98 protein-coding genes, 4 tRNA genes and 2 pseudogenes (1 of these 104 running past the window's edge) are annotated in these 115,343 nt (G+C 56.3%); 61 read left to right on the forward strand and 43 right to left on the reverse strand.

What is annotated here, in order from left to right; genetic code table 11:
- The first annotated feature begins 44 nt into the window (after positions 1 to 44).
- From ETG88_RS02470 to ETG88_RS02485, 4 genes are all read left to right on the forward strand, one after another.
- Positions 45 to 119, forward strand: a tRNA-Gln gene (locus ETG88_RS02470).
- A gap of 16 nt (positions 120 to 135) precedes the next feature.
- A tRNA-Met gene (locus tag ETG88_RS02475) sits at positions 136 to 212 on the forward strand.
- 44 nt (positions 213 to 256) lie between these two features.
- A tRNA-Gln gene (locus tag ETG88_RS02480) sits at positions 257 to 331 on the forward strand.
- A gap of 43 nt (positions 332 to 374) precedes the next feature.
- Positions 375 to 449 (forward strand) — tRNA-Gln (locus tag ETG88_RS02485).
- Positions 450 to 542: 93 nt separating this feature from the next.
- On the opposite strand, the gene ubiF is transcribed toward ETG88_RS02485, so the two are convergent.
- On the reverse strand, positions 543 to 1,718 hold the full coding sequence (ubiF, locus tag ETG88_RS02490; protein ID WP_129034470.1) for a 3-demethoxyubiquinol 3-hydroxylase: 1,176 nt from the start codon (positions 1,716 to 1,718) through the stop codon (positions 543 to 545).
- A 136-nt stretch (positions 1,719 to 1,854) separates the two neighbouring features.
- On the opposite strand from ubiF, the gene miaB reads away from it, so the two are divergent.
- From miaB to rihA, 10 genes are all read left to right on the forward strand, one after another.
- A complete protein-coding gene (gene miaB, locus ETG88_RS02495; RefSeq protein WP_129034471.1) occupies positions 1,855 to 3,279 on the forward strand; it encodes a tRNA (N6-isopentenyl adenosine(37)-C2)-methylthiotransferase MiaB in 1,425 nt (474 codons plus the stop codon).
- Positions 3,280 to 3,451: 172 nt separating this feature from the next.
- A complete protein-coding gene (locus ETG88_RS02500) occupies positions 3,452 to 4,498 on the forward strand; it encodes a PhoH family protein (protein ID WP_181827485.1) in 1,047 nt (348 codons plus the stop codon).
- Positions 4,495 to 4,962, forward strand: coding sequence for an rRNA maturation RNase YbeY (gene ybeY, locus ETG88_RS02505; RefSeq protein WP_100777213.1), 468 nt, complete (start codon positions 4,495 to 4,497; stop codon positions 4,960 to 4,962). Before ETG88_RS02500 ends, ybeY begins: the two co-directional genes overlap by 4 nt.
- Before the next feature lie 101 nt (positions 4,963 to 5,063).
- On the forward strand, positions 5,064 to 5,942 hold the full coding sequence (gene corC, locus ETG88_RS02510) for a CNNM family magnesium/cobalt transport protein CorC (RefSeq protein WP_129034472.1): 879 nt from the start codon (positions 5,064 to 5,066) through the stop codon (positions 5,940 to 5,942).
- 5 nt (positions 5,943 to 5,947) lie between these two features.
- On the forward strand, positions 5,948 to 7,486 hold the full coding sequence (lnt, locus tag ETG88_RS02515) for an apolipoprotein N-acyltransferase (RefSeq protein WP_129034473.1): 1,539 nt from the start codon (positions 5,948 to 5,950) through the stop codon (positions 7,484 to 7,486).
- 401 nt (positions 7,487 to 7,887) lie between these two features.
- Positions 7,888 to 8,793 (forward strand): amino acid ABC transporter substrate-binding protein, encoded by a 906-nt coding sequence (locus ETG88_RS02520; protein ID WP_142503628.1) that lies wholly within the window; start codon positions 7,888 to 7,890, stop codon positions 8,791 to 8,793.
- 157 nt (positions 8,794 to 8,950) lie between these two features.
- On the forward strand, positions 8,951 to 9,691 hold the full coding sequence (locus ETG88_RS02525) for an amino acid ABC transporter permease (protein ID WP_102104168.1): 741 nt from the start codon (positions 8,951 to 8,953) through the stop codon (positions 9,689 to 9,691).
- Positions 9,691 to 10,368 carry a glutamate/aspartate ABC transporter permease GltK gene (gltK, locus tag ETG88_RS02530; protein ID WP_100777217.1) on the forward strand — a complete coding sequence of 226 codons (678 nt, stop codon included), beginning with the start codon at positions 9,691 to 9,693 and terminating at the stop codon, positions 10,366 to 10,368. Before ETG88_RS02525 ends, gltK begins: the two co-directional genes overlap by 1 nt.
- Positions 10,365 to 11,090 carry an amino acid ABC transporter ATP-binding protein gene (locus ETG88_RS02535; RefSeq protein ID WP_107704044.1) on the forward strand — a complete coding sequence of 242 codons (726 nt, stop codon included), beginning with the start codon at positions 10,365 to 10,367 and terminating at the stop codon, positions 11,088 to 11,090. The genes gltK and ETG88_RS02535 overlap by 4 nt, the downstream gene beginning before the upstream one ends.
- Before the next feature lie 120 nt (positions 11,091 to 11,210).
- Complete coding sequence (rihA, locus tag ETG88_RS02540; protein ID WP_129034474.1) at positions 11,211 to 12,146, forward strand: pyrimidine-specific ribonucleoside hydrolase RihA; 936 nt, start codon at positions 11,211 to 11,213, stop codon at positions 12,144 to 12,146.
- Between the two features lie 78 nt (positions 12,147 to 12,224).
- Here the strand turns inward: rihA and ETG88_RS02545 are convergent, their stop codons facing one another.
- Positions 12,225 to 12,707 carry a zinc ribbon-containing protein gene (locus ETG88_RS02545; RefSeq protein WP_100777220.1) on the reverse strand — a complete coding sequence of 161 codons (483 nt, stop codon included), beginning with the start codon at positions 12,705 to 12,707 and terminating at the stop codon, positions 12,225 to 12,227.
- 173 nt (positions 12,708 to 12,880) lie between these two features.
- On the opposite strand from ETG88_RS02545, the gene ETG88_RS22235 reads away from it, so the two are divergent.
- Both ETG88_RS22235 and ETG88_RS02550 read left to right on the forward strand, forming a co-directional pair.
- Positions 12,881 to 13,045: a YnfU family zinc-binding protein gene (locus ETG88_RS22235; RefSeq protein ID WP_164971751.1), complete on the forward strand. Its 165-nt coding sequence runs from the start codon at positions 12,881 to 12,883 to the stop codon at positions 13,043 to 13,045.
- 157 nt (positions 13,046 to 13,202) lie between these two features.
- Positions 13,203 to 21,779, forward strand: a complete 8,577-nt coding sequence (locus ETG88_RS02550; RefSeq protein WP_129034475.1) for a GH36-type glycosyl hydrolase domain-containing protein — start codon at positions 13,203 to 13,205, stop codon at positions 21,777 to 21,779.
- A gap of 18 nt (positions 21,780 to 21,797) precedes the next feature.
- On the opposite strand, the gene ETG88_RS02555 is transcribed toward ETG88_RS02550, so the two are convergent.
- Positions 21,798 to 22,031 carry a hypothetical protein gene (locus ETG88_RS02555; protein ID WP_100777222.1) on the reverse strand — a complete coding sequence of 78 codons (234 nt, stop codon included), beginning with the start codon at positions 22,029 to 22,031 and terminating at the stop codon, positions 21,798 to 21,800.
- A gap of 145 nt (positions 22,032 to 22,176) precedes the next feature.
- Between ETG88_RS02555 and ETG88_RS22560 the strand changes: the two genes are divergently transcribed.
- Positions 22,177 to 22,353, forward strand: coding sequence for a YnfU family zinc-binding protein (locus ETG88_RS22560; protein WP_215628780.1), 177 nt, complete (start codon positions 22,177 to 22,179; stop codon positions 22,351 to 22,353).
- A 2-nt stretch (positions 22,354 to 22,355) separates the two neighbouring features.
- On the opposite strand, the gene ETG88_RS22240 is transcribed toward ETG88_RS22560, so the two are convergent.
- Positions 22,356 to 22,583: a hypothetical protein gene (locus ETG88_RS22240; protein ID WP_164971752.1), complete on the reverse strand. Its 228-nt coding sequence runs from the start codon at positions 22,581 to 22,583 to the stop codon at positions 22,356 to 22,358.
- Positions 22,584 to 22,924: 341 nt separating this feature from the next.
- Here ETG88_RS22240 and leuS point away from each other — a divergent pair, with 341 nt between their 5' ends.
- From leuS to lipA, 14 genes are all read left to right on the forward strand, one after another.
- Entirely contained in the window at positions 22,925 to 25,507 is a 2,583-nt protein-coding gene (gene leuS, locus ETG88_RS02565) for a leucine--tRNA ligase (protein WP_149044981.1), read from the forward strand.
- Positions 25,508 to 25,521: 14 nt separating this feature from the next.
- Positions 25,522 to 26,091, forward strand: a complete 570-nt coding sequence (gene lptE / locus ETG88_RS02570; protein ID WP_102104171.1) for an LPS assembly lipoprotein LptE — start codon at positions 25,522 to 25,524, stop codon at positions 26,089 to 26,091.
- On the forward strand, positions 26,091 to 27,122 hold the full coding sequence (gene holA / locus ETG88_RS02575) for a DNA polymerase III subunit delta (RefSeq protein ID WP_129034476.1): 1,032 nt from the start codon (positions 26,091 to 26,093) through the stop codon (positions 27,120 to 27,122). The genes lptE and holA overlap by 1 nt, the downstream gene beginning before the upstream one ends.
- Positions 27,115 to 27,780: a nicotinate-nucleotide adenylyltransferase gene (gene nadD, locus ETG88_RS02580; protein WP_149044982.1), complete on the forward strand. Its 666-nt coding sequence runs from the start codon at positions 27,115 to 27,117 to the stop codon at positions 27,778 to 27,780. The genes holA and nadD overlap by 8 nt, the downstream gene beginning before the upstream one ends.
- 268 nt (positions 27,781 to 28,048) lie before the next feature.
- The gene (rsfS, locus tag ETG88_RS02585) at positions 28,049 to 28,366 is read left to right on the forward strand and encodes a ribosome silencing factor (protein ID WP_100777226.1); all 318 of its coding nucleotides are present in this window, start codon (positions 28,049 to 28,051) and stop codon (positions 28,364 to 28,366) included.
- Between the two features lie 3 nt (positions 28,367 to 28,369).
- A complete protein-coding gene (gene rlmH / locus ETG88_RS02590) occupies positions 28,370 to 28,837 on the forward strand; it encodes a 23S rRNA (pseudouridine(1915)-N(3))-methyltransferase RlmH (protein ID WP_014069327.1) in 468 nt (155 codons plus the stop codon).
- Positions 28,838 to 28,865: 28 nt separating this feature from the next.
- Complete coding sequence (gene mrdA, locus ETG88_RS02595; protein ID WP_100777227.1) at positions 28,866 to 30,767, forward strand: peptidoglycan DD-transpeptidase MrdA; 1,902 nt, start codon at positions 28,866 to 28,868, stop codon at positions 30,765 to 30,767.
- A 2-nt stretch (positions 30,768 to 30,769) separates the two neighbouring features.
- Positions 30,770 to 31,882, forward strand: coding sequence for a peptidoglycan glycosyltransferase MrdB (mrdB, locus tag ETG88_RS02600; RefSeq protein WP_100777228.1), 1,113 nt, complete (start codon positions 30,770 to 30,772; stop codon positions 31,880 to 31,882).
- A 16-nt stretch (positions 31,883 to 31,898) separates the two neighbouring features.
- Entirely contained in the window at positions 31,899 to 32,999 is a 1,101-nt protein-coding gene (rlpA, locus tag ETG88_RS02605; RefSeq protein WP_129034478.1) for an endolytic peptidoglycan transglycosylase RlpA, read from the forward strand.
- A 139-nt stretch (positions 33,000 to 33,138) separates the two neighbouring features.
- The gene (dacA, locus tag ETG88_RS02610) at positions 33,139 to 34,350 is read left to right on the forward strand and encodes a D-alanyl-D-alanine carboxypeptidase DacA (RefSeq protein WP_095281215.1); all 1,212 of its coding nucleotides are present in this window, start codon (positions 33,139 to 33,141) and stop codon (positions 34,348 to 34,350) included.
- Between the two features lie 108 nt (positions 34,351 to 34,458).
- Positions 34,459 to 34,722, forward strand: a complete 264-nt coding sequence (gene ybeD, locus ETG88_RS02615) for a DUF493 family protein YbeD (RefSeq protein WP_095281214.1) — start codon at positions 34,459 to 34,461, stop codon at positions 34,720 to 34,722.
- 97 nt (positions 34,723 to 34,819) lie between these two features.
- Positions 34,820 to 35,461, forward strand: a complete 642-nt coding sequence (lipB, locus tag ETG88_RS02620; protein WP_123429272.1) for a lipoyl(octanoyl) transferase LipB — start codon at positions 34,820 to 34,822, stop codon at positions 35,459 to 35,461.
- A 299-nt stretch (positions 35,462 to 35,760) separates the two neighbouring features.
- The gene (locus tag ETG88_RS02625) at positions 35,761 to 36,714 is read left to right on the forward strand and encodes a YbeF family transcriptional regulator (protein WP_102104175.1); all 954 of its coding nucleotides are present in this window, start codon (positions 35,761 to 35,763) and stop codon (positions 36,712 to 36,714) included.
- A 206-nt stretch (positions 36,715 to 36,920) separates the two neighbouring features.
- Positions 36,921 to 37,886, forward strand: a complete 966-nt coding sequence (lipA, locus tag ETG88_RS02630) for a lipoyl synthase (RefSeq protein WP_102104176.1) — start codon at positions 36,921 to 36,923, stop codon at positions 37,884 to 37,886.
- 81 nt (positions 37,887 to 37,967) lie between these two features.
- On the opposite strand, the gene tatE is transcribed toward lipA, so the two are convergent.
- Positions 37,968 to 38,171: a twin-arginine translocase subunit TatE gene (tatE, locus tag ETG88_RS02635; RefSeq protein WP_100777233.1), complete on the reverse strand. Its 204-nt coding sequence runs from the start codon at positions 38,169 to 38,171 to the stop codon at positions 37,968 to 37,970.
- Positions 38,172 to 38,298: 127 nt separating this feature from the next.
- On the reverse strand, positions 38,299 to 39,087 hold the full coding sequence (locus tag ETG88_RS02640) for a deaminated glutathione amidase (protein WP_129034479.1): 789 nt from the start codon (positions 39,085 to 39,087) through the stop codon (positions 38,299 to 38,301).
- Between the two features lie 66 nt (positions 39,088 to 39,153).
- Here ETG88_RS02640 and crcB point away from each other — a divergent pair, with 66 nt between their 5' ends.
- Positions 39,154 to 39,537, forward strand: a complete 384-nt coding sequence (gene crcB / locus ETG88_RS02645; protein ID WP_100777235.1) for a fluoride efflux transporter CrcB — start codon at positions 39,154 to 39,156, stop codon at positions 39,535 to 39,537.
- 225 nt (positions 39,538 to 39,762) lie between these two features.
- Here the strand turns inward: crcB and cspE are convergent, their stop codons facing one another.
- The 7 genes from cspE to ETG88_RS02680 all read right to left on the reverse strand — a co-directional run bounded on the left by cspE (position 39,763) and on the right by ETG88_RS02680 (position 47,241).
- Complete coding sequence (gene cspE, locus ETG88_RS02650) at positions 39,763 to 39,972, reverse strand: transcription antiterminator/RNA stability regulator CspE (protein WP_000034826.1); 210 nt, start codon at positions 39,970 to 39,972, stop codon at positions 39,763 to 39,765.
- A gap of 190 nt (positions 39,973 to 40,162) precedes the next feature.
- Entirely contained in the window at positions 40,163 to 40,708 is a 546-nt protein-coding gene (gene pagP, locus ETG88_RS02655) for a lipid IV(A) palmitoyltransferase PagP (RefSeq protein ID WP_100777236.1), read from the reverse strand.
- Between the two features lie 193 nt (positions 40,709 to 40,901).
- Positions 40,902 to 44,006 (reverse strand): efflux RND transporter permease subunit, encoded by a 3,105-nt coding sequence (locus ETG88_RS02660; protein ID WP_129034480.1) that lies wholly within the window; start codon positions 44,004 to 44,006, stop codon positions 40,902 to 40,904.
- Complete coding sequence (locus tag ETG88_RS02665) at positions 44,003 to 45,208, reverse strand: efflux RND transporter periplasmic adaptor subunit (protein WP_129034481.1); 1,206 nt, start codon at positions 45,206 to 45,208, stop codon at positions 44,003 to 44,005. Before ETG88_RS02665 ends, ETG88_RS02660 begins: the two co-directional genes overlap by 4 nt.
- Positions 45,205 to 46,461: a TolC family protein gene (locus tag ETG88_RS02670; protein WP_129034482.1), complete on the reverse strand. Its 1,257-nt coding sequence runs from the start codon at positions 46,459 to 46,461 to the stop codon at positions 45,205 to 45,207. Before ETG88_RS02670 ends, ETG88_RS02665 begins: the two co-directional genes overlap by 4 nt.
- Before the next feature lie 11 nt (positions 46,462 to 46,472).
- The gene (locus ETG88_RS02675) at positions 46,473 to 46,784 is read right to left on the reverse strand and encodes a copper-binding protein (RefSeq protein WP_100777239.1); all 312 of its coding nucleotides are present in this window, start codon (positions 46,782 to 46,784) and stop codon (positions 46,473 to 46,475) included.
- Between the two features lie 55 nt (positions 46,785 to 46,839).
- On the reverse strand, positions 46,840 to 47,241 hold the full coding sequence (locus tag ETG88_RS02680) for a hypothetical protein (RefSeq protein WP_129034483.1): 402 nt from the start codon (positions 47,239 to 47,241) through the stop codon (positions 46,840 to 46,842).
- A 341-nt stretch (positions 47,242 to 47,582) separates the two neighbouring features.
- Here ETG88_RS02680 and dcuC point away from each other — a divergent pair, with 341 nt between their 5' ends.
- Together dcuC and rna are read left to right on the forward strand one after the other, a co-directional pair.
- Positions 47,583 to 48,956: an anaerobic C4-dicarboxylate transporter DcuC gene (gene dcuC, locus ETG88_RS02685; RefSeq protein ID WP_102104185.1), complete on the forward strand. Its 1,374-nt coding sequence runs from the start codon at positions 47,583 to 47,585 to the stop codon at positions 48,954 to 48,956.
- Positions 48,957 to 49,098: 142 nt separating this feature from the next.
- Positions 49,099 to 49,908 (forward strand): ribonuclease I, encoded by an 810-nt coding sequence (gene rna / locus ETG88_RS02690; protein WP_129034484.1) that lies wholly within the window; start codon positions 49,099 to 49,101, stop codon positions 49,906 to 49,908.
- A 155-nt stretch (positions 49,909 to 50,063) separates the two neighbouring features.
- Here the strand turns inward: rna and ETG88_RS02695 are convergent, their stop codons facing one another.
- Positions 50,064 to 50,684, reverse strand: coding sequence for a flavin reductase family protein (locus ETG88_RS02695; RefSeq protein ID WP_129034485.1), 621 nt, complete (start codon positions 50,682 to 50,684; stop codon positions 50,064 to 50,066).
- 243 nt (positions 50,685 to 50,927) lie between these two features.
- Here ETG88_RS02695 and rnk point away from each other — a divergent pair, with 243 nt between their 5' ends.
- The 3 genes from rnk to uspG all read left to right on the forward strand — a co-directional run bounded on the left by rnk (position 50,928) and on the right by uspG (position 52,129).
- Positions 50,928 to 51,338 (forward strand): nucleoside diphosphate kinase regulator, encoded by a 411-nt coding sequence (gene rnk / locus ETG88_RS02700; protein ID WP_100777244.1) that lies wholly within the window; start codon positions 50,928 to 50,930, stop codon positions 51,336 to 51,338.
- A 139-nt stretch (positions 51,339 to 51,477) separates the two neighbouring features.
- Complete coding sequence (gene yldA / locus ETG88_RS22520) at positions 51,478 to 51,567, forward strand: small membrane protein YldA (RefSeq protein WP_276528585.1); 90 nt, start codon at positions 51,478 to 51,480, stop codon at positions 51,565 to 51,567.
- Positions 51,568 to 51,700: 133 nt separating this feature from the next.
- On the forward strand, positions 51,701 to 52,129 hold the full coding sequence (gene uspG, locus ETG88_RS02705) for a universal stress protein UspG (RefSeq protein ID WP_129034486.1): 429 nt from the start codon (positions 51,701 to 51,703) through the stop codon (positions 52,127 to 52,129).
- A 67-nt stretch (positions 52,130 to 52,196) separates the two neighbouring features.
- Here uspG and ahpF read toward each other — a convergent pair whose 3' ends face one another.
- The gene (gene ahpF / locus ETG88_RS02710) at positions 52,197 to 53,762 is read right to left on the reverse strand and encodes an alkyl hydroperoxide reductase subunit F (RefSeq protein ID WP_100777246.1); all 1,566 of its coding nucleotides are present in this window, start codon (positions 53,760 to 53,762) and stop codon (positions 52,197 to 52,199) included.
- A gap of 217 nt (positions 53,763 to 53,979) precedes the next feature.
- The gene (gene ahpC, locus ETG88_RS02715) at positions 53,980 to 54,543 is read right to left on the reverse strand and encodes an alkyl hydroperoxide reductase subunit C (RefSeq protein WP_100777247.1); all 564 of its coding nucleotides are present in this window, start codon (positions 54,541 to 54,543) and stop codon (positions 53,980 to 53,982) included.
- Between the two features lie 701 nt (positions 54,544 to 55,244).
- On the opposite strand from ahpC, the gene ETG88_RS02720 reads away from it, so the two are divergent.
- Both ETG88_RS02720 and ETG88_RS02725 read left to right on the forward strand, forming a co-directional pair.
- Entirely contained in the window at positions 55,245 to 56,468 is a 1,224-nt protein-coding gene (locus tag ETG88_RS02720) for a phosphoadenosine phosphosulfate reductase (RefSeq protein WP_129034487.1), read from the forward strand.
- Positions 56,453 to 57,079 carry an IbrB-like domain-containing protein gene (locus ETG88_RS02725; protein ID WP_129034488.1) on the forward strand — a complete coding sequence of 209 codons (627 nt, stop codon included), beginning with the start codon at positions 56,453 to 56,455 and terminating at the stop codon, positions 57,077 to 57,079. The genes ETG88_RS02720 and ETG88_RS02725 overlap by 16 nt, the downstream gene beginning before the upstream one ends.
- Here ETG88_RS02725 and ETG88_RS02730 read toward each other — a convergent pair whose 3' ends face one another.
- A complete protein-coding gene (locus ETG88_RS02730; protein ID WP_129034489.1) occupies positions 57,080 to 58,240 on the reverse strand; it encodes a pyridoxal phosphate-dependent aminotransferase in 1,161 nt (386 codons plus the stop codon). It abuts the gene before it with no gap.
- A gap of 121 nt (positions 58,241 to 58,361) precedes the next feature.
- Here ETG88_RS02730 and ETG88_RS02735 point away from each other — a divergent pair, with 121 nt between their 5' ends.
- The 3 genes from ETG88_RS02735 to ETG88_RS02745 are packed head-to-tail and all read left to right on the forward strand — an operon-like array spanning position 58,362 to position 60,201.
- The gene (locus ETG88_RS02735; RefSeq protein ID WP_129034490.1) at positions 58,362 to 58,976 is read left to right on the forward strand and encodes a methylthioribulose 1-phosphate dehydratase; all 615 of its coding nucleotides are present in this window, start codon (positions 58,362 to 58,364) and stop codon (positions 58,974 to 58,976) included.
- Positions 58,973 to 59,662, forward strand: a complete 690-nt coding sequence (gene mtnC, locus ETG88_RS02740) for an acireductone synthase (RefSeq protein WP_102104197.1) — start codon at positions 58,973 to 58,975, stop codon at positions 59,660 to 59,662. The genes ETG88_RS02735 and mtnC overlap by 4 nt, the downstream gene beginning before the upstream one ends.
- On the forward strand, positions 59,659 to 60,201 hold the full coding sequence (locus tag ETG88_RS02745) for a 1,2-dihydroxy-3-keto-5-methylthiopentene dioxygenase (protein ID WP_129034491.1): 543 nt from the start codon (positions 59,659 to 59,661) through the stop codon (positions 60,199 to 60,201). The genes mtnC and ETG88_RS02745 overlap by 4 nt, the downstream gene beginning before the upstream one ends.
- A 190-nt stretch (positions 60,202 to 60,391) precedes the next feature.
- Here the strand turns inward: ETG88_RS02745 and mtnA are convergent, their stop codons facing one another.
- Positions 60,392 to 61,408: an S-methyl-5-thioribose-1-phosphate isomerase gene (mtnA, locus tag ETG88_RS02750; RefSeq protein WP_129034492.1), complete on the reverse strand. Its 1,017-nt coding sequence runs from the start codon at positions 61,406 to 61,408 to the stop codon at positions 60,392 to 60,394.
- A gap of 105 nt (positions 61,409 to 61,513) precedes the next feature.
- Here mtnA and mtnK point away from each other — a divergent pair, with 105 nt between their 5' ends.
- Positions 61,514 to 62,713 carry an S-methyl-5-thioribose kinase gene (gene mtnK / locus ETG88_RS02755; protein WP_100777255.1) on the forward strand — a complete coding sequence of 400 codons (1,200 nt, stop codon included), beginning with the start codon at positions 61,514 to 61,516 and terminating at the stop codon, positions 62,711 to 62,713.
- Positions 62,714 to 62,762: 49 nt separating this feature from the next.
- On the opposite strand, the gene ETG88_RS02760 is transcribed toward mtnK, so the two are convergent.
- The 4 genes and pseudogenes from ETG88_RS02760 to ETG88_RS02775 all read right to left on the reverse strand — a co-directional run bounded on the left by ETG88_RS02760 (position 62,763) and on the right by ETG88_RS02775 (position 67,670).
- The gene (locus ETG88_RS02760) at positions 62,763 to 64,007 is read right to left on the reverse strand and encodes an LVIVD repeat-containing protein (protein WP_129034493.1); all 1,245 of its coding nucleotides are present in this window, start codon (positions 64,005 to 64,007) and stop codon (positions 62,763 to 62,765) included.
- 84 nt (positions 64,008 to 64,091) lie between these two features.
- Positions 64,092 to 65,156, reverse strand: a complete 1,065-nt coding sequence (locus tag ETG88_RS02765) for a sugar ABC transporter substrate-binding protein (protein WP_100777257.1) — start codon at positions 65,154 to 65,156, stop codon at positions 64,092 to 64,094.
- 20 nt (positions 65,157 to 65,176) lie between these two features.
- A pseudogene (locus ETG88_RS02770) lies at positions 65,177 to 66,171 on the reverse strand (ABC transporter permease).
- The gene (locus ETG88_RS02775; RefSeq protein ID WP_129034494.1) at positions 66,168 to 67,670 is read right to left on the reverse strand and encodes a sugar ABC transporter ATP-binding protein; all 1,503 of its coding nucleotides are present in this window, start codon (positions 67,668 to 67,670) and stop codon (positions 66,168 to 66,170) included. The pseudogene ETG88_RS02770 and the gene ETG88_RS02775 overlap by 4 nt, the downstream one beginning before the upstream one ends.
- A 162-nt stretch (positions 67,671 to 67,832) precedes the next feature.
- Between ETG88_RS02775 and ETG88_RS02780 the strand changes: the two genes are divergently transcribed.
- From ETG88_RS02780 to ETG88_RS02790, 3 genes are all read left to right on the forward strand, one after another.
- The gene (locus tag ETG88_RS02780) at positions 67,833 to 68,921 is read left to right on the forward strand and encodes an oxidoreductase (protein WP_100777260.1); all 1,089 of its coding nucleotides are present in this window, start codon (positions 67,833 to 67,835) and stop codon (positions 68,919 to 68,921) included.
- A 57-nt stretch (positions 68,922 to 68,978) separates the two neighbouring features.
- The gene (locus tag ETG88_RS02785) at positions 68,979 to 69,722 is read left to right on the forward strand and encodes an SDR family NAD(P)-dependent oxidoreductase (protein ID WP_129034495.1); all 744 of its coding nucleotides are present in this window, start codon (positions 68,979 to 68,981) and stop codon (positions 69,720 to 69,722) included.
- Between the two features lie 266 nt (positions 69,723 to 69,988).
- A complete protein-coding gene (locus ETG88_RS02790) occupies positions 69,989 to 70,393 on the forward strand; it encodes a helix-turn-helix domain-containing protein (protein ID WP_129034496.1) in 405 nt (134 codons plus the stop codon).
- Here the strand turns inward: ETG88_RS02790 and ETG88_RS02795 are convergent.
- Positions 70,390 to 70,587, reverse strand: coding sequence for a YbdD/YjiX family protein (locus ETG88_RS02795; protein ID WP_100777263.1), 198 nt, complete (start codon positions 70,585 to 70,587; stop codon positions 70,390 to 70,392). The genes ETG88_RS02790 and ETG88_RS02795 overlap by 4 nt on opposite strands.
- Positions 70,588 to 70,652: 65 nt before the next feature.
- Positions 70,653 to 72,758 carry a pyruvate/proton symporter CstA gene (cstA, locus tag ETG88_RS02800; RefSeq protein ID WP_100777264.1) on the reverse strand — a complete coding sequence of 702 codons (2,106 nt, stop codon included), beginning with the start codon at positions 72,756 to 72,758 and terminating at the stop codon, positions 70,653 to 70,655.
- 291 nt (positions 72,759 to 73,049) lie between these two features.
- Here cstA and ETG88_RS02805 point away from each other — a divergent pair, with 291 nt between their 5' ends.
- The 3 genes from ETG88_RS02805 to ETG88_RS02815 are packed head-to-tail and all read left to right on the forward strand — an operon-like array spanning position 73,050 to position 75,359.
- On the forward strand, positions 73,050 to 73,772 hold the full coding sequence (locus tag ETG88_RS02805) for a nucleoside recognition domain-containing protein (protein WP_100777265.1): 723 nt from the start codon (positions 73,050 to 73,052) through the stop codon (positions 73,770 to 73,772).
- A complete protein-coding gene (locus ETG88_RS02810) occupies positions 73,769 to 74,233 on the forward strand; it encodes a YjiG family protein (protein WP_100777266.1) in 465 nt (154 codons plus the stop codon). Before ETG88_RS02805 ends, ETG88_RS02810 begins: the two co-directional genes overlap by 4 nt.
- A gap of 13 nt (positions 74,234 to 74,246) precedes the next feature.
- Complete coding sequence (locus ETG88_RS02815; RefSeq protein WP_123429301.1) at positions 74,247 to 75,359, forward strand: M20 family metallopeptidase; 1,113 nt, start codon at positions 74,247 to 74,249, stop codon at positions 75,357 to 75,359.
- Positions 75,360 to 75,412: 53 nt separating this feature from the next.
- On the opposite strand, the gene entH is transcribed toward ETG88_RS02815, so the two are convergent.
- Genes entH through entC form a run of 5 tightly spaced genes read right to left on the reverse strand, consistent with a single transcriptional unit; the run spans position 75,413 to position 80,242 of the window.
- Positions 75,413 to 75,826, reverse strand: coding sequence for a proofreading thioesterase EntH (gene entH, locus ETG88_RS02820; protein ID WP_100777268.1), 414 nt, complete (start codon positions 75,824 to 75,826; stop codon positions 75,413 to 75,415).
- Positions 75,827 to 76,582, reverse strand: a complete 756-nt coding sequence (gene entA, locus ETG88_RS02825; protein WP_129034497.1) for a 2,3-dihydro-2,3-dihydroxybenzoate dehydrogenase EntA — start codon at positions 76,580 to 76,582, stop codon at positions 75,827 to 75,829. It abuts the gene before it with no gap.
- Positions 76,582 to 77,436, reverse strand: a complete 855-nt coding sequence (locus ETG88_RS02830; protein WP_100777270.1) for an isochorismatase — start codon at positions 77,434 to 77,436, stop codon at positions 76,582 to 76,584. The genes entA and ETG88_RS02830 overlap by 1 nt, the downstream gene beginning before the upstream one ends.
- A gap of 10 nt (positions 77,437 to 77,446) precedes the next feature.
- Positions 77,447 to 79,057, reverse strand: coding sequence for a (2,3-dihydroxybenzoyl)adenylate synthase EntE (gene entE, locus ETG88_RS02835; RefSeq protein WP_129034498.1), 1,611 nt, complete (start codon positions 79,055 to 79,057; stop codon positions 77,447 to 77,449).
- Positions 79,058 to 79,066: 9 nt separating this feature from the next.
- The gene (entC, locus tag ETG88_RS02840; protein WP_102104209.1) at positions 79,067 to 80,242 is read right to left on the reverse strand and encodes an isochorismate synthase EntC; all 1,176 of its coding nucleotides are present in this window, start codon (positions 80,240 to 80,242) and stop codon (positions 79,067 to 79,069) included.
- 189 nt (positions 80,243 to 80,431) lie between these two features.
- Between entC and fepB the strand changes: the two genes are divergently transcribed.
- Positions 80,432 to 81,391, forward strand: coding sequence for a Fe2+-enterobactin ABC transporter substrate-binding protein (gene fepB, locus ETG88_RS02845; protein WP_129034500.1), 960 nt, complete (start codon positions 80,432 to 80,434; stop codon positions 81,389 to 81,391).
- A gap of 49 nt (positions 81,392 to 81,440) precedes the next feature.
- On the opposite strand, the gene entS is transcribed toward fepB, so the two are convergent.
- A complete protein-coding gene (gene entS / locus ETG88_RS02850; protein ID WP_129034502.1) occupies positions 81,441 to 82,685 on the reverse strand; it encodes an enterobactin transporter EntS in 1,245 nt (414 codons plus the stop codon).
- 111 nt (positions 82,686 to 82,796) lie between these two features.
- Between entS and fepD the strand changes: the two genes are divergently transcribed.
- Genes fepD through fepC form a run of 3 tightly spaced genes read left to right on the forward strand, consistent with a single transcriptional unit; the run spans position 82,797 to position 85,587 of the window.
- The gene (gene fepD, locus ETG88_RS02855) at positions 82,797 to 83,801 is read left to right on the forward strand and encodes a Fe(3+)-siderophore ABC transporter permease (protein WP_123429307.1); all 1,005 of its coding nucleotides are present in this window, start codon (positions 82,797 to 82,799) and stop codon (positions 83,799 to 83,801) included.
- Positions 83,798 to 84,790 (forward strand): iron-enterobactin ABC transporter permease, encoded by a 993-nt coding sequence (fepG, locus tag ETG88_RS02860; protein ID WP_129034504.1) that lies wholly within the window; start codon positions 83,798 to 83,800, stop codon positions 84,788 to 84,790. Before fepD ends, fepG begins: the two co-directional genes overlap by 4 nt.
- Complete coding sequence (gene fepC, locus ETG88_RS02865) at positions 84,787 to 85,587, forward strand: iron-enterobactin ABC transporter ATP-binding protein (RefSeq protein WP_100777277.1); 801 nt, start codon at positions 84,787 to 84,789, stop codon at positions 85,585 to 85,587. Before fepG ends, fepC begins: the two co-directional genes overlap by 4 nt.
- A gap of 48 nt (positions 85,588 to 85,635) precedes the next feature.
- Here the strand turns inward: fepC and entF are convergent, their stop codons facing one another.
- The 3 genes and pseudogenes from entF to fes all read right to left on the reverse strand — a co-directional run.
- Entirely contained in the window at positions 85,636 to 89,511 is a 3,876-nt protein-coding gene (entF, locus tag ETG88_RS02870; protein ID WP_129034505.1) for an enterobactin non-ribosomal peptide synthetase EntF, read from the reverse strand.
- Entirely contained in the window at positions 89,508 to 89,720 is a 213-nt protein-coding gene (locus tag ETG88_RS02875) for an MbtH family protein (RefSeq protein WP_100777279.1), read from the reverse strand. Before ETG88_RS02875 ends, entF begins: the two co-directional genes overlap by 4 nt.
- A gap of 36 nt (positions 89,721 to 89,756) precedes the next feature.
- Positions 89,757 to 90,968 (reverse strand): annotated as a pseudogene (fes, locus tag ETG88_RS02880) (enterochelin esterase); the annotation flags it as partial.
- 250 nt (positions 90,969 to 91,218) lie between these two features.
- Between fes and ETG88_RS02885 the strand changes: the two are divergent.
- Positions 91,219 to 93,471 (forward strand): TonB-dependent siderophore receptor, encoded by a 2,253-nt coding sequence (locus ETG88_RS02885; protein ID WP_129034509.1) that lies wholly within the window; start codon positions 91,219 to 91,221, stop codon positions 93,469 to 93,471.
- 52 nt (positions 93,472 to 93,523) lie between these two features.
- Positions 93,524 to 94,180 carry an enterobactin synthase subunit EntD gene (gene entD / locus ETG88_RS02890; RefSeq protein ID WP_129034511.1) on the forward strand — a complete coding sequence of 219 codons (657 nt, stop codon included), beginning with the start codon at positions 93,524 to 93,526 and terminating at the stop codon, positions 94,178 to 94,180.
- An 87-nt stretch (positions 94,181 to 94,267) separates the two neighbouring features.
- Here entD and ETG88_RS02895 read toward each other — a convergent pair whose 3' ends face one another.
- Positions 94,268 to 94,990: a GNAT family N-acetyltransferase gene (locus ETG88_RS02895; RefSeq protein ID WP_129034513.1), complete on the reverse strand. Its 723-nt coding sequence runs from the start codon at positions 94,988 to 94,990 to the stop codon at positions 94,268 to 94,270.
- A 213-nt stretch (positions 94,991 to 95,203) separates the two neighbouring features.
- Here ETG88_RS02895 and ETG88_RS02900 point away from each other — a divergent pair, with 213 nt between their 5' ends.
- The 6 genes from ETG88_RS02900 (at position 95,204) to ETG88_RS02925 (ending at position 101,066) form a co-directional block, all read left to right on the forward strand.
- Entirely contained in the window at positions 95,204 to 96,772 is a 1,569-nt protein-coding gene (locus tag ETG88_RS02900) for an ABC transporter substrate-binding protein (protein WP_129034514.1), read from the forward strand.
- A gap of 106 nt (positions 96,773 to 96,878) precedes the next feature.
- Positions 96,879 to 97,901, forward strand: coding sequence for an ABC transporter permease (locus tag ETG88_RS02905; protein WP_129034516.1), 1,023 nt, complete (start codon positions 96,879 to 96,881; stop codon positions 97,899 to 97,901).
- A complete protein-coding gene (locus ETG88_RS02910) occupies positions 97,901 to 98,734 on the forward strand; it encodes an ABC transporter permease (RefSeq protein ID WP_102104219.1) in 834 nt (277 codons plus the stop codon). The genes ETG88_RS02905 and ETG88_RS02910 overlap by 1 nt, the downstream gene beginning before the upstream one ends.
- The gene (locus tag ETG88_RS02915; RefSeq protein ID WP_129034517.1) at positions 98,727 to 99,551 is read left to right on the forward strand and encodes an ABC transporter ATP-binding protein; all 825 of its coding nucleotides are present in this window, start codon (positions 98,727 to 98,729) and stop codon (positions 99,549 to 99,551) included. Before ETG88_RS02910 ends, ETG88_RS02915 begins: the two co-directional genes overlap by 8 nt.
- Positions 99,538 to 100,242 (forward strand): ABC transporter ATP-binding protein, encoded by a 705-nt coding sequence (locus tag ETG88_RS02920; RefSeq protein ID WP_129034519.1) that lies wholly within the window; start codon positions 99,538 to 99,540, stop codon positions 100,240 to 100,242. Before ETG88_RS02915 ends, ETG88_RS02920 begins: the two co-directional genes overlap by 14 nt.
- A gap of 368 nt (positions 100,243 to 100,610) precedes the next feature.
- Positions 100,611 to 101,066, forward strand: coding sequence for a hypothetical protein (locus tag ETG88_RS02925; protein WP_129034522.1), 456 nt, complete (start codon positions 100,611 to 100,613; stop codon positions 101,064 to 101,066).
- A gap of 55 nt (positions 101,067 to 101,121) precedes the next feature.
- Here the strand turns inward: ETG88_RS02925 and ETG88_RS02930 are convergent, their stop codons facing one another.
- The 9 genes from ETG88_RS02930 to ETG88_RS02970 all read right to left on the reverse strand — a co-directional run.
- Positions 101,122 to 101,601 (reverse strand): cold-shock protein, encoded by a 480-nt coding sequence (locus ETG88_RS02930; RefSeq protein ID WP_107704088.1) that lies wholly within the window; start codon positions 101,599 to 101,601, stop codon positions 101,122 to 101,124.
- Positions 101,602 to 101,811: 210 nt separating this feature from the next.
- On the reverse strand, positions 101,812 to 103,380 hold the full coding sequence (locus ETG88_RS02935) for a formylglycine-generating enzyme family protein (protein WP_129034524.1): 1,569 nt from the start codon (positions 103,378 to 103,380) through the stop codon (positions 101,812 to 101,814).
- A 52-nt stretch (positions 103,381 to 103,432) separates the two neighbouring features.
- A complete protein-coding gene (locus ETG88_RS02940; protein ID WP_129034526.1) occupies positions 103,433 to 104,647 on the reverse strand; it encodes an ABC transporter permease in 1,215 nt (404 codons plus the stop codon).
- The gene (locus tag ETG88_RS02945; protein WP_129034528.1) at positions 104,637 to 105,365 is read right to left on the reverse strand and encodes an ABC transporter ATP-binding protein; all 729 of its coding nucleotides are present in this window, start codon (positions 105,363 to 105,365) and stop codon (positions 104,637 to 104,639) included. Before ETG88_RS02945 ends, ETG88_RS02940 begins: the two co-directional genes overlap by 11 nt.
- A complete protein-coding gene (locus tag ETG88_RS02950) occupies positions 105,365 to 107,326 on the reverse strand; it encodes a vWA domain-containing protein (RefSeq protein ID WP_129034530.1) in 1,962 nt (653 codons plus the stop codon). The genes ETG88_RS02945 and ETG88_RS02950 overlap by 1 nt, the downstream gene beginning before the upstream one ends.
- Positions 107,323 to 108,354 (reverse strand): flagellar basal body-associated FliL family protein, encoded by a 1,032-nt coding sequence (locus ETG88_RS02955; RefSeq protein WP_129034533.1) that lies wholly within the window; start codon positions 108,352 to 108,354, stop codon positions 107,323 to 107,325. The genes ETG88_RS02950 and ETG88_RS02955 overlap by 4 nt, the downstream gene beginning before the upstream one ends.
- Positions 108,348 to 111,062 (reverse strand): virulence factor SrfC family protein, encoded by a 2,715-nt coding sequence (locus tag ETG88_RS02960; protein ID WP_129034535.1) that lies wholly within the window; start codon positions 111,060 to 111,062, stop codon positions 108,348 to 108,350. Before ETG88_RS02960 ends, ETG88_RS02955 begins: the two co-directional genes overlap by 7 nt.
- Positions 111,062 to 114,130, reverse strand: a complete 3,069-nt coding sequence (locus ETG88_RS02965) for a virulence factor SrfB (protein ID WP_129034537.1) — start codon at positions 114,128 to 114,130, stop codon at positions 111,062 to 111,064. Before ETG88_RS02965 ends, ETG88_RS02960 begins: the two co-directional genes overlap by 1 nt.
- Positions 114,131 to 114,148: 18 nt before the next feature.
- Positions 114,149 to 115,343, reverse strand: the 3' portion of a protein-coding gene (locus tag ETG88_RS02970) for an SrfA family protein (protein ID WP_129034539.1). 284 nt of this gene lie beyond the right edge of the window; 1,195 of the gene's 1,479 nt are visible here — the last part of the coding sequence; the start codon falls outside the window, past its right edge; the stop codon is at positions 114,149 to 114,151.

Genomic DNA, 115,343 nt, shown 5'->3' on the forward strand with positions numbered 1-115,343 from the left:
GTACCCCAGCCATATTCTTCGATTTAGCGGTTCTCCGCGGTTATTGGGGTATCGCCAAGCGGTAAGGCACCGGTTTTTGATACCGGCATTCCCTGGTTCGAATCCAGGTACCCCAGCCATCGAAGAAAGCAGTCTGGCTACGTAGCTCAGTTGGTTAGAGCACATCACTCATAATGATGGGGTCACAGGTTCGAATCCCGTCGTAGCCACCAAATTAGGAATTTATCGATTATTTCGATAAACTAGAAAAAATTGTTGGGGTATCGCCAAGCGGTAAGGCTCTGGTTTCTGATACCAGCATTCCGAGGTTCGAATCCTCGTACCCCAGCCAATTTCAAAAGTCGTTAGATTGTTGTTTGTTTAACGCACCCTGTTGGGGTATCGCCAAGCGGTAAGGCTCTGGTTTCTGATACCAGCATTCCGAGGTTCGAATCCTCGTACCCCAGCCACTTAATAGCAAAAAAGCCCGCTCTGCGGGCTTTTTTGTTTTTGTGCTCTGGAGATATCCCCCTCCCTCAAAACAACGAGGGAGGAGACAGAACCTACAGACCTAACGCGTACTTCAATGCCTGACGCTTCAACCCGCCCGCACGCTCGGCTGCCATCAGACCCATATTGCGCAGAATCCGTATCGGGCCGAGATCGTTGCTGAATCCCGCATAAAACAGATCCATCCCCGACTGCATTAAAAAGTTATCCGCCATGCGACGCGTCTGGTAGCGCTTCAGCACAGCCGCACTCGCCCAGGGTTCCGCATGGTCACGCGCGCTGCTCATCACCGATAACAACGCTTCGACGTCACGATATCCCAGGTTGACGCCCTGCCCGGCCAGCGGATGAATGGTATGCGCGGCATCCCCCACCAGCGCCAGCCCTTCTTGTGCATATTGCAGTGCGTGACGACGGGTTAACGGGAATCCTCCCGCCGCCACCGGCGTCACTACGCCGAGACGCGCCGGGAAGTGTTTTTCGATTTCGCGCTGCAGCTGATCCATCGACAAACTTTGCAGCTGGCGAATGCGCGCCGGCGTGTCGTACCACACCAGTGACGCCCAGTGTCCAAAGAGCGGTAAAAAGGCGTGCGGGCCGTTGGGGGTAAAGTGCTGCCAGGTACTGTCGCCCGGCTCATTTTCACATTTAACGGTAATCAGCATACAAGATTGCTGATACTGCCAGGCGTGAATACCGATCCCGGCCATCTGGCGCACCTGTGAATTCGCACCGTCGGCCCCCACGACCAGCTTCACGGCCAGTTCATCGCCGTTAGCCAGCTCCAGCAAATAACCGCCCTCATGGCGATGCAGCGCTTTCAGAGAATCCGGAACGCGCAGCGTCACGTTCTCATGCGACTCCAGCGCCTGCCACAAAGCTAGCTGCAGAACGTTATTTTCCACCATGTAGCCCAGCAGCGGCAGCTTCAGTTCAGCGGCGTCAAAGGTCACATGCGCGGTTTCCCACTCCCACGTCTCCAGTCGACGATACGGATGGGCGCGCATCGCGAGGATCGCCTCCCACACGCCCAGCCCGCGCAGCAGATCGACCGACGCGGCGCTGATCGCCGAGATCCGCACGTCCGGCTGCTGAGCCTCGTCAAATTCGGGGGGCGCGGCCTGCTCGATCACCGTTACCTGGAATCCCTGTTGTGCCAGTCCCAGCGCCAGTGCGCCGCCGACCATCCCGCCGCCGACCACGGCGATTTCGGTTTTCTGGAGTGTCATGGTCAATAATCCTTTGAAGAGAATCCCTTAAGTTTACCGGATTTTTTCTCCCTTGAGGCAGCCAACCTTCATACTGGTCACAACCCCACCAAAGCATTACAATACGCGGCTTGCAATCCTGAGCCTGAGCAAGTCGATGACTAAAAAACTCCATATAAAAACCTGGGGCTGTCAGATGAACGAATACGATTCATCGAAGATGGCCGATCTGCTGAATGCCACCCACGGGTATCAACTGACTGAAGTGGCAGAAGAAGCCGATGTGCTGCTGCTTAACACCTGCTCAATCCGTGAAAAAGCGCAGGAAAAAGTCTTCCACCTGTTAGGTCGCTGGAAACTCCTCAAAAAGAAAAATCCGGACCTGATTATCGGCGTCGGGGGCTGCGTGGCCTCGCAAGAGGGCAAGCTGATCCGTCAACGCGCCCATTACGTCGATATTGTGTTTGGCCCGCAGACTCTCCACCGCCTGCCGGAGATGATCAACTCAGTGCGCGGCGATCGCAGCCCGGTGGTTGACGTCAGTTTCCCGGAAATCGAGAAATTTGACCGTCTGCCAGAGCCGCGTGCCGATGGCCCAAGCGCCTACGTCTCCATCATGGAAGGCTGCAACAAATACTGCACCTACTGCGTCGTGCCTTACACGCGCGGTGAAGAGGTCAGCCGCCCTTGCGACGATATTCTGTTTGAAGTGGCCCAGCTGGCGGCCCAGGGCGTGCGTGAAGTAAACCTGCTCGGCCAGAACGTGAACGCCTGGCGTGGCGCAAACTACGACGGCTCCACCGGCACCTTCGCCGAGCTGCTGCGTCTGGTTGCCGCCATCGACGGTATCGACCGCGTGCGTTTCACCACCAGCCATCCGATCGAATTTACCGATGACATCATTGATGTCTATCGCGATACGCCAGAGCTGGTGAGCTTCCTGCACCTGCCGGTCCAGTGCGGCTCTGACCGTGTGCTGAACCTGATGGGCCGCACGCATACGGTTCTGGAGTACAAAGCCATCATCCGCAAGCTGCGTGAAGCGCGCCCGGATATCCAGATTAGCTCCGACTTTATCGTCGGCTTCCCTGGCGAAACCACCGACGACTTCGCGCGTACCATGAAGCTGATTGGCGAAGTCAATTTCGACACCAGCTTTAGCTTTATCTTCTCTGCGCGTCCGGGCACGCCAGCCGCCGATATGGTGGACGATGTACCAGAAGAGGAGAAAAAACAGCGTCTCTATATTCTGCAGGAGCGTATCAACCAGCAGGTCAACGCCTGGAGCCGCCGTATGCTCGGCACCACGCAGCGTATTCTGGTGGAAGGCACGTCGCGTAAGAGCCTGATGCAGCTCTCTGGACGTACCGAGAACAACCGCGTGGTGAACTTCGAAGGCACTCCGGACATGATCGGTAAGTTTGTCGATATCGAAATCCAGGAAGTGCTCACCAACTCCATGCGCGGCAAACTGGTGCGCACGGAAGCGGAAATGGGCCTGCGCGTCGCCGAAACGCCAGAGTCTGTTATTGCCCGCACGCGTAAAGAAAACGATTTGGGTGTCGGTGTTTACCAGCCTTAATCCATTCAGGCCTGTCGCTCTGGCAGGCCTTGTATTTCCCCTCTGCGTCCCCAATATGCAACCATAAGCTTGCGCCTTTAAACTGTGGCGTGAATAATTTCGTAAAGACGACTCGTCTGTAAGTCAGTTCGGCACGTTGCTCTCTGACCCTACACACATTAAGAGGAACAGTTTGAATACAGAAACGCGTGAACTTACCCTGGAGCCAGCAGACAACGCTCGCCTGCTGAGCCTGTGCGGGCCGTTTGATGACAACATCAAACAACTGGAGCGACGTCTGGGTATCGAAATCAATCGTCGCGATAATCACTTCAAACTCACCGGACGCGCCATCTGCGTCAACGCCGCTGCGGACATTCTGCGCAGCCTGTATGTCGATACCGCCCCGATGCGCGGCGAAACTCAGGATATCGAGCCTGAGCACATCCACCTCGCCATTAAAGAAGCGCGAGTGCTTGAGCAGAGCGCGGAAAGCGTGCCGGACTACGGCAAGGCCATCAATATCAAAACCAAGCGTGGCGTCATCAAGCCGCGTACGCCAAACCAGGCGCAGTACATCGCCAATATTCTCGACCATGACATCACCTTCGGCGTCGGCCCGGCGGGGACGGGTAAAACCTATCTGGCCGTTGCCGCCGCCGTCGATGCACTGGAGCGTCAGGATATTCGTCGTATCCTGCTGACGCGCCCGGCGGTAGAAGCCGGTGAGAAACTGGGCTTCCTGCCCGGCGATTTGAGCCAGAAGGTAGACCCGTATCTGCGCCCGCTGTATGACGCCCTGTTTGAAATGCTCGGCTTCGAGAAAGTGGAAAAGCTGATCGAGCGTAACGTCATTGAAGTCGCCCCGCTCGCCTATATGCGCGGCCGTACGCTGAACGATGCGTTTATCATTCTCGATGAGAGTCAGAACACCACCATCGAACAGATGAAGATGTTCCTGACGCGTATCGGCTTCAACTCGAAAGCGGTTATTACCGGCGATATCACCCAGATCGACCTGCCGCGCAGCACCAAATCCGGTCTGCGTCACGCCATCGAAGTGCTGGCGGAAGTAGACGAAATTAGCTTCAACTTCTTCAACAGCGAAGACGTGGTGCGCCATCCGGTGGTCGCCCGCATCGTCAACGCCTATGAAGCGTGGGAAGAAGCAGAACAAAAACGTAAAGCAGAACAGGCCGCGGAACGAAAACGCGAAGCCCAGGAGCATGAGAATAAATGAGTCAGGTGATCCTCGATTTACAGCTAGCCTGTGAAGACAATTCCGGTTTGCCGGAAGAGCGTCAGTTTCAAACATGGCTGGATGCGGTGATCCCGCAGTTTCAGGAAGAGTCAGAAGTCACGATTCGCCTGGTCGACGAAGCGGAGAGCCACGAGCTGAACCTGACCTATCGCGGGAAAGATAAGCCGACCAACGTGCTCTCTTTCCCGTTTGAAGCGCCGCCGGGCATCGAAATGCCGCTGCTCGGCGACCTGATCATCTGCCGTCAGGTGGTTGAACAGGAAGCCAAAGAGCAGCAAAAGCCGCTCGACGCTCACTGGGCGCATATGGTTATCCACGGCAGTCTGCATCTGCTGGGTTATGATCATATTGAAGACGAAGAAGCGGAAGAGATGGAATCCCTCGAGACAGAGATAATGCTTGCTCTGGGCTATGAGGATCCGTACATTGCCGAGAAAGAATAGTCAGTTAAGCATCAGGCTTTACTGACCGATCAGGCCGCCGCATATGGACCTTTCCTGCGGCGGCGCGCATTAAACTCACAAGAGAACCCTTAACAAACGCCATGAGCGACGACAATTCACACAGTAGCGACACGACAACCAGTAAGAAGGGATTTTTCTCCCTCATTCTGAGCCAGCTGTTCCACGGCGAACCGAAAAACCGTGATGAACTCCTGGAGCTGATTCGTGATTCCGGGCAGAACGATCTTATCGACGAAGATACGCGCGAAATGCTCGAAGGGGTCATGGACATCGCCGACCAGCGCGTTCGCGATATTATGATCCCCCGCTCGCAGATGATTACCCTGAAACGCAACCAGACTCTGGACGAGTGCCTCGATGTGATCATCGAATCGGCCCACTCGCGTTTCCCGGTGATCAGCGAAGACAAAGATCACATTGAAGGGATTCTGATGGCCAAGGATCTGCTGCCGTTTATGCGCAGCGATGCCGAAGCTTTCAGCATGGAAAAAGTGTTACGCCAGGCGGTGGTGGTCCCGGAAAGCAAGCGCGTTGACCGCATGCTGAAAGAGTTCCGCTCCCAGCGCTACCACATGGCGATTGTTATCGATGAATTTGGCGGTGTTTCCGGCCTTGTGACTATCGAAGATATTCTCGAACTGATCGTCGGTGAAATCGAAGATGAGTACGACGAAGAAGACGATATCGAATTCCGTCAGTTGAGCCGCCATACCTGGACCGTCCGCGCGCTGGCCTCCATTGAAGAGTTTAACGACACCTTTGGCACCCACTTCAGCGATGAAGAGGTGGATACGATTGGCGGGCTGGTGATGCAGGCCTTTGGCCATCTCCCGGCGCGCGGCGAGTCCGTTGACATCGATGGTTACCAGTTCAAGGTCGCCATGGCCGACAGCCGACGTATTATTCAGGTTCACGTCAGATTGCCGGACGACTCCCCGGTGCCAAAACTGGAAGATTAATGTAAATGGCATTTGCCCCACTGCTTGAACGCCAGCGCGTCCGTTTGCTGCTGGCGCTGTTGCTCGGAGCCAGCGGAACGCTGGCTTTTTCTCCTTATGACATCTGGCCTGCCGCCCTCCTCTCACTGATGGGGTTACAAGGGCTGACGCTGAATCGCCGCCCGATTCAGGCTGCGGCCATCGGCTACTTCTGGGGTCTGGGCCTGTTTGGCTCCGGCATTAACTGGGTTTACGTCAGTATCGCGCAGTTCGGTGGTATGCCTGGCCCGGTTAACGTCTTCCTGGTGGTGCTGCTGGCGGCGTATCTCTCGCTGTATACCGGTCTCTTCGCGGGGATTTTGTCGCGCCTGTGGCCGAAAACCAGCTGGCTGCGCGTGGCGATTGCGGCACCTGTGGTCTGGCAAATCACCGAGTTTTTACGCGGCTGGGTGCTGACCGGCTTCCCGTGGCTGCAGTTTGGCTACAGCCAGATCGATGGCCCGCTAAAAGGCCTGGCGCCGGTGATGGGCGTGGAGGCGATCAACTTCCTGCTGATGGTGGTGAGTGGTCTGCTGGTGCTGGCCCTGGTGCAGCGCAACTGGAAACCGCTGATCGCGGCAGTAGTGCTGTTCGCCCTTCCCTTCCCGCTGCGCTTTATCCAGTGGTTCACTCTGGAGCCCGCGCGCGCGACCCAGGTGTCGATGGTACAGGGCAATATTCCACAGTCGCTGAAGTGGGATGAGAACCAGCTGATCAATACGCTGAAAATCTATCTCGATGCGACGCAGAAAGAGATGGGCAAATCTGACCTGATTATCTGGCCGGAGTCTGCGATTCCCGATCTGGAGATCAACCAGCAGCGTTTCCTGAGCATGATGGACGATCTGCTGCGCGCGAAGAACAGCACGCTGATCACCGGGATTGTCGACGCGCGTCTGAACAAACAGAACCGTTACGACACCTACAACACCATTATCACGCTCGGCAAAGACAACCCGTATAGCTACGAATCGGCGAATCGTTACAACAAAAACCACCTGGTGCCGTTTGGTGAGTTTGTGCCGCTGGAAACGATTCTGCGTCCGCTGGCACCGTTCTTCGATCTGCCAATGTCGTCCTTCAGCCGTGGGCCTTATGTCCAGCCGCAGCTTCATGCGCATGGCCTGGCGCTGACCCCGGCGATCTGTTACGAAATCATCCTTGGCGAACAAGTGCGCGATAACTTCCGTCCCGATACGGATTATCTGCTGACCATCTCCAACGACGCCTGGTTTGGTAAGTCGATCGGTCCGTGGCAGCACTTCCAGATGGCGCGCATGCGTTCCCTGGAGCTGGCCCGTCCGCTGCTGCGCAGCACCAATAACGGCATTACCGCCGTGATTGGTCCGCAGGGTGAAATCCAGGCGATGATCCCGCAATTCACACGCGCCGTGCTGACAACCACCGTCACGCCAACCTCCGGCCTCACGCCGTATGCTCGCACCGGCAACTGGCCGCTGTGGATCCTGACGGTTCTGTTTGGTTTTGGCGCTGTGTTAATGAGTTTGCGTCAGCGTCGTAAGTAATCCCCCAGTGCCCGGCGGCGTTTCGCTTGCCGGGCCTTCATTCCTCATTCCCAGGCCAGGTCTGGCACGACACATCTGATACCCGGCAAATCCCCCTCGACTCCCATTTCTGGCACGCCTATTGCTTTGTTAAATCACAGATTCAGTGGTTTCGCTTAACGTGCAACTTCGGCGCACCACCGCAGTTCATCGGTAGCACCGAAACGGTGCAGGCAGATATTTTTGCCTCTGAATGGTGCGGCGCGCTTCGCAAAAATAAACAATAACGCAGCAAAATCTTTACATTAAGCCAGACTAAATGTTAACAAGCTTGCATAACACTGCACTCGCATCGCGCGAGATATAACAACATCACAATGGGTATCAATGCGTCATTGGCGCAGATAATAAAGGAGTTGGGTATGCAATTACGTAAACTGGCCACAGCAATGCTGGTAATGGGGATGTCCGCAGGCGTCGTTCACGCCGAAGACGCTCCGGCTGCCGGGAGCACTCTCGACAAGATTGCCAAAAATGGCGTGATCGTGGTCGGCCACCGTGAATCTTCCGTCCCGTTCTCATACTACGACAACACGCAAAAAGTCGTAGGCTACTCTCAGGACTACTCCAACGCGATCGTAGAAGCGGTCAAGAAAAAGCTCAACAAACCTGACCTGCAGGTAAAGCTGATTCCAATTACGTCGCAAAACCGTATTCCTCTGCTGCAAAACGGCACCTTCGATTTTGAGTGTGGTTCCACCACCAACAACCTCGAGCGTCAGAAACAAGCGGCCTTCTCCGACACCATCTTCGTGGTCGGTACGCGTCTGCTGACCAAAAAAGGCGGCGAGATTAAAGACTTCGCAGACCTGAAAGGCAAAGCGGTTGTTGTGACTTCCGGTACCACCTCTGAAGTGCTGCTGCACAAGCTCAACGACGAGAAAAAACTGGATATGCGCATCATCAGCGCGAAAGACCACGGTGACTCTTTCCGTACGCTGGAGAGCGGCCGCGCGGTGGCATTCATGATGGATGACGCGCTGCTGGCGGGCGAACGTGCAAAAGCGAAGAAACCAGACAACTGGGACATCGTCGGCACGGCGCAGTCGAAAGAGGCATACGGCTGTATGCTGCGTAAAGACGACGCAAGCTTCAAAAAGCTGATCGATGACACCATCGCTCAGGTTCAAACCTCCGGCGAAGCGGAAAAATGGTTCGATAAGTGGTTCAAGAACCCGATTCCACCAAAAAATCTCAACATGAACTTTGAACTGTCTGACGACATGAAAGCCCTGTTCAAAGAACCAAACGACAAAGCACTTAACTAATTAGAACCATTAAGGGGCGGGATCTCCTGCCCTCTCGATTGTCGGGAAGCGCGGACAGACTATACGTTGAGTGGTCGTTCCCCACTCAGCGCGAACATTGAGCTTCTCACCAATCTTCGAGGGTAGCGCTGCTACCCTTTTTTTTCTGGAGTTTATTATGTCAATAGACTGGAACTGGGGCATTTTTCTGCAACAAGCCCCGTTCGGCAACACCACCTATCTTGGCTGGCTGTGGAGCGGCTTTCAGGTTACCGTTGCGTTATCGATAACGGCCTGGATAATCGCTTTCCTGGTCGGTTCCCTGTTCGGTATTTTACGTACCGTCCCGAACCGTTTTCTCTCTTCCCTGGGTACCCTGTACGTCGAACTGTTCCGTAACGTTCCGCTCATCGTGCAGTTCTTTACCTGGTATCTGGTCGTGCCTGAACTGCTGCCGGAAAATCTCGGCATGTGGTTTAAATCTGAGCTGGACCCGAATATTCAGTTCTTTGTCTCCTCGATGCTCTGCCTTGGCCTGTTCACCGCTGCGCGCGTGTGCGAGCAGGTGCGTGCTGCGATTCAGTCGCTGCCGCGCGGGCAAAAGAACGCCGCACTGGCGATGGGCCTGACGCTGCCGCAAAGCTACCGCTACGTGCTGCTGCCAAACGCTTACCGCGTAATCGTTCCGCCGATGACCTCCGAGATGATGAACCTGGTGAAAAACTCGGCCATCGCCTCCACCATTGGTCTGGTCGATATGGCGGCGCAGGCGGGCAAGCTGCTGGATTACTCCGCCCACGCGTGGGAATCTTTCACCGCCATTACCGTGGCCTATGTGCTGATTAACGCTTTCATCATGCTGGTGATGAACCTGGTTGAACGTAAAACTCGCCTGCCGGGCAATCTGGGGGGCAAATAATGTACGAGTTTGACTGGAGTTCCATTGTTCCCGCCATGCCCTATCTGCTCGACGGGCTGGTTATTACCTTAAAAATCACCGCCATTGCGATCGTGGTTGGTATTGTCTGGGGCACGATTTTGGCGGTCATGCGCCTGTCGAGCTTCAAGCCTTTCGCCTGGTTCGCTACCGCCTACGTCAACGTCTTCCGCTCTATTCCGCTGGTGATGGTGCTGCTGTGGTTTTATCTGATCGTCCCCGGCCTGCTGCAAAACGTGCTGGGGCTGTCGCCGAAAACCGATATCCGCCTGATCTCTGCCATGGTCGCGTTCTCAATGTTTGAGGCGGCGTACTATTCGGAAATTATTCGCGCGGGTATTCAGAGCATCTCTCGCGGACAATCGAGCGCGGCGCTGGCGCTGGGGATGACCCACTGGCAGTCCATGAAGCTCATTATTCTGCCACAGGCGTTTCGCGCCATGGTCCCGCTGCTGCTGACGCAGGGCATCGTTCTTTTCCAGGATACCTCGCTTGTGTATGTGCTGAGCCTCGCGGACTTCTTCCGTACGGCCTCCACTATCGGCGAACGCGACGGTACGCAGGTTGAGATGATCCTGTTCGCAGGTGCAGTTTATTTTGCAATTAGTTTAAGCGCGTCGCTGTTGGTTACCTGGCTGAAGAAAAGGACAGTCTCATGATTTCCCTGAAAAATGTTTCTAAATGGTATGGGCACTTTCAGGTGCTAACCGACTGCTCCACCGAAGTGAAAAAAGGCGAAGTGGTTGTGGTATGCGGGCCGTCTGGCTCCGGTAAATCGACGTTGATTAAAACCGTCAATGGCCTGGAACCGGTGCAGAAAGGCGAGATTGTCGTCGATGGCACGAAGGTGAACGACAAAAATACCAATCTGGCGAAACTGCGTTCCCACGTCGGAATGGTGTTCCAGCACTTTGAGCTGTTCCCGCACCTGTCGATTATCGAGAACCTGACGCTGGCGCAGGTAAAAGTGTTGAAACGCGACAAAAAAGCGGCGCGTGATAAAGGCTTAAAACTGCTGGAACGCGTTGGGCTGTCTGCTCACGCCGATAAGTTCCCGGCCCAGCTCTCCGGTGGTCAGCAACAGCGTGTGGCGATTGCGCGCGCGCTGTGCATGGACCCTATCGCCATGCTGTTTGATGAACCAACCTCCGCGCTTGATCCGGAAATGATCAACGAAGTGCTGGATGTGATGGTGGAGCTGGCGCACGAAGGGATGACCATGATGGTGGTGACCCACGAGATGGGCTTTGCCCGCAAAGTGGCCAACCGCGTGATCTTTATGGACGAAGGGAAAATTGTCGAAGATTCGCCGAAAGAGGATTTCTTCGCTAACCCGCAATCCGATCGCGCCAAAGATTTCCTCGCCAAAATCCTGCACTGATCAACCCGGTGCGCACTCTTCGGATTGCGCACCACTTCACGCTTTAGGTCTCTTCTTCTCGTCTGCTTCATCTTGCGGCGTTAACCTTGTCACAAAATAACGCCAAAAATGGAGCACCCTATGCCACTGCCGATCATTCTCGATTGCGATCCTGGTCATGATGACGCTATCGCGCTTGTCCTTGCCCTCGCCTCACCGGAATTAGCCCTCAAAGCCGTCACCTCCTCCGCCGGCAATCAGACCCCGGACAAAACCCTGCGCAATGTGTTACGTATGCTGACCCTGCTCAATCGCATGGATATCCCGGTGGCGGGCGGCGCGGTGAAACCGCTGATGCGCGATCTGATCATCGCCGATAACGTTCACGGCGAGAGCGGGCTGGACGGCCCGGCGCTGCCGGAACCAGGCTTTGAACCGCAAAACTGCACGGCGGTTGAGCTGATGGCGAACGTGCTGCGAGAAAGCGATGAGCCGGTGACGCTGGTGGCGACAGGCCCGCAAACCAACGTGGCGCTGCTGCTCAACAGCCACCCGGAACTGCACGCGAAAATCGCGCGGATTGTGATCATGGGTGGAGCGATGGGGCTGGGGAACTGGACGCCCGCGGCAGAGTTCAACATCTTCGTCGATCCGGAAGCCGCAGAAATTGTCTTCCAGTCGGGCATCCCGATTGTGATGGCCGGTCTGGATGTCACCCACCGGGCGCAGATCATAGCAGAAGATATCGCGCGTTTTCGCGCAATTGGCAACCCTGTTGCCACCACGGTCGCTGAGCTGCTCGACTTCTTTATGGAGTACCACAAAACCGAGAAATGGGGCTTCCAGGGCGCGCCGCTGCACGATCCGTGCACCATCGCCTGGCTGCTGAAACCGGAGATTTTCACGACCGTTGATCGTTGGGTCGGCGTTGAAACCCAGGGGAAATACACTCAGGGCATGACCGTGGTGGATTATTATTTCCTGACGGGCAATACGCCGAATACCACGCTGATGGTGGATATCAACCGGGAAGCGTTTGTCGATTTGCTGGCGGAAAGACTGAAGGTTTACGCCTAATCGTGCGCCGGGCGGCGCTGCGCTTTTCCGGCCTACGGTTTTGCAGGCCCGGTAAACGTCGCGCCACCGGCGTTAATGTTACGGCTCGAAAGGCCGTCTCTGGAACTGGTCATGGCCGCATTTCGGGCAGCGCGGCAGAACGTCCGGGGTATACACCGCCAGATGGAAATGACAGTTTTCACAGACCAGATTGCCCAGCCCGACCACCTCGCCGCTGTGATATACGCCGTGATGGTTCAGATCCTGAAACACTTCGCGCCACTCCAGCTGGGTTTTATCGGTGATATCTGCCAGCTCCTGCCACAGACTCTCTTTAATCACCCGCATAAATACGCTGTCGGTAACGTCGTTTTGACTCTCTTCGTAGCTTCGCGCGAACTCCTCAAGGTCGCGGCGCACGGCCCGCGTCACCTCTTCCACTTCGGTGCGCGTCAACTCACCCGTCTGTACAACCCGAACACGCGCCTGCTCGACAAGAGCATCAATATCACGTTCGCCGTTACGCAGGCGTTCCGTCAGTGTGGCAACCAGTTCGCGGTAAAATTGAGCAACCTTGTTCATCCTTTCGCCTCCCGGGTAAGTAACTGTCTCTAATAATAGACCTTATTTTGCCGCTGCTTTGTCAGGTCGACCACAGACCGGGTAAATTCCTGCAAAGGCGGGATGCGATACCGTGCACAGTATTTGAACAGTTCGTGCTAGGATGAAGCTCATTCATTGAAAGGTTAATCATCATGTCTCTTCTCGATTACGCAATGAAGCTTATCGGTGGCGCATCAACCACCACCGTGACTTGCCCGCACTGCGGCCTCAAGTCCTCCCACCCGACCTCCAAAATTCGTCTCAAACAGGCCATGCTGTGCCCCGGCTGTAAAGCCCTGTTTGTTGCTCCACGCTGATTGCACGCGCGCCCTTTGGCGCAACATCGGTGTTCTATACTGAAGTAAGAGTCCAGCAGCTGTTAAATCCAAGATGCCCCACACCCATCCTGAGAGAACGTTTCTGATCTGATTTCACAACTGCTCCTGCGCGTTCATGTCGCACCAGAGCAACCCTATGAAAATGAGCCTTAAATCGTGGCGGAGTCGTTCCCGTTCACTTCCGCCTGTCAACGTCTCTGCCCTGAAGGGGCACGAGCCTGTGCCAGAAAATAGTCTGCAGGCCGAGCTTTTTTCGACGGCGCAGATGGCGCGCTACGGTCAAAAACTGGCGCGTTCGCACAAGCTGTCGCCCGACAAACTGCCCTATTACCTGCTCAAACGCCTCGATGATAACGAGGCAGTCATTACGCAAAACTGCTACGACCTTAATGCCGGTAAAAAAGCGACGATAATGCCCGCCGGTGAGTGGCTGCTCGACAACTACTACCTGATTGAGGAGCAGATCCGCATCGTGCGCCAGCATCTGCCGAAGAATTTCGGCAAAGGGCTTCCGGCGCTGGCCTCCCCTCATGACTGCCCGCGAATTTACGCCATTGCCGCCGAGGCGATTGCCCATGGCGACGGACGCTGGGACGCCACCAGCCTCACCAGCTATATCAGCGCCTATCAGCAGGAAACGCCGCTGACGCTGGGCGAAGTCTGGGCGCTGCCCGGCATGCTGCGCCTGGCGCTGATCGAGAATCTGCGCCGGGTCAGTATCGACGTGGTTAAAGCCCAGCAGGAGCGCAATCTGGCAGATAGCTGGGTCACCCGCATTTTCGAATGTGCTGAGAACACGCCCGCCGATCTGATCATGGTGATCGCCGATCTGGCGCGCTCCAGCCCACCGCTCACCAGCGCGTTTGTCGCCGAGCTGGTGCGCCGCCTGCAGGGACGCGGCAATATGCTGGCGTTACCGCTGACCTGGGTCGAACAGCGTCTGGCGGAACAGGGAGTCACCACCGATACCCTGATCCACCGCTTCAACCAGCAGTTAGCCGCCAGCCAGCTGTCCGTGAGCAACAGCATCGCGGGCTTGCGTTTGCTGAGTGAAACCAACTGGGCCGATTTTGCCGAAGCCATGAGCGTCGTCGAGCAGACGCTGCGCCAGGACCCGGCAGGCATTTACCCGCTGATGCACTTCGATACGCGCGATCACTATCGTCACGTCATTGAGGTTCTGGCGCGAGACAGCCGCTTTAGCGAGCTGGAAGTTGCCCGCCGCGTGCTGGCGCTTGCCAGTGAAAATGCGCCCGAGACACCCGGCGCCCATATTGGCTATTACCTGAAGGGCGAAGGCCGCCAGCAGCTGGAGATCCTGCTTACGGCAGATGCGTCGCGGCTGATTCGCCTGCGGCACAGCTTCAACCAGATCCCCCTGATGTCATGGCTCGGCAGCCTGAGCCTGTTGACCACTGCCGCGACGGCTGAAATCCTGCATCGCACGGCACAGCAGGGGATGGGCTGGCTGCTGATCCTCCTCGCACTGCCGCTGATTATTGTGCTCAGCCAGCTTGCCAGCGACCTGTTGAGTGAAGCGACGACCCGTTTTCGTACGCCGCGCCCGCTGCCGCGCATGGACTTTTCCAGCGGTATTCCGCCGGAGTCGGCCACGATGGTGGTCATTCCCTGCTTGCTCACCAGCGCCGACGGAATCAGCAAGCTCATCACCCGTCTGGAAGTGTGTTGGCTCGGCAATCAGAGCGATCATCTCTGTTTTGCGCTCCTGACCGATTTTGCCGATTCAGCAGAGGAATACTCACCGCAAAACAGTGCCTTGCTCGACCAGGCGATGTCACACGTTCAGGATCTCAACCGCCGCTATCCGGCCAGCCGCCCGCTGTTTTATCTGCTCCACCGGAACCCAGAATGGAACCCGCAGCAGGGCGTGTGGATGGGTTATGAACGCAAACGGGGAAAACTGGCGCTGCTGAACAGCTGGTTACGCCATCCCGATAAACAGTTTTCCAGCGTCGCCGATCTGCCAGCCCACCAGCGACCGGCGCCGATCAAATACGTGATCACGCTCGACAGCGACACACTTCTGCCGCGCGATACCGCCCATAAGCTGGCCGCAACCATGGCCCATCCACTCAACCGGCCAGAGTATGACGCCGCGCGCCAGCGGGTGGTCAAAGGCTACGGCATTCTGCAACCGGGCATGGCGGAAGAGATGCCCCGCAACGGGCAAGGGCGCTATGCCGCCATGTGCAGCAGCATCGCGGGGAATAACCCCTATTCAATGATGTCTTCCGATATCTATCAGGATCTGTTCAACGAAGGCTCTTTCGTCGGGAAAGGTATTTACGACGTCGATATTTTTGTGCAGGCCACGCACAACACCTGCCCGGAAAACCTGGTGCTCAGCCACGATTTGCTGGAAGGGTGTTATGCCCGCTCGGGGCTGTTAAGCGAAGTGCTGCTCTACGAGCAGTACCCGAATAACTATCTTTCAGATGTCGCGCGTCGCACCCGCTGGATCCGCGGCGACTGGCAACTGCTGAACTGGCTTAAACCGCGCGTCAGAAAAGCCGATGGCACGCGCGATAAAAACCCGCTGTCCGCCCTGTCGTACTGGAAATTATTCGACAACCTGCGCCGGAGCCTGGTCGCCCCATCCCTGTTGGCGCTGCTGTTTTGCACCCTGCTGTGGGTGCCGAATCCCCTTTACTGGCTGAGCGTGCTGGCGCTGGTGTGGCTCTTGCCCACCGGGCTGGCGGTCGCCTGGGATCTGATCAATAAACCTGCCCGGCGCCATACTGTGCAGCATCTGCTGCTGGTCGCCTCCGGCGCCCTGAAGCGGCTTTCCCGCATCGGACTGACTGTGGCGACGCTGCCTCATGAGGCCGGCTATTCTCTGTATGCCATTGCCGTCACGTTCTGGCGTCTGGGATTCAGCCACCGCAATCTGAGCCAGTGGGCCAGCTTCAGCCCAGACGACGATGTGGCAAAAACCTCACCGCTCCGCTTTTATCGCGCGATGTGGATGAATGTCGCCTGCGGCGTGGCTCTCAACGTCCTGACCGCCCATATTGCGCCGATGTTTTCCTTTATCGCGCTGCCCTTAAGCCTGCTGTGGTGCCTGACACCGCTGCTGCTGAGCTGGATGAGCCGCCAGCCTGCGCGCCGGACATTTTCCCCCAACAAGGAACAGAAGCTGCTGCTGCGCCAGACGAGCCGCGAAATCTGGGCCTTTTTTGAAACCTTTGCCACCGCGAAAGAAAACGGACTGCCACCGGATAACTATCAGGAGATCCCCCACCCGGTGATTGCCCATCGAACGTCGCCGACCAATATTGGCCTTTCGTTGATGGCAAACCTGACGTCGTGGGATTTTGGCTATTTGCCGATTGGCGAGGTGCTGCAGCGCGTGACGCTGACCCTGGACACACTGGATAAAATGGAGCATTTCCGCGGGCATTTGTATAACTGGTACGACACCCAGACCCTCGCGCCCCTTAGCCCGCGCTACGTATCCAGCGTCGACAGCGGCAATATGGCGGGCCACCTGCTGACCCTGCGCGAAGGGCTGACCGCCATGCGAAATCAGCCCGTGTTAAATTGCACGCAGGTGCTGGCCGGGCTGAACGATACCCTGGGTATCCTCGAAAAACACTGGGGACAGCACGCCCCAACCGGGCTGCGGCTGTTGCGTAAACACTGTCTGAACGCTAACGCCATGTCTCCGGCGCAGGTTTATCTCGAACTGAAGCAGATGCGTACCCAAAGCAACCATTTGACGGCGCTGTGCCATCAGGATGACAAACTGGTTCTGCGCTGGATCGAGCATTTGCAGCGCCAGCTGGTGCAGCTGTGCCATGAATGGTCGCATCTGCTGGGCTGGTTAACGCCCGCCTATGACTCCCCGACGCTGCCGTCTTTGAGCGAGCTTGCTCAGGCGACGCACCGCGGTGAAGGCACGCCCTCCACTTCGGCGATTACCCTGGCACGCATGCGTCTGAATATCATTACCGAGCTAGAACAGCGGCTGAACGAGCATGCGCGGATGGATTTCACGTTCCTCTACAGCGAAGTGACCAGCCTGCTCAGCATCGGCTACAACTGCGACAGCAATATGCTGGATAAAAGTCACTACGATCTGCTGCCCTCCGAAATTCGCCTGACCAGTTTCCTCGCCATCGCCACTAACCAGCTGCCGCAGAAGAGCTGGTACGCACTCGGCAGGCTGTTTACCACCATTGAGAACGAAACCGCCCTGATGTCCTGGAGCGGTTCGATGTTTGAATATCTGATGCCGAATCTGGTGATGCCCACCTGGCCCGGTAGCCTGCTGGACGAGATGAGCCAGTCGGCGGTAATGCGCCAGATCCATTGGGGGAAAGAGCGCGGCGTCCCCTGGGGTGTGTCGGAGTCGGGCTATCACGCCTTTGATGTGCAGCAGAACTATCAGTATCAGGCCTTTGGCGTGCCGGGTCTCGGCCTGCGTCGTGGGCTGGCGGACGATATGGTCGTCGCCCCTTACGCCACGCTGCTGGCGCTGATGATTGCGCCGCAAAAAGCCTGTGACAACCTGCTCCGTCTGGAAAAAAACGGCGCGCGCGGGGAGTTCGGTTTTTATGAAGCGCTGGATTACACCCCCTCGCGTCTCGCCTCTGGACAGTTGTACGCGGTGGTGCAGTCATGGATGGCGCACCATCAGGGGATGGCGTTTCAGGCGCTGGCGCACGTCCTGCTGGATGCGCCGATGGCCGATCGGTTTATGGCCAGCACCGCCTTCCAGTCTGCCAGCCTGCTGTTGCAGGAGCGAGTACCGGATGCGGTCGATCTCTACAGCCCGCGTCGTCATTTTGAGTCTCACGAAGGACGCGTTAAACCGGTGCACTACGAGCCGAGGATTTTCACCACGCCGGACAACCTGATCCCTGAGGTTCAACTGCTCTCAAACAGTCATTACCATCTGATGATGACCCACACCGGCGGCAGTTACAGCCGCTGGAACGATCTGGCCCTCACCCGCTGGCGCAGCGATACCACCCGCGATAACTGGGGTGCGTTCTGCTATATCCGCGATCTGCAGTCGGGCGAAACCTGGAGCAATACCTGGCAGCCGATGGGCGATGCGGACAGCAGCGACGAAGTGATCTTTACCGATGCGGGCGCGGAATTCCGGCGCACGCTCGGCTCCCTGAGTGTGAAAACCCAGGTGGTTGTGTCGCCGGAAGATGATATCGAACTGCGCCGCGTAACGCTGCTGCACCGTGGCCGCCAGCCGCGCACCATTGAGCTGACAACCTACGCCGAAGTGGTACTGGCACCGGCGAACAGCGATCTGGCGCATCCATCGTTCAGCAAACTGTTTATCCAGACTGAGCTGGTCCCTGCTCAGAACGCCATTCTGTGCCACCGACGCCCACGCGCGCCGGATGAAAAAAGTCCCTGGCTGTTTCACATGATGGTGGTACAGGGCAGCAGTCAGCCTCGCGCCTCGTTTGAAACCGACCGAGCGGCGTTTCTTGGCCGCGGCAGGCATCCGGCAGATGCGCTGGCAATCGGACAAAGCGGGCCGCTCAGTAACTCCTCTGGCTCGGTACTGGACCCAGTGCTGGCCATTCGCCAGTCGATCACCCTGCAACCCGGCCAGCCGGTCACCGTCGATATCCTGTATGGCGTGAGCGAAAATCGCCAGCAGAGCCTGACGCTGCTGGAAAAATATCGCGATCATCCGATCGCCGACCGCGTCTTTGAGCTTGCCTGGTCGCACAGCCTGGTGGTGTTGCGCCAGATTAACGCCAACGAAGATGACGCCGCCCTGTTTAACCGGCTCGCCGGTGCGATTCTGTATCCGTGCCAGGAGCTGCGCGCCGACAGCCAGACCCTCAGCCGCAATCGACGCGGCCAGTCGGGCCTGTGGGGCTGGGCGATTTCCGGCGATCTGCCGATTGTGCTGCTCAGCATCAGCAGCGAAGAGAGCATTCTGTCGATTACCACCCTGATTCAGGCGCACCGTTACTGGCGGCTGAAAGGGCTGGCGGTGGATCTGGTGATCCTGAATGAAAGCCCCGGCGGTTATCAGCAAGCGCTGCAAAATCAGATCATGGATCTGATTTATGCCGGGTCTGAAGCGAGCCTGCTGGATAAATCGGGCGGGATTTTTGTCCGTAACGGCGAACACCTCTCCACCGAGGACAAACTGCTGCTGATGAGCGTCGCGCACCTGTATCTCGACGATCGTGCAGGCGGATTGAACGAACAGCTGGATCAACGCATTCATAGCCTTAAAACCGTGCCTGCGCCCTTTATTGCGCACGGTGGATCGGGCGTTATTCAGCATATTCCCTGGACGCCGGATACGGGGCAACTGCTGCATTTCAACGGCCACGGCGGTTTTTCTCAGGATGGCCGCGAGTACCAGATTGTCCTTCGGGAAAATGCCCCGACGCCCGCCCCCTGGTCGAATGTGCTGGCCAATGCCCGTTTCGGCAGCGTGCTGTCGGAGGCCGGGCAAGCCTACAGCTGGTATGAAAATGCCCATGAATATCGCATCACGCCGTGGGAAAACGATCCCGTCAGCGACCCTGGCGGAGAGGTGTTTTACCTACGCGACGAAGAGAGCGGCGCGTGCTGGTCACCGACCACCTTACCCCTTCGCGGTGAAGGGGATTACCTCTCTCGCCACGGGTTCGGCTATAGCGTCTTTGGCCACCGGGAGAGCGGCATTGACAGCGAGCTGACGGTGCTGGTCGCCGAGCATGAGCCGGTCAAACTGGCGATCCTGACGCTCAGCAACAACTCCGGGCGGACACGAAAACTCTCCGTCACCGGATACGTGGCCTGGACGCTGGGTGAATCACGCTCGCAGTCGGCCCACCATATAGTGACCCATGCGGCCAGCGTCAACGGCGGCTGCGGCGTGATGGCGAACAACTTTTACGGCGGCAACGGCAGCGGCCGTACGGCATTTTTCGCCGTCAGCGGTGCACACTGCTCCCTGACGGGCGATCGACGTGAGTTTCTGGGTCGCAACGGCTCCCTGCACGATCCGCTGGCGATGCGCTTGCACAGGCTGTCGGATAAAACCGGAGCCGGACTGGACCCTTGCGGTGCGGTGCAATCGGCTGCCACGGTGATCGACGGCGATCACAAGACCTTTATTTTTGTGCTGGGAGTGGGCGACGATCCGGCACAAGCGCAGACGCTACTCAATCGCTATCTCAACGAAGAGGCCGCCCGCGAGGAGCTGAACAACGTTCACCGTTACTGGCACAGCGTGCTCGATAACATCGTGGTCAACACCCCGGACAGTGCCGTCAATCTGCTGACCAACGGCTGGCTGCTGTATCAAACGGTGGCCTGTCGTCTGATGGCGCGCAGCGGGTACTATCAGTCCGGGGGCGCATTTGGTTTCCGCGATCAGCTCCAGGATACGCTGGCCCTGAGCCACGCCGCGCCTGAACGCCTGCGGGACCAGATTGTGCTCTGCGCTTCCCGGCAGTTTATCGAGGGCGACGTGCAACACTGGTGGCATCCACCGCACGGCAACGGCGTGCGCACGCGCTGCTCGGACGATTATCTCTGGCTGCCGCTGGCGGTTTGTCACTATGTCGAGACTACCGGGGATAACGGCGTGCTTGAGCAACAGATTCCTTATCTGGAAGGCCGTCTCCTTCAGCCCGGCGAAGAGTCAGTGTACGACACGCCGATAGTGAGCGCCGTCGAAGAGACGCTGTGGCAGCACTGCGTAAAAGCCCTGCGTCATGGTTTGCAGTTCGGACAGCATGGTCTGCCGCTGATGGGCGCGGGCGACTGGAATGACGGCATGAACCGGGTCGGGATCGAGGGGAAAGGGGAAAGCGTCTGGCTTGGGTTCTTCCTGTACGACATTTTGCAGCGCTTCGCCGCTCTGGCTGAACAGCGTCAGGACGGGACGATAGCGGAACTGTGCCGCACCCAGGCGTCACGTTTGCAGAAAAACCTGGAAGCTTCCGGCTGGGACGGAGAGTGGTATCGTCGCGGCTATTTTGACGGCGGCGAACCGCTGGGGTCGAAGGCCTCTCAGGACTGCCGGATAGATGCCATCGCCCAAAGCTGGTCGGTGCTCTCCGGAGCCGCCGATCCGGTGCGCAGCGCGCGGGCAATGCAATCGCTGGATAAGCTGCTGGTCGATAACGACGCCGGGCTTATCAAACTGCTGACGCCACCGTTCGATGGCCACGGCCCGAACCCGGGCTACATTCAGGGCTATCTGCCCGGCGTGCGGGAAAACGGCGGGCAATATACCCACGGTGCGATCTGGGCGGTGATGGCCTTTGCCCGAATGGGCAATACAGAGCGGGCGTGGCAGCTGTGGTCGATGATCAATCCTATCAACCACGCTTTAACGGCCGATGACGTTGAACGGTATAAAACCGAGCCTTACGTCATGAGTGCTGACGTCTACAGCGTCGCGCCGCATAGCGGACGTGGGGGCTGGAGCTGGTATACCGGTTCAGCGGGATGGGCCTATCGCCTGCTCACAGAGGAGTTACTGGGGATAAAACGCTACGGTGAAACGTTTGTCGTACATGCGCAGTTACCGCATGACTGGCCGTCACTCAACATGACCTATCAGCAAGGAAGTAGTCAGTATCACATTACGGTTTCGCGGGGTGGTGAAGCCTACCAGGTACGACTTGATGGCGTTATGCTGCCTGATGACCGCATTCCGCTGATGAAGGATGGGCAATCTCATACGGTTGAGATTGTTCAGAATTAATTTCTGAAAACAGGCGCATTAACACCTGCCGTTAATGCGCTGATTATCGCGGAGGACATCAATTGCCGTTTGCATCGCAATTTTATTATCCCGCTTTTTTTGCTGCGCTTGCATCACTTGCAAATATTCGAGCAACGTTCGGGTATTGATCGGCCTTCCCTGCTTACCCACAGCCAGGACGGCTTCACCTAAAATAATTTTGACGGGCGGTAATTGTGCGGGGTACCAGTCGAGGGTGTCTTCTGATTTCATTATAAAATTCTCACGGAAGGGTATTATATCATAAATCCTGTCTGAATTCCCGGTCCCCTTTTACGCCATGAATGCGCCAGAATATTACCCGTAAACGTCAGCATAAAAGCGTATAATTAATAACCACCCTTGAGAGTATTCATTTATGTCCTATACCAGTGGCCTTCGGGAATTTAAAGAGCGGCCTGTACACGTGGCCTGCCCGGTCTGTTCCCACAGGGCCGATCAAAAAGCGGGGAAGATGCGAAAGGATGCGGTGCTTGAATGCCCCTCATGCGGATTACTTTTCCGCCCCTCCGAATGCTGGTGCATTGGAGGATAACCTTAACCGAGGCCATCATCATGAAAACCAGGAAAGCTGTTTTTATTGAAGGTCATATTGTAGCTAATCGACGGCTTGGCGAATCCTGCCACCCTTTTTGTATTCACAGCGTCATGTTCAGTAATGGAAAATATGCCATTGTGCGGGCTGAGTCCGGGATCTGTTTTAACCCCGGAGAAATTATTCAACGCTACGATTGCGAATGGTTTTTCCACGACCAGAAAATTCATCTACTGCCTTTTCAGTACATTAAAGAAAACGAATCTCTGCGGCAATTATCTGAATATGAAACCTGATACCCCCTCACACCGGGTTACTGTCAGTTATATTGTCAACGCCAGTGACGCTCGCTATATGAATAATAAAACGCGCGCCGAGCCTGCTGCCTAAAAATGGATGCCCCTCACTTTTGGGTGGACGAACCGGTCGCCAGGGCCACATCGCGTGACGTTAACGCATTTGCGTGAAAGGCTGTTTTGACGCAGGCGTTTGGGCTATGCTATGCGGATCTGAAATACCACATCCATTGGCTACGTTTGTAGCTGTATTGAGAACAGGACCACTGGCTGCCATGCAAGAGCAATACCGCCCGGAAGAGATAGAATCAAAAGTCCAGCAACACTGGGACGAGAAGCGTACCTTTGAAGTCACTGAAGACGAGAGCAAAGAGAAGTATTACTGCCTGTCGATGCTTCCCTATCCTTCTGGTCGACTACACATGGGCCACGTGCGTAACTACACCATCGGTGATGTGATTGCACGCTACCAGCGTATGCTGGGCAAAAACGTGCTGCAGCCCATCGGCTGGGATGCGTTTGGTCTGCCAGCCGAAGGCGCGGCCGTCAAAAACAACACGGCTCCTGCGCCGTGGACTTACGACAACATCGCCTACATGAAAAACCAGCTCAAAATGCTGGGCTTTGGTTACGACTGGAGCCGCGAGCTGGCGACCTGCACCCCGGAATACTACCGCTGGGAGCAAAAATTCTTCACCGAGCTGTATAAAAAAGGCCTGGTGTATAAGAAAACTTCTGCCGTTAACTGGTGCCCGAACGACCAGACCGTTCTCGCGAACGAACAGGTTATCGACGGCTGCTGCTGGCGCTGCGACACCAAAGTTGAGCGTAAAGAGATCCCTCAGTGGTTTATCAAAATCACCGCTTACGCCGACGAACTGCTGCGCGACCTGGATACGCTGGATCACTGGCCAGATACTGTTAAAACCATGCAGCGCAACTGGATTGGCCGTTCTGAAGGCGTCGAAATCACCTTTGACGTGCAGAACAGCGATCAAAAACTGACGGTTTACACCACGCGCCCTGACACCTTCATGGGGTCCACCTACCTGGCCGTGGCTGCCGGTCACCCGCTGGCACAGCAGGCGGCGGCGACCAATCCTGAACTGGCTGCTTTCATCGACGAATGCCGCAACACCAAAGTGGCCGAAGCCGAAATGGCAACCATGGAGAAACGTGGCGTCGCGACGGGCTTTAACGCCATTCATCCGCTGACCGGTGAAGCAATCCCGGTCTGGGCGGCTAACTTCGTGCTGATGGAATACGGCACCGGTGCCGTGATGGCGGTTCCAGGCCACGATCAGCGCGATTACGAATTTGCGACCAAATACGGCCTGACTATTAAGCCGGTAATCCTGGCCGCCGACGGTTCTGAACCGGATCTGTCCGAGCAGGCGCTGACTGAAAAAGGCACCCTGTTCAACTCCGGCGAATTTAGCGGCCTGAGCTTCGAAGAGGGCTTCAACGCTATCGCTGACAAACTGGCCGCGCTGGGCGTGGGCGAGCGTAAAGTGAACTATCGTCTGCGCGACTGGGGTGTTTCCCGTCAGCGTTACTGGGGTGCACCGATTCCTATGGTGACGCTGGAAGACGGTACTGTAATCCCAACGCCTGAAGATCAGCTGCCGGTGATCCTGCCGGAAGATGTGGTGATGGATGGGATCAGCAGCCCAATCAAGGCCGATCCTGAGTGGGCAAAAACCACCGTCAACGGCCAGCCTGCCCTGCGTGAAACCGACACCTTCGATACCTTTATGGAATCGTCCTGGTACTACGCGCGCTACACTTGCCCGCAGTATCAGGAAGGGATGCTGGACGCCAAAGCGGCCAACTACTGGCTGCCGGTAGACATCTATATCGGCGGTATCGAACACGCCATCATGCACCTGCTCTACTTCCGCTTCTTCCACAAACTGATGCGCGATGCGGGCCTGGTGAACTCTGATGAGCCAGCCAAACAGCTGCTGTGTCAGGGTATGGTTCTGGCAGATGCGTTCTACTATCTCGGCGAAAACGGCGAGCGTAACTGGGTTTCTCCGGTTGACGCTATCGTTGAGCGCGACGAGAAAGGCCGTATCGTGAAAGCCAAAGACGCGGCAGGCCACGAGCTGGTGTATACCGGCATGAGCAAAATGTCGAAGTCCAAAAACAACGGCATCGACCCGCAGGTCATGGTAGAGCGCTACGGCGCGGATACCGTGCGTCTGTTCATGATGTTTGCGTCTCCGGCGGATATGACTCTGGAGTGGCAGGAATCCGGCGTAGAAGGCGCGAACCGCTTCCTGAAACGCGTCTGGAAACTGGTTTACGAGCACACCTCTCAGGGTGAGGCTCCGGCACTGAATGTGGCGGCACTGAGCGAAGATCAGCAGGCGCTGCGTCGCGATGTTCACAAAACTATCGCAAAAGTGACCGATGATATTGGTCGTCGTCAGACCTTCAATACCGCAATTGCGGCTATTATGGAACTGATGAACAAGCTGGCGAGAGCCCCGCAGGAAGGTGAGCAGGATCGTGCCTTGATGCGTGAAGCGCTTCTGGCTATCGTTCGCATGCTGAACCCGTTCACGCCTCACGCCAGCTTTACCCTGTGGCAGGAGCTGAAAGGTGAAGGCGATATCGATAACGCACCGTGGCCGGTTGCTGATGAAGCCGCTATGGTTGAGAACACCACGCTGGTGGTGGTTCAGGTTAACGGTAAAGTGCGCGGTAAAATTACTGTTGCCGTCGATGCAACGGAAGAACAGGTTCGTGAACGCGCAGGCCAGGAACATCTGGTTGCGAAGTACCTTGATGGCGTTACCGTACGTAAAGTGATCTATGTACCGGGTAAACTGCTGAATCTGGTCGTTGGCTAAGCGCGGGAGGAAACGTGCGACAACTGGCAACAATACTCTTATCTCTGGCGGTGCTTGTCACCGCAGGTTGTGGCTGGCATCTGCGCAATACCACGGCAGTGCCGCCTCAGATGAAAACGATGATCTTCGATTCCGGGGATCCTAATGGTCCATTGAGCCGCGCCATTCGTAACCAGCTGCGTCTTAACGGCGTTGAGCTGATCGAAAAAGGCACATTGCGTCAGGATGTTCCATCGTTCCGTGTATTAAGCTCCGTACTGAGCAAAGACACGGCGTCCATCTTCCAGGATGGCCGTACGGCGGAATACCAGATGGTGATGTCGGTGAGTGCTGCCGTGCTGGTGCCGGGTAAAGACATTTATCCGATCAGTACCAAAGTCTACCGTTCGTTCTTTGATAACCCACAAACTGCGCTGGCAAAAGATGCCGAGCAGCAAATTATCATCAACGAAATGTACGACAAGGCGGCGGAACAGCTGATCCGTAAATTGCCAAGCATTCAGATGGCGTCAAAAGACACCAGCACGGAACACTCTGTGCCACTGGATACCACACCGCAAGTTACCGGAACGCTGGGTAACTAATGGTTCGGTTGTATCCTGAACAACTCCGCGCGCAGCTCAATGAAGGGCTGCGCGCGGCGTATCTGCTCCTCGGAAACGATCCCCTTTTACTTCAGGAAAGCCAGGATGCCGTGCGCCAGGTCGCCGCGTCTCAGGGCTTCGATGAACATCACGCTTTCCAGATAGACAACAGCACCGACTGGCAGACACTCTTTTCCCTGTGCCAAGCGATGAGCCTGTTTGCCTCGCGCCAGACGATTTTGGTCCAGCTGCCGGAAAATGGCCCGAATGCGGCGATTAACGAACAGCTCACCACGCTGGTCAGCCTGCTGCACAACGATTTACTGCTGATTGTTCGCGGGAATAAACTCACCAAAGCGCAGGAAAATGCGGCCTGGTTTACCCAGCTCGCGGCCCATTCTGTGCAGGTGACCTGCCAAACCCCTGAACAGGCGCAGCTGCCGAAGTGGGTGGCAGTCCGGGCGAAGCAGCTCAATTTGCAGCTGGATGACGCGGCCAATCAGCTGCTGTGCTATTGCTATGAAGGCAATCTGCTGGCGCTGGCGCAGGCGCTGGATCGCCTGTCACTGCTGTGGCCGGACGGCAAACTGACGTTACCGCGTGTTGAACAGGCGGTGAACGATGCGGCGCACTTTACCCCTTTCCACTGGGTCGATGCGTTGCTGGCGGCCAAGAGCAAACGCGCACTGCACATTTTGCAGCAGCTGCGGCTCGAAGGCAGTGAGCCGGTGATTTTGCTGCGCACGCTGCAGCGTGAACTGTTATTGCTCAACACCCTGAAACGCCAGTCGGCCAACATGCCGCTGCGCGCCCTGTTCGATAAACATCGCGTCTGGCAAAACCGCCGCGCCATGACCACCGAGGCAGTTAATCGCCTCAGCGCCGAGCAGCTTCGTCAGGCGGTGCATCTGCTGACACGCGCCGAACTGACGCTGAAGCAGGATTACGGTCAGTCGGTCTGGGCGGAGCTGGAAAGTCTTTCCCTTCTGCTGTGCCATAAGGCGCTGGCAGACGTCTTTATTGATGGTTGATATGAGTTCTTTACAGGCGTTGTATGGCGGCACCTTTGATCCGGTCCATTATGGGCATCTGAAGCCGGTCGAAATTCTGGCGAATCTGATTGGCCTGCAGCGCGTGATCATCATGCCGAATAATGTTCCCCCGCACCGCCCGCAGCCTGAAGCGACCAGTGAACAGCGCAAAGAGATGCTGGCGCTGGCCATCGCCGATAAGCCGCTGTTTCAGCTTGATGAGCGCGAACTGCGCCGGGATACGCCATCCTATACTTCGCAAACGTTGCAGGAGTGGCGCGCTGAGCGCGGCCCGACACAACCGCTGGGATTTATCATCGGCCAGGACTCATTGCTCAATTTCCCTTCCTGGCATCAATACGAAACCATTCTGCAAAACAGCCATCTTATCGTCTGCCGCCGTCCGGGTTATCCGTTGACCATGAAGGAAGAGCAGCATCAGGCCTGGCTGGACACCCATCTGACAAACGATGTGGAAGATCTGCACACCCTGCCTGCCGGTAAAATTTATCTGGCCGAGACGCCGTGGTTTGATATCTCCGCCACCCTGATTCGCGAACGGCTTCAGCAGGATTTATCCTGCGACGATATGCTGCCCGCGCCAGTGCTCCACTATATCCATCAACACGGGTTGTATCAGAAAAGCGCAGATGAATGAGGGGAAGCGCGAAAATTCGCGTTATTCACCGCCGCGCCATTGACAGCCCTCTTCAGGCTGATATCCTCCGCAGCCTGACTTCCTGCCAGTCGTTGCCAAATAGAAATTGTTTTACAAAAATGGCGATGCATTGTCAGGCCGGGGATGGGATGATACCCGCCTTTAAAAGTCCGTCAGGTGACATTTGTCCCGACACAGCCGCCAGTTAAGGTATACTGCCAGGCTATCCATTTAATCGTTGCTCAACTTCACTCACCAGGGGGAAAACTTGCAGGGTAAAGAACTCCAGGATTTTGTTATCGACAAAATTGATGACCTGAAAGGTCAGGACATCATCACTATCGACGTTCAAGGTAAATCCAGTATCACCGACTGCATGATCATTTGCACCGGCACATCCACACGTCATGTTGCTTCTATTGCCGATCATGTGGTTCAGGAATCGCGTGCAGCTGGCCTGATGCCGCTGGGCGTAGAAGGCGAAGCCATTGCTGACTGGGTTGTTGTGGACCTTGGCGATGTGATCGTCCACGTCATGCAGGAAGAGAGCCGTCGTCTGTATGAGCTGGAAAAACTCTGGGGTTAATGCGTGAAGTTGCAACTGGTAGCCGTCGGCACGAAAATGCCGGACTGGGTACAGACGGGTTTTACTGAATATCTGCGCCGTTTTCCCAAAGACATGCCGTTCGAACTGGTGGAGATCCCAGCAGGAAAGCGCGGTAAGAACGCGGATATCAAACGTATTCTCGAAAAAGAGGGTGAGTTAATGCTGGCAGCGGCTGGCAAGAACCGCATTGTAACCCTCGATATCCCAGGCAAACCCTGGGATACGCCGCAGCTGGCGCACGAACTGGAGCGCTGGAAGCAGGATGGCCGCGACGTCAGTCTGTTGATTGGCGGTCCGGAAGGGTTGTCCCCCGCCTGCAAAGCGGCCGCAGAACAAAGTTGGTCCCTCTCCGCGCTGACGCTGCCCCACCCGCTTGTTCGGGTGCTGGTCGCAGAAAGCCTCTATCGCGCGTGGAGCATTACTACCAACCACCCTTATCACCGTGAGTAATGATTGACCAGGGCAAATTAAGCAGCGGATGAAACTACAGAATTCTTTTCGCGACTATTCGGCTGAGTCCGCGCTGTTTGTGCGCCGGGCGCTGGTCGCTTTTACCGGGATTTTGCTGCTGTCTGGCGTACTCGTCGCCAACCTCTACAATCTGCAAATCGTCCGCTTTACCGATTATCAAACGCGCTCCAACGAAAACCGCATCAAGCTGGTACCCATCGCACCCAGCCGCGGGATTATCTACGACCGTAACGGCACGCCGCTGGCGTTAAACCGCACCATTTACCAAATCGAGATGATGCCGGAAAAAGTCGATAACGTGCAGGACACGCTGGATGCGCTGAAAGGCGTGGTCGATCTCACGGATGACGATATCGCCGCCTTCAAAAAAGAGCGTTCGCGTTCGCACCGCTTTACCTCCATCGCCGTGAAAACCAATCTGACGGAAGTCCAGGTCGCCCGCTTTGCGGTGAACCAGTACCGCTTCCCCGGCGTTGAGGTCAAAGGCTATAAGCGTCGATTCTACCCTTACGGCTCCGCGCTGACTCACGTCATCGGCTACGTTTCCAAAATTAACGATAAAGACGTCGATCGTCTCGACAAAGACGGCAAACTGGCAAACTACGCGGCTACCCATGATATCGGTAAGCTTGGCATTGAGCGCTTCTACGAAGACGTGCTGCATGGACAAACGGGCTACGAAGAGGTTGAAGTGAACAACCGTGGCCGCGTGATCCGCCAGCTAAAAGAGGTGCCGCCGCAAGCCGGTCACGACGTCTATCTGACGCTGGATCTTAAGCTCCAGCAATATATCGAAACCCTGCTGGCAGGCAGCCGTGCGGCGGTAGTTGTCACCGATCCGCGTACCGGCGGCATTCTGGCGCTGGTATCTATGCCAAGCTACGATCCGAACCTGTTTGTCGATGGCATCTCCAGCAAAGACTATTCCGGCCTGTTGAACGATCCGAACACTCCGCTGGTGAACCGCGCCACCCAGGGCGTCTATCCGCCAGCATCTACGGTCAAACCGTATGTTGCCGTCTCCGCCCTGAGCGCTGGCGTGATCAACCGCAATACCAGCCTGTTTGACCCCGGCTGGTGGCAGTTGCCCGGCTCAGAAAAACGCTATCGTGACTGGAAAAAATGGGGCCACGGCCACTTGAATGTCACCAAATCCCTGGAAGAGTCGGCGGATACCTTCTTCTATCAGGTCGCCTACGACATGGGGATTGACCGCCTCTCGGAGTGGATGAGCAAATTTGGCTACGGCCACTACACGGGCGTGGATCTCTCGGAAGAGCGCTCAGGCAACATGCCAACCCGCGAGTGGAAGCTGAAACGCTTTAAAAAGCCGTGGTATCAGGGCGACACCATTCCGGTCGGTATCGGCCAGGGTTACTGGACCGCCACGCCAATCCAGATGAACAAAGCCATGATGATCCTCATCAACGACGGCGTGGTGAAAGTACCGCACCTGCTGATGAGCACCGTCGAAGATGGCAAACAGGTTCCGTGGTCGCAGCCCCATGAAGCACCGGTGGGTGATATCCACTCCGGCTTCTGGGAAATCGCCAAAGACGGGATGTACGGCGTCGCCAACCGTCCAAACGGCACCGCGCATAAGTATTTTGCGGGCGCACCGTATAAAGTGGCGGCGAAATCCGGTACCGCACAGGTCTTCGGCCTGAAAGCCAACGAAACCTATAATGCGCATAAAATCGCTGAACGTCTGCGTGACCATAAACTCATGACCGCATTTGCGCCTTATGATAAGCCGCAGGTGGCGGTAGCGATTATTCTCGAAAACGGCGGCGCTGGTCCGGCGGTAGGTACGATTATGCGCCAGATCCTCGACCACATTATGCTGGGCGACAACAACACCGACCTGCCGGCTGAAACCCCAGCCGCCTCTGCGGCGGAGGACCAATAATCATGACGGATAATCCAAATAAGAAATCGCTGTGGGACAAAATCCACATCGACCCGGCCATGCTGCTGATCCTGCTGGCATTGCTGACCTACAGCGCCCTCGTTATCTGGAGCGCCAGCGGCCAGGATATTGGCATGATGGAGCGCAAGATTGGCCAGATCGCGATGGGTCTGGTGATCATGGTGGTGATGGCGCAAATCCCGCCGCGCGTCTATGAAGGCTGGGCGCCCTACCTCTATTTTATCTGTATTATTTTGCTAATCGCCGTGGATGCGTTTGGGGCGATTTCGAAAGGTGCGCAGCGCTGGCTCGATCTCGGGATTGTGCGTTTCCAGCCCTCCGAGATTGCGAAAATCGCCGTTCCGCTGATGGTCGCACGCTTTATCAACCGTGACGTCTGTCCGCCGTCGCTGAAAAATACCGCCATTGCGCTGGTGCTGATCTTCCTGCCGACCCTGCTGGTTGCGGCGCAGCCCGATCTGGGAACGTCGATTCTGGTGGCGCTGTCCGGCCTGTTCGTGCTGTTCCTTTCCGGCTTGAGCTGGCGATTAATCGGCATTGCTGTGGTGCTGGTGGCCGCCTTTATCCCGATACTCTGGTTCTTCCTGATGCACGACTATCAACGTCAGCGCGTCATGATGTTGCTCGATCCGGAAACCGATCCGCTGGGCGCGGGCTATCATATTATTCAGTCTAAGATTGCAATTGGCTCGGGTGGTTTGCGCGGTAAAGGCTGGCTGCACGGAACACAGTCACAGCTGGAGTTCTTGCCGGAACGCCATACGGACTTTATTTTCGCCGTTCTGGCGGAAGAGCTTGGCCTGGTCGGTATTTTGATTTTGCTGGCCCTGTACCTCCTGCTGATCATGCGTGGACTGTGGATCGCCGCGCGCGCGCAGACCACCTTCGGTCGCGTCATGGCAGGCGGTTTGATGCTGATTTTATTCGTTTATGTCTTCGTAAATATTGGTATGGTGAGTGGGATTCTGCCGGTTGTAGGCGTGCCATTACCGCTGGTGAGTTACGGAGGCTCGGCACTGATCGTGTTGATGGCCGGGTTTGGGATAGTGATGTCTATCCATACCCACAGAAAAATGTTGTCCAAAAGCGTATAAAAATAAGGGGATCGCCATGCGTAAGCAGTGGCTGGGTATCTGCATCGCAGCAAGTTTACTTGCAGCTTGTTCAAGTGATGATGGTCAGCAACAGGCAACCATCGCGCCGCCGCAGCCTGCGGTCTGTAACGGTCCGGTTGTTGAAATCAGTGGCGCGGACCCGATTTATGAGCCGCTGAACGCGGGCGCCAATCAGAATTACGAACGCGACGGCAAGAGCTATAAGATCGTTCAGGACCCGTCCCGTTTCAGTCAGGCCGGTTTTGCCGCCATCTATGACGCGGAGCCAGGCAGCAACCTGACTGCCTCTGGCGAGAACTTTGACCCGGCGCAGATCACTGCCGCGCACCCGACGCTGCCTATCCCAAGCTATGTGCGCGTCACTAACCTGGCGAATGGCCGCATGATTGTGGTGCGCATTAACGATCGTGGCCCTTACGGTAACGATCGCGTGATTTCACTCTCCCGCGCGGCAGCGGATCGTCTGAATACTTCCAACAATACTAAAGTCCGCATCGATCCGATTATCGTGGCCCAGGACGGCACGCTGTCTGGCCCTGGGACCGTATGTACCACCGTCGCCAAACAGACCTATGCCCTGCCCGCTCGTCCGGATTTGAACGGTGGAATGGGGAGCGCCTCTTCCCTGCCGCAAGACACCACGCCACCGAATAATGTGCGCGCCATCAGCAACGATACGCTGAAAAGTGACGACTCCACCGGTGCACCGGTGAGCAGCAGCGGTTTCCTGGGCGCAGCGACACCGCTGGCCTCTGGCGTGCTGGAAGGCAGTGAGCCAACGCCAGCCCCCGTTGCGGCCACACCTGTCACTCAGCCAGCGCCGGTGACCGCGCCTGCTGCGGTGACGCCGCCAGCGGCGACCTCTGCCAGCGGCAATTTTGTGGTTCAGGTCGGTGCGGTAAGCGATCAAGCGCGTGCGCAGCAGTATCAGCAGCAGCTGAGCCAGAAATTTGGCGTACCTGGCCGCGTTGAGCAAAACGGTGCCGTCTGGCGTATCCAGATGGGGCCTTTTGCCAGCAAATCGCAGGCCGCGTCGTTGCAGCAGCGTCTGCAAAACGAAGCGCAGTTACAGTCGTTTATCGCTGTTGCGAAGTAATGAATCGGCGGTATCCGAATTGTCAGTTTGTGTAACCAACGTTCACAATCTCATGCTGAAAGTCGGATGCCTGCCTGTATAGCATTTGCTATAGTAAGGCACTTTTTTTAATTCCATCACGGATGTCGTAGTTCTGACCATGAAGACCACTCTCTCCGCTCGATTCTTGCAGCGCATGGCGCTGACCACGGCCCTTTGCGCAGCCGCTCTCTCAGCCGCTCACGCCGATGACCTGAATATCAAGACCATGATCCCTGGCGTTCCGCAAATTGACGCGGAATCCTACATCCTGATCGACTACAACTCCGGCAAAGTGCTGGCAGAACAGAACGCTGATTCGCGCCGTGACCCTGCGAGCCTGACCAAAATGATGACCAGCTACGTCATCGGCCAGGCGATGAAAGCGGGTAAATTCAAAGAGACTGACCTGGTCACCGTGGGTAACGATGCCTGGGCGACCGGTAACCCGGTGTTTAAAGGCTCTTCCCTGATGTTCCTGAAACCAGGGATGCAGGTGCCCGTTTCTCAGCTGATCCGTGGCATTAACCTGCAGTCCGGTAACGACGCCTGTGTGGCCATGGCCGATTTCGCCGCCGGTAGCCAGGATGCATTTGTCGGCCTGATGAACAGCTACGTTTCCGCGCTGGGCCTGAAAAACAGCCACTTCCAGACCGTACACGGCCTGGACGCAGACGGTCAGTACAGCTCCGCACGTGATATGGCGCTGATTGGCCAGGCGCTGATTCGTGACGTGCCGAACGAATACACCATCTATAAAGAAAAAGAGTTCACCTTTAACGGCATCCGTCAGACCAACCGTAACGGTCTGCTGTGGGATAACAGCCTGAACGTCGACGGCATCAAAACCGGTCATACGGATAAAGCGGGCTACAACCTGGTGGCCTCCGCGACTGAAGGCCAGATGCGTCTGATCTCCGCGGTGATGGGCGGTCGTACCTTTAAAGGCCGTGAAACGGAAAGTAAAAAACTGCTGACCTGGGGCTTCCGTTTCTTCGAAACCGTGAATCCACTGAAAGCCGGTAAAGAATTTGCGTCAGAGCCAGTGTGGTTTGGCGACAACGACCGCGCATCCCTGGGCGTAGATAAAGATCTGTACCTGACCATTCCTCGTGGTCGCATGAAAGACCTGAAAGCCAGCTACGTGCTGAACACCAGCGAACTTCACGCGCCGCTGCAGAAGAACCAGGTGGTGGGAACCATTAACTTCCAGCTCGACGGTAAAACCATCGATCAGCGTCCGCTGGTGGTGCTGGATGAAATTCCTGAAGGCAATTTCTTCGGCAAAATCATTGATTACATTAAATTGATGTTCCATCACTGGTTTGGTTAAAAATTGAACACTTGAAAGTGTGATTTTGATCCCCATATACTAGGTATCCTGATAACTCCCACCCGCACGTGGGAGTTATTATTTTTTTGATGTAATGCCGGAGCTGACATGAAAACCAAACTTAACGAACTGCTTGAATTCCCTACCCCGTTTACTTACAAAGTAATGGGTCAGGCGTTGCCGGAGCTGGTTGACCAGGTGGTTGAAGTGGTACAGCGCCATGCGCCGGGTGACTACTCTCCGACGGTAAAACCAAGCAGCAAGGGCAACTACCACTCGGTTTCCATCACCATTACTGCCACGCATATTGAGCAGGTCGAAACCCTGTACGAAGAGCTCGGCAATATCGAAATCGTCCGTATGGTGCTGTAGTCCCCTCGTGGTTACCCGCTTTGCCGGGTAACCCGCTCCCCTCTCTGTGATATACTCCCCACACCCTTTTCTCGCTACCTCCCCCGGAGTTGCTGTTTTGTATCAGGATAAAATTCTTGTCCGCCATCTCGGGCTGCAACCTTATGAGCCTGTCTCTCAGGCTATGCATGATTTCACTGACTCACGCGATGACAACACGCCCGATGAGATCTGGCTGGTCGAGCACCTGCCGGTTTTCACCCAAGGGCAGGCAGGTAAAGCAGAGCATGTGCTGGTTCCCGGTGACATCCCGGTTATTCAAAGCGATCGCGGCGGACAAGTGACCTACCACGGACCAGGTCAGCAAGTGATGTATGTCCTGCTGAATCTGAAACGCCGCAAACTCGGGGTACGCGAACTGGTCACGCTGCTGGAGCAAACCGTAGTGGATACGCTGGCAGAATACGGCATCGATGCCCATCCGCGTGCCGATGCGCCGGGGGTGTATGTCGGGGAGATGAAGATCTGTTCGCTCGGGTTGCGCATCCGCAAGGGCTGCTCATTCCACGGCCTCGCGCTCAATATCAATATGGATCTTTCGCCTTTCCTGCGCATCAATCCGTGTGGTTATGCGGGAATGGAAATGACCCAAATGCACCAATGGGTAGAAAATGTCACCCCAGATATTATTCGCCCGACGCTGGTGAGTAATCTTTTAGCGCTGCTAAACAATCCACCACACGAATATATTCCCGCTTAATATATTATACATGATGGTCCATTTATTTTATGGACCTTCGCGTATTTACCGCATTTACGCTTTACAATAATCCATAGTTTCTATATTTTCGAAGCGCTTGAGCAGGTTCACATATTTTGCTGCGTTTAATTTCAGTACGTGAATACCACCTTGCGAACTGGCCTTCATTTGATTGAAAATTACACAGTTAGTTGATTTCCTTAAACAATTGACATCCACAAAATACTTTACCAATCACTACAAGCACAATATATAAATTCAACTATCATTCATATTGTGAATGAATACGGAGTGACAGCGTGGATTATAATAATTTACCGGCTAAACGACTGAATGAGCCAGGCGGTCAGGACAAGCCGCAAGTTTTTAGGACTTTACGTAATATTGACCTCAATTTATTGACGATCTTTGAGGCCGTATATGTCCATAAGGGTATCGTTAATGCTGCGAAAATTCTTAATCTCACCCCCTCAGCAATTAGCCAGTCAATTCAGAAATTGCGCGCTATATTTCCTGACCCGCTGTTTATTCGTAAAGGCCAGGGTGTCACCCCTACCGCTTACGCCACGCACCTTCACGAGTACATCAGCCAGGGGCTGGAGTCGATTCTCGGTGCACTGGATCTCACTGGCAGCTATGACAAACAACGCACCATTACCATAGGCACGTCGCCTTCCGTCGGCGCGATGGTCTTGCCGATTATCTATCAGGCGGTTAAGCGTGAAGCCCCTCAGCTGATGCTGCGCAATATTCCGGTTAACGACACGGAAACCCAGCTCGCGCAGTTCCAGACTGACCTGATTATCGACAGCAATGCTTTTGGCGCACGGTCGCTGGCCCACAGCGTACTTTACGCCGACGGGCTGCTGCTGGTATGTCGCAAAAATCATCCGGCCCTCAGCCAGACGGCAACGGCTGAAAATCTGCGCGAATATGAGTACGCCCTGTTCATGAACGACGGGCACAACCTGAATCAGCTGCACCAGCGTGTTAACGAACTGTTCCCGGATCGCCTGGTGAACTTCAGCAGTTACAATATGTTTACGATTGCGGCGCTGGTGGGCAACAGCGACATGATCACCATTATGCCTTCGCGCCTTTATACCCTGCTGCGCCAGTGCTGGCCGCTGGAACAGATCCCCTACGCGCCGCTAAATGCTGAATCTATTGAGATTGCGCTGCATTACAATAAACTGAGCCTGCGCGACCCGGTTCTGGAAAACGTGATTAACATTATCCGTCAGGCGTTTTAAAGCCCCTTCCAGCGCAAGCCCCTGCCCCGCAGGGGACAAAGGGCACAAAACAACAACTATTTTACAATTTGGCGACCTCACAGGCTGCTTTATCGCCCTTATCAATGATATACTGCCTGTCGTTCGTTCAAAAATAGTTGATAAATACAACATTCCCTTGAATTGAAACGCTTTCCCTCGAATTTCGCAACTGGAACACGCACGCTATGAGTAAACCCATTGTGATGGAACGCGGTGTTAAGTACCGCGACGCCGATAAAATGGCCCTTATCCCGGTTAAAAACGTGGTTACGGAGCGCGAAGCGCTGTTAAGAAAACCGGAATGGATGAAAATCAAACTTCCGGCTGACTCGTCACGCATTCAGGGTATCAAAGCGGCGATGCGTAAGAACGGCCTTCACTCTGTCTGTGAAGAAGCGTCTTGCCCGAACCTTGCGGAATGTTTCAACCACGGTACGGCCACCTTCATGATTCTGGGCGCGATTTGCACCCGTCGCTGCCCGTTCTGCGACGTAGCACACGGTCGCCCGGTTGCCCCTGACGCCAACGAGCCGCTGAAGCTGGCTCAGACCATTGCCGACATGGCATTGCGCTACGTGGTGATTACCTCCGTTGACCGTGACGATCTCCGCGACGGCGGTGCGCAGCACTTTGCAGATTGCATCACCGCCATCCGTGAGAAAAGCCCGAACATTAAGATTGAAACGCTGGTGCCCGATTTCCGTGGTCGTATGGATCGCGCGCTGGATATTCTCACCGCCACACCACCGGATGTGTTCAACCACAACCTGGAAAACGTACCGCGCGTTTACCGTCAGGTCCGTCCGGGCGCAGACTACAACTGGTCACTGAAGCTGCTGGAACGTTTTAAAGAAGCGCATCCGCACATTCCAACCAAATCTGGTTTGATGGTCGGTCTGGGTGAAACCAACGCCGAAATTATCGAAGTAATGCGCGATCTGCGCCGCCATGGCGTAACGATGCTGACCCTGGGTCAGTATCTGCAGCCTAGCCGTCATCACCTGCCGGTACAACGCTACGTCAGCCCGGATGAGTTCGATGAAATGAAAGCCGAAGCGATGGCGATGGGCTTTACCCACGCGGCTTGTGGTCCATTCGTTCGCTCTTCCTACCATGCGGATATGCAGGCGAAAGGCGAAGAAGTGAAGTAATAATTTATTACACTTCACCCATAAAAAAACCGGCTATTACGCCGGTTTTTTTCTTTCCAGCGAACTGGAAGGACAGTGCCATTACTCTTTGTGCGACAGCTTCTCAGCCGGGACGTCGCCCTCTGCCGTTTTCTTAGCAGTGGTGTCGTCATCGTTCATCGCTTTTTTGAAGCCTTTAATGGCTGTACCCAGGTCTCCGCCCAGAGTACGTAACTTCTTGGTACCAAACAGCAGGACGACCAGCGCCGCAACCACCAGCAGTTTAGTAATACTAATCTCACCCATAGATACCTTCTTCACTTAAAACAGGCTGCAAACAGCGCCAGAAAACCTGATGTTATTAACGGACATTCGACGCGCGCACACAATAGCAATCTGTAACAAGGTGAATCAAGCTTTGATGAAAAAAACATCACATTAATTGCGGTGGCGCAAACCGTCGGTTGGTCAGAACCGGTAATTGCCGCCGCGCCTGCGCGATTCGCTCAGAAGAGATCTCGGCTAAGAAAAGGCCAGGCGCTTCACCTGCTGCCGCAATCGTCACGCCCAGGGGATCAACAATCCGGCTCTGGCCGATATTCTTATTACCGCACTCCCCGGCAGCAACGATGTAGCAAGTGGTGTCCAGCGCACGAGCGGTTAATAACGTCGCCCAGTGATGCTCTTTGAGCGGCCCTCTGACCCACGCGGCAGGCAACACCAAGACTTCCGCCCCGGCCAGCGCCAGGTTCAGCGCCATCTCCGGGAAGCGTAAATCGTAGCAGGTCATCAGCCCCAGCTTGATGCCCTCGACGTCTATCAGCGGTGGGATCTGGCTGCCGGGATCAACCAGGCGGGATTCCTGAACAGTAAAGGCATCATAGAGATGGAGCTTGGCGTAATTCGCGATGATTTTCCCCTCACGCAGTACGACCAGGGTATTGGCTGCCCTGCCCTCGGTCGTCGGGACATGCACCGTCAGCACTGTGGTGAGCCGGTTGCGCTGGCTCTCATCGAGCAGCAGCTGTAAAAAGCCGCCGTCCAGGGGCTGCGCCGACTTCACCGAAAGGTCCGGGTCCTGATCATGACGAGCCAGAAGCGCCTCCGGGAGAACCAGCAGCGCGGCTCCCTGACGCGCCGCTTGTGCCATCAGTGCGACACACTGGCGGGCGTTTTCCTCCCAGAATGGGCTAACCGCGAACTGTCCAACCGCAACATACATATTTTCCCCCTGCTTCACTTAGCGATACACTCAATACTTTGACTCATTCAATAGCAGGAATTGACAGTGTTACAACTCCTTTTAGCCGTATTTATTGGCGGCGGCACGGGCAGCGTTGCGCGATGGTTTCTCAGCATGCGCTTTAACCCCATGCATCAGGCCATTCCGATGGGTACACTCACCGCGAACCTGATCGGTGCGTTTATCATTGGTATGGGATTAGCGTGGTTTAACCGCATGACGCACATCGATCCGATGTGGAAATTATTGATCACCACCGGTTTTTGCGGCGGGTTAACGACCTTTTCCACCTTCTCGGCTGAAGTGGTATTTCTGCTCCAGGACGGGCGTTTTGGCTGGGCACTGACAAACATTGCCGTCAACATGCTCGGCTCGTTTGCGATGACCGCGCTCGCATTTTGGTTATTTTCTGCCGCCAGCGCGCACTAATCACAAGCATATTAATGTTAGCTTAATTTTTCTCTGTCACGCTTGTCGACAAATCGACCAGGGGTGATGAGATGAAAGAAAAAGTGATGAGCGCAGGCATGATGTTACTGAGCGTACTTATCGTCGCCAGCTTTCTGAAAATGTATCTGTTTTAGCTCTAAAAAAAAGCACAAAAAAAAACCCGCTCAATGAGCGGGTTTTGGAGTTCTTGCTGAACGGCTCGAATTACAGAGCAGTTACGTTAGCAGCAGAAGGACCTTTGGCACCGTTAGTGATTTCGAACTCAACGCGCTGGCCTTCAGCCAGGGTTTTGAAACCATTAGTCTGGATTGCAGAGAAGTGTACGAACACGTCTTTGCTGCCATCTTCCGGAGTAATGAAACCGAATCCTTTGGACTCATTAAACCACTTAACGTTACCTTTAATCTTAGACATCAAAATTACCTTTACATGAAAAATGGACACAAATGCTGTGTCGGGTATCAGTACAACAATTGTGGGCCGTTTTGTCCAGCGGTTCTTTGTTAAAAAGTGACAAAAGTCGCGTTAATTTTATCGACTGGCTGTTTGTGCTTTGCGATTCAAAAAGCGTGCATTTTTCAGCCAATCGACAGGTTTTTTTCAGTTAAAACTGGAAGCGCATCCAGGCGAAGTAAACGTTCCCGTTGTTGTAGGTACCCGGAATATAGGTCATCTGGAATGTGGCCGGACCGTAGCCGATAGACGCCAGCGGCAGCAGCACGGGTATCGGGATGTATTTCCAGTTATCACGCGCCGTAAAGCCCGCCGTGTACCCCAGGCCCATGTGGAAATTGTCATCCGCCAGCGGACGCCAGGTCTTCTCCCAACCGTAACCACCAATCGGCTCCCATTTGTTATAGGAGTCTTTAAACGCCATCAGGTACAGGCCGTGCCAGTTGCCTTTATCATCCCAGCGGGATTGACCAAAACCAGCACCCCACGGGCGTTCGTTGTAACGATCCGTTTTCTCTTTGTCGTAGGCAAAACGGGCGTGCCAGGTGATTGCCGGGACATACAGGTCATAATGCTCAGGTTCGTTCCAGGTCTGCGCTACGTTGTCGGTGAAGGTTGAGAACCATCCTTTATCCGCCGCTTTCTCATCTGCCATCGCCGAAGCCGATAAGGTGAGCTGAGCAAAAACAAACAACATAACCAGGAAAATATTATTTCTTATCGTCACAATGAAATTACCATTTTTCGTATTCGGGGCGATTTTAACAAATATTAATTAAATGAAGACTGAATAACATCGCCCTTAATCCGAATTATTTACTTTCAAAAGTGGGAATATTCCTGGTGAATAACAACAAAACGCCCCGAAATAATCGGGGCGCAAAGATTAATTAACGCTTATGTAACAATTTATACAAAGCAGGAATAACCAGCATGGATAATAAGGGTGCTGTGACCATACCGCCGATCATCGGTGCCGCAATGCGCTGCATCACCTCAGAGCCGCTTCCGCCGCCCCACATGATGGGTAGCAATCCCGCCATGATCGTGGCAACCGTCATCACTTTTGGCCGCACGCGCAGCACTGCACCTTCATGAATCGCACGCATCAGTTGCGTGTTTCCCCCCTCAGGATATTTATCCAGAGCCTGATTGAGATACAGCACCATAATAACGCCGAATTCCGCAGCCACCCCGGCGAGGGCTATAAATCCGACAGCACCCGCGACGGAAAGATTATATCCCAGCAGCCACAACAGCCATACACCACCTATAAGTGCAAAAGGCAAAGTCCCCATTATTAATAAGACATCCGCGATCCGCTTAAACGTCAGCCACAACAAAATAAAGATAATCATCAACGTAACCGGAAGTACCAGTTTCAGTTTTTCCGTGGCGCGTTCCAGATATTCAAATTGTCCGGACCACGACAGAGAAACACCCTGCGGCAATGTGACCTGTTCGGCGACGCGCTGCTGCATCTCTTCGACAGCGGACTTCAAATCCCGCCCGCGCAGGTCGACATAAATCCAGATTGAGAGCCGTGCGTTCTCGCTTTTCAGCATCGGCGGCCCTTCTGTGACCTGGATATCCGCCAGTTCCCCCAGCGCGATCTGGCTGCCGTTTGCCGTCACTACTGGCAGAACCCGCAGCTTATCGACGTTATCCCTAAGATCGCGGGGATAGCGCACGTTGATGGGATAGCGCTCGCGCCCCTGAATCACCTCTCCGATGTTGTCGCCGCCCACCAGCGTCGAGACCATACTCTGCAGCTCATCGACGGAGACACCGTAGCGCGCCGCTTTTTGCCGGTCGATACGAATATCGACATAGCGCCCGCCCGCCAGCCGCTCCGCCAGCGCAGACGTCACGCCCGGCACCTGTTTCACAATCGACTCAATTTGCCCGGCGACGCGTTCGATATCGGCAATATTGTTGCCGTTCACCTTAATCCCCACCGGACTCTTGATCCCCGTCGCCAGCATGTCCAGACGGTTACGAATCGGTGGCACCCAGACGTTGGCAATACCAGGGACCGAGACGGTTTTATCCAGCTCCTCCACCAGTTTTTCAGGCGTCATACCCGGCCGCCACTGGTCGCGCGGCTTAAAGTGGATCGTGGTCTCAATCATGGTCAGCGGCGCCGGATCCGTTGCCGTGTCCGCCCGTCCGGCTTTACCAAACACGCTCGCGACTTCCGGTACGCTCTTAATCAGCCGATCGGTTTGCTGCAACAGACGACTGGCCTCGCGCGCTGAAATGCCCGGCAGCGTCGACGGCATATACAGCAGATCCCCCTCATTGAGCGGCGGCATAAACTCGCTGCCCAGTCGACTGAGTGGCCACAGCGTCACCAGTAAAAGCGCCAGCGCCAGCGCCAGGGTTGTTTTGGGAAAGCGCAGAACGTGATCGAGCAGCGGCTCATACAGCCGAATCAAGAAGCGGTTTATTGGGTTGGCCTTTTCATCCGGGATTTTGCCGCGAATGAAATAGCCCATCAGCACCGGAACCAGCGTGATCCCAAGCCCTGCCGCCACCGCCATCGACCAGGTTTTGGTGAAAGCCAGCGGCGAGAACATGCGGCCCTCTTGCGCTTCGAGGGAAAAGACCGGGATGAATGACAGCGTAATAATCAGCAGGCTGCAAAACAGCGCCGGCCCCACTTCGACCGCCGCCCGCTCAGCCAGATGCCAGTAATCGCCGGAGGTAGGCTCCTGATCCGGATGATCGTGTCGCCACTGCTCCAGCACTTTGTGCATGTTTTCAATCATCACAATCGCCGCATCGACCATCGCGCCAATCGCAATCGCAATCCCCCCCAGCGACATAATATTGGCGTTGATGCCCTGGTAGTGCATCACCACGAACGCCCCCAGAATCCCTAAGGGTAACGAGACGATCGCCACCAGCGCCGAGCGGAAATGAAAGAGGAATAACGCGCACACCAGCACCACGACCGCAAACTCTTCCAGCAGTTTATGGGTCAGGGTTTTGACCGACTCTTCAATCAGCGTTGAGCGATCGTAAACCGGCACAATCTCCACCCCTTCCGGCAGCGTTTTTTGCAGCGCCTGAAGTTTATCTTTCACCGCATGAATAGTTTCCAGCGCATTTTGCCCGTAGCGCATCACCACCACGCCGCCCGCCACTTCGCCTTCACCGTTCAACTCCGCCACTCCGCGACGGATTTCAGGCCCGTAGCTCACCGTCGCGACATCACTGAGCAGCACCGGTTTGCCGTCACGCGACGTGAGCACCACATTGCGGAAATCATCCAGCGAGCGCAGATAACCGGTGGTGCGCACCATGTATTCCGCCTCCCCCATCTCCAGCAATGCGCCGCCGCTCTCCTTATTAGCCGCCTGAATGGCACTCACCAACTGACCGTGAGTAATATTCAGCGCACGCATTTTTTCGGGCGACGCCACAATCTGATATTGACGCACCATGCCGCCAATGCTGGCGACTTCAGAGACGTTCGGCACGGTTTTAAGCTCAAACTTTAAGGTCCAGTCCTGCAGCGCCCGCAAATCGGCGAGGCTGTGCTTGCCGGTGCGGTCGATCAGCGCATATTCATAAATCCAGCCGACCCCTGTCGCATCCGGCCCAAGAGAGACTTTCACCCCCGCCGGGAATTGCGACTGCACCTGGCTCAGATACTCCAGCACCCTTGAGCGCGCCCAGTACAGATCGGTGCCATCTTCGAACAGCACATAGACATAGGCATCGCCAAACATTGAAAAACCGCGCACGGTTTTGGCCCCCGGCACGGAGAGCATCGAAGTGGTGAGCGGCCAGGTCACCTGATCCTCAATGACCTGCGGCGCTTTGCCTGGATAGCTGGCTTTGACGATCACCTGCACGTCCGAGAGATCCGGCAGTGCGTCCAGCGGCGCGCGCTGGACCGCCCACCAGCCCCAGCCAGCCATGATCGCGGCTGCGAGGATCACCAGCAGCCGGTTGCGTAATGAAGCACGAATGACGGCGGCGATCATGGCGTCACCTCCGGCAGCGCGCTGCGCAGGCTCGCTTCCGAGTCGATCAGGAATTGCCCGGAGGTCACCACGGTATCGCCCTCCTGCACGCCGGAGGTGATTTCGGTCCAGCCTTCAGCCGTCATTCCCGTTGTCACCTTAACCGGGCGGAAATAGCCATCGCCCGTTGCCAGCAAAACACGCTGCGATTCACCGCTGTTAATCACCGCCTCCTCCGGGACAGCAAGCACCGCAGCGCCGCGCGTTTGCTCTGCGCGAGAAACATTCAGGAACATGCCTGGCTTCAGTTTATTGCCTGGGTTTTCCAGTACGATTCGCGCTTGAAGCGTGCGCGTGGTCGCTTCCATTTGCGGCAGCAGTTCGCTGACAGTGCCGTGAAAACGCTCGCCCGGCCAGCTTTCGGATGTGGCACTCATTTCGCTGCCGACCGTCAGGGATTGCGCCTGGGTTTGCGGATAATCCACAACCAGCCAGACCGTATCCAGCGCGGCGATCTCAAATAATGGCGCGGTGGCCGCCACCTGCGCCCCTTCCCGCGCGTCCAGCTTGACGACATACCCGGCGCGGTCGGCGCGCAGGGTTAATCGGGTTTGCGGTTTCCCGCTGCGCTCGACGGCGCGAATAGTCTCTTCCGGCATAAACTGCAGCGCCAGCCGCTCCCGCGCCGCGCGGGTGAGCGTCGCGTCCCCGAGCTGACGTACGGCCAGATACTCCTGCTGCGCCGTTGTCCACTGGGGAACCCAGATCTCTGCCAGCGGTTCACCGGCTTTGACTTGCTGCTGCTGCGCACGCACGTAGAGTTTTGCGATCACGCCCGCTGCGGGAGCCGGATAAATTGTCAGGCTGCGTTCATTAGTCGAGACCGTCGCATAGGCCGAGAAAGGCTGCGCCAGCGCGCGCTTCTGCGCTTTGCCCGTTTTCATCCCGAGGTTTTGCTGCTGCTCGGCACTGATCCCCACGCCTGTCGCCGCTTTCTCTTCGTCGGCGTAACGCGGCACCAGATCCATATCCATGAAAGGCGATTTTCCGGGCTTATCGAAACGCTGGCCCGGCATCATCGGGTCGTACCAGTAGAGCACTTTGCGCTCAGCCGGTTTTGCCTCGTCGGGAGCGGCATGCATCGTGCGCTGCCCCGCGTAATAGCCGCCGCCCGCAGCCAGCAGAACGGCCAGTGCGATTGCGCTTAACGTCAGTATTTTCATTGTGTGATGTCCTGCGGGATCAGCCATTGAATTGCCGCCCAGGTCCGCGCCATCTCGCGCTCGGCCTGATTGGCAGCCAGTTCGGTGTCGAGCACGCTACGACGTGCCTCAAGGAGCGCCGGGAGTTCCGACTGCCCGGAACGGTACTGTGCGGCCAGCACCGCCAGCCGTTGATGCTGGAGCGGCAGGAGATCATCACGCTGGCGCTGCCACAGGGTCTGCGCGGCCTGGTATTGCGCCACCAGCGACTGCACCTGCGCGACATGCTCGCGCTGAATCAACGTCAGCTGATCCACGGCCTGCATCGAGCGCGACACCTCGGCGGCATAGTCCTTGTCCTGTCGGCGCGACTGGAACAGCGGCAGATCGACGGTAAACATCACGCCCGCCATATCGTCATACCCTTCGGCGCGATGGGCGTAGAACACCTCCACATCAACGTCGGGGATCGCCGCTATCGCCGACTGGGCCGAGCGGGCTTTTGCCGTTTCCGACTCGCGCTGCGCGGCCTCCACTTCCGGATGACGGACAATCGCCTCCTCCAGCGTCTTTTCGTCGGCAGGTAAACGTTGATAGCGCGGCAGCGGGCCTTGCACGTCGGTAATAGCTTGCCCGGTGAGCTGGAACAGGCGGCTTTGCGCCAGCTGAACATCCCGGCTCGCGAGCGTCACTTTGTCGCGCATCGCGCTCAGGGTCATCTGCAGCGAGAGCACGCTGTCGGGCGATGCACTTCCTGCGCCGACGCTGGCCTTTTGCACACCCTGCTGACGCTCGGTTTCACTCACCAGATTTTTGGCGGTCGCGAGTGCCTGCTTTGATAACGCAAGATCGAGCCACGCCTGCGCCGTATCACGCTGGAGCGCGGCGCGAATGGCCTCGGACTTCGCCTCCACACCCCGCGCCTGGGCCTGTAACGTTTGCGACTTACGCTCCCGCTTTTCCGCACTCACGTAGCTTTGCATGATGCCAATACGCTGCATCGTCATCCCTTCGCGGGTAAACCGCTGGTCATTACTCCCCTGCACCGGCACGTTTTCGATGCCGAATTTGAGTTTAGGGTCGGGCAGCTGAGTGGCGGAATCCGCCATCATATCCAGCGCCTGCGCTTCGTTGCGGCTGGCAGAAAGCTCCGCAGAATAGCGCTGGGCTTCGGTCAGGGTTTGCGCGAGCGTCCAGGGCTGGGCCTGAACCGCTGAGCTTAAAAAGCCGAGCAGCACCCCACCGAGCCACAGGCTCAGTGTCTGATATTTCATGGTCTTATCCCTTAGCGCAGCGGCGTCAGGGAGATAATCTGGAAGCCGTCACCCGCGCGTTCGAGCGTAAAGGTGACGCGATCGCCGGACTTCAGCGAAGCGGTATCCACGCTTTTCGCCAGCACAAACGGCATGGTCATCGCGGGCCACTGCAGTTCAGGAATGGCCTGATGCTGGAGGATGATTTGGGGTGGCGCGATCTGCTGAACCACGCCCTGGCCTTGCCAGTGTTGGGCTGCAGGTGACGGATCGGTGGCCTGAACGGAAAGAGAGATAAGGGAAAACAGCACGCCCGTAAGCGCAGAGACAAAAATTGCACGCATGATAAAACTCCTGTTAATCGTAAAAGAAAAATAAATTCAACGAATTAACAGAGAGCTATTCCCGGAACCGGCAAAAACGGATCGTTGCCGGCGGCCCCGCTGCGGGAGGGGTGAGTGACCATGCGGACAGCGAAACGTCGCTGCATGAAGGGGTGTTTAAGGTGATGGTCATGGTCGCAGGAAGCGCGACCACCTGCGTCTGCCCGGGATCTTTTTGCGCCTGATCCGGAACGCAGTGTTTTTCACACAGAGGCGAAATGTTGCTGAGCTCGTGATGAAGCGGCGTGGTCATCATGTCCATATGCTGGATCATGGCGCTTTCGCCGCGCGGGCTCAGGGAGCAATCATGGGACGCAACCGCGACCTGGCTCTGAATCAGCAGCCAGCCGAACGCGAACAAAAACATCAGCAGATGTTTTTTCAGAAAGCGCAGGCGGTAACTCCAGCTGGCATGCATATTCGCGTCGTCGGGTGGCAAAAGGAAGCCGAGTATAAGAACAGCGCGTGTTGAAATTAAAGCTATTTTAAATAGTTTTACGTTCTTAATCCTTTCACGGATAAAACCCTCTAAATATCACAACAATTAATTATCATTTTAATGACATATAATAATCATAGCTGCGGTCAATAGTGTGGTGACACAAATGACGTAGTGGTGGCAAAATAGCGTTGATGGCCGTTTTAGTAGTCATTTTATTGATTTTAGTCAGCAAGAACTGCCCATTTATTCGGCACATTTCAACACTTCATTTTTTTGATTTTCCGTGCTCTCTGGGGAGCGCACGTACAGGGGAAACCATGCTTACCGTTATCGAACTCCTCATAGGAGTGGTCGTCATTGTCGGCGTTGCGCGCTACATCATTAAAGGCTATTCCGCCACCGGGGTATTATTCGTCGGCGGTTTAACGCTGCTTATTATTAGTGCGCTAATGGGCCACCAGGTGTTACCGGCCAGCGAAACCAGCACCGGTTATACCGCCACCGATATTGTGGAATATATTAAAATTCTGCTGATGAGCCGCGGTGGCGATCTCGGCATGATGATTATGATGCTGTGTGGTTTCGCCGCGTATATGACCCATATCGGCGCCAATGATATGGTTGTCAAACTGGCCTCAAAGCCGCTGCAATATATTAACTCCCCCTACATTCTGATGATTGCCGCCTATTTCGTGGCGTGCCTGATGTCGCTGGCGGTCTCCTCCGCTACCGGTCTCGGTGTTCTGCTGATGGCGACGCTGTTCCCGGTGATGGTGAACGTGGGTATCAGCCGCGGTGCCGCGGCGGCGATTTGCGCCTCCCCTGCCGCGATTATCCTCTCCCCAACGTCCGGTGACGTGGTATTGGCTGCAAAAGCCGCCGAAATGCCGCTGATTGATTTTGCCTTTAAAACCACCCTGCCGATCTCTATCGCCGCCATTATCGGTATGGCGGTTGCGCACTATTTCTGGCAGAAGTATCTCGATAAAAAAGAAAACATCAGCCACGAGATGCTGGACGTGAGTGAAATCACCACCACCGCGCCATCGTTCTACGCCATTCTGCCGTTCACGCCGATCATTGGCGTACTGATTTTCGATGGCAAATGGGGCCCACAGCTGCACATTATTACCATTCTGGTGATCTGCATGCTGCTGGCGGCGGTGCTGGAATTCGTACGCGGTTTTAACACTCAGAAAGTCTTCTCCGGCCTGGAAGTGGCGTATCGCGGGATGGCTGACGCCTTTGCGGGCGTGGTGATGCTGCTGGTCGCGGCGGGCGTTTTCGCCCAGGGCCTGAGCACCATCGGCTTTATCCAGAGCCTGATCTCCATCGCCACCTCCTTCGGCTCTGCCAGCATTATCCTGATGCTGGTGCTGGTTGTCCTGACGATGCTGGCCGCCATGACGACCGGCTCCGGTAACGCCCCGTTCTATGCGTTCGTCGAGATGATTCCAAAACTGGCGCACTCGTCCGGCATCAACCCGGCCTATCTTTCGATTCCAATGCTGCAGGCCTCCAACCTGGGCCGTACGATCTCCCCGGTTTCCGGCGTGGTGGTTGCGGTCGCTGGTATGGCCAAAATCTCCCCGTTCGAAGTGGTGAAACGCACCTCTGTTCCGGTGCTGGTCGGCCTGGTCATTGTGATTATCGCAACAGAAATCCTCGTGCCGGGTACGGTCGCGGGATAAAAGAATGGGCCTGGCGGCGCTGCGCTAGCCAGGCCTGCCTTACCCTCAGCCCGCGTCGCCGGGCACAAAAAGCGCCTGCGGGCGCTTTTTGTGCTTTAATAAGTTCCTGGAATTAATTTCCCTTTAATCATCAGGAATTCAAATGTTCAGGAAGGATATCGTTCTCCGGTTCAGTGCAACCGCCCTTGCCCTGTGCGCCTTCTCAGCACATGCCGCGCTGCTTCAGGCCACTCAATATGCCGATTTTGATCGCTACGTCCTTGCCCTCTCCTGGCAGACCGGTTTTTGCCAGAGCATGCACGACCGTGGGCGCAATGAGCCTGACGAGTGCCGCCTGCAAAAAGAGAGCACAACCAAAACGGATTTTCTGACGGTTCACGGCCTGTGGCCGAGCCTGCCCAAATCTATCGCCTCGCGCGGGGTGGACGATCGCCGCTGGATGCGATTTGGCTGCGCCACTCGCCCCGTCCCCAACATGCCAGAAGCCAGAGCCAGCCGTAAATGCGCCGCTGCCGAAACCGGGCTTTCCTTCGAAGCCGCCGCAAAACTCAACGGCGTAATGCCGGGTGCGGGCGGAGAGTCCTGTCTGGAACGCTATGAATACGCCAAGCACGGCGTCTGCTTCGGCTTCGATCCTGACGCCTATTTTGGCACCATGGTGCGCATGAATCAGGAAGTGAAAAGCAGCGCGCTGGGGAAATTCCTTGCTGATCACTACGGTAAAACGGTTTCTCGCCGCGATTTTGACGAGGCCGTCGCCAAAAGCTGGGGCAAAGAATCCGTTAAAGCCGTCAAGCTGACCTGCAACAATAACCCGGCGTATCTCACCGAACTGCAGCTTTCGCTCAAGGCCGCGACCATCAACGCGCCGCTCTCATCGGCGTCGTTTGCGCCTCAGCCGCACCCTGGCAACTGCGGCAAGCAGTTTGTCATTGATAAAGTCGGCTACTGATCCTCTGCCGGGGGCACCCGCCCCCGGCGTTTCATCCTTTTCCCTTATAGGACGATAAGCGTCACACTTCTGATCTCACGCCTCATCTCTCCAGCTAATGCATTATTTATCCGGTAAAAAACTGCTGGTCGGCGGGCAAGGGGCGCTCAGACATACTATCCCCTGCGCGCATCCGGGCGCACCAGATCCAGGCGGTGTTCTTCGCTTATCGAATAGTAAGCCGTTGGGCCTCCCGCTCGCAGAATCGGGTTGGCCTTCGCGGTCTGGAAGATGCCCTCTTCCAGCAGCGACTCGGCGATATGGATCCCGACGACTTCACCCAGTACCAGCCAGCTATCGATCGCCGTTCCATCTGCGCCGGTCAACTGGATACATTGCGACAGTCTGCACTCAAAGTTCACCGGACTTTCCGCCACGCGCGGCACCTTAACCAGTGCGCTTTCGGCTTTTGTCAGCCCGGCAAAGGCAAATTCGTCTTCTCCGTGAGGAAGACTGGCCGAGGTTTCATTCATCGCCTCTGCGAGCTCACGTGTGGCAAGGTTCCAGACAAACTCTTTTGTCTCGACGATATTTCGCACGCTGTCCTTCCAGCCGCTGCTGGCAAAACCAATAATGGGCGGACGGTAATTAAAACAGTTAAAGAAACTGTAGGGTGCGAGATTGGTTTGCCCCGAGGCATTCTGTGAGGCAATCCAGCCGATGGGCCGAGGGCCGATAATGGCGTTCAGAGGATCGTGCGGTAAACCATGTCCCTGCGAAGGCTGATAAAAGTACATTACGCTCTCCGGTGAGTAGTCAGAACCTCATTATGCCGTGGGATTTGGCCCGGTACAGCAGCCGCGATGAAATCATTCCAATCATAAAATTCATCTGCGCAACGAATGTGACATTGATCACTTCAAAGTTGCGTGCACAGCCAGTATCATCAGAACAGATAAAACCCTCGCTGCCAGACGGCGAGGGTTTTCTTTTGGATTGGTTTCTGCGGTACACGCAGCATTAACGACATGGAGTAATAAATGTCCAGACCCACAATTATCATTAATGAACTCGACGCAGAACGTATCGACCGCCTTCTGGAAAAACCAGAGTTTGCTTCACTGCCGGTTGCCGACGCCCTGAACGCGGAGCTGGACCGGGCACAGATGTGTACCCCGGAAACCATGCCGCATGACGTCGTGACGATGAACAGCCAGGTGAAATTCCGCGATCTGACCACCGGCGATGAGCGCACGCGCACGCTGGTCTATCCAGCGCAGATGACCGACAGCAGCACGCAGCTTTCCGTTCTCGCCCCCGTCGGCGCCGCGCTGCTGGGCCTGCGTACCGGCGACACCATTCACTGGGAGTTACCGGGCGGCGCCTCCGCGCATCTGGAAGTGCTGGAACTGCTCTACCAGCCAGAAGCGGCCGGCGATTACCTTCGTTAATCTCATCTGAATAAGCGCATAACCGCGTTTCCCAGAGGATGCACCCGCATCCTCTTTCCGTAAAATCACCTTTATTTCCTATAGAAGCCAAAATTATCTTCATCCAGGCTTAATCCGTTTCAGCGGCCCAGGGTCTTCTATGGATGAGATAGAAGTCATTTCTCTTATCTATTTAATTTTACTGGCGATTATCGTCACGGCCGTGCTATATCTTGAGCGTCACTGGTAGCCTTACCCCCGCCTCGACTCCGCAAAGAAACGTCAAATAACGCCACGATATGAAAAGTGTCTGACAGATATCAGAAAACCATATTATTTTGTGATTGAATGAATCGAGCGTTTATAAACAAGGAGAAACGGGTATGTATCAGACAATTATTATGCCGGTTGATGTTTTCGAAATGGAACTGAGCGACAAAGCCGTCCGCCATGCTGAGTTTCTGGCGCAGCAGGATGGCGTGATTCACCTCTTGCACGTCCTGCCCGGTTCGGCCAGCCTGAGCCTGCACCGCTTTGCAGCCGATGTTCGCCGCTTTGAAGGGCATCTTCAGCACGAAGCCGAAGCGCGGCTGCAAACCATGGTCGGCCATTTCACCCTCGATCCGTCACGGATTAAAACCCACGTGCGTTTCGGCAGCGTTCGCGATGCGGTCAATGAAATGGCGAACGAACTGAAAGCCGATGTGGTGGTGATCGGCTCGCGTAATCCGTCCATCAGCACCCACCTGCTCGGCTCGAATGCCTCAAGCGTGATTCGCCACACCCATATTCCGGTGATGGTCGTTCGCTAACGCCCAAAAGAAAAACCCCGCTTGCGCGGGGTTTTGTCTGATGCAGGTGGTGCCTTACTTTCTTTTATTATGCTGTTTTGGTGCGAATCAGATAATCAAACGAGCTTAATGACGCTTTAGCCCCTTCGCCGGTGGCGATGATAATCTGTTTGTACGGCACCGTCGTGCAGTCGCCCGCCGCAAAGACACCCTTCACGCTGGTTTCACACTTGGCGTCGATGATGATTTCGCCCATACGGTTACGCTCAACGGAGCCTTCCAGCCAGGTGGTGTTTGGCAACAGACCAATCTGGACGAAAATCCCTGACAGCGGCACGCTGTGCACATCGCCGCTGACGCGGTCGCGATACTCAAGGCCGGTCACTTTGCTGCCGTCGCCTTTCACTTCCGTCGTCTGCGCGTTCAGCACGATATCGACGTTCTTCAGGCTGCGCACTTTATCCTGCAGCACCTGATCGGCTTTCATTTCCGGGGCAAATTCCAGCAGGGTAACGTGTTCCACAATACCCGCCAGATCGATAGCCGCTTCAACGCCGGAGTTACCGCCGCCAATCACCGCCACGCGTTTACCTTTAAACAGCGGGCCGTCGCAGTGTGGGCAGTAGGTCACGCCTTTGGTGCGATACTGATCTTCACCAGGAACGTTCATGTTGCGCCATTTCGCGCCGGTGGCGATGATCACGCTGCGCGCTTTCAGCACCGCGCCGGAAGCCGTTTCAATCTGGTGTAAGCCACCTTCCTGCGCTGCCGGAACCAGTTTGCTGGCACTTTGGCTATCAATCACATCCACTTCATAATCGCTAACGTGCGCTTTCAGGGCACCCGCCAGCTTTTGACCTTCGGTTTTCGGGACCGAGATGTAGTTTTCGATGTCGACAGTGTCGAGGACCTGGCCACCGAAACGCTCACCCATCAGGCCGGTACGAATGCCTTTACGGGCAGAATAGACCGCCGCCGCCGCACCCGCCGGGCCGGAGCCGACAATCAGCACGTCGTAAACATCGCGTTTATTCAGCTCTTCCGCCGCACGTTTTTCGGCACCGGTATCAATTTTGGCGACGATTTCCGTCAGCGTCATACGCCCCTGACCAAACTCCTGACCATTGACGAATACCGCCGGAACACCCATCACGTTGCGATCGGTGATTTCGTTCTGGAACACGCCGCCGTCGATGGCCGTATGTTTGATGCGTGGGTTAAGCACCGCCATAAGGTTCAGCGCCTGCACCACGTCCGGGCAGTTATGGCACGAGAGCGAGTAATAGGTTTCAAATTCAAAATCGCCATCGATGTTGCTGATTTGCTCCAGCAGAGACTGTGCCTCTTTCGACGGATGCCCGCCGGTCCACAGCAGCGCCAGTACCAGGGAGGTAAATTCGTGCCCCAGCGGAGAACCTGCAAAGCGCGGCCCTTTGTCAGAACCTGGGTTAGTAATCAGGAATGACGGTTTGCGTACCGCGAGGCTGTTATCTTCTTTAAAGGTCACTTTTGGTGACAGTTCGGCGATTTCCGCCAGCAGTTCCTTGATTTCTGCCGATTTAGCGCCGTCATCCAGCGTGGCAATCAGCTCAACAGGTTTGGTCAGTTTCTCAAGGTAGGCCTTGAGCTGGGTTTTCATGTTGGTGTCGAGCATCGTTAATCTCCTGCTTTACGTTTCCTCATGTAAACCGCCTCTTAGCTGGCGGCCTTCGCGCCCCGGTCACTTATTCCTGGGATTCGCTTAGCGCCGCCGCGATGCGACTTACATGAGATAACGTAAAAATTTCAAAAAAGCGGGTGCCACAATGCACCCGCCAATCGTCGTCAATTTCCTTTGGATTTCGCGCCTGAGCGTGAAAAAGAGGGAAATTTTAGATTTTGCCAACCAGGTCCAGAGATGGAGCCAGCGTCGCTTCGCCTTCTTTCCATTTAGCCGGGCACACTTCACCTGGGTGAGACGCCACGTACTGTGCTGCTTTGATTTTACGCAGCAGGTCAGATGCATCACGGCCGATACCTTCAGCGGTAACTTCGATAGCCTGGATAATGCCCTGCGGGTCAACGACGAAGGTGGCGCGGTCAGCCAGGCCTTCATCTTCACGCATGTTGTCGAAGTTACGGGTCAGGGCGCCAGTCGGGTCGCCGATCATCGCGTATTTGATTTTCGCGATGGTTTCAGAGCTGCCATGCCATGCTTTGTGAGTGAAGTGGGTGTCGGTAGAAACAGAGTAAACGTCCACGCCCAGTTTCTGCAGTTCGTCGTAATGATCCGCTACGTCGCCCAGTTCGGTCGGGCAAACGAAGGTGAAATCTGCCGGATAGAAGAAGAACACGCTCCAGCGACCTTCGGTATCTTTCTCGGTCACTTCGACGAATTCACCGTTTTTGAACGCCTGGTTTTTGAAAGGTTTAATTTTAGTGTTAATCAAAGACATCTGTACTTCCTCCGTGTTTTCGTTGAGATGTAAGGTAACGAACTTTGACTGATGGGGCTAATGCGTTTGCCGTATCAAATCAATCAGTCATACCTTACAACCCGAACCGACAACGTTGTGAATGGTGTTGGGTAGCCCAAAAGTAAAAAGGCCGCCCCAACGGGCGGCCCTGATACCTGAATTCCCCGTAGGTACCTTCAGTGCCAGCCGGAGCTGGCGTTGCGTTGCGCTCTACAGAACCTGAGTCAGGTCGTAACAGCGGTATCGATTACACCACCCGCGCAGGCATTGAGCAATCCACGACCGGGTCATTCCTGTCTATGGCTGTGATAGGTTTTTCCGAATAACGATGTTGACGGCCCTTCTCCCCACTATTCTTGCGAGGAATAAAATTGCGCTTGATGCTAAATTTACCCATTGAAAAATACAAAATAATTATTAACACACCGCAATTCATGCAGTCCAATTATTATTAATAGCCAGAAACATTTTCATGGATGTATTTTATTTAATGCATATTGTGAAACATAACATTTCAGTCAGCACAAAACCGAGTGTTATCACAAAACACCAAGGCACTATCCAATCAAATTTTATTTAAGGACAACTTTCTTTTTACATGCAGGGGAATTGCTTTATTATCACCACGTCATTCCCGACGAAGTAATGATATGGCAAAAAAAGTCATAAAGAGATTGATTATGTCCATCTATAAATATCCTCTTAAACTGAATGTTCTCGACGCCGCAATAGAGAGAATCGACTGGACGCTCGAAAACTTATCGAAAGTCTGCGTCTCTTTTTCCGGTGGAAAAGATTCCACCATTATGTTGCATCTTACGGCGCAGCGGGCGCGTAAACAGAAACGGAAAATTAGCGTTCTGTTTATCGACTGGGAGGCGCAATTTACTTACACCATCGAACATGTCGAGAACATGCGGGCGCACTATTCCGACGTCATCGATCACTTTTACTGGGTGGCATTGCCTCTCACCACGCAAAACTCCCTGTCACAATTCCAGCCTGAGTGGCAGTGCTGGGAGCCGGGCACCGACTGGGTCCGCCAGCCGCCGGAAGACGCCATTACCGATCCCTACTATTTCGATTTCTATCAGCAAGGGATGACCTTCGAATCGTTCGTCAGAGCCTTTTCCGACTGGTATGCGCAAAAACGCCCTGCCGCGGTGCTGATCGGCATTCGCGCCGACGAGTCCTATAACCGCTTTCTGAGTATCGCCAGCGCGCGCAAACAGCGGTTCGCGGACGACAAACCCTGGACCACCTTTGCCCCCGGCGGCCACGCCTGGTATATGTATCCCATCTACGACTGGAAAACCGCCGATATCTGGACCTGGTTCGCCAAAACCGGCTGCAGCTATAACCCTCTGTACAATCTGATGTACCAGGCGGGCGTCCCCCTTCGCTATATGCGCATTTGCGAACCCTTTGGCCCGGAGCAGCGCCAGGGCTTATGGCTCTACCATGTGCTGGAGCCGGAGCGCTGGGCGGCGATGTGCGAGCGGGTCAGCGGGGTGCGAAGCGGAGGCATTTACGCGGGTCATGACAACCATTTTTACGGCCATCGTAAAATTCTCAAACCCGATCATCTTTGCTGGCAGGAATATGCCTTGTTATTACTCGACAGTATGCCTGTCGCCACGGCAGAACATTATCGCAACAAAGTCGCCGTCTATTTGCACTGGTATCAAAAACAGGGCATGGAAAATATACCGGACACTCAGGACGCGGATATTGGCTCAAAAGACATTCCCTCCTGGCGGCGAATTTGTAAGGTACTTCTTAATAATGATTATTGGTGCCGGGCGTTATCATTTAGCCCAAATAAACCTAAGCATTACCAGCGCTACAGTGACCGAATGAAAACCAAACGCCAGCAGTGGGGAATTTTATGCAACAACGATTAATTAACGATATGGAGCACTATCTGCAATCGCTTTCTGAAGAGAAGAAAATAGAGGCCATCAACGCGTTTCGTCAGGCGATTCACCAGGTCAGCCCCTTTCACGAACAGCCCGTCGACTGCGTACTGTGGATTAAACAAGAAGAGATCAGCGCTAACGATTACAACCCCAATACCGTGGCCCCGCCGGAAAAACGCTTGCTCAGCAAATCGCTGGAGCTGGATGGGTTCACACAGCCGATCCTGGTCACTGAAAACGGCCCGCATAATTACGAGATCGTGGACGGATTCCATCGGCGTGAGCTTGGCAGCCACCGGGCGGCGTTAAAACGACAGTTGAAGGGCTATCTGCCCGTCACCTGCCTGCGTAAAGAACGGCAGGAGAAGTTCGACCGGATGGCCGCCACCATTCGTCACAACCGTGCGCGCGGGCGCCATCAAATCCACTCAATGTCGGAGATTGTCCGGGAACTGGTGTTGCTCGGCTGGGACGATGAGAAAATCGGGCTGGAGCTTGGGATGGACAGCGACGAAGTGCTGCGCCTGAAACAGATCAACGGCCTGCTGGAACTGTTCGCAGACCGTCGTTATTCAGACGCCTGGACCGTTAAATAATCACAGCGCGATCAGGCGCTCGGCCGCCGCTAACAGCGTCGATTCCTGCTTCGCAAAACAGAGACGAATCAGTTTATGCGGGAAGGGATCGGCGCAAAATACCGACAGCGGTATCGCAGCGACGCCCGCCTCTTTGGTCAGCCACTGGCAAAAACTGACGTCGTCCAGATCGGAAATCGCGCTGTAATCCGCCAGCAGAAAGTAAGTCCCTTCGCATGGCAGAATTTCCAGCCGGCTGTTGCTCAGCGCATTCACAAACCGATCCCGTCGCGCGCGATAAAATGCCGGTAATTCACGATAGTGCTCCGGTTCGGCGCGCAGCATATCCGCCAGCGCCAGCTGCGCAGGGGTGTTTACGGCAAACGTCAGATACTGATGCACTTTACGTAACTCGGCGCTGATCGCCGCAGGCGCGACGCAATAGCCCACTTTCCAGCCGGTCATGTGATAGGTTTTACCAAACGATGACACCGCGATGGCGCGTTCGCGAAGCTGCGGATGGGCGAGCACGCTGGCGTGCCCCTCGTCTGCAAAACAGATGTGCTCGTAGACTTCGTCGCTCAGCACATAGATTTCATGTTCAGCAATCGCCTGCCACAGCGCCGCGAAATCCGCTTTGCGCCAGACGGTCGCCGACGGGTTGTGCGGCGTATTAAGGATAACCAGACGGGTATTCTCACTCAGCAGCGCGGCGAAAGCCTGCCAGTCGGGGCGAAAATGCGGCGGCTGAAGCGCAACACGTTTGACCACGCCGCCGGAGAGTTCAATGGCTGGCGCATAGCTGTCGTAGCTCGGATCGAAGCAAATCACCTCATCACCGGTACGCACCAGCGCGGTAATCGCCGCATACAGCGCCTCTGTCGCCCCCGCCGTCACCGTCACTTCACTGTTGGCATCCGGCTTGTAGCCATAGAGTTCAGCCGTTTTATCGGCAATCGCTTCCCGCAGCGGCTGCGCGCCCGTCATCGGCGCATACTGATTGGCCCCTTGCGCCACGTGGTGCGCCAGGCGCTCCTGCAGATAGGTCGGGCCGTCAAAGTCAGGGAATCCCTGCGAAAGGTTGATGGCGTTATGCGCCTGGGCCAGCGCGCTCATCTGCGTAAAGATGGTGGTACCGAGATTGGGAAGTTTGCTTTGCGGAATCAAGGGGTTATTGCTCATTGTGTCGTGCCTGCATGTAATACTTATGTTGCTGCCACTATAACACGATGTTAGTCTTTGGCAATCAAGACGCTTAGACGTCTAAATCATATAATTATTCCTGCCGAGAGGGTAAAGGAAAATGACAGACCACCTGCAACTCACACAACTCGTCGACGCCTGCCGCTGGATTGGTGCCAAAGGCTGGGCCCCCGCGACGGGCGGGAACATGTCCGTGCGACAGGACGACACGCTGTGCTGGCTGAGCGAATCTGGCAAAAACAAGGGCAGCCTGACAACGGATGATTTCCTGCAAGTGGAGATCGCCACCAACCGCGCGCCGTCCGGGCGCAAACCGTCGGCGGAAACGGGCTTGCACACGCTGATTTATCGCCTGTTTCCGCAGGCCAACGCGGTGCTGCACGTGCATACGGTCAATGCCACCGTGCTGTCGCGCCTGACTAAAACGGCCGAGCTGCGCATCAGCGGTTTTGAGATGCAAAAATCCCTCAGCGGGCAGACCACCCATCTGGATACCCTCGTTATTCCGGTGTTTGACAACGACCAGGATATTGACGCCCTCGCCTCGCGAATCGCCCATTACGCACAGGAAACCCCACTTAATTATGGTTTTCTTCTGCGCGGTCATGGCTTAACCTGCTGGGGACGCGATGTGGCCGAAGCCCGCCGTCACCTTGAAGGCCTTGAATTCTTATTTGAATGCGAAATGCGTTTACGACAACTGGAGAGATTATGATTCGCGCGATTGTGACGGATATTGAAGGGACCACCAGCGATATTCGTTTTGTCCACAATGTGCTATTCCCCTATGCGCGCGAGCGGCTGGCGGCGTTTGTCACCGCCCAGCAGTACGCCGAACCGGTGAAATCCATTCTGGACAATCTGCGTGATGAAATCGCCAGCCCCCACGCCAGCATCAGCGAACTTATCGACACCCTGTTTACGTTTATGGATGAAGACAGGAAATCCACCGCCCTGAAGGCCCTGCAAGGGATCATCTGGCAGGACGGATACGTCAACGGCGATTTTACGGGCCATCTCTACCCGGACGTTTTGCCTGCGCTGGAAAAATGGAAAGCGCAAGGCATTGATCTCTATGTTTATTCCTCTGGCTCTGTCGCAGCGCAGAAACTGTTATTTGGCTACAGCGACGAAGGTGATATTACTCATCTGTTCAGCGGTTATTTCGATACCCACGTGGGCGCGAAACGTGATGTGCAGTCCTACACCACCATTGCCGCGCAGATCGGCGCCGCCCCGTCGCAAATCCTGTTCCTCTCGGACATTCACCAGGAGCTGGACGCCGCTGAGCAGGCAGGTTTTCGTACCCTGCAACTGATTCGCGGTGATGACGATGGCGCGAGCCACCACCATCAGGTACACCAATTCGACGAGATTAATCCGGAGCAGATCCCTTCATGAGCGCTTTGACCATTTATTCCGACACCGATACCCGCGCCCCACTGTGGCACAGCACCGATGCCCGTGATATCGCTGAAAAGCTCAACGCCCACGGTGTGCGTTTTGAACGCTGGGAAGCCGACCGCGATTTAGGCCGCGATCCCGCACCGGAAACGGTGATTAATGCGTATCAGCACGCGATCGATAAACTGGTGGCGGAGAAAGGCTATCAGAGCTGGGATGTCATCAGCCTGCGCGCGGATAACCCGCAGAAAGAGGCGCTGCGCGCGAAGTTTCTCAACGAGCATACTCACGGCGAAGATGAAGTGCGTTTCTTTGTCGAGGGTGCCGGGCTGTTTTGTCTGCACATCGAAGACCAGGTGTACCAGGTGCTGTGCGAGAAAAATGACCTCATCTCCGTACCCGCCGGCACGCCGCACTGGTTTGATATGGGTTCCGAACCCAACTTCACCGCGATCCGCATTTTCGATAATCCGGAAGGATGGATTGCGCAGTTCACGGGAAGTGAGATCGCGGATGGCTATCCGCGACTGGCTTAAGCGCTTTGCCGGGCGGCGCGAACGCTGACCCGGCTTGTTCAGCGGTAGATGCCTTCAGCGCTTCAGTCCGTTCGCATCAACAACCAGCCGATCCAGCATGACGCCCCATCCTTCACCCGTTCGAGCGTTAAAGCAGAATCACGCGTCACGTTCGGTCCTCCCAAGGGGATGCCCTAAAGGATAACCGCACTCAGGCGAAAACCCCTTTTGCCACCGCTTCCGGCCACACCACGCCCGTATCCAGCACCCACCCGCTGATCAGCGCCGCAGGCGTTACGTCAAACGCCGGGTTGTAGACTTTCGCCTCTTCCGGTGCCCACTGCACCGCGCCAAAACTCCCGGCAACACCCGTTACTTCGCTGGCCGCGCGCTGCTCAATAGGGATGGCATCACCGTTCGGACAGTTCGGGTCCAGCGTGGTTTGCGGTGCTGCGACATAAAAGGGAATGCCGTGGAATTTCGCCAGTACCGCCAGAGAATAAGTGCCGATTTTGTTCGCCACATCGCCGTTGGCGGCAATGCGATCCGCCCCGACCCACACTGCGTCCACCTGCCCTTTCGCCATCAGGCTGGCGGCCATAGAGTCGGTGATCAGCTGATACGGCACGCCCAATTCGCCCAGTTCCCAGGCGGTGAGTCTGCCGCCCTGCAACAGCGGGCGCGTTTCATCCACCCAGACACTGGCGATTTTTCCCTGCTGATGAGCAACCGCAATCACCCCCAGCGCCGTACCAACGCCCGCAGTCGCCAGCCCACCGGTATTGCAGTGGGTCAGCAGACGGCTTCCAGGCTTCACCAGTTCGCTTCCGGCGCGAGCGATAGCGTCGCAAAGCTGCTTGTCCTCATCGATCAGACGCAGGGCCTCAGCGCTCAGCGCAGGGACAAAATCCTCCTGCCACAGCGCCTGCTTCATGCGATCGAGATTGTTCATCAGGTTCACGGCTGTTGGGCGTGACGCCCGCAGAGTGTCGAGGGCCAACGCCAGCTCGTCTCGGCTTTTCCCTGCCTCGGCCAGCAGCGCCAGCAAAAGGCTCGCAGACAGCCCAATCAGCGGCGCGCCGCGCACTCTGAGCGCGTGAATGTGGCCGACCAGCGCCTCTACCGTGGAGGCATCCAGCCAGCGTTTCTCCTGCGGAAGCGCCTGTTGGTCGAGAATAAATAGCTGATTACCCGCCACCCGCAGGCTTGTCGTCTGTAATGTCTGCATGTCGTTAATTCTCTGTTGCGTTGTTGTATCACATTGTGTCAGGATAAAATTCAGATGTATAGACGTCTAAATGTCTTTATTACCAGAACTGATGAGGAACAGGCAATGTCGCAATACCGTACCTTTACCGCCCAGGATGCCGTGGAATATGCAAAGCAGTTCGGCGGCCTTGATGACCCATCATCGCTGGTGGAGGCGCAGGAAGTGGGCGACGGCAACCTCAATCTGGTGTTTAAAATTTTCGATGCCGACGGCGTCAGCCGTATCATCGTCAAGCAGGCGCTGCCTTACGTGCGCTGCGTGGGTGAGTCCTGGCCACTCACGCTGGATCGCGCCCGCCTCGAAGCGCAAACCCTGGTCGAGCACTACCAGCACAGCCCGCAACACACGGTCAAAATCCACCATTACGACCCGGAGCTGGCGGTGATGGTGATGGAAGATCTCTCCAGCCATAAAATCTGGCGCGGCGAGCTGATTAGCGGCGTCTGGTACCCGCAGGCTTCGCGTCAGCTGGGGGAATATCTCGCTCACACCCTGTTCCACACCAGCGATTTTTACCTCCATCCGCACGTCAAAAAGGCGCAGGTGGCGAAGTACATCAACCCGGAAATGTGTGAGATCACCGAGGATCTGTTCTTTAACGATCCGTATCAGATCCACGAGCGCAATAACTATCCGGCGGCGCTGGAAGCGGACGTGGCCGCCCTGCGCAGTGACGATCGGCTGAAAATTGCCGTCGCCTCGCTCAAGCACCGTTTCTTCTCGCAGGCCGAAGCGCTGCTGCACGGCGATATTCACAGCGGCTCGATCTTTGTCGCAGAGGGCAGCCTGAAGGCGATTGACGCCGAGTTCGGCTATTACGGCCCGATCGGTTTTGATATCGGCACCGCCATCGGCAATCTGCTGCTGAACTTCTGCGGTCTGCCGGGCCATCTGGGTATTCGCGATGCCGCCGCCGCCCGCGAGCAGCGCCTGACGGATATTCAGGAGCTATGGAACACCTTCGCGGAACGTTTCCAGGCGCTGGCACGTGAAAAAACCCGCGATGCGGCCCTGAGCGTGCCGGGCTATGCGTCAGAATTTCTGAAAAAGGTCTGGACCGATGCCATCGGTTTTTGCGGCACCGAGCTGATTCGCCGAAGCGTTGGGCTGTCGCACGTGGCGGATATCGACACGATTGCTGACGAAGCGATGCGCCACGAGTGCCTGCGCCACGCCATTACGCTCGGCAGAGCGTTGATTGTGATTGCCGACCGAATCGACAGCGCCGAAGAACTCGTGGCGCGTGTTCGCCAGTACAGCTGATTCCGTAACTCTTGCCGGGTGGCGATATCGCCTGCCCGGCCTGTCACACTTATCCCAGATACTCAATCACCGACAGCCCGCCGTTGTAATCCGTGCTGTAGATAATCCCCTGCGCATCCACAAACACGTCGCATGACTGAATCACCTGCGGGCGATGAGGGCGCGTGTCCATCATCTTCTCCGGCGCGGCCGGAACCAGCGCGCCGGTTTCCACCGGGCGGTACGGATTCGAAATGTCGTACGCGCGCACGCCTGCATTCTGGTAGGTGGCGAATATCAGCGTCGAACTGATAAAACTCCCGGGCCGGTTTTCATGCAGGTTGTGCGGCCCGAAGTGCGCCCCTTTCGCCACGTAATCTGTCTCTTCCGGCTGCGGGAAGGTCGAGATACTGACCGGGTTCGACGGCTCGCGGATATCAAACAGCCAGATCAGCTTTTCACCGTCCTCCTGGTTATCGAGCACCGCTTCGTCCAGCACCACCAGCAGGTCCCTATCGGGCAGCGGCAGCGCGGTGTGCGTTCCACCGCCAAACGGCGGGCTCCAGTTACGATGGCTAATCAGCTTCGGCTGGGTTCTGTCCTTCACATCCAGCAGGGTCAGCCCGCCGTCGCGCCAGCTGCCGTAGGCGGTATCGCCCGCGATGATCGCATGATGCAGCGCGTAGCGTTTGCCCTCCGGCCAGCCCGGTTGTTCGCCTGCCGCCTGATTCATCCCCGGCAGCCACCAGCGGCCTGCCACTTCCGGTTTGCGCGGGTCGGCAAGATCGATAGTCAGGAAAATGTAGTCGGTAAAGCCGTCAATCAGCGCCGAGACATACGCCCAGCGCCCGCCGACGTACCAGATGCGGTGAATGCCGATCCCGTCGAGTGACAAGAAGCTGATTTCACGCGGTTTGTCCGGCGTGGAGATATCAAAAATTCGCAGCCCTGCGCTCCAGCCTTTGTCCTGCACGTCGCTGACGGTGTGCCCTACCTGGCGGGTGTAGTAGACCTTTTCATCAGCGAAACGGGCGTCGGCAAACAGATCGCGGGCGTTGATGACCAGTAACAGATCGTCATGGGCCTGGAGATGCACATTCCAGGTGCCGGGCGGCGCAGGGACGTAGCCCGCCGCTTTGGGATTTTTCGGGTCACGTACGTCGACGATGGAAAAGCCCTGCGACACCATATGCCCGATGTAGGCAAAGCCGCGATGGACCATCAGCTGAACGCCGTCCGGGCGACCGCCCTGATCGCTGTGACCGATGAGCCGCATATTGCGGCTGTATTCCGGTGTAGGTAATTGAGAGGACATATCCGTTCCTTTTGCCGGATGGCGGCTACGCCTTCTCCGGCCTACAGAACGTAGGCCCGGTTAGCGCAGCGCCACCGGGCAATATTATTTGCTCTTCGCTTCCAGGGTCGCAAACCACGGCGCGACGAAATCTTCGGTCTGGCCCCAGCCCGGAATGATTTTCCCAAGTGATGCCACATTGACCGCACCCGGCTGGGCCGCCAGCAGCGCCTGCGGAATTGCCGCTGCTTTAAAGTCGTAGGTGGCTGGCGTGGTTTCACCTGCGATTTTATTGGCGATCAGGCGCACGTTAGTGGCACCAATCAGTTTTGGATCAACCGCCACGCTCACTTTCCACGGGCTGCCGGATTCACGCATCAGCTGCAGATCCTGGTTCGAAATATCGATGCTGTAGAGTTTGATCTCGGTGCGACCATTCTCTTTCAGCGCTTTGTAAGCACCCTGGCTGAAGGCATCCCAGGTTCCCCAGATCGCATCGATTTGGCCTTTCGGGTACTTCGCCAACACCGCGCCCACTTTGTTCGCCGTATCGCCCTGCACGTCAGAGGACACCGCGCCGATCGACTCCAGCTCTTTGATGCCCGGATACTCTTTTTGCAGCGCCTGGTACGCCGCCTGACGGCGCTCCATCGGCGGGAAACCCGCGACCCACAGCTTGATAATATTGGCTTTGCCGTTGAAATCTTTCGCCAGTTGGCCGAAGGAGAGATTCGTCAGGGAGGCATCATCCTGCTGGGTGACGGTCACGCCCGGAATCTCACCGTTGACGGCCGTATCAAACACCGCCACTTTGATCCCGGCATCCACGGCCTTTTTCACCAGCGCCGTGGAGTAGGGATCGCGGCCCTGGGAGAGAATAATCCCGTCATATTTCTGGCTGATGGCCTGGTTGACGAAATCCTGGAATTTGGCGTCATCGCCGTTGCTTAAAAAGGTGCTGACTTTAAAGCCGAGCTTTTTCCCTTCCTGAATCGCGCCCGAGACAAACTGCGTGGTGTTGTCGTCGGAGCCAAGGTTGCGGATCACCGCGATACGAATCGGTCCGTCATGATTTGCAATCGCCGCCGGAACGGGTGCTGGGGTGGCCGCGTAACCCGGTAACGCGGTCAGTAACCCCAGCGCCACCAAAGAGAGTGCTATTTTCTTCATTCTGTTATCCCATTGTGTTGTTAACGTTTTTGTATGTAGGTAATCGCCAGTGCCACTGCCAGCACCAGCCCTTTTATAATGTCCATGGCGTAATACGGAACCGAGAGCATTACCAGCCCGTTCGACAGCACGCCTAAAATCACCGCCCCCACCAGAGTTCCCAGTGCGTTGGGTTTACCGGAACCCGCCAGCGAGAAGCCAATCCACGCCGCGGCTACCGCGTCCATCAGATAACCGCCGCCCGCATTGACCTGAGAAGATCCAATGCGTGACGCCAGCAAAATGCCGCCTAACCCGGCCAGCAGAGAGGCAATCACATACGCCGCCACTTTGTAGCGCGTGGTGCGAATTCCAGACAGACGCGCCGCTTCCGGGTTTCCGCCGATGGCGTACATGCGTCGTCCGTGGGTGGTCAGGGAGAGGCCCAGCTGCGCCAGCACCGTCACCACCAGCATGATGATCACAATGGTCGGCACCTGGCCGAGCAGCCCGAACGCCGCCGGAATAGTCCCTTCAGCCATGTCGCCGCTCGGCAGCACCATGTTTTCGGTAATCGATCCGCCGTAGCTGTAGGTCATCGCCACGCCCTGAATCACAAACAGACTGGCGAGGGTCGCCAGCATGTCCGGAATCCGCAGGATGACAATCAGGAAGGCGTTAAACAGCCCGACCAGCGTACAGAGCGCCAGGGTGATCAGAATCGACTCGGTGGTGCCGTAGCCGTGCCAGACGAAGAGTGAAATCACCAGCGCATTGGCCAGCGACGCCGTCGAGCCTACGGAGAGATCAAACCCGCCGACGGTCAGGGAGATCGACACCCGATGGCAATCACAGTCACAATGGCGATGGAGCGTAAGATATTGATGATGTTAAAAGGATCGAGGAAGTTGTCCGATGCGATGCCAAAAATCGCCACCAGCGCGACAACGGTCAGCAACATGCCCCATTTGTAGAGAAAATCGAAAAACTGCTGACGGCCCGACGCCGTCGCATTCACTGAAAGGGCCTTGCTCACGACGCCGTACCTCCGGTTGAATAATAAAGTAATGTCTCTTCGCGGGCCTGCACCCCGGCGACTTCCGCCACGATGCGCCCGTCCCACAGCACGCAGATGCGATCGCACAATCCCACCAGCTCGGCGAATTCGCCAGAGGCATAAATCACCCCTTTGCCTTCGCGCGCCAGGCCATCAATCAGCTGGAACAGATCGGTTTTGGCCTTCACGTCCACGCCTTTGGTCGGCTCGTCAAAAATCAGTACGCTGGCGTTGCCGCGCAGCCATTTGCCAATCGCCACTTTCTGCTGATTGCCGCCTGACAGACGACGTAAAACCTGCCCCGGCCCCCGCGCACGAATACCGACGCGGGCGATCACCTCCTCAGCCCAGCGCCACGCCTGACGATGTCCAAACAGGCTCCAGCGCGAGAAGCTGTGATCTGCGCTAACGGCCAGATTCATGCTCACCGGCTCGTCGATAAAAATGCCCTCTTTGCGCCGCTCTTCCGGCACCAGCGCCAGCCCGCGCAGCACAGAGTCCGCCGGATCGCGCGGCTGCCACGGCTGATGGTTCAGCTCTGCGCGATCGACACGGCTTTTCGTTGCGCCAAACAGCGCTTTGCACAGCTCGGTTTTACCTGCCCCGGCAAGCCCGGCAATGCCAAGAATTTCGCCCTTGCGCAGGTGCAGGGAGATATCTTTCAGCAGCGCTTCGTCGTGCAGCCCTTCCACGCGCAGCAAGGTTTCGTCACTGTGCGGCGGTCGCGCAGGCGGATAAATATCACTCAGCTCATGACCGAGCATCTTCTCGACGATATCTTCACCGGAGAGTAAAGCCATCGGCCCGGACTCAATCAGCTTGCCGTCGCGCAGCACCGTTAAGGTGTCGCAAATGGCTTTCAGCTCATGAATGCGATGGGAGATAAACACCACGCCGATCCCCTGCTGTTGCAGGCGTCGGACCACCGCGAACAGGCGCTCGCTTTCGTGCGCGTCCAGCGGTGCGGTCGGCTCATCCAGAATCAGAAAACGACAGTGATGCGACAACGCCCGCGCCAGCAGAATTTGCTGCTTTTCGGCGAGGGTGCAGCTATCGATGGAACGACGGACATTAAGGGAGATATCCAGCTGCGCCAGGGCCTGCTGCGCCTGCTCGCGAATCGCGCGCCAGCGGTAGCGATGGCCCGGCTGCGCCAGATTATCGAGCATAATGTTTTCGGCGATACTGAGGCCCGGGATCAGCGCCACGTCCACCTCCTGCTGCACCAGGTGAATGCCCAGCCGTTTGGCGTCCAGCGGTTCACGAATGGCCACTGGCTGATTATTAATGCTGATCTCGCCCTCGTAGTGGTCATGCGTGCCGCAGAGCACCGCCATCAGCGTCGATTTCCCTGCCCCGTTGGCCCCCGTCAGCGCATGGACAGAACCGCCCGTCAGGGTGAAATCCACGCGCGACAATGCCTGAAAGCCGGAAAAGGCCAGGCTGATACCGCGCATCTCAAGGCGACTGGAACCCATCCGCTGTCATTCCTTCTTATTTAATATTTTGATTTATGGAATTTTTCACAGCTCGGGTTGACTGGCAATGATAGAAAAGGCATAAGATAAAGCTAAATATTATTAGCCATCCGGATGTCCAGACATAACATCGGGTTAGCGCTTCGCAAAAAGGACACCCTCATGAGTCACACTGATATTCGCGTCGTACCCGGCCCGGCAAACTATTTCTCCCACAACGGCAGCCTTGCGCGCCTGAGCGATTTCTTCACCCCGGAACAGCTGTCCCGCGCGGTGTGGATTTACGGTGAGCGCGCCATCGAAGGTGCCCGCCCGTTCCTGCCTGACAGCTTCCACGCCGCAGGCGCGAAGCATCTGCTGTTTAAAGGCCACTGCAGCGAGCGCGATGTCACCCATCTGGTGAATGACGCGGGCGATGACGTCAGCGTGGTGATCGGCGTGGGCGGCGGCGCAGTGATGGACACGGTCAAAGCCGTGGCGCGTCGTCTGGGTGCGCCGTTCGTTGGCATTCCGACTATCGCCGCCACCTGCGCGGCCTGGACGCCGCTGTCCGTGTGGTACAACGACGCCGGTCAGGCGCTTCAGTTTGAGATATTCGATGACGCCAACTTCCTGGTGCTGGTCGAGCCACAGATTATCCTCAACGCCCCGGCGGAATACCTGCTGGCGGGTATCGGCGACACGCTGGCGAAATGGTACGAAGCGGTGGTGCTGGCACCGAAACCGGAAGCGCTGCCTCTGACGGTGCGGCTTGGCATTAACGGCGCGCTGGCGATCCGCGACGTGCTGCTGGAGAGCAGCGAGCAGGCGCTGGCCGATCAGGCGCGCGGCGAACAAACTCAGGCGTTTCGCGATGTGGTCGACGCCATTATCGCCGGTGGCGGGATGGTTGGCGGGCTGGGCGAGCGCTATACCCGCGTGGCGGCCGCGCATGCGGTGCATAACGGTTTAACGGTTCTGCCGCAGACCGAAAAATTCCTCCACGGCACCAAAGTGGCCTACGGCATTCTGGTGCAGAGCGCCCTGCTCGGTCAGGACGATGTTCTCGCGCAGTTAATTGCGTCGTATCAGCGTTTTCATCTGCCAACGACCCTTCGCGAACTGGAGGTGGATATTAACAACCGCGCTGAACTGGATAAGGTGATCGCCCATACGCTGCGCCCGGTAGAGTCGATTCACTCTCTGCCGGTGACACTTACGCCCGAGTCGCTTTACGCCGCATTGGTGAAGGTGGAAAACCTCAGCCGCTAATCGCTTCGACCGTCTATACCTAATGATGATTCTCACCACTCTCGCAACGAGGTCATCATGCAGATCGATTTAACGGGTAAGAAGGCGCTGGTTACTGGTGCCAGTCGTGGTTTGGGCCGTGCCATCGCGCTATCCCTGGCTCAGGCCGGGGCCGACGTGGTTATTACGTATGAAAAATCCGCTGATAAAGCCCAGGCCGTCGCCGCAGAGATAGCGGCGCTGGGACGCAACAGCGAGGCCATTCAGGCAGACAGCGCCAGCGCAGAGGCCATTCAGGATGCCGTTACGCAGGCGGCACGCACGCTCGGTGGGCTGGATATTCTGGTCAATAACGCCGGGATTGCGCGCGGCGGTCCGCTGGAGTCCATGACGCTTGCGGACATTGATGCCCTTATCAACGTCAACATTCGCGGCGTGGTGATCGCCACTCAGGCCGCGCTGGTCCATCTGTCTGACGGCGGTCGCATCATCAATATCGGCAGCTGTCTCGCCAACCGCGTCGCCCAGCCGGGCATTGCAGTCTATTCCATGACGAAATCGGCGCTTAACTCCCTGACCCGAGGTCTGGCCCGCGATCTGGGACCGCGCGGCATCACCGTCAATCTGGTCCATCCCGGCCCTACCAATAGCGACATGAACCCGGAAGATGGCGAGCAGGCCGACTCTCAGCGCCAGCTGATCGCCATCGGTCATTACGGCCAGCCGGAAGATATCGCGGCGGCGGTCACCTTCCTGGCAAGCTCGGCGGCAGGACAAATCTCCGGCACCGGTCTGGATGTGGATGGCGGCCTCAATGCCTGAGACTTTTTTGCCGCCCTGATTCCAGGTTTTTTGCACGCCTCTGTCGCCTGACAGAGCGCTTGCGAGGGGCCTCGCAGCCTTCTATTTTGCCTCTTTCACCCGCAAATTCTGTGCCTGACAGTGCCCATAAGAAATTCGGAAATTGTCTAATAGTCTTATTATTTCCTTATAAAAACTGTGGGTGTAAAGTGCGTAGATTCAAATCGATTTGTTGGTCAAAAAACGCAGAACCTCAACCACTTATCTGCATGAGGAGATTGTGCACTATGGCTGTTCAGCTAATTCAGGATGAAGAAGGAACAACGCAGTTTGTGGTGATCCCCTGGCATGAATATTCGCGCATGTGTTTACAGCTGTCGGAAAACGATGACGAGAGGGATAGCGATCTGGAAGATATCGAGTGTGAGCACGATACCTATGATGATGTCGAGCTACCGGGTGATGTCTGCGACGTGATGCATAAAGAAAACGTCAGTTTGCAGGCTGCATGGCGTATTTTGCGCGGCTTATCTCAACAGGACGTTGCCGACAAACTGGGCATCAGTCAGTCTGCCGTTTCACAACTCGAGGCGCTCGACTCACGCCCGCAAAAGCGCACGCGTGAAAAACTTGCGGCCATTTATGGCTGCACGCAGGAGCAGATCAGTCTGTATCACCCGAAAGAGGGTTAACAGCACTTCGCCCCACCTTTGCTGCCGTAACGGGCGTCCTGACGATCGCGGAAAAATTCCTCGTAGGTCATTGGCGTCTGGTCCGGATGCGTAACCCGCATATGCTCGACATAATTGTCATAGTCCGGCACGCCGATCATCATTTTGGCCGCCTGGCCGAGGTATTTCCCTGCTTTGGATAAGGTATCGAACATGATTCGGTTCCCGGAGTGGTGAAAATAGCAGGCCGGGTGAGCGCAAGCGCCACCCGGCATGATGATTAATGTGCCCCTTTTGCCTGAACCACAATCTCATCCAGATTTTCTGGCATCGGCTCGTATGGCGTCTCTTTCGCGGTCGGCTTGTCTTCTTTCAGTGCCGCCAGCGCGGTCTTCAGAGAGTACAACGCCAGCACCACAACCACCACCATAAAGAAGATTGTCAGCCCGGCATCCAGACGGTTATTAAACACCAGCTGTGACAGCTGCGACTCCGTATACTGCGCCGGGATCTTGCCGCTGTCGATCATCGCCTGGAATTTATTGGCGATCGCGAGGAAACCGACTTTGTTGTCCGGGCTAAACGCTTTCTGCCAGCCTGCGGTGAGCGTGCAGATCAGCAGCCACGCCGTTGGCAGCAGCGCCACCCACGCGTAACGCTGACGCTTCATTTTGAACAGCACCACCGCGCAGAGCATCAGCGCCATGCCTGCCAGCATCTGGTTAGCGATACCGAACAGCGGCCACAGGGTATTGATCCCGCCGAGCGGATCGACGACCCCCTGATGGAGGAAGTAACCCCACGCCAGCACGCACAGCGCCGTTGCCAGCAGGTTGGCGGGTAGCGAATCCGTGCGTTTGAGGTTCGGCGAAATCACCCCCAGCAGATCCTGCAGCATAAAGCGCGCCGCGCGCGTCCCCGCATCCACCGCCGTCAGAATAAACAGCGCCTCGAACAGAATGGCGAAATGATACCAGAACGACACATCCATCAGCCCGCCGAGCGCGCCGTGCAGAATATAGGCCATCCCCACCGCCAGCGTCGGCGCACCACCCGCACGGGAGATAATCGACTGCTCCCCCACTTCGTTAGCGATATGGGTCAGGGTTTCCGGCGTAATCGCAAAGCCCCAGCCGCTCACCACCTGCGCCGCAGAGGCTACCACGTCAACGGTTCCGGCCGGCGCCAGCACCGCCATTGGGCTGTTCATCGCAAAGTACACGCCCGGATCGATAATGCAGGCAGAGACCAGCGCCATAATCGCGACGAAGGACTCCATCAGCATACCGCCGTAGCCAATCAGGCAGGCCTGATTTTCATTGGCCAGCATCTTCGGCGTGGTGCCTGATGCGATCAGGGCATGGAAGCCCGAGACGGCACCACAGGCGATGGTGATGAACAGGAACGGGAACAGGTTACCGGTCCAGACCGGGCCGGTGCCGTCGATAAATTTGGTCAGCGCCGGCATCGTCAGGGTCGGGCGCATGATCAGAATCCCGATCGCCAGCCCCACGATAGTACCGATTTTGAGGAAGGTGGAGAGGTAATCGCGCGGAGCCAGCAGCAGCCAGACCGGCAGAACCGCCGCCACAAAACCGTAGCCCACCAGCATCCAGGTCAGCTGCACGCCAGTAAAATCAAAGTACGGCGCCCAGGTCGGGCTTTCCGCTACCCAGCCGCCGGAGATAATCGCGAAGACCAGGAAGAACAGACCAATCACCGACACTTCACCAATGCGCCCAGGGCGGATATAGCGAATGTAGATCCCCATGAAAATCGCCAGCGGGATGGTAAAGGCCACGGTGTACGTTCCCCACGGGCTGTGGGTCAGGGCTTTCACCACGATCATCGCCAGCACCGCCAGAATGATCACCATGATCATAAAGGTGGCGATCAGGGCGATCACTCCGGCCGTTGCGCCCATCTCCTCTTTCACCAGCTCACCGAGCGAGCGACCGTCGCGGCGGGTCGAGACGAACAGCACCATAAAATCCTGCACCGCACCGGCCAGCACCACGCCCGCGAGGATCCAGATCATCCCAGGGAGATAGCCCATCTGCGCCGCCAGCACCGGCCCGACGAGCGGCCCCGCCCCGGCAATCGCCGCAAAATGGTGGCCGAACAGCACTTTTTTATCCGTCGGGACGTAGTCCAGCCCGTCGTTATGACGAACCGCAGGTGTCATGCGCGTGCCATCTACCGCCAACACTTTGTCAGCAATAAAGCGCCCGTAAAAACGATACGCGATCAGATAAATGCAGACGGAAGCGACGACAATCCATAGCGCATTGATCTGTTCACCACGGTTGAGGGCGATATAGCCCAGAGCAAATGCGCCCACAACGGAGAGCACTGCCCAGATGAGGTATTTCCCTGAGTTGTTCATAGTTGTTGTCCGTTAGCGTGAAACAGTGAGATGTTACATTTTGTTTCTAGATCACTGCTTAAAATTTAACAACTCTGAAACGCAATAATGTGTGGTCAAACCAGATATTTACGCCACAGTGTTAAGCGGATCACTTTCGTGCCTTCCGCGTGCGTTTTCCTCTCTCCTCCCCCGTCACATTTTTGGTTTTTTCCTGGCAAAGCTCCCTGTCGAAATGATTTGAATCATCTTATCTGAGCAAATAATCAACAAAATACCCTTGTGTATTCGCACGTTAACAAGGAAAAGGATATGAAAAGTTCAATACCTCAGGACTATAAGGTAGGGCCCGGCGCCTATTTTGCGCTGGCTTTCGCCGCCGTTTTCTTCTCCGGCCTGTTAGGGGGAAAAGAGTGGTACGGCGTGTTTGATTTCACCACGCTCAACGGGGCTTTCGGCAAAGTGGTCAGCAAAGCCAGCCTCGAAGACGGTACCCTGACCACGGCGACCAGCGCCTTTCGCGGTACCGGCGGCAGCGGCGCGATGGACGGATTTCTGTTTGCACTGGGGCTGATTCCGGCGGTGATGTTCGCACTCGGCATGATCAACGTGCTGGAACATTACGGTGCGCTACGGGCGGCACGTAAACTTCTGACGCCTCTGCTGCGCCCGCTGATTGGCATTCCGGGCACCACCGGACTGGCGCTGATCGGCAGCCTGCAAAGCACCGATGTCGGCGCGTCGCTCACCCGTAATCTCGCCGATGAAGGGCAAATCAGCGAAAACGAGAAAGACGTCTTTGCGATGTTCCAGTTCTCGGCGGGGGCGATGATCACTAACTTCTTCTCCTCCGGCGCCATTTTATTCACCCTGATCGCAATAGACGGCACCGCCGCCGTCCCGACCTCCATCGGCACTTGTGTTGCCGTAATGTTCATCATGAAAATCGTCGGCGCCAACATCCTGCGCCTGATCCTCTTACTCACCGGTAACAAAGCCGCCGTGGCCCAACAGGCAGAAGGAGAAGCCTCATGAGTGCACCGCAATCCAATCCCGTCATTACCGATGTTTTTGTCGAGGGTGCGCGTAAAGGCTGGAGCATCGCCACCAGCAGTACCCTGCCGAACGTGGTGATGGCTTTTATCATCATCAAAGCGCTGGAGATCACCGGCGCACTCAAAGGGCTGGGGATGATTTTCGCCCCGCTGATGGGGCTGTTCGGCCTGCCGGGTGAAGCGGCCGCAGTGCTGATTGGCGGCTGGATGTCGATGGGCGGCGGTATTGGTGTCGCTATCGGCTTGTTTGATAAAGGCATTCTGAGCGGCGAACATCTGGCGATCCTCGCCCCGGCCATCTATCTGATGGGTTCTCAGGTCCAGTATCTGGGCCGCATTCTTGGCGTGATCGGAACCCGCGCCAAACGCATTCCTCTGATGATTGCCATTTCGGTCATCAACGCCTTCTTAGCCATGCTGCTGATGCGCATTATTCTCTGAACAGGACGGAACCATGAATCTTGACCATTACATCAACGAACTGAAAACCCTGGTGAACGTAGACTGCGGGACCCAGACTCTGGCAGGTGTTGCCACCGTTGCCGGCATTATGGAATCACTGTGGCAGCAGGAGGGCTGGCACACCGAGCGCGTAAATCTTGGCGAGCAGGTCGGTCCCGGCGTGCTGGTCTGCAATAAACCCGACGCAGAAAAGCTGGATGTCCTGCTGGTGGGCCATCTGGATACGGTCTTTGCGCCGGGCACCGTCGCGGAGCGCCCGATGAGCGAGGATGATACCCGTCTGTACGGGCCGGGCGTCTCGGACATGAAAAGCGGGTTACTCAATATTCTGTGGGCGATGCGCGAACTGGATGCTGCTGACAAAGCGCGTCTTTCTATTGCCGTGGCGATGAATCCGGACGAAGAGACCGGCTCAGTTTACTCTCACGAATGGATCGGCGGACTGGCGAAACGCGCCCGCTGCGTGCTGGTGTGCGAAGCCGCCCGCGCCGACGGCTCACTGGTGAAAGCCCGTAAAGGGATGGCCGGATATCATCTGACGTTTAGCGGCGTGGCGGCGCACGCGGGGAACGATCCGGAGAAAGGCCGTTCGGCGATCACCGCCCTCGCTAACAGCGTTATCGCCATCAATGCCCTGGCAGACTGGGATCGCGGCACCACCCTCAACGTCGGGGTGATCAACGGCGGAAGCGCGGCAAACGTGGTGGCGGACAGCGCCGTCGCGGAGCTTGATGTGCGTTTCTGGGAAAATGACGAAGACACCCGTGTGCATCGCGCGCTCACCGCCCTATGCGAAAACGGTTTTCTGAAGGGAGTGACGACCACGCTTACCCGCGTTAATCACAAGCCTGCAATGGCGGCCAGCGAAGCGACTCAGGCGCTGATGCAGCAGGTGGAAAAGGCTGGCAAAGAGGAAGGAATCGACATCACCTGGCAGGCCGTGGGCGGAGGCAGCGATGCCAACCATACGGCAGCGCTCGGCATTCCGACTCTCGACGGCTTCGGGCCGATCGGTGCCGGTTTCCATAGCCCAGCCGAGTGGCTGGATAAAGCCTCGATTGAGCCACGCATTCGCCTGTTAAAGCGGGTGGTTTCAATGCTGTAAGACGAAGATTGCCCGGTGGCTGTACGCTTACCGGGCAATCCCACGCAACCAAATTACCCGAGCACCATCGTACTTAACCGGCAGGTACAGCAGCGCCGCCCCTGCTCGTCAAAGATCGCGATCTCCCAGCTTTGGTTCTGACGCCCCAGGTGCAGCGGCTGACACACACCGCGCACTTTGCCCTGTGACACGGCGCGATGATGGGTGGCGTTCAGCTCCGTACCCACCACGTTTTGCCCGTCGCGGGTCATCAGAAAACCGGCCATTGAACCGAGCGTCTCCGCCAGCGCCGCCGAAGCCCCGCCGTGCAGCAGACCAAACGGCTGATGCGTTCGCGCATCGACCGGCATTTCCGCTTCCAGCGTGTCGTCACCGATACGCGTGTAAACCATCCCGAGGTGCGCCACCATGGTGTTGTGACTGGTGGCGTTCAGCTCTTCGAGGGACAAATGACGTTTCCAGATCATCTACGCCCCCAGGGTTGAACCGCCGTCCACCACGATATCCTGCAGCGTGATGTGGCTGGCCAGATCCGAAGCGAGGAACAGAATGGTGTTGGCAATTTCATGGGGACGCGCGATTTTACCCAGCGGAATGCCAAGCTTAAATTGCTCGCCAAACCCACGAATGCGCTGCTGCTCGGCGTCGTCGCTCACCCACAACGTGCGCTGCATGTCCGTATCCGTCGAGCCAGGCGAGACAATATTGCAGCGTACGCCGCTGCCCGCCAGCTCCAGCCCGACCGTCAGGGCCAGGCTTTTCAGCGCTGCTTTCGACGCGCCATACGCGCTCATGCCGATGCGCGGCGTATGCGCAGCGTCAGAGGCGACCGTCACAATCGTCCCGCCCTGCTGACGGCGGAACTGGCCCATCGTCTGCTGGAACAGATTGAACGCCCCACCGACGTTAACCGCAAAAGTCTGCTGCCAGTCGTCCTGCGAGAGCTGATCCGTCGCGCCCATGCGCAAAATCCCTGCCGCGTTAACCAGCACGTCGAGGCGATCGATGGTCGCCAGCACGCGCCCGCAAACCTCGTTCACCTCGGTGGCATCCGCTACGTTCAGCACTTCGGTGGCAAACGGGTAATCCTGCTCGGGAAAAGCGAGATCAAAGCCCGTCACCCGCGCGCCCGCCTCCACAAAGGCCTGCGCGGTGGCGTACCCGATGCCTTTTCCGGCCCCCGTCACCCAGACGGTTTTGCCGGTAAAATCGAATCCTGCCATCACTTCACCTCGCGGGAAAGCAGCGCCCACCAGGCATCAATGGTCGGGTTTTTTGCCAGCATCACGAAGTCGATATCGCCATGCACTTTGCGCCAGCGAGCCGCGAGAGCCATCATGCGCACGGAGTCCAGACCGTAATCGATCAGGTTTTCGTCATCCATCGGCTCGTCGGACTCATCCAGCAGCGGCAGCACGACGGCGCGCAGAGCCTCTTTGCTTGCCGGCACTGACGGCAGCAGTTCGTCAGTCATCACAACGCGACCGGTTCGGCCCGCCACGTATTTGAGGGACATCAGGTGCTCTTCGCGGCTGAAATCGGCCAGTGCGTCAGCGATAAAGAACGGTTTGATATCACGCATGAAAGCATCGGTCGCGGTCGTCATACAGCCGATGTGCGCGTACACACCGGTGATCAGCAGCTGATTGCGGCCCGTCTCTTTCAGCATCTGTTCCAGCGGCGAGCGGTGGAACGCGCTGTAGCGCCATTTCACCAGCACCGTATCTGCTTCGTCCGGGGTAAGCGCCGCGACAATGCGCTGCTGCTCCGGTGAACGGGTCAGGCCCGGTCCCCACATGTCGTTCAGCAGGGCGCGATCTTCATCGCTCTGCTCTTTCGGCTGCGCGGTGTAGTAGACCGGAATGTTGTGCTTTTTGCAGTAATCGCGCAGTTGGGCGATGTTCGCCACCACTTGCTCCATCATCGGGCAGTTATCGCCCCAGAAGTTGAGGAAATATTCCTGCATATCGTGGATCAGCAGCGCCGCGCGCTCCGGCTCAAACGCCCAGCTCACTTTGTTGTCTGGCAGATCGGCCGCCGTTGGCAGCGCATAACCGGTTAATTTTGGAATTGCCATTTTTAACTCCTCAGCCCTGGGCGCGTTCGGCCAGCCACAGGCGCAATTGTTTCTTGTCCACTTTTCCTACCGGCGTCAGCGGCAGCGCATCCACGCTCTCGACACGATCCGGCAGCTTGAAATCCGCCACGCCCTGCTCACGCAGGAAACGCCGTACCTCCACCGCTCGCAGCGGGGTTTTCACCACCAGATACGCACAGCTTTTCTCGCCGAGCAGGCTGTCTTCCATGCTGACAAGCGCCGCATGAATGACCGCGTCGTGGCGCAGAAGCAGGTTTTCGATCTCTTCGGCGGCAATCTTCTCGCCCCCACGGTTGATCTGATCTTTTTCGCGCCCCTGAACGGTGATGTAACCCTGTTCATCGATGGCGATCAGATCGCCGGAGCAGTAAAAACCGTCGGCGTCAAAGGCGCTGGCGTTGTGCTCCGGGCTGTTGAAATAGCCACGGAACGTGTACGGCCCGCGCGTCATCAGACGTCCCACTTCGCCGCGAGGCAGAGGATTGCCCTGTTCATCGGCCACCCACACTTCATCGTCCGGACACATCGGACGGCCCTGGGTGTTCATGATTTTTTCCGGGGAATCGTCGAGCGCCGTGTAGTTCACCAGCCCTTCCGCCATGCCAAACACCTGCTGCAGCTGGCAGCCAATCTCCGCCGGAATACGTGCGGCAAGGGTCGCAGACAAACGCGCCCCGCCCACCTGCAGCAGCGCCAGCGAGGCGAGCTGTGCATTGCCCGCTCCTTCGGCAATCGCCTGCAACCACAGGCTGACCGCTGGAGGCACCAGCGAGGTGACGTTAATCTGATGTTTTTCGATCAGCGGGAAGCAGAGCGTGGCGCTCGGATCGGTGGCCAGCACCACGCAGCCGCCCGCGAGGAACACGCCCAGCGAGCCAGGGGAACTCATGGCGTAGTTATGCGCGGCAGGCAGCGCGTTCAGGTAGCGCGTCTGGCTGTTGATGGCGCAAATCTCGTTGCTGCGACGAATGCTGTAGTAGTAATCGTTGTGCGTGCGCGGGATGAGCTTCGGCGTGCCGGTACTGCCGCCGGAGAGCTGGAAAAAGGCCACTTCGTCGGCCGGAGTTGTGCTGGCGATAAAGTTATCCGCCGGGCGCGCAATTGCAGCTTCCAGCGCATGTTCGCCCGTATCGCCGCGCAGCAACACCACACGCACGGAGCGGTGCTGGTCGACAAAGGTATTCAGGAATTCATCGCCCGCGAACAGCGCGTGCTGGCGATCGGCAATCAGCAGCGCCGGTTCAATCTGCGCGGCGTAGGCGTTCAGTTCGCTGCGCTGATGGCTGAACAGGGCATTTACGGGTACAACGCCCACCTGCAGCAGCGCGAAGAAGGTGACGTAAAACTCGGCGACATTGCCGAGCTGCACCAGCGCCGTTTCACCGCGTTTCACGCCCTGCGCCTGCAACGCGGAGGCGAGATTGTTGACGGCCTGATGGAACTGGCGGTAAGTGTACTGACGCTCGCCGTCGATAATCGCCGTCGCCTCGCTCCCGGCGTGGCGGGTCAAAATATCGGTCAGAGGCAGATCCTGCCAGTAGCCTTTTTCGCGGTAGCGCCGGGCAAAGTCTTCGGGCCAGCGGGTAAAGGGAATGCTCATGATGGTTCCTCAGTGCAGACCAAAAACGTTCAGCATGGTGGAGAGTTTCACCCCGGTTTCGCGCCACTCACCGACCGGTGAAGAGGCCGGGACAATGCCCGCGCCCGCGAACAGGCGAACAGAATTCTGATGAATGCGCGCGCAGCGGATCGTCACCACCCACTCGCCGTTACCTTCGCTGTCGCACCAGCCGACGATGCCGCCAAACAGTTCGCGATCGAACGGCTCCAGCTCCGCAATCAGCTGTTTCGCCGCCTGATGCGGGAAACCGCTCAGGGCGGGTGTCGGGTGCAGCAGGCACGCCAGCGTCAGGGCGTTTTCGTTGTCGTGCGCTTCGCCCTCCACCGGCGTCGCCAGATGCCAGAGCGTCGGCGTCGTCACCAGCTGCGGGGAAGAGGGCATGGTCAGGTGATGGCTGCGTTTTTCGAGCACAGTTTTCATCGCCTGCGTGACCAGGTCATGCTCGTGGCGATCTTTTTCCGAGGCCAGCAGCTTGTTACCGGCTTCGCGATCCAGCATGTCGTCCGGCTGACGACGCGCGGAACCGGCCAGCGGCAGCGAGCTAAAATGCGCCCCCTCTTTGCGCAGCAGCAGCTCCGGGCTTGCACCCAGCAGCACACCGCCGTCTTCGAGCGGCACGTGGAAGTTAAAACTCGCCGGGTTTTGTGCGATCAGGCGCTCGAGCAGCGCCCCGCTGTCAATCTTCTGGTCAGCGGCGATATCAATCAGGCGCGACAGCACCACTTTATTGACCTGCGGCGTAGCGGTGAGCGCAGCGGCACGGGCCACCATCTCTTCGAAAACGGGCTGAGGGGGGATTTCGGTGCGTCGGGTGACGGACAGCTCCTGCGCCCCTGGGAGATAGCGCGCGGATTTTTGTCGCGCCGGGCGGGAAAAGGTCTGCCAGTTTTGCGGAATAAACAGTGACGACGGTTTGCGGGTATCGAACGGAATAGCGCCGACCATAATCGGATGGCTTATTCCGCTGTCTTTGGCATGCTGAAACGCCTGCGCCAGCTTTTGCTGGAAGGCACCTGCCGGATCGTCGCCGCCAACGGCGGATTCAGAAAAACGGGCAAAACAGCCTGACGTGGTAAAACTGCGATAAGGCGACATAAAGAAAAAGCTGTCTGATTGCAGCGTGGTCGCGGTGTGCTGAACTTCCTCAGCCAATGACGTATCCATATCATCCTCCTTAAAAATGATAAACGCAGTACGAATAATTATCATTTATATTTTCGATGGCTAACCTAATAGCAGAGCGCGACGGTGTCAACCGCCGACAGCGCATCTTGTGCGACTATCGCTTGCATCCCTTCGGCGCATTCATGAAAATGAGAAGCATTAACCTCAACAAAAACAGGATGCCGCTTTGTGAAACTCCCTGCCGTTTGTCGTCAAACCCTGCTTTTCGCAGGACTTTTTGTTTTAGGACTAACCTCAGCCACCGCCGCCGACTGGCCGCGTCAGGTGAGCGACAGCCACGGTACGCACACCCTCGAAAGCAAACCGACCCGCATTGTTTCCACCAGCGTGACCCTCACCGGCTCGCTGCTGGCGATTGACGCGCCGGTCATTGCCAGCGGTGCCACCACCCCTAACAACCGCGTGGCGGATGCGCAGGGCTTTATGCGCCAGTGGGGCGATATCGCCAAAGCACGAAAACTCTCTCGCCTCTATATTGGCGAACCGAGCGCAGAAGCCGTGGCCGCGCAAATGCCGGATCTGATCCTGATCAGCGCCACCGGCGGCGATTCAGCCCTCGCGCTCTACGATCAGCTTTCGGCCATCGCGCCGACACTGGTGATTAACTACGACGATAAAAGCTGGCAGGAACTGCTGACGCAGCTCGGCACGATCACCGGGCAGGAAAAGCAGGCTGCCGCCCGCATCGCGGAATTCGACACGCAGCTGGCGCAGGTGAAACAGAAAATGAAGCTGCCGCCACAGCCGGTAAACGCCATCGTCTACACCGCCGCTGCGCACAGCGCGAACCTGTGGACCACCGAATCGGCGCAGGGCAAATTCCTGCAACAGCTCGGCTTCCAGCTGGCTGAACTGCCTGCCGGGCTACACACGTCCAAAAGCCAGGGCCAACGCCACGATATTATCCAGCTGGGCGGTGAAAACCTGGCGACGGGTCTGAACGGAGAAGGATTGTTCCTGTTTGCGGGCGACCAGAAAGATGTGGATGCGATTTACGCCAACCCGCTGCTGGCCCATCTGCCGGCGGTGCAAAACAAACGCGTCTGGGCGCTCGGCACGGAGACCTTCCGCCTGGATTACTACAGTGCGATGCTGGTGTTGCAGCGTTTAGAGGCGTTATTCAAATAGCAAAGACGGTTGTGCCCGGTGGCGGTTGCGCCTGACCGGGCACTGCATTTTATACTTCTTCAATCACAACGGGTTCCTGACGGAACCGGCGTAACTCTGCCAGCGTCATCAATAAAATCCCCCCGACGATGGCCAACACAAAACCGCTGCTGCTCGCCGACGCCACCGGGGTCATAATCACCCCCAGCCCGCCTAAAATCGCCGCGCCAATTGCATCGCCCGTGACGTTCTGCGCGGTCCACAGGCCGTTGATCCGCCCGAGCATGCCTTCCGGCGTCTGGGTCTGAATCAGGGTGTATTGCAGCAAAGAACTCACCGCACTCAGCCAGCCAAACAGCGCCAGACATACCACGCCCAGCGCCCAGAATGGCATCAGGCTAAAGAAAGCGATGGCGATAAACGAGGCCAGCGTCGCCGACAACATGATCAGTCCAGGCCGCGCACTGTGCGCCAGATTGCCACTGGTCAGGGCCCCAAACGCCGCACCGAGCGGGATCGCCGCGTACAGCAGGCCGATCTGCGAGGCGCTCATCTGCCACTCTATCGCCAGCGCCGGATAAAGCACGCGCACCGCGCTTGCCATCGTAAGCAGCCCGCCGAGGAGGGCGATCCCGCCAATCAGCGGATTGCTGAACAGAAAACGGATCGCCGCCATCAGCGATTTTAACGGGTGTTCGCGCGGCTGCGGCGGAGGGGGTAACAGCGGCAGGCGCAGCAAGGTGAGCGTGGTAATAAAGGTCCCCGCCGCCGCCAGCCCGTAGTTCCAGGCAACATTCCCGGTCGCCAGCAGCAGGCCGCCGACCATCGGCGAAATCACCGAACCCAGACGCACGGTGAGCATCGTAATCGCCCCGGCCTGCATCAGATTTTCACGCCCAACCAGCGCTGGCGTCGCCGCCAGCAGTGCCGTCACGCCCAGCGAGGCAAAGAACCCATCCCACAGTCCTAACGCGTAAATGGCGATAAGCGACGGCTCCGGCAGCAAGGCGTTCAGGCACAGCCCGACGAAGCCCACGCCGCAGGTGCCGCGCGCCAGCAGGATCAGTTTTTTACGCTCGTAGCGGTCCGCCAGCACGCCGCCGACCATCAGGCCGATAAACATTGCGCTGCCCGTTAACGTGACGGAAAGCCCGACCAGCCAGCTGGAGTGAGTCATGGCCTGGATCTGCACCGGAACGGCAACGCCAAGCAGGCCAAGGGATAAAATGGAGATAAAACGGGCGATAAACACGGCGCGAAACGCCGGATGCGTTTTCAGCAGGCTGAGGTTGAGCAGCCAGGATTTTTGATTCATGACAAGGCCTTGTGGTCTAACTTTCTACCAATTCCATGGCCGCACATGCTAACATAGCCAAATAAGATAGATAACGATAATTACTATCATTATCAAATCATGGATGTTGCTATGTCGTCTTCCTCTTTGACGGTGCGCGCCGCTGCCGTGCCCGTTTTATTGTTGTTACTCATTCTTGCTGTTGCACTCAGCCTGCTGGTTGGCGCGAAACCGCTGCCCGCATCCACGATCGTCGATGCCCTGTCCGGTACCTGCCAACGCGCAGACTGCATTATTGTGCTGGACGCCCGTCTGCCGCGCACCCTTGCCGGGCTGCTGGCCGGTGCGGCGCTTGGCCTCGCCGGTGCGCTGATGCAAACCTTGACCCGCAATCCCCTCGCCGACCCCGGCATTCTCGGCGTTAACGCCGGTGCCAGTTTTGCTATCGTCCTCGGCGCGGCGCTGTTTGGTTTTTCCTCCCCCGGCGAACAACTGCTGATGGCCTTCTGCGGCGCCCTCGCCGCGTCCTTGCTGGTGGCCTTTACCGGCAGCCAGGGTGGCGGCCAGCTTAGCCCGGTCCGTCTGACGCTGGCGGGCGTGGCGCTCGGCGCGGTACTCGAAGGTCTGTCCAGCGGCATCGCCCTGCTCAACCCGGACGTCTGGGATCAGCTGCGCTTCTGGCAGGCCGGTTCGCTGGATATTCGCACGCTACAAACTCTGAAAGTGGTGACGCTGCCGGTGCTGATCGCCGCCGCCATCGCGCTCTTCTCCAGCCGGGCGCTGAACAGCCTGAGCCTCGGAACAGATACCGCCACCGCGCTCGGCAGCCGCGTGGCGCGTACGCAGCTGCTCGGTTTACTGGCGATCACCGTGCTGTGCGGCAGCGCAACGGCAGTCGTCGGCCCGATTGCCTTTATTGGCCTGATGATGCCGCACATGGCGCGCTGGATTGTCGGGTCCGATCACCGCTGGTTGCTGCCGGTCACGCTGCTCGCTACGCCGACGCTGCTGCTGTTTGCCGATATTCTGGGCCGCGTGCTGGTACCGGGCGAACTGCGCGTCTCGGTGGTCAGCGCCTTTATCGGCGCGCCAGTGCTGATTTTCCTGGTTCGACGCCAGCGCGGAGGTGCCCTGTGATGGCCCCGTCCCGACGTTTAGTTTTCTCCTGCCTGCTGCTGGTGGCCGCCAGCCTGCTGATTGCCGTCTGGAGCCTGCGCAGCGGCGCGGTGATCCTCGATTTCAGCCAGGTGTTTAACGCCCTCACCGGCAGCGCACCGCGCAATATCACCATGGTGGTGACGGAGTGGCGTCTGCCGCGCGTGATGATGGCGATTCTGGTCGGCGCCGCGCTGGGTGTGAGCGGCGCGATTTTCCAGTCTCTGCTGCGTAACCCGCTCGGCAGCCCGGACGTGATGGGCTTCAACACCGGGGCGTGGAGCGGCGTGCTGGTGGCGATGGTGCTGTTTGGTCAGCATCTGACGGCGATTGCGTTTGCGGCGATGGCAGGCGGTATTCTCACCTCGCTGTTAGTCTGGGCGCTTGCCTGGCGCAACGGTATCGAAACCTTCCGCCTGATCATTATCGGCATCGGCATTCGCGCCATGCTGATGGCTTTCAACACCTGGCTGTTGCTGCACGCCTCGCTGGAAACGTCCCTCTCTGCGGGGCTGTGGAACGCAGGTTCGCTCAACGGCCTGACGTGGGCCAAAACCCTGCCCGCCACGCCGATCATCGCCCTGATGTTTATCTGTGCCTGGCTGCTGGTGCGCCGAATGCGGCTGCTGGAGATGGGCGATGACAGCGCCTGTGCGCTGGGCGTCAGCGTGGAGCGTTCTCGCCTGACGCTGATGCTGGTCGCCGTGGTATTAACCGCCGCCTCCACCGCCATCGCTGGCCCGATTTCGTTTATTGCCCTGGTCGCTCCGCACATTGCGCGACGCATCAGCGGCACCGCGCGCTGGGGCGTAACCCAGGCAGCCCTGTGCGGCGCATTACTTTTACTGGCCGCCGATCTTTGCGCCCAGCAGCTGTTTATGCCTTATCAACTTCCGGTGGGGGTGGTGACCGTCAGTCTTGGCGGGATTTACCTCATCGTCTTGTTAGTCCAGGAGTCCCGCAAGAAATGAATGCCATCACCTCCCGCTTGCGCGGCGAAAAACTGACCCTCGGTTACGGTAAAAAAATCGTGGTCGACGACCTGAGCGTCTCAATTCCTGACGGCCATTTCACGGCGATTATCGGCCCGAACGGCTGCGGAAAATCGACGCTACTGCGCACCCTGAGCCGCCTGATGACGCCCCAGCACGGCAGCGTGTTTCTCGACGGCGAGCAGATCCAGAGTTTTGCCAGCAAAGAGGTCGCGCGTCGGATTGGTCTGCTGGCGCAAAACGCCACCACACCGGGGGATATTACGGTGCACGAGCTGGTGGCTCGCGGGCGCTATCCGCATCAGCCGCTGTTTACCCGCTGGCGCAAAGAGGATGAAGAGGCCGTTGCGCGCGCGATGCAGGCAACAGGCATTACGGATTTGGCGACGCAGAGTGTCGATACGCTGTCCGGCGGCCAGCGGCAGCGCGCGTGGATTGCGATGGTGCTGGCGCAGGAAACCGCGATCATGCTGCTCGACGAGCCGACTACCTGGCTGGATATCAGCCATCAGATTGATCTACTGGAACTGCTGAGCGATCTGAATCGCACCCAGGGGTATACGCTCGCGGCAGTTTTGCACGACCTCAACCAGGCGTGCCGCTACGCCACGCACCTGATTGCGCTTCGCGACGGGAAGATTGTGGCGCAAGGTGCGCCGAAAGAGATAGTCACGCCGGAGCTTATCGAGCGGATTTACGGCATGCGCTGCATGATTATTGACGATCCGGTGGCGGGTACGCCGCTGGTGGTACCGTTGGGGAAACGCGCGGTCTGACTCCTCTCATTTCTGCCCTCTCCCTGAGAAGAGGGCAGAAACCTGTGCTTACCCTAAAATGCCCTTCAACACCGGCCCAATCTGCTCAAACGCCTGCGGAGAGATAATATCCACGTGGGCGCAATCCTGGCGATAGACCTCCAGCCCACCCACCCACGGGGCCCACGCCTGCTGCGGGTCCATGGTGCGCGTGCGTTCGGCGACAAACAGCGTCGCTTTGCCGTCAAAGCGTGAACTGTGGGCCGTGGTCAGGAGTCGCACCGCATCGGCGTAGTTCCCTTCGATAGCGCTAAACAGCTCGCCGGACGCCTGCCCCTGCTGGGCCGCCATGAACGCTTCGCGCTCGCGTTCGATCTCGGCCAGCACTTCCGGGTCCAGCCCGTTAGCCTCTTTTTCCGCCCAGTTTTGCGTCTCCGGCGGCCAGGTATCCAGCAGGCCGAGGAACGCCACCGCTTCGCCCTGCTCACGCAGACGTGCCGCGATACCCTGCGCAAGCGTTCCGCCAAGCGAGTACCCGAACAGATAGTAGGGTCCCTTCGGCTGCTGGGTGCGTAGCGTCTGCAGATGATGTTCGATCACCGCATCGAGCGTCGCGCCCTGCGCCATCGGGCCATCGGGCCTTGGCGACTGGATACCGGTAATTGACCAGCGCGGGCTGAGGTAGCGCGCCAGCACGCTGAACTGCCAGGCAAAACCGGACGCCGGGTGGAAGCAGAACAGCGTCGGGCCCGTACTTTGGCGCAGCGGAAGGAGGGTTTCGTACCCCAGACGCTGAGCCTGCTCGTCGCTGATGGTCGACTCCAGCAGCGTGCTGAGCTGATTAACCGTCGAGGCGACCATAATCTGCCCCGGCGTGACTTTGCGGGAGAACGCACGACTGAGCTGCGCCGCGAGACGCATCGCCAGCAGCGAGTGGCCGCCGAGGGCAAAGAAATCCGCTTCGATATCATTCACTTCGCAGCCGAGCAGCGCGGAGAACGCCTGCGCCACCGCCATTTCAGTGTCCGATTCCGGCGCGCGGCCCGAGGCTTTGCTGATTAACTCCGGCAGCGGCAGTGCTTTGCGATCGAGCTTCCCGTTGGCGCTCAGGGGTAGTTCGCTGATTTGCAGCAGCACCACCGGCACCATGTGCGGCGGAAGCTGCGCTTTGAGTGCTTCGAGCAGCGCCTCGCGATCCAGCGGCAGGCCGGATTCGGAAACGACGTAACCCACCAGCTGACGCGCATCGCCGCCCGTGGCGGCCGCCTGATTGAAGACACAGGCATGGGCCACCGCCTGTGCCACGTCAGGCAGCGCCTGCATCGCGCGGTCGATTTCACCCAGCTCAATACGCTGGCCGCGAATTTTGAGCTGATCGTCGCTACGCCCCAGGTATTCCACCGCGCCGTTGTCCAGCCAGCGGGCGACATCACCGGTGCGATACATCCGCTCGCCCGGCGCAAAAGGATCGGCGATAAAGCGGCTGGCGGTCAGATCCGGACGGCCCAGATAGCCCTGTGCCAGCTGGATGCCCGTCAGATAGAGATCGCCCGCCACCCCGAACGGCACCGGGCGCATCATGGCGTCCAGAATCCGCAGGCCGGTATTCCACACCGGGAAACCAATCGGCACGCTGTTGCCTGACACCGCCGCCAGCGCGTCGCCAAAGGCCGGATACCAGCTCACGTCCACTGCCGCTTCCGTCGGGCCGTAGAGGTTATGCAGCGGCGCGTGCGTGAGCACTTCCCACTCGCGGCACAGATCTGTCGGCAGCGCTTCACCGCTGCAGAACACCTGCTTCAGACTCGCGCAACAGTGTGCATTTTCCGGCGTTAACGAGGCGACAAATGCCGCCAGCATCGACGGCACAAAGTGCGTGGTGGTCACGCCGTAGTGGGCGAAGAAGTGCTGCATCGCCAGCGGATCGCGGTGGGCGTCCGGTTCGGCCATCACCAGTTTTGCCCCAGCAATAAACGGCCACCAGAACTCCCACACGGAGACGTCAAAGCTGCACGGCGTTTTCTGTGCGACCACATCCTGCGTATCCAGCGGGTAGTGGTTTTGCATCCAAAGCAGGCGGTTAATGATGGCGGTTTGCCCGACCATCACCCCTTTCGGGCGCCCTGTCGAACCGGAGGTGAAAATAATATAGGCGGTCTGTTCCGGCGTGCTCAGGTTCAGCGGTTCACTGCCGTTCGCAGGCAGCAGTGCGTCGTAGCACAGGCTATCAAGACCCGGCACGTCGCTAAAACGCGGGAGCTGATCGTCGGTGGTGATGAGCAGCGATGGGCGCGCATCTTCCAGCATCATCCGCAGACGGTCGTCGGGATAACCCGTATCGAGCGGCAGCCAGGCGGCTCCGGCCTCGACAATCCCATGCAGCGCCAGAGTCAGGAAGACCGAGCGCGGCAACGCCACCGCCACGCTGTCACCGGGTTTAACCCCGCGTTCACGCAGCAGCGTCGCCAGCGCGATGACCTGCTCGCGCATCTGACGATAGCTCAGCGCATGGTGGGCATCCGCCAGCGCCGGGGCGTCCGGCGTTTTGCGCGCCTGTTCCGCCACCAGCGCGCTCAGGGTGGTCGCTTTGAGCATCACGCCGGTGTCGTTGATCTGCGCCAGCTGCTGATACTCCGCTTCCGAGACGGTTTCCGCCTCGCCGCAGCCGAGTGCCGGATTGGCGGCAAACTGCGCCAGCAGCGCATTCAGGCGCGCCACGTGGCGGTTGAGCGTTGCCTGGTCATAGCGCTGTTTGTTCGCCAGAATTTCAATGCTCAAACCGCCTTGCTCGTCCGGGAATAGCGCCAGTTCGAGATCGTTCACCGGGCCGGTCGCCAGCGTGTGGGTGACGGCCTCCACGCCATCAATATCCAGCTGATAATCAAAGACCTTCACGTTCAGCACCGGGCCAAACAGCGCTTCGTCTCCTGCGGCACGGCCGCTGTCGCGCACAATCTGCTCGGCGTCGTAACGCTGATGGCGGCGCATCTTTTTCAGCTGATTCGCCAGGCGCAGGGCCAGCTCCGGCAACGTGTCCTGCGGGTTAATGTTGACCGCCATCGGCAGCACGTTCAGCACCGGGCCGGTGGCGGTGAGCGCCGCCGATCCCATGCGACGCATAAAGATAAAGCCCGCCGCGTAGTCCATGCGTCCGGTTAAACGCCCGAGCCACAGGGCCACCAGCGCGAGGGCCAGATCCGTGCGCTGCACCTGCGGGCAGGAGGCCGTCAGTTGGCTAAACGCGCGACGATCGGCGACCAGCTTCAGGCGTAAAATATCGGTCGTGGCAGAACGCCCCGGCAGCGGCACGGGGGAGAGCGAAACGGGCGGCGGCAGCTGTTTACGCTGCTCGGCCCAGAATGCGCCGTCGCGCTGAAAAGCGTCGCTGTCGCGATAGCGCTGATACTCTTCCACCACCTCGGCAAAAGGTGTGAACGGTGTTGGCGGCGTCGGCTCGCCTTTCGACCAGGCCGCGTAAATGGCGGCGATCTGGCGGGTAATCGCCGGGAAACTGAAGCCATCAACCACTAAATGGTGATAGCGCTGATACCAGTACCAGCGGTGATTATCGACCTGAATCAGGCACTGAAACGCCAGCGGCTGGCCGCTCTCGACGCGCAGGTTTTGCTGAAGATCGGCCTCCATCAGCGCCACGGCGGCGGCATGGGGATCGGCGCTGTCGCGCAGATCGACCCGTTGCGGCTCGGCGAACGTCATGGCGTCATCGATCCACTGCCACACTTCGCCGTTGTCTTCGCTAAAGCGCGTGCGCAGCGTGTCGGCCTGCATCATGCCTTCGACAATCGCTTTCGCCAGCAGCGGCGCGTTTATTTCGCCGTTGAGTTCAACGTAGTGCGCCACGCTCCAGGCATTAGGCAGCGTGGAGAGCTGTTCTGCCATCCAGATACCCGGCTGGGCGGCCACGAGAGGAAGATGCGTGCTCATACGTTCTCCTCGGCAAAAAAGGACGGGATCAGCGTCTGCCAGTTTTCTGCCAGCCAGTGCTGGCAGGCCTCCTGGGATTGCGGGGCGCACACTTCACGCCAGCCCGCAGGCTGTGCGCACTGCGCGGGCCACAGGCTGTACTGACCGTTTTCGTTTTGCAACACAGAGAACTGCCCTTGCGGATTGTCGAAGGGATTACTGAATTCCATACCAAACTCCTGTCGAAAAAAATCGCCTGCCTGGCGTTAGTGAATGAGTGGCTGCCAGAGGGTGATAAGCCCCTGCGTCAGCCCGCCACGCCAGCAAAGCGCATCATGTCCGCCGTCAACCTGACGCCAGAAAATCGACTGCTGTGTGTGTTGTAGTTGGGCGTAAATGGCCTGATTGGCCCGGAAAATCAGCGGCTCGCGCTGGCCCGCCTCAAGAACGATACGAAGATTTTGCGCGGATTTTTCACCCGCTTTGAGTTGTTCAATAAGCAGCCCGTCCTGCTGCGCGCCGCGATGCGGCCACCAGTAGGAGCCAGACTGGCTGAGCACGCAGCCAAAACGCTGCGGCCAGTTAAGCCCGGCGTACAGAGAGGACAGGCCGCCAAAACTTTGCCCGGCGACGACCGTGTGGTCAGCTCGCGGGCTGAACGGCGCGATGGCGTGAATCTGCGGGAGTAATTCATCCTGCACCGCCAGCCAGAAATCGGGGTTGCAGGGCAGCTCGCGGCTGCGATGGGCGGTGTCGATCACATCAATGAGCACGTAGACCGCCGGAGGTAGTTGCCCCTCGTTTGTCAGCGCCGTCAGAGCGGGCCAGACGGGCATACTTTCGGCCCAAAACTGGCCGTCGAGAAGAATTGCCAGCGGGCGCTCGGCTGCGCGCTCCTCGCCCGTGGTGAAGATCCACACCCGGCGCGCATTCCCCAGACGCGAGCTGTGCCACTGAATGCAGTGCGGCGCAGAATACGGCGTTTCGGGATGATTCCAGCCAGGCTGAACGGGCGCATTCGGCATCTCCAGCGCCGACACCGGATGGCCGCGTCCGCCGCGCCAGCTCTGGGCATTCAGCGGATCGGCAATCGCGTTTGGCAGCAGTTTGCGCCAGCCCTCACGCAGCGCCATGCGGTCAGGTGCGTCGGAGGTGAAGACGGTTTGGTCGAAATCCTGGGCGTTATCGGAGGGAATAAAACAGTAGCTGCCGCGCCATTCAGGGCTGAATTCGCCCTGCCACTGCCAGACGTCGGTGTCGGGAAGGCGCTTGAGCGACTGGGGACGCGCATTTTGATGGTGATCCGTGACGCCGGTGATGTAGATCCACACCCGCTGCACCGTCGAGGTGAGTTGCATTCCGCCGGGATCGCGCCACCAGAAAGTGACACGATAATTATCCCCTTCGCGGACCGCTTCCGGCCCTTTTTTTGACTGCCACCAGGCATCACTTCCCGTTGTTAGCGCCGTCACCCGTTTAACCTCATGTTTTTCGCGTCTTTTTTGTTATATGACAAAAATTATTGATAATATTATTGATAACTATTTGCATTTGCAATAGCGTAGTGCCCGCGCTGTGGGAAGCGCGCTCATAAAATAACCATGCCACGCATTGTGTGCGCTCGAGGACAGGGCTGCTTACGCAACGTGCCGGTGATAATTCATGCCGCCTCCTCTCCCGTTAGGGAATGGAGCCAAGGGGACGCGGCAACGAAAAGCAGGACGTACAATGAATAAGAAGATTCACTCCCTGGCCTTGCTGGTCAATCTGGGGATTTACGGCGTGGCCATGCCAGCCATGGCAGACGACAAAACCACCAGCAGTGCCGCGCACGAGGATACTATGGTGATCACCGCCGCCGAGCAAAACCTGCAGGCGCCGGGCGTTTCAACCATCACGGCTGATGAAATTCGTAAAAATCCTCCCGCTCGCGACGTGGCCGAAATCATTCGTACCATGCCGGGCGTTAACCTGACCGGTAACTCCACCAGCGGTCAGCGCGGTAACAACCGCCAGATTGATATTCGTGGCATGGGCCCGGAAAACACCCTGATTCTGATCGACGGCAAACCCGTCACCAGCCGTAACTCCATCCGTCTCGGCTGGCGCGGCGAGCGTGATACGCGCGGCGACACCGGTTGGGTACCGCCTGAGATGATCGAGCGCATCGAGGTCATTCGTGGCCCGGCGGCGGCGCGCTACGGTAACGGCGCAGCGGGCGGCGTAGTGAACATCATCACCAAGAAATTCGACAACCAGTGGCATGGTTCGTGGAACACCTACCTGAACGCGCCGGAGCATAAAGACGAAGGCTCCACCAAGCGCACCAACTTCAGCCTGAGCGGCCCGCTGGGCGGCGATTTCAGCTTCCGCATGTTCGGTAATCTGGACAAAACCCAGGCCGACGCATGGGATATCAACCAGGGCCATCAGTCCGACCGTACCGGAATGTATGCCGATACCCTGCCGGCCGGTCGTGAAGGTGTTGAAAACAAAGATATCAACGGCGTGGTGCGCTGGGACTTCGCGCCAATGCAGTCCCTGGAATTTGAAGCGGGCTACAGCCGCCAGAATAACCTCTACGCGGGCGATACCCAGAACACCAACAACGACAACAGCTCGAACGGGCTGGTGAAGAAGAATTACGGCAAAGAGACCAACCGTATTTATCGCCAGAACTGGGCGGTGACCTGGAACGGCGGCTGGGATAACGGCGTGACCACCAGCAACTGGGCGCAATACGAGCACACCCGTAACTCGCGTCTCGGCGAAGGGCTGGCGGGCGGTCTGGAAGGGCTGTTCAACAGCGACAAATTTACCGATACGGATCTCTCCGACGTCACCCTGCACAGCGAAGTTAACCTGCCGTTCGATTTCCTGGTCAACCAGAACCTGACTCTGGGGACCGAGTGGAACCAGCAGCGCATGAAGGATTACGCCTCTAACTCTCAGACCCAGCAGGGCGGCGCGATCCCTGGCATGAGCGACGATCGTAGCCCGTACTCGAAGGCGGAGATCTTCTCCCTGTTCGCCGAAAACAACATGGAGCTGACCGACAGCACCATGCTGACCCCGGCGCTGCGCTTCGATCATCACACTATTGTGGGTAACAACTGGAGCCCGTCCCTGAACCTGTCGCAAGGTCTGGGAGATGATTTCACGCTGAAAATGGGTATCGCCCGAGCGTATAAAGCGCCGAGCCTGTACCAGACCAACCCGAACTACCTGCTCTACAGCAAGGGCCAGGGCTGCTACGCCAGCGGCGACGGCGTCGGCTGTTACATGATGGGTAATGACGATCTGAAAGCCGAAACCAGCATCAACAAAGAAATTGGCCTCGAGTGGAAACGCGACGGCTGGCTGGCGGGTGCGACCTGGTTCCGTAACGACTATCGCGACAAAATCGAAGCGGGCTATGCGCCAATCGGCCAGACCTCTACCGGCAAAGTCTCCACCGATATTTACCAGTGGGAAAACGTGCCGAAAGCCGTCGTAGAAGGGCTGGAAGGCTCCTTGAACGTGCCGGTGACGGATGCGATCAACTGGACCAACAACATCACCTACATGCTGCAAAGTAAGAACAAAGAGACCGGCGATCGTCTGTCGATCATCCCGGAGTACACGCTGAACTCAACCCTGAGCTGGCAGGTACAGCAGGATGTGTCGGTGCAGTCGACCTTCACCTGGTACGGCAAGCAGCAGCCGAAGAAATACAATTACAAAGGCCAGCCGGTGAGCGGGTCTGAAAAAGACGAAGTCAGCCCGTACAGCATCGTGGGCCTGAGCGCGACCTGGGACGTGACCAAATACGTCAGCCTGACCGGCGGCGTGGATAACGTCTTCGACAAACGCCAGTGGCGTGCAGGTAATGCCCAGACCACCGGGAATGCCACCACGGGCGCGTACATGTACGGTGCAGGTGCTTACACCTACAACGAACCGGGTCGTACCTGGTACATGAGCGTTAACACCCACTTCTGATAGACTGTAAGCCCTCTTCCATCGAAGGGGGCTTTTTCTATCAGGGGGACCGATGCACACCACACACAGCCTGCTGACACTCGGCGGCGTCTCGCTTCATCGCATCGATTTCGATCCCACCACCTTTGATCACGCCGATCTGCTCTGGCTGCCCCATCACGCCGACCTCAGCCACGCCTCTGCCAAACGCAAAGCGGAACACCTCGCCGGACGCATCGCCGCCGTCCAGGCGCTACAGCCCTTTGGCATCACCACGGTGCCCGGTATCGGCGTGAACGGCGAACCGCTGTGGCCAACCGGTTTTGCGGGCAGTATTTCTCACAGCGGCACCCAGGCGCTGGCGCTGGCGGTGCGCCGCGACAATGCGCTGGTGGGGATTGACTGCGAAGCGCTGATTGCAGAAAAGGAAGCCGTAGAGATTCAGGACGGGATTATCAACGAGCAGGAAAAGCGTGTTCTGCTGAGCGCGGGATATCCGTTTGCCCTCGCCCTGACGCTGGTTTTTAGCGCCAAAGAGAGCCTGTTTAAAGCCCTGTTCCCGCGCGTTAACGCCTATATGGGTTTTGATAGCGCCTGCGTGACGGCGATGACTCACAGCACGCTCACCCTGTCGCTGGCTCGCCCGCTGGCCGGTTATTCGCACAACCACGCTTTTCACTTTAACTGGTGCCAGCAAAACGTCGGCGTGATAACGCTGCTCTGCGAATAATTCGCCTCAGCGTTAACCCGCCTTCCCTGTTACTTTCAAAACCCGCTATTTATTTCTTCATAAAATTACATGGAGCCGTCGGGCAGTTTAACGGGGAATATCCTCCGCAACCCCTTGCCTGAACGCTTCCAGGCGCTGGATCTGCCGCCCTTCGCTGTCAAAGTTCTCCGCCGCCAGCCACGCGCGCAGCTCGGCGTCGCGCTCCGGCCACTCGGTATTAATGATGGAAAGCATATCGCTGTCGCGGTTGCGCCCTTTGCGGATCAGTTTTTGCCGCAGCCGCCCTTCCCAGACAAACCCCAGCCGCTCTGCCGCGCGTCGCGACGCCACATTCATCGAATCGCATTTCCACTCCACGCGGCGGTAGTGATGTTCGAAAGCATTTTGCAGCAGCAGCCAGACCGTTTCCGTTCCCATTGGGGTATTTTTCATCTTACGCGACCAGGTCACGTGGCCAATCTCCACCGACCCCATCAGCCGCTCAATCGCCATATAACTCACCACGCCAACCGCACGCTCTGAACGTAAATCAATGACCGCGTAAGGCACCAGCGCATCGTCCATCACCTTGCCCAACAGCCAGTGCGCGGTGGCGTCGACGCTCTCCGGCTGCGTGCTGGCAAGCCAGGTCCAGTCGCTGTCATCGCCCAGGGCATACGCGTCAAACAGATCCACGGCGTGCCGCGTGGCGTCCAGCGGCTCCAGACGGCAGAATCGCCCGTTCAGCGGCGTGCGACGCAACACCGAGGCACCTTTCCAGTGGGGAACAATATCGTTTACGACTTGACCATGTTGATTAATTTCCGGCACGCCCGCGACTCCCTGATATGTAATGCAATTGTTATATCAGGACAAAAAGCAGGCGAAAAGCCCTGCGTGTAGGAAAGCGCTTAATAGCCAATCTGCATGCGTTATATCCCCATGGCATAAGCAAAGCAGAATTTAGACTTTGAGGATTTTCACGGCAGGCCTAACGTAGCGATGCCAAAAACAATCACAACACATTTTCTTTCAGGGATCGCTATGACGAAAAAACTGCTGCCGTTACTGGTATTGGCCGCGCTGTCAGCCGCCGCCAACGCCGCTACTCCGCCGAATACGCTGGTTGTCGCTCAGGGGCTTGATGATATCGTCAGCCTCGATCCCGCAGAGGCCAACGAGCTTTCCAGCATCCAGACCGTGCCGAGCCTGTACCAGCGTCTGGTGCAGCCCGACCGCGATAATCCGGCAAAAATCTCCCCGATTCTGGCGGAAAGCTGGGAAGCAGACGCAGCAGCGAAAACCCTGACCATCAAACTCAAGCCTGACGCCAAATTTGCCTCCGGCAACCCGCTGCGCCCAGAAGATGTGATTTTCTCCTACACCCGCGCCATCACCCTGAACAAATCCCCGGCCTTTATTCTGAACGTGCTGGGCTGGGAGCCGGGTAATATCGCCAGCCAGCTGAAAAAAGTGGATGACCACACGCTGCAACTGCACTGGACGGCTGACGTCAGCCCGGCGGTGGCGCTGAATATTCTCTCCACGCCGATCGCCTCTATCGTCGATGAAAAGCTGGTTTCAGCGAATGTGAAAGACAACGACTTCGGTAATACCTGGCTGAAAATGCACTCGGCGGGCAGCGGCGCGTACAAAATGCGCGTCTACCAGCCGCATCAGGCCATCGTGCTGGAAGCTAACGACACCGCCCCTAGCGGCGCGCCGAAGCTCAAAAGCATCATTATTAAAAACGTCCCGGACCCGGCCTCTCGCCGTCTGCTGATTCAGCAGGGTGATGCAGATGTGGCCCGCGATCTGGGCGCAGACCAAATCAGTGCGCTGGAAGGCAAAGCGGGTGTGAAGGTGTTAAGCATCCCGTCTGCCGAGCAGAACTACCTGGTATTTAACGCCGGAAACAGCACGAACCCGCTGCTGAACAACCCGGCGTTCTGGGAAGCGTCGCGCTGGCTGGTGGATTACGACGGTATCACTAAGGATCTGCTGAAGGGCCAGTATTTTGTGCATCAGAGTTTCCTGCCGGTCGGGCTGCCGGGCGCGCTGGAAGATAATCCGTTCAAATTCGATCCGGCCAAAGCGAAAGCGATCCTCGCCAAAGCGGGTATTAAAGACGCGCACTTCACGCTGGACGTGGAGAACAAACCGCCGTTTATCACTATCGCGCAGTCAATGCAGGCGAGCTTCGCCCAGGGCGGCGTGAAGGTGGATCTGCTGCCTGCTGCGGGCAGCCAGGTGTATGCGCGCGTGCGCGCCAAGCAGCACCAGGCGGCGATTCGCTTGTGGATTCCGGATTACTTCGATGCACACTCCAATGCCAGTGCCTTTGCCTGGAACGACGGGAAATCCAGCACCGTGGCCGGTCTTAACGGCTGGAAAATCCCCGAGCTGACCAAAGCCACGCTGGCCGCGGTGGCCGAGCCCGATCCGGCAAAACGCCTGGATCTGTACACCAAAATGCAGCAGGAGTTGCAGCATAATTCGCCGTACGTGTTTGTCGATCAGGGCAAAACCCAGATCGTGGTGCGCGATAATGTGAAGGGGTACCAGCAAGGGCTAAATGCCGATATGGTCTGGTACGATAAAGTGACTAAATAATCTGCCCTGATGGCCGGGTGGGGTTCGCCTCACCCGACCTACAACACAGTGAAACGTCGGTCCGGCCAGCACAGCGCCGCCGGGCAAAAGGAATAACGCTCTCTCCATGCCACCTCTATCTTCCCACGTGATGCGTGTTTTTCAGGGCCTTTTCACCCTGCTCCTCACGCTGTTCGGGCTGCTGCTCGTCACGTTTGTGCTCTCCGCTTTTTCCCCCGTCGATCGTGTCTTGCAGATCGTCGGCGATCACGCCAGCCAGTCGACGTACGATCAGGTTCGTCATCAGCTTGGGCTGGATCAGCCCCTGCCGGTGCAGTTCTGGCATTACCTGCTGAATCTGTTTCACGGCGATCTTGGCACCGCCAGCGCCACCGGACAGCCGGTATTGCAGGATCTGCTGCACGCATTTCCCGCCACGCTGGAACTCGCCACGCTGGCGCTGATTATCGGCTCCGTGCTCGGAATTATTGCAGGAGTGCTGTGCGCGCGTTTTGCCGGTTCACCGCTGGATCTGATCATCCGCACCCTCACCCTGCTCGGTAACTCGGTGCCTGTTTTCTGGCTGGGGCTGCTTATGCTGGCGCTGTTTTATGCGAAGCTGCAATGGAGCGCCGGGCCGGGCCGGTTGGACGATATCTGGCAATACACCGTGGAGCCGCGCACCGGTTTTGCGCTGATCGATACCTGGCTTTCAGGAGACCGCGAGGCGTTTAAAAATGCCGTCAGCCACCTGGTGCTGCCGGTGCTGCTGCTGGCCTACTATTCCCTGGCGAGCATCACCCGCCTGACGCGCTCGGCGTGCCTCAGCGAAATGAACAAAGAGTACATCCTGCTCGCGCGCGCCAAAGGTGCCGGAGAGATGGCGATTCTGCTGCGCCACGTGCTGCCCAATATTCGCAGCACGCTACTGACGGTGATCGCGCTGGCCTACACCAGCATGCTCGAAGGCGCAGTGCTGACCGAAACCGTCTTTTCATGGCCGGGCATTGGCCGCTATCTCACCACCGCGTTATTCGCGGGCGATACCACCGCCATCATGGGCGGTACGCTGGTGATTGGCGTCTGTTTTGTGCTGATAAATAATCTGACCGACCTGCTTGTGCGGGCCACCGACCCCAGGGTGCGCTGATGCCTTTTTATCTTTTTCTGCGCCGACTGCGCCGCTCTCCCGCTGCGTTCTGCGGGCTTATCGCAATCGTTCTGTTGCTGCTGATCGCGCTGTTTGCTCCGTGGCTCGCTCCGCTCGACCCGAACTGGCAGAACGCGGCGGCACGCCTGCAGGCACCGAACGCCACGCACTGGCTCGGCACGGACAGTTTTGGGCGCGATCTTCTCTCACGCCTGATCTACGGCAGCCGTCCCGCTCTTGGGCTGGTGGCGCTGGTGACGATCATTACCCTGCCCACCGGGCTGCTAATCGGGATTTTGTCCGGCTACTACGGCGGCTGGCTGGAGCGCGTGCTGATGCGTTTTACCGACGTGGTGATGTCGATGCCACGTCTGATCCTCGCCTTTGCCTTTGTCGCCATGCTCGGTCCTGGCCTTGTGAACGGCGCGCTGGCGCTGGCGCTCACCACCTGGCCGGCCTATGCGCGTCAGGCCCGGAGTGAAATTCAGCGTCTGCGTCACAGCGATTATCTGGCGGCTGCCGAGATGATGGGCATTCGCGGCGGACGTCTGTTGCTTGGGCATATTCTGCCGCTCTGCCTGCCGTCAGCGATTGTGCGACTGGCGCTGGATCTGGCGGGCATTATTCTGGCCGCCGCCGGGCTGGGCTTCCTGGGTCTGGGCGCGCGTCCGCCGATGGCCGAATGGGGCGCGATGATCGCCGACGGCATGCAGGTGATTTTCGATCAATGGTGGATTGCAGCTATTCCTGGCGGCGCGATCCTGTTCGCCAGCCTGGCGTTTAATCTGCTGGGCGACGGCCTGCGCGACATTCTGGAGCCGCAACATGACTGACTACCGCGTTATCGTCGATGCGCTGAATATCGACTACCCCGCCGCACGTGTGGTGAACAATCTGAGTTTTACCCTTGGCAACGAACGGCTGGCGTTAGTGGGCGAATCCGGCTCCGGTAAATCCATGTCGGCCAGGGCGCTGATGGGGCTGGTGCGCAAGCCCGGCGTGGTGAGTGCCCGGCAGCTTAACGTGCTGGGCCACGATCTGCTGGCCCTGAATAATCGCAGCTGGCAGCGCCTTCGCGGCAACGGCATTGCGATGGTGCTTCAGGACCCGCGCTATGCGCTCAACCCGGCCAAAAACGTCGCCGCGCAGCTCGAAGAGTCGCTGACGCTGCATCAGTCACTCTCCCGCAAGGAGCGGCAGGAGCGTATTCGCGACATCATCCACGCCGTCGGGCTGGAGCAGAGCGTGTTGACGCGCTATCCCGGTGAACTCTCCGGCGGGATGGGCCAGCGGGTGATGATTGCCATTGCGCTGATCAACAATCCGCAGGTGCTGATTGCCGATGAACCCACCTCGGCCCTCGACGCGCGTCTGCGCAATCAAATTCTCGAACTGCTGGTGAAGCAGTGCGAAGAGCGTCAGATGGCGATGCTGCTGATTAGTCATGATTTACCGCTGGTGGCTGAACATTGCGACCGCGTGCTGGTCATGTATCAGGGCGAAAAAGTCGATGAGATGACCGCGCGGGAACTGCCGCAGGCCACGCATCCCTACACCCGCACGCTGTGGACCTGCCGCCCGGATGCCAGCACCTATGGGCAAATGTTACCGACGCTGGATCGCAAGGAGATACACCATGGCACTCGTTGATGTCCGTCAGTTGCAGGTGGCGTTCGGCGAAAAAACGGCAGTATCGTCGGCCAGCTTTGCCATCGAAAAAGGGGAAACCTTCAGCCTTATCGGGGAATCCGGCTGCGGAAAATCGACCATTCTGCGCGTGCTGGCTGGGCTACAACGCCAGTGGCGCGGCGACGTGACGCTGCTCGGGGAAAACCTGAAACCCGACGCCCGGTTTACCGGCGCGCTGCGGCGCAACGTGCAGATGGTGTTTCAGGATCCGTGGGCGTCCCTGCATCCGAATCACACCCTTTCACGCACGCTGACTGAGCCGCTTAAAATTCACGGTGAAACACAGATTGCAGAGAAAGTAGCCGACGCGTTGCAGCAGGTGGGGCTGTCGGCTGACGCGGGCCAGCGTTATCCGCATCAGCTGTCTGGCGGCCAGCGTCAGCGCGTGGCGATTGCCCGCGCCCTGTTGCTGCGCCCCCAGCTCTTGCTGCTGGACGAACCAACCTCGGCGCTGGATATGTCGGTGCAGGCGGAAATCCTGAATCTGCTGAACCGCCTGAAACAGCAGCACGGTATGACCTATCTGCTGGTGAGCCACGACGCGGATGTGATTGCGCATATTTCAGACCGCGCGGCGTTTATGGCGCACGGCGAGATTCAACGGGTGTTTGATCGTGAAGCGATGCGAAACGGCGAGCACCGGATGGGCTAGGTTTTGCGTGGGCCAGTGTGTGCTCTTTCGGGCTGGCTACCGCCCGGCAGGTGTTTTCTGGAAAGCGCCTCGCAAATCGAAAAGTAACCTTGTGAAACTCAGGGTTTAGCCTTTTATTTGCCCTTCCTCGGTCGTAAAGTGCCTGCGTTGCGGTTTATCCGCGACCGGGCGTAGGAACCCGTTGGCATAAAGCGATAATTTTTTTCGCGACAGCGCATACCCCGTTAACTTACGGTGGCGCTGGCGGAGCAGCAAACGCTGGCCGTTTTCTTTGTGCACGGTATTCCTACCTCCGTCAGCGCTGCCCCTCCCTGCGCGCAGGGACTTACAGGGTGGTCAATTAATTTCATGCATAATGAGGATGCCAAATGGCTACTATCCCAACCCTGTTTTACGCGCAATCTGACGAAAGCGTTATTCAGCAGCTTCTCAACGCCCCGCTCCCGCAAACGGCGGATTTATTCCAGGTGGCCGATCTCTGCGCCTCATTTGTCTGCGTGCTGGTCGAAACCCACGACAGCAAAACGCGCGAGGCCTTGTGCGAGCGTTTACTGCAAGCGCTCAATCAGCTGCGCGAACTGTGTGATAAAGATCTTCCACCGTACCTGATTGAGCAACTGATCAAAGGCGAGAAAATCAGCTCAAACGTGCCGGATCTGTGGCAGGAAACCGCCACGCTGGTGGATTACATTCAGGCGCTGACGAACGCTATTCTGGGAGGAACACTGCCACCGAATGTGGCAAAAGAGTTAACGGGGCTGCTGCATGATATGGTCTGGCTGCTGACCGATTTTGTGAAGGAACCGTACATCACGGCGCACTGAGGCAGGAGTGAGGCCGAAATTCTGCTGATGAATGGCACAGAATTTCGGCACAGGATCACTTGAGAAGTTTCACCGTGGCCTCGATGTCGATCTCATCTTCAGAGAAGATCAGCGTCGTCCCCTGGAAGGTGGTGATCGCCAGTTTCTTCACCGAGCGCATCTCACCCGGTTTCGCCGCAGATTTCGGACGGATATTGTTCAGCAGCAGGCCAACGGACAGGATCGCATTCTCTTTATCAATGCCCGAATCAGCAGGCACTTCTTCGCTGTAGACCAGGAAAGATTTAATCGACGTCAGCTTAATGCGCTCGCCCGCGATATAAATGTATTTGCTTTCCGGCACCACTTTCACCGCATACGCGGACAAGCCTTTGTTGTTGGTCGTCGGTTCAAACGTGACCGCCGCGTCTTTCTTAATCAGCTCAGGATTGGCAACCTTGATCACATGAAAATACCGGTTGTCACCGTTTTCATCTTTGATAAATCCAAAGCCTTTATCTTTAAACCACGTTGTGATCGTTCCGTTCATCGCCATTACCGCCTGATTAATCGTTTATCAACACAAATTTTGCAGCGCGCAGTGTAAAGCACATTGCCTGCGCAGACTACGTCTTTGGGTTAAGTTATCCGGATTTCACTGAACTATTATCGCTCTTTTATTGATTGATAAGGAATCAGGTGCACCACAATCTTTGCATCTAAAATCATGGCTCGCCCTGTCTTCAGCAACGTTTTTCAGCGAGAGTCAATTTCCAGCATTGGTTTTCTTGCAACTTTCCAGCCACTCAGACGTATCAATCTTGCCATTTTCCAAATACTTTTGTTGATTCTGCCAGTGCGCGGCCAGGAAAGGTTTAAGACCCGAGAGTCGCTTGTTAAGTGTTAGCATCTGTTCAAACACTGAGACTTCGCGTTTTAGCCCCTCTTGACCATACAACGTCGCCGAATCGACCAGACTGCTGGCGTAATAACCTGTCAGTTGCTGGAGCCTGTCAGTTTGCTCAACCAGCTTTGCTTTACGGTTGGCACAACTCGCATCACCGGCATCTTTTGCCTTACAAAGTAATTCGTAATTATGATTTAAAAAATCAAGGAAGCGACCATCATCCTGCAACTTGGTGCATAAGAAAGAACCTAGATTCAGACTGGCACGAATCGACTGTTCACGCTCTTCCTGTTGCTTTTGGTTGCTGGCGCGCAGTTGGTTTTCTAAATCTTTAAGTTTCTGCTTAAGACCAGCATCACCAACATTTGAGGCCAGATTTCCCAGCGCTTTGGCAGTATCTTTTGTTTCATCGGCTTTCTTAACGTTATTCTGGTTTTCCGCACCCAATGTTTCCCAGCTTTTTTCAAGTTGTTTAACTTTATCGGTCGAGGTGATAGTCGGCGCAACCAACACTAACCGCAGACCCGTTGTTTTGCTGGTGAACGGGATTGCCTGATCGTAATAATTCACTTCTTTACGAGCAGCACTGCGAATTTCCGTGGGGCCTGAAAGTATATTCCCACCACGAGCAACGAAGCCCCCAGCTTGACCATGTAGTCGATTTAACTTATTGAGATAGAAAGGAGTGAACATCATCTCTGATACATTCCCCAGCATATCAAATAAGCCAAGCGGGTTAGGGTTCAATAAGCCAATAAGCTGAACCTTTCCATTTGAGGATTGAGCACCAGAAAACCATTCATAATTTTTAATGTCATCCATGGGGTAATGCAAATCCCGGAACTCAGCGCTATTAACGTTTAGACCACCTCGGGCAGCAAACTCCCATTCAACCTCAGTTGGCAAACGCAAAAAGCCAGGCTTTCCATCTTCCTTCGGCAATTTATCCATGGCATTCGTACGAAGCCACTGGTTATATTTATCGGCGGCAGCCACAGCATCAAACCAGCTCATCCCTGTGGCTGGTAAACTTAGCTTGCGTGAAGGAATCGGACATGTCCCCTCCATTAATGCCTGATATTGCAGGGTAGTCAGTTCATATTTCGCCATCAGATAGTACCGACCCTTCTCTTTTTTCTCCTCAGAGAAACTTCCGGCGATAAAGGCTGGATAGCTATGTTCGATGACCCCCCACTCTCCACCATCCTGGCCAAGCGTAATTGGCATATCTTCCAGAGGGCCGGACAGGGGGATTTCGACGCGACGGAAAGCCATAGAGCCTTCGCATGGCATTGGTAAGATGATATCAGCATCGTCCGGCTTGGGGTTCCAGGTGTTAGCAGCCCATGGCTCCGCAAAAACAGAAGACATATTGGCAAGCATACCGAGGAGTAACCAACACGGCAGTGAGGAAGGCGTTAAGGTCACGAATAATCTCCGCTAATGATAAATTTGACTAAAGAGGAAGACGGGCAGATGTTCATACTTCGCGCAGGCTCTGCGCTGGTTCAATATTAATGGCCCGATAAGCGCCAATGCTGGCAACCACTAGTGCCACCACAATCGTGATTGCCATTGCTATAATGCTGTGTTCTAACGTTATTTTGCACAGCAGCTGGTCGGTTGCCTGGCTACCGGCTAACGCTCGGTTAAAAATCTGACTGGCAATAAGATAGATGCCGTAACCGCCCACATACGCTAGCAGACTGAGCAGACAGCCTTGCAACATCACATACCCTCCCACCGCTGGCCCCGTAAATCCCAGGAGTCTAAGTACCGAAATATGTTTGCGTTTTCGATCAACGTTGGCGATAAATGAACCGATGAGAGACGCGATACAACCAATAAAAGCAGTGGCAGCAATGGTATTAAAAATTACGCCCAGTACCCGGTTGATGCTTTTCACATTCTCAATATCTGCAAGTCGACTGGTTGTTTCGATGCGCTGCGTCCGCAAGTCTCGTTCAAGGGTTGCAACGTCATCGATGCTTTTGGCATACAATCTGGCGCGGGCATAAAGTGGGGGTTTTGTACTTACCGGCTGGCCAGTACTCGCCCCCAGAGCTGAAATCGCGTAGCCGTCTCTGAAATGCTCAAGCATCAGGAGCAAGGAGGGTTGAGTAAATATCGCTGCCCGGTTGAAATAAGTGGCAGGCAAAATACCGACAACAGTCAGACTTTTACGCCCCCATTCCCTTCTTTCTTCAAGCTGACGGCTCACACGCAGAGTGAGCGTATCACCGACTTTTACCGACAATTTTCGTGCCGCTTCCTGGGTCAGGACCACTTCATTGTCGTGATGAATTTCAAGCTTGCCCAGCAATGGGTCACCGATATCAGTTGGAATGACTTCGGCATTTTCGATGAAATGGCTGCTATCTGTTTGCAGATCGGCAAGAGTATTGAGTGAACGAGTCTGCCCTATCGTAAAACCCACATCGGGACGTAGACGTAATCGTTCTATCCAGTCCTGATCATAACTACCACTGCTTAGCATCCTGATCTCCAGATTCCGGGGATCATTGGCAAGGTCATTCTGTAACTGGCTAACAATGCCAAACCGTAAACCGAACAGCAGTAATAATGGGGCGATAACCGCGACCAGAGAGGACACGATACAAAATGAGATGATGCGATCGTGCCACAGATCTTGCATCGCAAGGCGACTCAACAAAAGGGTACGGTTAAAAGACAAAGTGAGTTCCTCTCTGGACCATGGCGTCAGATGGGTCAGACGCCTCGGAGTCCAGACGCGCAACTAAACAAGGCAAATTGAAATGTTGCACCAGTGGCCAATCGTGACAGACGACCAGTGCCATCATTCCTTCTTGCGCGACCAGGTCGACAAACAGGCTAAATAGCTGCTGTGCATTATAGGGATCGAGTGCCGCAGTGGGCTCGTCGGCCAGCACCAGTCCCGGACGGTGCATAATCGCTCGGGCGAACGCGGTTCGCTGTCTTTCACCAAATGATAATTGTGCCGGGTACTTGTTTAACAATGGGCCTAGCTTTAACGCGTCAATGACTCTGCTTAACATAGCTTTATTCGGCACCACGCCGAGCAATTGGCACGGAAGGCGTATATTGTCTTGCACACTAAGGAAGGGAAGTAAGCCGCCATGTTGTAGTACAAATCCCAAATGACGGGCACGAATGTCAGCCAGCTCTGCTTGCTGATTACTCTTGAGCAGAGAGGCAACATCGAGCCGTTTTACATCATGAAACTCGAAACACCCCACACTGGCAGGACGCAGCAGCAAACCGATCGCCTCAAGTAGCGTACTTTTGCCACAGCCGCTCTCACCGGTAACGGCCACGACCTGACCTGGCCGCAGCGTTAACTGCGGCAGGTAGACATGATGTGCCTGAGGGCCTTGCCCGCGAACAATAGACAGATCTTCTATGTAAAGCATTAAGGCATCATTTCCAGCGGCACGGGATATACGCGATCGCGCGGATCACTGCCCTTGGCAAGCTCTACCCAGCGATCAACATCGGCGTTATATTTTTGGTAATGGCGCAGCTTTGAAGACAAGGTACGGATAAATTTCTCCTGCGACAGTCCATCCCAGCTTTTCCATGTCTCTTCATCAAGATTCAGCACATCACTACGGTATGGCAGATCTGCTAAGTATTCACCTAACACACCAAGATCGTTAATTTTGGCATTTTCTTGTTGCTTCAGCTGGTTAGGATCAGCCCCCATGGTCGCAGCTACAGTGCGCAAGCGTTCAAACATTTTATCCGGCGAGATCATACCTTCGTTAGCCGCTTGCAGGATCTGGCTCACCACATCGCTCAAATCACTCAGTTGACCTTTAGTGAGCAATACGCGAACGTCAGTTGTAGGGATATTTTGCTTGATAAGATCGCGGTCGCTGATCCAGGCCTTAAACACTAATGGCGCCTGGGTGTCATTCTTTTTCCCCAGCCAGGCCAGCTGCATCGCATGACCAATTAGCGCAGTGTCACCCAGTAATTTCTCTTCTGAAGTCTGCTTTTTACCATCATCTTTTGAGTAGAGTGCACTGCCTATCGCCGGATCGCCCATATAGGCGGACTTAACCTGTTCCGTAATCGCTGCGGCCAGTGTATCAACCTGCTGACCAAAGGTTTTTAGGTCACCGGCATCAACAGACTGGTAAAGATTGGATTGCGTGCTATCAAAGTTGGAGAGATCACGGTACTGGCCTTCAGCTTTTGAATGATCATTCTTACCTGAAGATGTCTTCAGATGGAGGGTATAAATAGCAATACCTCTGTTTCCAGCTTCCAGACGCAGCTGTTTTGCATCAAGACCTGTAGCTGATAGTTTATTGCTACCCTCAATGGCGCCTGCATCGGTGATTAAGACAATGTAACGAGCGCCAAAAGGGCTCCAGTTAATGCTGTCGATCGCGGAAAGTACCCCTGCATAAGCATCTTCATCATAGAGAGAGCTGGAAACTTTTGCTTCTTTAAGGCCTGAGACTTTTTTCAGGAAATCCTCACCACCTTTCACCTGATTTGGGTCGACAAAAATTTTCGACGTGTACTCAAGACCTGGCACGGCTTTCGTATTTGATCGAAATGAAACCAAACCAAACTTAACCTGCTCTTGCAGGTGTTCCTGTTTAATCTTGTCGTAGATTTTATTGACCGCTTCTTTCGTTCGCTCGATATACGGGCCCATCGAAATGGTCGAGTCAATAACGAAAACCACAGAGGCATTGAAGCCTTTGAGCTGGTTAATATCATCGCTCTGCTTTGTAACAGGTGTAGCCTTACTTACAGAGGCAACGTTGAGTAGCCGTGTGTAGAACCCGCTTTCTGTCATCACCTCTTCGCCGCTGAGAATCGGTAACAGGTAGAACTGCTTTTGCAGATCAACAAAATATTCCGGTTCCTGAGCAAGGACCCCATCGGCTTTACCGTCGCGCTTAAGATGTGCACGAAGCGGTGCCACCAGCGAAACCGGATCAGGAGCAGAGAGAATAGCATCCAGACTCTTTTTCTCTTTAAAGAACACCAGCCGGTCACGGTTTGCGGGGTTAGTAAATGCCAGGGTTAGTTGCATTTTCCAGTCAACAGTGCACGACTCAGGTAACCAGCCAATGGTCTTGCCATAGCTATCAGGTCCAACTTTGGCCCAGCTTTGCCCGTTTACGTCTTGTTTTTGGTAAACATAAAAGCTGCTAAACGCCGGTTGTAACTGCCCCTTATCATCTCCAGCCTTTGTGCCTATTTTGCACCCTGGCGTAGTCAAAACACGTTGAAACAGGGTTTTCTTGCCCTCTTGCAGAAGGGGTTTCTCCCCCTCAGTTGCGAGCGCCTGACTTGTAAGAATAAGGCCACATAAAGGCAGCGCCAGTCGAAGAAAATGTGTTTTTTTCATTTTCTAAGCTCCTCAAGGCGTTGTTTTGCATTTACGTTTTCCGGTTCAGTTTGCAGCACAGTTTCGTACCAGTAAGCGGCGGTATCTGCATCTGCAGTTTTGAAGCACTCGCTTGGCTTATGATCCTGCGGATCATATTCACTGGCGTAAGCGAGGGCGACTTTGATATCTCCACCCTGAGCACGGTTGGCATATAGACGCTGGGCCACACCGCATTTTTTCGCGTCTTTGGCGGCCTGGATAATGGTTAGCAACTTGTCGCTATCAAGTTTTTGCTGCACGCAGTTTTGAACAAAATCGAGTTCACTTTGGCTAGCCAGATTCGTCGTTGAGCACTCGGTATCTTTCACGGTCTCCGAGGTTACAGGCGCAGTAGCAACGACAGGCGCTTCTTGTTGCTTGTCCTCGGGGATTGATTGAGCAGGAGCACTACTCCTTCCCATAAACCACCAAAGTGCACCTGCAACAATCAGCAGTAAAATAAGTCCGGCAGCGATCATTGGAATAAGAGACGTTTTACGTTTGGATTGAGGTATTGCTGTCTCAGGGATGGATTCTGCTGTCGTTGTAATGGGCTCAGCGACCGGGGTAAGCTCTGGCGTGGCTTCGGGTGCTGAGGCAGAGAGAGAAGAAGGTGCCGAAAGCACGCTACTGCCGCTATAGTCACCTGTTTGTCCACGAGCTTCAGAGGATAACAATTCATCGCGCACTAATTGCAGTGTCGTACTGCGGGTTTCACCCGATGCCAGCTGAACCTGAATTTGTACCTGACTTGCTCTTTCCAGCAATGGATCGAGCAAGGTTGGCCCGATACGAAAACCACTTCCATTATTAAACGGGTAGCCTCCATCTATGGTGAACCAATGCGGTGCCGAGCTCCAGTTGTTGTCTGGCTGCAGATAATTTTGTTCATTGTTGCAAAGACTAAAAGTCAGGTTTGACAGCACTGACTGCTCACCGCGCAGGCGGATCATCAATTGCGCATTACCCGGTTCTGCGGGTTGGCAAGGGAAAATTTTTGCTAGCATGGCATGTTCTCTTGTTTCATCTGACCAATGATTTGGCCAAGTTGCCGGTTATGTTCGAAGGAGATATCACGAGTGGCACTATGCCCCGCATTGTCCAGGATGATGGTCATTAATGCCGAAAGCCAGTCCCCCATATAGGCAACGCCAGGCTGTGGGGCGACAGAAGTCAGTTTGGGCAATTCATCGCTGGCAAGGGATGTCTGGCGGGCAAAAACTTTATTTTTCTCACCCACATAGCTATTGGGAATTTGTTCTTCTGGTAAGGATAGATAGCCAAACCAGGCGATAAAATCTCGCATTGCAAGTTGGGCACGCAGTACCTGACGCGCCAGCAACTGCTCACGTCGTGTACCTGCCTGCTCCTGTCCTGCCAGAGCACGTTTTAACATTCCCTCGAGATCCAGTCGCGTGGCGGCAGTGATCAGCTCTTCGCATAACTGATTGATCATCTCACCAGTCATCCCTAACTGTTTCCAGTGAGCGGTTTGGTGCGGCAACTCTCGCAGATGCGCCACCCAGGCTTTGAAGGCCTGATGGGCGAACTCATCATCCCTACCTACGCGTTCAGATGTGGGGGCAGACTGAGTAGCGGCAAGCCTCTCATTGAGATTCTCATCGGCGAAAGGATTGCTGGCAAATGGGTTATTACCAAATGGATTGTTGCCAAAAGGATTAGCAGTAAAAGCATTCTGCGGGCGCGGTTCATCACCTTCTTGCGGATCACGATCCTGATTACGAATACTTAGATAGATGTTATGCAGTTCGTGAGAAGGCAGATCCAGGCTGGTGATCATCTCACCCAGGCTGTGCGGACAAGTGGATAAACCTTGCCAAAGCTCTTTGGCGATAGCTTGTTTTTTAACGATCTGCCCGTCACCATCATGCTCGTACCACCGGCCAAGGCGTTGATCACCCGTTTCGTGGCGACATTGCAATAACTGTTCTTGCAACCGCTCCAATTTGAATTTCAGATGAGCAACGCCACGCAGGGCTTCTGTCAGGCGGGAAATCCCTCCGTCATTGAGCTGAAGCATCCCCTGCCACGCCTCTTTTGGCTCGGCAACGTGACGACGGACATTATTGCCAGTAATAAAAACATGACCCATGCTATCGAGCACATCGCGGTAGCGTTCAGCAAGCGCCACTTCTTTGAGGTTCTCATGACCTGGTTCATTTTCAAGCGTCAGGAAGGGGTTATCAATTCCTGGTTTACGCACCAGGAAGCAGTTATCAAAAGGCTTACCCGGTGACCACTCTTTTAACCAGTCGTACTGGGCAAAACGTTCCAGCAGCGTCATATGCAGCATGCCTTCCCAGGCCTCTTTTAACTGACTTTCCGTTTTTTTCAGATTGTCAGTAATGCGCATATCACACATTGTGATGGCCCAAAATAGGCCTGCTTTGCTTTTCCCACGCTCCTCTGCAGTTTTACCTTGTGTTTTCTCAACCCAGCGTGTCAGAACCGGGCCGACATCGGAAACATCACTTTGCTTGAACGAGCTGGCACACACTACCAGCGCATTCATTTCCTGATTATCGGTGTAACGCTCAAATAGATAGGCAACTTTGCCCCTTAGCAGCAGCTGCGATACCGGGTTCTGCCCATCCTGAGCAGCATCTTTCAGAGTCAAGAGCTTGAGCCGACCGCGATAACCGGGGAAGTCGAGTAAATCGACCTGCTCCATCATGCTGTTGTTTGTCACTTCGGCGAGCGGGAAAATAAGCTCTGAAGTCAGTGCCGCCAGTTCCGCCTGTGACAAGGCGGCGCTACCGGTTTGCAGGCCCTCTTTCCAGTAACGTATTTCGACAGTACGATCCTGATTCGACCCCAGACGATTCAGACTGTCGACATTCATTATGCTCCCACTGCTATGATCGGTAAGGGTTTCTAAGGGTGCAAACACCATTTTGGCGTGATTGAGTTTCGCCAGCACGCCCGCTAGTGAACGATAGGTCTCAGTGAGTTCCGGTTGCTCACCCCAGAGAAGTGAAAATAGGTCCGCACGTTCGCGTGGGTTGAGCGCTGGAGCAATTTTAAGCACCTGTGGCCACCAGGCATGCTCAAGCTTTTCAACTGATTTTTTGAACGACGCGTTCAGATAGTCCCACAGCGCTACAACATCCTCACGGCTAACACCATTATTAGCCTCTGACTGACTGTTGCGTTGCAAGAAAGGACGCAGGCTTTCTTCGATGCGGTTCTCATCAATCTGATAATTCAGTTGCTCGTGATTGAAGTCGTTAAACCAGGTGTTCGCGAGAATCTTTGCCAGGTCAATTTCACTGAACAGGCGCAAAGGCACGGGATAACCCACAGGAGCCTCGGGCGCGTTTGAGGTGAAGCGCGTGACCAGACCAGTCGCCTCTTTACCACCGCCAACCGGATTAACTTCTTTGATAAAGTCTACGAGCTGGTTGCCATAGCGTGCCCCTAGCTCACCATTACTGCCCGCAGCTAATGCTGAGATAAGATAAGATTTCCCCGCTTGCGAGATACCGAAGAAACCCACGGTCATCGGAGTCGTGGAAACCTGAGTCAGATTGTTCGCCAGGTTGCGGGTTCGCAGTAAATTCAGATTCAGCTTGTCGGCTTCATTGTCGAGACGACGAGAACTTGTTCGAACGCTTTCAACCCATCCCAGCGCATCCTGACAACCCTGAGCGATAGCAGCCCAACCTTGTTGCAGAGTATTTTGATCGTTGTTCATTATTTCTTCACACTCCCGCTATCGAGCCAATGTCGACTATCAATAAGTCCCGTATCGGGCATGGTATTAAATTCCAGCTCTACATCATTTTTGCTGAAAGATTTGTCGGTGTTACTACTTACATCTGCAATCGTCAGGCGATCGCTGATAAGCCCTAATTTTCGTGCGGCTTTACCTTTATCAATCATCAATCTGACTTTGATATAAGGGGAGCCATTGTCCATCGACATTGCCGCTGAGAATTTTTTTCGTCCTGACTCGCTAAAACGCAGGGTGTATAGGGGAGCTGCAGACCAACGCTCCGCATCCAGTTGGCGATAGCCTAATCGAAGGTCACCACGCATGACGATACTCTGCGTTGTTGCTTCCCTTTCCTCATTCATTACCACTGGTAATTTAATTTGCCCGTTTTCTGATTCGATATGGCGATAAATAACGTCGGCATCGTGTATCAGATTATCCATATCAATGATGCCGATATGGCGAATGGTTGAATAAGGTTTCAGCGCCGAGATACGGAAGTGGAAATTAGGAATACTATGATTAGCACAGAGCTGCGACAGCATTGCGCCGACAGAAGCGGTACTCTTCGGATCGTCAATATGGCCGTTTTTATGGAACGGATACCAGGTACCGGTCTGGTAGCCATGCAGGGCTAAAATGCGTCCCGGAGGTAATGGCAAATTACGACGGACAATGGCCTGGATTCCCGGTAATTGCGACGGCCGCCCGGTCAACAACAGTAGATCGCAATGATAATAGGATAACACCTCACACAGTGCGGTAAGGACTTTATCGATGTTGAACTTTCCTGAGCACAAATCATTGTGCAGCTTTGTCAGCGCGAGATTGAGGGTAATGTCCCCCAGATTGAAGTCACTTGGTCCTCCCGCCTTTTGCACTTCACGACGCACAAACCCCGCAACCTCTTCACTGATACTTCCTGCCGGCAGGAGTTCACTGACTCGCTGGCTGATGAGGAGATGCGTCTGTTCATTCTGCGGATCAAACTGTTCATAGCGGGTTAATATGTGCAGAGCCAGCGGTACAAAAAGCTGTAAGCTCAGTTGCTGACGCAACACCGCTTCTGCGGCACTAATATTTTGTGAACCACATAGCTGGGACATCAGTGTTTCGACTGTACGCACACCGGCTTCGCGCAGCGACAATTCAAAGGCAGGAAGTACGTAGGACTGAATTACATCAAGCAGTATGTCATCGCCTGCAATTTTGAAACTGTCGCGGAAACGCTGGTGAGGAATGATATGGACATTCGCGCCACCTCCAGAGACCCCGTTCCTGTCCAGCTTATAATCGGAGATGACGAGATCCGTTGTTCCCCCGCCGATATCAATTGACGCAATAGTAATACTTTCACGTTCTTTGCGATCCGGACGACCCAGGGTATCGAAAAACACTTCCGGATGGCCGGCGAAATTCTGATTGATCTCGGTGTAGAGATAAACCAGTTGTGCACAAGAGGCCTCATCCCACTCCACGCGAATTTTAGGCAAAGGAATCTTGATGTTCTCTTTGCTGTACTCTTCGAGCTCGTCGACGTAAGGATCATTCTCGCCAGTGTGCCAGCGCAGAGATTTCCAAACTAACCCTACGGCCTGACGCATTTTTTCATCAAGAATGCAGCGTTCAGCCATTGGCAAACCCGGTGGGACAGTCAGAATAATATGACGTAATTGACGAGGCAGCCCGGCATGCCCTTCGCGAATTCGTTGCTCAGGGCTGTTGATTTGGCTAATAGCCTGAGTCAACACCTCTGAGAGCATGAAAGTCATCAAAGAGCTGCGGGAGTAGCGTGGCGTGAAGACAGGGATCCGATCCATCTCGTCTTCGATGGTGTGAAGTGCTTCGCCTTTTTCATCAATTAAATTGGCAAAAGGAGCAGCAGTGGCAAGAGGATTGGTATCCTGCACGTAGCTGCCGTTAAAACGCCAGCCTTGTCCATAAAATTTCTCATCCCACAGATAACGTTTTGGGCTGGATAATCCAGTAGAGCCTTCACTGCCCCTACGCCGCGCAGCTAAGCGACTGGCCTCACCGCCAATTCGGGCGATTGTCGGCCACTGAAAAGCATCGTGACGACCGCTCCGCACTGAATAATGATCTTTGCCAAAAAATGCCTGAGAGAACTCTACTTTGCTTTCAAAAGGTTCAGTATAGACATGTTCAGGAGCGCTAAGATCGCGCAGTTTCAGCACATAATTGTGCATGAGTCCTGAACCAGACTGCCCGTGGTCTTCAATGAGAATACCGCAGGTACGAGAGTTGCCCACATCCAGAATCAGGTCGACGGGAATCGGTTTGATGGCATTGACTTCCCGGTTAGCGATCACCTTGAATTGTGGCAATTCGATAGACGGTTCTGTCTGGGTTTCCAGACCTTCCAGCGGGATAGCCATTAACGAGAGCAGATTGAGATAATGCGCTAGCGGGTATTGTTGCGCTATCTCATCTTCACGTTCATCGATATCACGACCTTTACTGGCTTCTTTATAAACTTCCACCAGCCAGTCTTTGACCCAGTCCTGAGTCAAATACCAGCTAAGCGCATAAGTCGCGGTGGCAACTGCGAAAGTAGCACCGGCATTCACATCTTCATGATTAGGACTAAGGTCTGCAGCCGATTGCTGTTTGGCCATGATACGCGTATCAATAGCCAGCGTCATACGGTGGCTATGACCGTCCAGATCGGGCACAGGCAGTTTCACAATTCGGAAGCGCGCCCAGTTCAGTGGGCCTTCCTGGTAAATATTCGGCAGACTGAAGCGAAACAGAGGCAGGGGCAGCCAAACGCTGTCGAGCAGTTTAAGGCTCTGCTCAACAGGGATATCGTATTGGCTTTTGGCCTTTTCATAGTTGTCTGGCGTTGGCTGATAGAAATAGTAATCACGCTGCTCGTTATAAATCAGACGAGTGAGCACGCCGTTCGCAAGTTTGACAAACTCACCCGCGGATTGGCGTTTGAGGTTTAAGCCGAAATCCATAAACTGAATTCCGGAGTCACCCACCAGGGTGATCTGACGATCAAAGGAAACAATCTCAGGCAACATAATCTAATTCGTCCCTGTTTAAGTATTGGGTTGAAGCATACGAATGGGGAACGTTTTGTCCCCATCATTGTTGCCGACACAATCGGCATGGCCAGACGCAGGTGATTTGCACTCTATTTTTGGGCCAATAAAATTGGAGCCATCGCTACATTTCATCTGTTCGGGATTAGTAATGCTGAGAGCACCTTTCTGCACACTACCTCTGGCAGAGCCAGTACAGGTCACGCCATTGGACTGGCGAACACTGACCGTGCCATTGCCCTGATTAAAGTTGTACTGCAACTGCAATGGGCGGCCGGTAAGCTTGTCCTGAATCCCGCCGTTAACCCGCCATTGCCCGTTAAGAAACTGAGCAGGGCCATCAGGCGTGGCGGCAGGCAGGGTGAGTGGTTCACCCTGAGCAGGTATTACTGGCGGTATGGTATTGGGGACAACTGCTGACTCCTGTGGAGCACCGTTCTGCCCTTCTGACGTTGCTGAGGGTGCAACACCAGCCGTCTGTTCAGTGACTAAGGCTTCACCATTTTTCACCGACTCCTGCGCTCCGTGGAGCGTCTCCTCTGCCCCCGGAGAGAGGACGTCGGCCTGTGCATCAACCCCATCCAACATATGACTGACTTCGCTTGTACCGGCTACGGGTAAATGGTTGGCGGTAGCTGGTTGACCGTTGATCAGCGGCGCATTCACGCCATCGGTGACGGAGGCTTTTCCCTCTGGAAGGTTGTGATTGACAGCATCACTGACTGGCAGGCTGTGGTTTTTCTCACTGGAAATGCCTGGCAACCCCGGGAGTGAAATAGCCGGTACGCAACCACGCAGCAACCCCAATAGTAAGGCAAGGAGAAGTAGGGCTAATAGTAACCAGAGTAACCAGCGCCAGTTCCAATTCCAGCGACGCCTCCGTGTAACCCCTTCGGTCGTATTAATATCAGAAACGATCGGCTGTGCCAGCTGCGGTGCCAATGATGCCACAGGTGTTTCCACCGGAACTGAGGAAGGTTGCAGCCAATGCATGGGATTGCGCTGCTCACCTTTGGGGTGAATAAATCCCCAAAAAGTAATGACTAATACCCCGTTAACCAGATAAAGAAACTCATCATCGGGAAACTGGTCAACTGATTTTAGTAACTGCGCAAATACACGGCGATCGCCGCCAGCTCCGCTTTTCTCTGCATTAAGCATCTGCTCACTTAATGCCTGCACCGACGTCTGA

The organism is Lelliottia nimipressuralis (assembly GCF_004115925.1).
GTDB lineage: Bacteria > Pseudomonadota > Gammaproteobacteria > Enterobacterales > Enterobacteriaceae > Enterobacter > Enterobacter nimipressuralis.

What these genes read in the sequence shown, in the direction of transcription:
- ubiF (WP_129034470.1), bottom strand. Translation starts at nt 1,718, where the DNA reads ATGACACTCCAGAAAACCGAAATCGCCGTGGTCGGCGGCGGGATGGTC.
- miaB (WP_129034471.1), top strand. Translation starts at nt 1,855, where the DNA reads ATGACTAAAAAACTCCATATAAAAACCTGGGGCTGTCAGATGAACGAA.
- ybeY (WP_100777213.1), top strand. Translation starts at nt 4,495, where the DNA reads ATGAGTCAGGTGATCCTCGATTTACAGCTAGCCTGTGAAGACAATTCC.
- corC (WP_129034472.1), top strand. Translation starts at nt 5,064, where the DNA reads ATGAGCGACGACAATTCACACAGTAGCGACACGACAACCAGTAAGAAG.
- lnt (WP_129034473.1), top strand. Translation starts at nt 5,948, where the DNA reads ATGGCATTTGCCCCACTGCTTGAACGCCAGCGCGTCCGTTTGCTGCTG.
- ETG88_RS02520 (WP_142503628.1), top strand. Translation starts at nt 7,888, where the DNA reads ATGCAATTACGTAAACTGGCCACAGCAATGCTGGTAATGGGGATGTCC.
- ETG88_RS02525 (WP_102104168.1), top strand. Translation starts at nt 8,951, where the DNA reads ATGTCAATAGACTGGAACTGGGGCATTTTTCTGCAACAAGCCCCGTTC.
- gltK (WP_100777217.1), top strand. Translation starts at nt 9,691, where the DNA reads ATGTACGAGTTTGACTGGAGTTCCATTGTTCCCGCCATGCCCTATCTG.
- ETG88_RS02535 (WP_107704044.1), top strand. Translation starts at nt 10,365, where the DNA reads ATGATTTCCCTGAAAAATGTTTCTAAATGGTATGGGCACTTTCAGGTG.
- rihA (WP_129034474.1), top strand. Translation starts at nt 11,211, where the DNA reads ATGCCACTGCCGATCATTCTCGATTGCGATCCTGGTCATGATGACGCT.
- ETG88_RS02545 (WP_100777220.1), bottom strand. Translation starts at nt 12,707, where the DNA reads ATGAACAAGGTTGCTCAATTTTACCGCGAACTGGTTGCCACACTGACG.
- ETG88_RS22235 (WP_164971751.1), top strand. Translation starts at nt 12,881, where the DNA reads ATGTCTCTTCTCGATTACGCAATGAAGCTTATCGGTGGCGCATCAACC.
- ETG88_RS02550 (WP_129034475.1), top strand. Translation starts at nt 13,203, where the DNA reads ATGAAAATGAGCCTTAAATCGTGGCGGAGTCGTTCCCGTTCACTTCCG.
- ETG88_RS02555 (WP_100777222.1), bottom strand. Translation starts at nt 22,031, where the DNA reads ATGAAATCAGAAGACACCCTCGACTGGTACCCCGCACAATTACCGCCC.
- ETG88_RS22560 (WP_215628780.1), top strand. Translation starts at nt 22,177, where the DNA reads ATGTCCTATACCAGTGGCCTTCGGGAATTTAAAGAGCGGCCTGTACAC.
- ETG88_RS22240 (WP_164971752.1), bottom strand. Translation starts at nt 22,583, where the DNA reads ATGAATTTTCTGGTCGTGGAAAAACCATTCGCAATCGTAGCGTTGAAT.
- leuS (WP_149044981.1), top strand. Translation starts at nt 22,925, where the DNA reads ATGCAAGAGCAATACCGCCCGGAAGAGATAGAATCAAAAGTCCAGCAA.
- holA (WP_129034476.1), top strand. Translation starts at nt 26,091, where the DNA reads ATGGTTCGGTTGTATCCTGAACAACTCCGCGCGCAGCTCAATGAAGGG.
- nadD (WP_149044982.1), top strand. Translation starts at nt 27,115, where the DNA reads ATGGTTGATATGAGTTCTTTACAGGCGTTGTATGGCGGCACCTTTGAT.
- mrdA (WP_100777227.1), top strand. Translation starts at nt 28,866, where the DNA reads ATGAAACTACAGAATTCTTTTCGCGACTATTCGGCTGAGTCCGCGCTG.
- mrdB (WP_100777228.1), top strand. Translation starts at nt 30,770, where the DNA reads ATGACGGATAATCCAAATAAGAAATCGCTGTGGGACAAAATCCACATC.
- rlpA (WP_129034478.1), top strand. Translation starts at nt 31,899, where the DNA reads ATGCGTAAGCAGTGGCTGGGTATCTGCATCGCAGCAAGTTTACTTGCA.
- dacA (WP_095281215.1), top strand. Translation starts at nt 33,139, where the DNA reads ATGAAGACCACTCTCTCCGCTCGATTCTTGCAGCGCATGGCGCTGACC.
- ybeD (WP_095281214.1), top strand. Translation starts at nt 34,459, where the DNA reads ATGAAAACCAAACTTAACGAACTGCTTGAATTCCCTACCCCGTTTACT.
- lipA (WP_102104176.1), top strand. Translation starts at nt 36,921, where the DNA reads ATGAGTAAACCCATTGTGATGGAACGCGGTGTTAAGTACCGCGACGCC.
- tatE (WP_100777233.1), bottom strand. Translation starts at nt 38,171, where the DNA reads ATGGGTGAGATTAGTATTACTAAACTGCTGGTGGTTGCGGCGCTGGTC.
- ETG88_RS02640 (WP_129034479.1), bottom strand. Translation starts at nt 39,087, where the DNA reads ATGTATGTTGCGGTTGGACAGTTCGCGGTTAGCCCATTCTGGGAGGAA.
- cspE (WP_000034826.1), bottom strand. Translation starts at nt 39,972, where the DNA reads ATGTCTAAGATTAAAGGTAACGTTAAGTGGTTTAATGAGTCCAAAGGA.
- pagP (WP_100777236.1), bottom strand. Translation starts at nt 40,708, where the DNA reads ATGTTGTTTGTTTTTGCTCAGCTCACCTTATCGGCTTCGGCGATGGCA.
- ETG88_RS02660 (WP_129034480.1), bottom strand. Translation starts at nt 44,006, where the DNA reads ATGATCGCCGCCGTCATTCGTGCTTCATTACGCAACCGGCTGCTGGTG.
- ETG88_RS02665 (WP_129034481.1), bottom strand. Translation starts at nt 45,208, where the DNA reads ATGAAAATACTGACGTTAAGCGCAATCGCACTGGCCGTTCTGCTGGCT.
- ETG88_RS02670 (WP_129034482.1), bottom strand. Translation starts at nt 46,461, where the DNA reads ATGAAATATCAGACACTGAGCCTGTGGCTCGGTGGGGTGCTGCTCGGC.
- ETG88_RS02675 (WP_100777239.1), bottom strand. Translation starts at nt 46,784, where the DNA reads ATGCGTGCAATTTTTGTCTCTGCGCTTACGGGCGTGCTGTTTTCCCTT.
- ETG88_RS02680 (WP_129034483.1), bottom strand. Translation starts at nt 47,241, where the DNA reads ATGCATGCCAGCTGGAGTTACCGCCTGCGCTTTCTGAAAAAACATCTG.
- dcuC (WP_102104185.1), top strand. Translation starts at nt 47,583, where the DNA reads ATGCTTACCGTTATCGAACTCCTCATAGGAGTGGTCGTCATTGTCGGC.
- rna (WP_129034484.1), top strand. Translation starts at nt 49,099, where the DNA reads ATGTTCAGGAAGGATATCGTTCTCCGGTTCAGTGCAACCGCCCTTGCC.
- ETG88_RS02695 (WP_129034485.1), bottom strand. Translation starts at nt 50,684, where the DNA reads ATGTACTTTTATCAGCCTTCGCAGGGACATGGTTTACCGCACGATCCT.
- rnk (WP_100777244.1), top strand. Translation starts at nt 50,928, where the DNA reads ATGTCCAGACCCACAATTATCATTAATGAACTCGACGCAGAACGTATC.
- yldA (WP_276528585.1), top strand. Translation starts at nt 51,478, where the DNA reads ATGGATGAGATAGAAGTCATTTCTCTTATCTATTTAATTTTACTGGCG.
- uspG (WP_129034486.1), top strand. Translation starts at nt 51,701, where the DNA reads ATGTATCAGACAATTATTATGCCGGTTGATGTTTTCGAAATGGAACTG.
- ahpF (WP_100777246.1), bottom strand. Translation starts at nt 53,762, where the DNA reads ATGCTCGACACCAACATGAAAACCCAGCTCAAGGCCTACCTTGAGAAA.
- ahpC (WP_100777247.1), bottom strand. Translation starts at nt 54,543, where the DNA reads ATGTCTTTGATTAACACTAAAATTAAACCTTTCAAAAACCAGGCGTTC.
- ETG88_RS02720 (WP_129034487.1), top strand. Translation starts at nt 55,245, where the DNA reads ATGTCCATCTATAAATATCCTCTTAAACTGAATGTTCTCGACGCCGCA.
- ETG88_RS02725 (WP_129034488.1), top strand. Translation starts at nt 56,453, where the DNA reads ATGCAACAACGATTAATTAACGATATGGAGCACTATCTGCAATCGCTT.
- ETG88_RS02730 (WP_129034489.1), bottom strand. Translation starts at nt 58,240, where the DNA reads ATGAGCAATAACCCCTTGATTCCGCAAAGCAAACTTCCCAATCTCGGT.
- ETG88_RS02735 (WP_129034490.1), top strand. Translation starts at nt 58,362, where the DNA reads ATGACAGACCACCTGCAACTCACACAACTCGTCGACGCCTGCCGCTGG.
- mtnC (WP_102104197.1), top strand. Translation starts at nt 58,973, where the DNA reads ATGATTCGCGCGATTGTGACGGATATTGAAGGGACCACCAGCGATATT.
- ETG88_RS02745 (WP_129034491.1), top strand. Translation starts at nt 59,659, where the DNA reads ATGAGCGCTTTGACCATTTATTCCGACACCGATACCCGCGCCCCACTG.
- mtnA (WP_129034492.1), bottom strand. Translation starts at nt 61,408, where the DNA reads ATGCAGACATTACAGACGACAAGCCTGCGGGTGGCGGGTAATCAGCTA.
- mtnK (WP_100777255.1), top strand. Translation starts at nt 61,514, where the DNA reads ATGTCGCAATACCGTACCTTTACCGCCCAGGATGCCGTGGAATATGCA.
- ETG88_RS02760 (WP_129034493.1), bottom strand. Translation starts at nt 64,007, where the DNA reads ATGTCCTCTCAATTACCTACACCGGAATACAGCCGCAATATGCGGCTC.
- ETG88_RS02765 (WP_100777257.1), bottom strand. Translation starts at nt 65,156, where the DNA reads ATGAAGAAAATAGCACTCTCTTTGGTGGCGCTGGGGTTACTGACCGCG.
- ETG88_RS02775 (WP_129034494.1), bottom strand. Translation starts at nt 67,670, where the DNA reads ATGGGTTCCAGTCGCCTTGAGATGCGCGGTATCAGCCTGGCCTTTTCC.
- ETG88_RS02780 (WP_100777260.1), top strand. Translation starts at nt 67,833, where the DNA reads ATGAGTCACACTGATATTCGCGTCGTACCCGGCCCGGCAAACTATTTC.
- ETG88_RS02785 (WP_129034495.1), top strand. Translation starts at nt 68,979, where the DNA reads ATGCAGATCGATTTAACGGGTAAGAAGGCGCTGGTTACTGGTGCCAGT.
- ETG88_RS02790 (WP_129034496.1), top strand. Translation starts at nt 69,989, where the DNA reads ATGGCTGTTCAGCTAATTCAGGATGAAGAAGGAACAACGCAGTTTGTG.
- ETG88_RS02795 (WP_100777263.1), bottom strand. Translation starts at nt 70,587, where the DNA reads ATGTTCGATACCTTATCCAAAGCAGGGAAATACCTCGGCCAGGCGGCC.
- cstA (WP_100777264.1), bottom strand. Translation starts at nt 72,758, where the DNA reads ATGAACAACTCAGGGAAATACCTCATCTGGGCAGTGCTCTCCGTTGTG.
- ETG88_RS02805 (WP_100777265.1), top strand. Translation starts at nt 73,050, where the DNA reads ATGAAAAGTTCAATACCTCAGGACTATAAGGTAGGGCCCGGCGCCTAT.
- ETG88_RS02810 (WP_100777266.1), top strand. Translation starts at nt 73,769, where the DNA reads ATGAGTGCACCGCAATCCAATCCCGTCATTACCGATGTTTTTGTCGAG.
- ETG88_RS02815 (WP_123429301.1), top strand. Translation starts at nt 74,247, where the DNA reads ATGAATCTTGACCATTACATCAACGAACTGAAAACCCTGGTGAACGTA.
- entH (WP_100777268.1), bottom strand. Translation starts at nt 75,826, where the DNA reads ATGATCTGGAAACGTCATTTGTCCCTCGAAGAGCTGAACGCCACCAGT.
- entA (WP_129034497.1), bottom strand. Translation starts at nt 76,582, where the DNA reads ATGGCAGGATTCGATTTTACCGGCAAAACCGTCTGGGTGACGGGGGCC.
- ETG88_RS02830 (WP_100777270.1), bottom strand. Translation starts at nt 77,436, where the DNA reads ATGGCAATTCCAAAATTAACCGGTTATGCGCTGCCAACGGCGGCCGAT.
- entE (WP_129034498.1), bottom strand. Translation starts at nt 79,057, where the DNA reads ATGAGCATTCCCTTTACCCGCTGGCCCGAAGACTTTGCCCGGCGCTAC.
- entC (WP_102104209.1), bottom strand. Translation starts at nt 80,242, where the DNA reads ATGGATACGTCATTGGCTGAGGAAGTTCAGCACACCGCGACCACGCTG.
- entS (WP_129034502.1), bottom strand. Translation starts at nt 82,685, where the DNA reads ATGAATCAAAAATCCTGGCTGCTCAACCTCAGCCTGCTGAAAACGCAT.
- fepD (WP_123429307.1), top strand. Translation starts at nt 82,797, where the DNA reads ATGTCGTCTTCCTCTTTGACGGTGCGCGCCGCTGCCGTGCCCGTTTTA.
- fepC (WP_100777277.1), top strand. Translation starts at nt 84,787, where the DNA reads ATGAATGCCATCACCTCCCGCTTGCGCGGCGAAAAACTGACCCTCGGT.
- entF (WP_129034505.1), bottom strand. Translation starts at nt 89,511, where the DNA reads ATGAGCACGCATCTTCCTCTCGTGGCCGCCCAGCCGGGTATCTGGATG.
- ETG88_RS02875 (WP_100777279.1), bottom strand. Translation starts at nt 89,720, where the DNA reads ATGGAATTCAGTAATCCCTTCGACAATCCGCAAGGGCAGTTCTCTGTG.
- ETG88_RS02885 (WP_129034509.1), top strand. Translation starts at nt 91,219, where the DNA reads ATGAATAAGAAGATTCACTCCCTGGCCTTGCTGGTCAATCTGGGGATT.
- entD (WP_129034511.1), top strand. Translation starts at nt 93,524, where the DNA reads ATGCACACCACACACAGCCTGCTGACACTCGGCGGCGTCTCGCTTCAT.
- ETG88_RS02900 (WP_129034514.1), top strand. Translation starts at nt 95,204, where the DNA reads ATGACGAAAAAACTGCTGCCGTTACTGGTATTGGCCGCGCTGTCAGCC.
- ETG88_RS02905 (WP_129034516.1), top strand. Translation starts at nt 96,879, where the DNA reads ATGCCACCTCTATCTTCCCACGTGATGCGTGTTTTTCAGGGCCTTTTC.
- ETG88_RS02910 (WP_102104219.1), top strand. Translation starts at nt 97,901, where the DNA reads ATGCCTTTTTATCTTTTTCTGCGCCGACTGCGCCGCTCTCCCGCTGCG.
- ETG88_RS02915 (WP_129034517.1), top strand. Translation starts at nt 98,727, where the DNA reads ATGACTGACTACCGCGTTATCGTCGATGCGCTGAATATCGACTACCCC.
- ETG88_RS02920 (WP_129034519.1), top strand. Translation starts at nt 99,538, where the DNA reads ATGGCACTCGTTGATGTCCGTCAGTTGCAGGTGGCGTTCGGCGAAAAA.
- ETG88_RS02925 (WP_129034522.1), top strand. Translation starts at nt 100,611, where the DNA reads ATGGCTACTATCCCAACCCTGTTTTACGCGCAATCTGACGAAAGCGTT.
- ETG88_RS02930 (WP_107704088.1), bottom strand. Translation starts at nt 101,601, where the DNA reads ATGGCGATGAACGGAACGATCACAACGTGGTTTAAAGATAAAGGCTTT.
- ETG88_RS02945 (WP_129034528.1), bottom strand. Translation starts at nt 105,365, where the DNA reads ATGCTTTACATAGAAGATCTGTCTATTGTTCGCGGGCAAGGCCCTCAG.
- ETG88_RS02950 (WP_129034530.1), bottom strand. Translation starts at nt 107,326, where the DNA reads ATGAAAAAAACACATTTTCTTCGACTGGCGCTGCCTTTATGTGGCCTT.
- ETG88_RS02955 (WP_129034533.1), bottom strand. Translation starts at nt 108,354, where the DNA reads ATGCTAGCAAAAATTTTCCCTTGCCAACCCGCAGAACCGGGTAATGCG.
- ETG88_RS02960 (WP_129034535.1), bottom strand. Translation starts at nt 111,062, where the DNA reads ATGAACAACGATCAAAATACTCTGCAACAAGGTTGGGCTGCTATCGCT.
- ETG88_RS02965 (WP_129034537.1), bottom strand. Translation starts at nt 114,130, where the DNA reads ATGTTGCCTGAGATTGTTTCCTTTGATCGTCAGATCACCCTGGTGGGT.